Genomic DNA, 115,343 nt, shown 5'->3' on the forward strand with positions numbered 1-115,343 from the left:
ACGGCAGGATCAGCACCAGCACGATCAGCACGCAGGAGGCCAGTTTCAACTCGGCGGCGCTGATCTGGGTCGCGGCGAAGACGCTGTTCAATTCACCCAGGCGATCGACCAGCTCCACACCCGGCAGGTCCAAGGCCTGAACCTGCAGCAGCGCGGGGTTATTCAAGCCTTGCAGGCTGACCATCGCCGCTACGCCTCCGTCATCGGTCGAACCCAGCCACAGGGCACGATAGGGCTCTGCCAGCGGGCCGCGTAGCGCCGTGTCGACATCCTGGATCGGCAACGCGCGCAAGCTCTCGAGTTCGGCTTGCAGTGCTGCCACCGGCACGCCGAGATCAAGCAACGGCTGCCAGTGTTGCGCCAGTTTGTTCAGCGCTTCGCGAACCTGTACCTGTTCGCTGGGCGGGCTGACCAGTTGATTGAGGGACAGGTAACCCTGGAGTTTCTCCAGGTTGACCAGTTGATCGAGTCGCTCGCTCAGCGCGTTCTGGCGTTCGAGCAATTGCTGCTGATCGGCCGCGCGCACCAGGAAGAACTGGCTGGTGGGCTGATAGCCGGTGATCCGGGCAATGGTCTGGGCTTCGTCCGTCAGCTGCTGGGGCGCGCCGACCCATTGGCGAATATCGTTCTTGCTGTCGAGCTGCAGCAGGCCGGCGACGCAGAAGGCGACCAGCACTGCCAGCAATACCGGGGTGCTGGCCCGCTTGAGCAGTGCTTCGCGGCACAGCAGCAGGCTTTCGCAAACCCTTAACGGCCATTGAGCAGGGCGCAATTGCACACCCTTCAGCAATGCCGGTAGCAGGCATACCGCGCACAAGTAGGCGCCGATCAGACCCGCTGCGGAGAACACCGCGATCTGGGTCAGCGCTGGAAACGGAGTCCAGGCCAGGGCGAGGTAACCTATGCAACTGGTGATCAGGCTCAGGGTCAGGCCGGGCAAGGTCAGGCGCAGGGCTGGCCAGCTGCGCCAGGGGTTCAGGCTCCAGCTTTTGGACAGGTAATGCAGCGGGTAGTCGACCGCCACGCCGATCAGGCTCGAACCGAGCACCAGCGTCATCACATGCATATGGCCGAACAGGGCGACGCAGGCCACCGCACCGAAGAGCATGCCCACCAGCACCGGGACAAAGGCGAGCAAGACGCGCCAGCGCCGGAAGGCCAGCAGTAGCAATAATAGAATGCCGATCGTGGCGCCGCCGCCGACCCAGGTCATTTCGCGGGTGGCTTGCTGCTGGCCGTTTGCGGCATAGAGCAGGCCGCTGGCCGCCAACAGTTGTACCTTGGCCTGGGCGGCTTCGGCACGGCTGCTTTGGAGCAGTTCGGCGACCTGCAGGGGCAGCTTCATGTCGAATGCATTGCCGGTGGTGCGCGCGCGCAGCAGCACCCAGCTTATGCCGTCAGTATCAGCCACCAGCGCACCGCTGCCGATGTCCAGTTGTACGGCGCCGTGTTGGGGCTGGCTGTTCTGGATGCGTCCGGTTAACCCTAGCCAGTCTTCCTGGCTGGGTACCAGACTGAAACCGGTGAAGGGGTCGAAGAGGCCTTGCACGCGCTGCTGGATGAACGCTTCGGGGTGCTCGATCAACTGCTGGCGATCTTCGACCGAGAGCATCGCCAGGCGACCCTCCAGCAGCTGGGTGCGCAGCGCCGGCAAGTCGGCTTGCAGGTTCCACTGGACCTTTTCGAACAGGCCGCTGGCTTGCCATTGCTCGCCGAGTTGCTGCGCCATGGCCACGGCCTGTTGGCGATCAGCGTGGCCGACCAGCACCAGCATCTCGCGGTTCAACGGTTCCTGCATGCGCTGCTCGGCGCGTGACTCCAGTGCATCCGGTGCCGTGCCTGGTACCAGCTCCATCAGGTTGGCCGACAGCGGTGGGCCGTTACGCCATTGCCAACCGGCCAGCGCCAGTACCACCAGTAGCAGGATCAGGAAAATCTGCGGGAGCCTGCGTTCACTCGGCAAAGTCATGTTGCTCCGAGTCGCTCAACGGTTGCGCGGCGGTACTGTCCTGCATGCGTAAAAGGGTGCTGTCGCCCTGGGTTTCAAGCAGTTCGATACTGTGCACCAACTCGGCCCCGGCAATGTTGATCTGGTTGAACACCTGCTTTAACAGCAGCGAACGCGGGATCAGGGTCAACTTCCAGTCCTGTGCATCGCCACTGAGCGACAGGTCGAAGTCTCGTTGCAGCCCGCTGCTGTCACCTTGCAGCACCGCGAGGAACAAACGGTTCTGCTCGGCTCCGGCGCTTTTGCCCGGCAGCATTTGCCAGCCGTTACCTTCGCGCCGGGCGATGCCCTTGGCGGTGATCCGATAATCCTGCTGCAGCGGTGTTCTGAGCAGCCAGAGCAGGCCGTGGTTTTTCGCCAGGACGAATGTGCCCTTGCTGGTCAGCGGCTGGGGCAGGGCGCGCAGGTGTTTTTCCTGGATGAAACTGCCGTGGATCACGTCAGGTTTGCCCAGTTGATAGCTGAGCTGCTGCAGATCAAAAGCCTGGGCCAGTGAAGTACCCAGCAGCATGACGCCTGCCACCAGAAATTTGCAGCAGGTTGTCCGCCAGTTCATTCGAGCACCTTTTCCACTGCATCGGTAAAGATCTTGGGTGAAGCCAGTTGCATTTCGCGATTGCTCATATCGACGGCGACCTGCACGGATACAGCGCGGGTCAGGCGTTCGCCGGTTTCCAGGTCGGTGATCAGGTAGTTGATCTTCAACCGGTTCTCCCATTCCACCAGGTTCGCCCGGACGTTGAGCTTCTGACCGAACACCGCGCCACGTACATACCGCAGCTGCAGGTCGATCACCGGCCAGGCGTAGCCCGACTCGACCATGGCGCTGTAGTTGTGGCCGATTCGGTCCAGCAACGCACAGCGGGCGACTTCCAGGTATTTGATGTAATGGCCGTGCCAGACGACGTGCATGGTGTCGACGTCGAAGAACGGCACGAGGATTTGCGTATCGATGTGAAGCACACCCTTGCTACGCATGCAGCCTCCAGTGTTGTTCGGCGATACGCTGCAGGCACAGGCGCAACTCGCTCTCCAGGGCCCGGTCCTCGATGACCGGCGGGAAATCTTCAGCCAGCTGCGCGTGCATGGCGGCAAGTGCCGGCGGCAATGTACGCGCGTCCTCGGCTTTACTGCGTAACCAGATGCCCTGGTTGGCGGCCAGCAGCGTCGCGGCAGCCACTTGTTCGGTCAGCTCCAGCACGCGAATCGCATCCCGTGCAGCGATGGTGCCCATGCTCACCTTGTCCTGATTGTGGCACTCGGTGGAGCGGGAAAAGACGCTGGCCGGCATGGTGTTCTTCAGGGCTTCCGCAGTCCACGCGCTCGTACCGATCTGCACCGCCTTGAAGCCGTGATTGAGCATCGCCCGATCAGCCGTGGCACCCGACAGATTGCTCGGCAAGCCATGGTTGTAGCGCTCGTCGACCAACAGTGCGAGCTGACGATCGAGCAGGTCGGCGACGTTGGCAACCAGGGTCTTCAGGCTATCCATCGCAAAGGCGATGTGGCCGCCGTAGAAATGACCGCCGTGCAGTACCCGCTCGGCTTCAGCGTCGATGATCGGATTGTCGTTGGCGCTGTTGAGTTCTATTTCGATGAACGAGCGCAACCAGTTCAGGCTATCGGCCAATACGCCGAGCACGTGGGGCGCACACCGCAGGGAATAGCGATCCTGCAGGCGATGCAGCGGTGCGGTGGGAGCGTCGATAGCCAGGTCCTTGCGCAGCCATGCAGCGACCTGCGTCTGCCCCGGATGGGGTTTCGCGGCGAACAGGCGCTCGTCGAAGTGTTCCGGATTGCCTTGCAGCGCCACCACGTTCATTGCGGTGATGCGGGTGGCCAGTTGCAGCAGGTAATCGGCTCGCGCGTAGGCCAGGCAGGCGAGGCCCGTCATGACGGCGGTACCGTTCATCAATGCCAGGGCTTCCTTGGGCCTTAGCACCAGGGGTTCCCAGCCCAGTTCGCGATGGACGTCGGCCGCTGGCCGGCGTTCGCCACCAAACATGACTTCGCGCTCGCCGGACAACGTCGCGGCGACATACGACAACGGGGTCAGGTCGCCGCTGGCGCCCACCGAGCCTTCCTCCGGTATCAGCGGCAGGATGTCGTGTGCAAGGAAGGCCTGGAGGCGCTCCAGCAGTTCCACGCGAACCCCCGACACACCCTGGCACAGCGACTGCAGGCGTGCAGCGAGCACGGCGCGGGTCGCCTGGGCGTCGAGTAACTTGCCCAGGCCGCAACCGTGGAATGTGTACAGGTGACGAGGCAGCGCCTCGACGTGATGCAGCGGCACCGCGACGACGCAGGAGTCGCCATAGCCGGTAGTCACGCCGTAAATCACCCCTTCCTTGTCCAGCAGCGAATCCAGGAACTGCGGGCCTTTGGCGATGCGCTGGCGAAACAGGGCGTCGCCTTGCAACTGCACAGGCACCTGGCGGTTGGCCAGGGCCCGTACATCTTCAATACGCAGGGGGAGTTCGCCGAAGGTTACCGGCTCAAGCGTTGGCGTCGTCATCGGTCTTCCAGAAAGGGTAAAAGTTGAACCATTGTTGTGGTGCTTCGAGGCAATAGTGACCCAAGCGTTCGGCGTAGCGGCTCGCCCACTGATGAATGACCTGTTCGCGCTCGCTGCGTTTCCAGGTCACGGCATCGGTGAACGGCTCGAGTGTCAGTCGATAATCGCCCGTTGGCTTCTTCAGGCACAACAACAGGTTTACCGGGCATTTGAGCAGGCCAGCCAGCAGCCATGGGCCCTGGGGAAATGCGGCCTGATGGCCGAGAAAGTCCACCGTGACGCTACGCCCGCCATGCAGTGGGACACGATCGCCGGCAATTGCCAGCCACTCGCCACGTTCCAGACGCTCGTGCAGTTGCAGCATGATCACCGGGTCAAGCTCGCTCACCTGAATCAGGCGCAAGTTGGTCGCGCCGGCTTCGCCCAGCAGTCGGTTGAACTGCTCGGCATGCTTGGTGTGCACCAGCACGTTCATGGTGACCTTTTCGCCGATCTCCGCCAAGGCGCGGCACACCTCGAGATTGCCCAGGTGCGCACCCACCAGCATCTGGCCGCGGGAGCCACGCAATTGATCGCGCAGCAGGGCGGGGTCGATGATTTCGATCTGCTCGATGCTCAGCTTGCCGTTCCAGACGTCGAGTTTGTCGAGCATCGAGTCGGCAAATGCCATGAATTGGCCGAAGACGCGCCAGTGGGTAGGGCGCAAGTCGCTGCGCCCGCTCCAGTCGGCAAGCCGTTGCTGGTATTGCCAGGCGCTGCGGCGAGCGCTTCGACCAAAGAGGAAAAAGTACAGGACGATGCCATACAACAGTGGGCTCAACAGGCGCCGACCCAGCACCCGGGCACCGAATGCCGTGAGCTTCATCAGCCAGAAACTGCCGCGCTCCTCACGGTCGGCCCAGTGCGCCTTGTTGGAGTTGCTGCTCATGTGCGCCACCGCTGCCAGAGCATCGCCGGCGCGCGCAACAACATGCCGAAAAACAGCCGCGTGTGCATGCTCGAAATCAGTACGTTGTCGTGGAGCAGGCGAAAGTGTGAAACGCCATCCAGCGGATAATGAACCCGTGTAGGCCGCCACAGCATCGGTTGATTGCGCCAGGCCAGGCGCACCAGGATGTCCGAGTCGAAATCCATGCGCTTGCCGATTTTCGCCGAGTCGATCAAGGCCAGTACGGGCGGCAACGGATACACGCGAAAGCCGCACATCGAGTCGCGAATCTGCAGCGACAGTGTGTTGATCCAGACCATCACGTGGGTCAGGTAGCGGGCATACAGACGGCCCTTGGGGACGCTTGCGTCGTATTGCGGGTACCCGCAGATAATCGCTTCGGGGTGGGCGCGAGACTGCTCGATGAAGGTGCCGATGTCCTGCAGGTCGTGCTGGCCGTCGGCATCCACCTGCAATGCGTGAGTGAACCCCAGGCGCGCGGCTTCGCGCAGACCGGTCATGACCGCACCGCCCTTGCCCTGGTTGGCGGCGAGGCGAATCAGGAATACCTTTTCGCGCAGCGCCAGGTGATCGAGCACTTTTGCACAGGACGGGGCGCTGGCATCGTCCACCAGGATGCAGGGAAGACCGCTGCCAAGTACCGCCTCGACCACGGTGGTAATCGCGGTTTCGTGGTTGTAGACCGGGATGACGGCGCAAGGTTTATGCATGAGCACATCCCCCTGGGCGATTGAGTGCGCAGCACTTGCCAGAATCAAGCATCGCTCGCCGCCTCCAGCAGAATCCGCCCACTGGAACAGGTCGCGGTTTCATTGCGATAAGCGAAATACAGCTTGCCGCGCACCGGATCAAAACGCAGGTGCAACTGGACCTGATCCCCCGGGCGCACCAATTGCTGGAATTTCAGGACTTCCATACCGGCGAATTTTTCCGGCAGGTTGATCAATCGTTGGCCCAGGGCGAGGGCCCAATCGACCTGCACCACACCGGGCAACACCGGCGCCTTGGGGAAATGGCCGCTGAAGAACGCCAGGTCCGGTGGCACCGCCAATTGCAGGCTCCACTCGCCATCGTTTTCGATCTGTTGCAGTACTTCCGGCAATTTCGGCCGAGCAGCCAGCAATAACCCCTCGACATCCGCTTGCGCAAGCTTGCCCTGGCTGTTGAACGGCAGTTGTCGCAGAAAACGCCAGCGTCGCGGCAAAGCCAGGGTTTCGCAGTGCTGGCCCAGGTGCTGGCGCAGCTCCTCGGTAACGGTGCGCCGGCCCTGATTGCGCAACGCGTGCATGCCTGACTCGCTCAAGACCAGCAGCGCGCCCAGCGACGCGCGGTTTTCCTGCACCACACCCATGCGTGCTTCAGCCACCCACTCATGGGTGCTCAACGCCTGTTCGAGCATTGGAAGCGAGATACGTTTTTCTTCCAGTTTGACGATTCGGTCCAGCCGCCCCTGTAGCTCAAAACGGCCGTCGGCGGCAATTTGCGCGGCATCGGCGGTATGTTCAACATGGCCTGGGGGCATGTACGGAGAGCTGACAAGCAACGCACCGTCACTGTCCAGCGCCAGTTCAACGTCGGCAAATGGCTGCCAGGGCTCATCGGCCTGGCGCCAGGCAATACCGCCGGTTTCCGAGCTGCCGAGGATTTCCGTCGGCCATTGTTGCAGGCGCTGGTGCAGGCTTCGCGCCGCTTCGGCCGGCAAGGCGCCACCAGAAGAAAACACCCGGCGAACTGCACTCAGGGCGGGCCAGTCAAGGTTGTCGCCCATGCGCTTGAGCAGCGCCGGGCTGGCGACCCAGGCGAATGTCGGGCACTCGCGGCTGGCGCGCTGCAGATCTTCGGGAAACGCCAGCTGTTTGCGCACGAACGGCCGACCGGCGCACAGCGGCCACAGCACTCGGAAAAGCAACCCATAGATGTGCTGGGTGGCGACGCTGCCGATGATGCAGGCCTGGCCAAGGTCGGCACCCCACAGGGCCTCCAGGGCCTGCACTTCATTGGCCAGCTGGCCCAGGGTTTTGTCGATGCGCTTGGGCTCGCCACTGGAGCCTGACGTGCACAGGCTGAGTTGGCATTGGTCCAGGTCGAGCCCGACTGCGCCCAGGGGCGCGCCCCGGTAATCCTCCAGATGTGCGTCGTCGGCCAGGTCGGTCAACCACAGGTCGACTTCCGCGGACCAGCGTTGCCGGGTAACGGGTTGCAGGTCGGCCGGAAGTAGCACGCTGGCGCCGGCGCGCCAGGCGCCAAGCAGGGCGACGGCCAGGTCGGCGGCGTCTTCCAGGTGCACGGCAACGCGCCGTATGCCCTGGCTTTCGAGGCCGGCAGCCAGGCGCAGTGCGCGTTCGCACAGCTGGGCGTGGGTCAGCACCGGCCCGGCCGTCACGGCGCGCTCCGGTTGAGCCTTGAGCAGCAGTTGCTCAAGTTTTATCCAGTTCATGGGTGGCCTCGTACCCGTTGTCGTATCAGCCATTCAATGGCAAACATCAGGCCCATCAATCCATAGGAGATCAGGCCGGTGTACAACATCCACCAGCTCAGCGGCGCCCAAAGGGTCAGGGCTGTCGCCAGCAAGCCGTTACAGAGAAAAAACACACTCCAGGCGATCGTCACCTGGCGGGTATAAACAATGGCCCGGGGCGGCAGTTGCGGCTCACGCAACCGTGCCAGGCGCTCGACTACAGGCGGACCGTATTTCAGGCTCAGGCCAAACAAACCGAGCATGAACCCGCTGATGAGCACCGGATACCAGCGCAACAACAATGGGCTGTCGAACAATGCCAGCAGCAGGCAAAAAATGATCGCGGTCACGGCCATCCACAAGCTGCCGGGTTTGCGCGGGCCGAGCAGCGCTCGCCCCAGCCAGAGGCTTCCCAACAGCAGGCCAAACTGCCAAGGGGCAAAGTGTTCCATGCCGAAATACACCGCGAAGGGATACAGCAGGCCCGCCAGCAGCAGGCCGAGGCCGATCAGTCGCCTCATGCGGCCGGTTGAACCAGGCGGTAGACCGCGTCGACCACGTCACTGACGGTACGTACCGTTTTGAACTCCTCGGCGGCGATTTTCTTGCCGGTCTGACGTTTGATGTGATCGATCAGGTCCACGGCGTCAATACTGTCGATCTCCAGATCCTGATAAAGATTGGATTCGAGCTTCACGCGTTCAGGGTCCAGTTCGAAGAGTTCGACCAAGGCATCGCGCAGGGTGTTGAAAATGTCGTCACGAGTTTGCATGGTCCGGTCTCAAGCTGCCTGTTTTGCAGTAACGAACGCCGCAAGGCTCGCCACATTGCTGAAATGATTGCGTGTGTCTTTGGCGTCGGCGTCGATCTTGATGCCGTATTTTTTCTGGATGGCCAGGCCGAGCTCCAGTGCATCGACCGAATCCAGGCCCAGGCCTTCGCCGAACAGGGTCTGGTCGTCGCCGATCTCTTGCGCACTGATGTCTTCAAGGCCCAGGGCGTCGATGATCAGTTGTTTGATTTCACGGTGTAGATCGCTCATCTTCGGCGAGCTCCTTGATGTAGTAGGAATGCAAATAATCGTTGAGCTTGCGCGAGGCTTGCGGTGCAGGGCCGCAGGCGGCGAAGGCCTGTGGGTCTATGTCGGCCCCGACATGGAAACTGAAGTGCACGCGGCGTTTGGGGATGCGATACCAGGGTTCGGCTTTGGTCAAGGTGCTGGGATTGACCTTGATGGTGACCGGGGTGAGGATTTTCGCACCGCGCAGGGCAATGGAAGCGGCGCCCCGATGAAAGGCCGGCGATTGGCCAGGCTGGGTGCGGGTGCCTTCGGGGAAGATGATCAGCGTCTGGCCGCTTTTCAACGCGTCGGCGGCGGCGTCAAGCATATCCATGCTGCCGTCGTTGCTGATGTATTCGGTGCTGCGCAGCGGGCCGCGAGTGAAAGGGTTTTCCCACAGGCTTTGTTTGACCACGCAGTTGGTGTGGCGCACCAGCCCAATCAGGAACACCACATCGATCAGCGACGGGTGGTTGGCAATAATCATTTGCCCCGGCCTGCCGAGTTTTTCCGCGCCCTGGATATCGTAGGTCAACACGCCGGCCCGAGCCATGAACCGCACAAAAAACCAGAAGCACCGACTCACGGTTCGCCGCGCACGCATTCGGTGGGTCTGCGGATCCCCGGGCAGGCAATTAAGTACGGGGAAAATCACCAGACGCAGGCACAGCCCGCCCAGCCCGAACAGGGCGAAGCTTGCGGCGGTCGCCAGCAGTCGCCAGTAATAGGCGTCGCGGCTCTTTTCGGTCAAAGGTTGCGTTGCCAGGTCCATACACGATTTTTCCAGGCATGTTGGCAGGTAGTCTGCTGGCCGAACAGGGTATGCAAGAGATTCAGGGCATGGGGCCAGTGAGCTTTTGACACTGTATCCGTAGCACTGTTCAGGGACAGCTGCCAATCGTTGCCGGGTGTGATCAGAAGGCCCAGTGCGTAAGGGAACGGCACGTCGTCGATCCACCGCGAGTAGGCCTGCGGCGGCTGTTCTTCGGTGATCACCAGCAACACGGCCGGCGCGCCTTCGCCGATCAACGCCACGGCCTCCAGCATGCCGTGTTCAAGCCCGTCGCCGGCAGCAGCCAGGGCGGTCATCTCGCTGGTCTCTGCGCGCATGATCGACCACAGCCCAATGATCGCGTTGTGCACGGACAGGCTGAACTGGGTCGGTGACAGCGGTTGATCGGCGGCCAGGTCGCTAAGGATGTCGAACGTGCGCGGTGTTTCACCATGGCGGGAAACAAAGACCAGCGGCAGGTCTTTGCGACCATCGGCCAGCGGCCAGCCGACACTGAAGGCCATTCGCGCCAGGCGGCTGAGCCGGCGTCGCTGCATGGCGGGCAGAAATGAGACGTCCGGGGCTGCATCGCTGGCCTGCAGGACCACCGGTTGGCGACTCCAGGCCTGCCAATCGTCCACGCTTTCGAGCCCAGGGGCCCATGCGCGCCATTGGGCGATGTTGAAATTGATCACAGACATTCATCCCGCCCTGAGGGCTTTTTTGACGCGGTGAGTCACGGAACCAGCGACAAGCATGGCGCGGCGTCAAGCGCCAGGTGGCGCGCATTATCCCGGTGCAGCCAGCGGGTAGCAAATGCTGGTTACATTTTGCTCAAGGAAAATGGACCGGCTGGTTCCTTGGTAAATATCATTTGGCATTATCCATATCGGGGCCAGCGTGTATGTCGGCTCGATCCGATCATCCTGTCTGATCTTGGCTCTTTTTTATTCAGAGTTTTCGCATGACCCTGTAGTCCAATTCCCAACGAGGTAGCGAAGCGACGCTTGGGACCACTACACTCGGTCATTCTTTGATACACGGAGGTTTCGACATGCGGCGCGTGGTGTTTAATCAAAAAGGTGGCGTAGGCAAATCCAGCATTGCCTGCAATCTGGCGGCGGTCAGCGCCAGCGAGGGCTATCGCACCCTATTGGTGGATCTCGATGCCCAAGCCAACTCCACTCAGTACCTGACCGGACTTACCGGCAATGACATCCCGATGGGCATTGCCGATTTTTTCAAGCAAACCCTGTCCTCCGGGCCGTTTTCCAAGAAAAACCAGGTCGATATCTACGAAACACCCTTCGATAACCTCCATGTCATTACCGCCACGGCAGAATTGGCGGACTTGCAGCCCAAGCTCGAGGCGAAGCACAAGATCAACAAGCTGCGCAAGCTGCTGGACGAGTTATCCGAGGATTACGACAGGATCTACCTGGATACGCCCCCGGCTCTTAACTTCTACGCAGTATCGGCGCTGATTGCCGCCGATCGCGTGCTAATACCCTTCGATTGTGACAGCTTCTCGCGTCAGGCGCTTTATGGGTTATTGGCGGAGATCGAAGAGTTGAAGGAAGACCACAACGAGGGCCTGGAAGTAGAAGGCATTGTGGTCAACCAGTTCCAGGCCCGCGCGAGTCTGCCCCAGCAAATTCTTGACGAACTGATCGCTGAAGGGTTGCCGGTGCTGCCGGTATACCTGGGCACGTCGGTGCGGATGCGTGAGTCGCACCAGGCCAATACGCCGCTGATTCATCTGGACCCACGGCATAAGTTGACCCAGCAGTTTGTGGAGCTGCATAACCTGCTGGAAAACGCTTGACGATCAAAAGATCGCAGCCTTCGGCAGCTCCTGCAGGGTCCGAGATGGACCATAATTCTGTAGGAGCTGCCGAAGGCTGCGATCTTTTAGGCGGTGGTCAGATCCCCTGGCTACGCAACCAGCTCATCAACTGTGGCAACGCAAACGCACCGCTCTGGCGCGCCACTTCCCGCCCGTTCTTGAACAGAATCAAGCTGGGAATCGAGCGAATCCCCAGTTGAGCCGACAACGGCTGGTTGGCCTCGCTGTCCAGCTTGGCCAGCCGGCATTTGCCTGCCAACTGCGCGGCCGCCTGTTCGAACACCGGCGCAAATGACTTGCACGGGCCACACCAGTCAGCCCAGACGTCTACCAACAATGGCAAATCACCCTTGATCTGGCTGGCGTAATCACCTTGCTTCAGTTCAAAAGGACTCTTCAACAGCACTGGCGCTTTGCAGCGACCGCATTTCGGCTGATCAGCCAGGCGCCCGGCTGGGATCCGATTGAGCCCGTTGCAATGGGGGCAGGGGATGAGCAGTGGTTCGGTCATGAGCAAGGATCCTGATAAGAAGCCGATTTGACTGATTTGGAGACGTTTACTCATGTTTTCAATCGTGCAGCGTATTTTGGTGAAACCAGGCTGATTCAAACCGGAGCAGACTTATTTGATGCGCGAGCACGGCCTGAGTCAGAGCGAACTGCCGGGTGTAGGAGCGCAGTCGGTCGTGTCGGAAATCCTGAGCGGCAAGCGTCAGCTCAACCTGCGGCAGGTCCGCTGGCTGGCTGAACGCTTCGCAGTGTCGGTCGAGACGTTTATCTGACAACCATCACGAAGAACAACTGATCTCCAGATGCTTGCCCCACTCTGGCGGCCGTTCGGCGTAGGCCTCCATCCCTGGCTGCTGCTCGAATGGATTGCTCAGCACCGCATGCAGTCGGCGGACTTCTGAATAGTCCCCGCTCTCGGCAGCATCGATGGCTTTCTGGGCCAGATAGTTGCGCAGGATATACAGCGGGTTCACCGCATGCATCCGTTGGCGGCGTTGTTCCAGATCGACCGTACCTTCGCGAGCAACCCGCGCGACATACAGCTCGGCCCAGGCATCGAAGCCCTTGATGTCGACAAAGTCATCGCGCAATCGGGCAACGGCCAGCTCCGGTGATTCATCGCCGAGGCGGCGGAAGAACAGGGTGTAGTCGACTGCGCTGTTCTGCATCAGTTGCAGCAGGTGTTCGAGCAGTTTCTGGTCATCGTCCTCGGCAGTGGTCAGGCCGAGCCGGCGGCGCATCAGGTCCAGGTAATGGGCCTGGTACAGCGGCAGGTACAGGCCGAGGGTTTCGCGCAGGGCCTCGACGCTGATGAACGGCGTCAGCGCCTGGGCCAGCGCGCTGAGGTTCCACTGGCCGATCGGCACCTGGTTGCTGAAGGAATAACGGCCCTGATCATCGGAGTGGTTGCAGATGAAGTTGGCATCGAAGTCATCCAGGAATGCGAAAGGCCCGAAGTCGAAGGTGATGCCCAGGATCGACATGTTATCGGTGTTCATCACCCCATGGCAGAAGCCGTAGGCCTGCCACTTGGCGATCAGCTCGGCATTGCGTTCGACGATCTCGCGAAACATCGCCAGGTAGGGTTCGGGCTGTTCCAGGCATTCGGGAAAGTGCATGGAGAGTACATGCTGGCCCAGCTCGTCCTGCTGTTCGGGACGCTTGGTGTAGTAGAAATACTCGAAATGCCCGAAGCGGATGTGGCTGGGTGACAGGCGCAGGACCATGGCCGCGCGTTCCTGCTTTTCGCGCCAGACCGGGGTGTCCGAGCCGATCACGCACAACGCGCGGGTCGTGGGAATGTTCAGGGCGTGCAGGGCTTCCGAGGCGAGGAATTCGCGGATCGAGGAACGCAGGACTGCGCGACCATCACCCATGCGCGAAAACGGCGTCTGGCCGGCGCCCTTGAGGTGCAGGTCCCAGTGCTCGCCGGCCTGGTTATAGACCTCGCCGAGCAATAGACCGCGACCGTCGCCCAGCTGGGGGTTGTAGGAGCCGAATTGATGGCCGGAATACACCATCGCCCTGGGCACTGCGTCGGCCCAGAGCTTGTGGCCACTGAACAGCTCGGCAAACTCCCGGGTCTGAGCTTCGGCCGGGTCGAGGTCGAGCAGCGCCATGGCAGAAGGGCTGGCCACCACCAGGCGTGGATTGTCGATCGGCTCGGGCAACACATGGGCAGAAAACGCGTCGCCCAAGCGGGCGAAGCGATTATCGAAGGTCAGTTCGTCGAGGGCTTTCACCGGCCATCTCCAGCAGAATGTCCGAGCATTCTGCTAGGGATAGACGGGTTAGTCGAGCTTGGCTGCAGGAGGTTCCTGCGGTGGTTTGCCATCGACCGGCGGCACAATGGTTTTGGCTACCGGTTCAATCGGCACCATCTTGTATTCCTGGCCTTGGAGGTTCTTGAGGTAGACCTCCATCTGCCGGAACGAAATGTTGATGTGCTGCTTCTTGAACTCGCGATTGATGAAGCGGTTGACCTCGTCGAGCACCGGGTTGCGGTCGCCAAGGTCACGCACATGCATGCGCAACTCATGGTCGAGGGTGCTCTCGCCGAAGTTGAGGAAGTACACATGGGGTTCGGGATCCTTCAGGACCCGCGGGTTTTCCCGGGCAGCCTTGAGCAGCAGCTCTTTGACCAGGTCCAGGTCCGAACCGTAGTCGACGCCAAGCTTGAGCGTCACCCGGGTGATGGTGTCCGTCAGGGACCAGTTGATCAGTTGGCCGGTAATGAACGTCTTGTTCGGGACGATGATGTCCTTGCGGTCGAAGTCGGTGATGGTTGTGGCGCGGATGCGGATCTTGCTCACCGTACCCGACAGGTTGCCGATGGTGATGGTGTCGCCAATCCGCACGGGACGTTCGAACAGGATCATGATGCCGGAGATGAAGTTGGCGAAGATCTCCTGCATACCAAAACCCAGGCCGACCGATAGCGCTGCCACCAGCCATTGCAATTTGTCCCAGCTCACGCCAAGGGTCGATAGGGTCGAGACGAAACCGACGCCTGCAATCACATAGGACAATAGCGTGGTCGTAGCGTAGGCACTGCCCTGCGCCAGGTTCAGCTTGGACAACACCAGCACTTCCAGCAGCCCTGGCAAGTTGCGGGCGAGGGCGAAGGTAATACCGATGATGATCAGTGCGCCGAGCATGTCGCCGATGCTGATCGGCACCATGCTCATGTTGGCGCCGGTGCCGCTGGTGTATTCGTAGAGGGTAATGTTGTCCAGATACGAGAACACGGTGATCAGGTCCGACCAGACCCAGTACAGCGCTGCCATGAACCCGCCCAGCAACGCCAGGCGGATCAGGCGCAGCGACTGTTCGTTGACCTTTTCGATGTCCAGTGTCGGCTCTTCGATCACCGCTTCGCCATCACCCGCTTCCCTGGCGGCCTGGCGCTTGGCCAGGGCGCGCTGATAGGCCAGGCGTCGGGCGGCAACGCTGAGGCCGCGCACGAACGTGGCTTCAATGACCAGCCAGAACATCAGCAGGTACAACGTGTTGATCAGCCGATCACTGAGTTTGAGCGCCGTGTAGTAATAGCCAAAGCACACCGCGACGAACAGCGCGATGGGCAGCGCGGTAAACAGGATGCCCACGGCCTTGCGGAACAGCGAGGCGTTCTGGTGAGTCGGGCTGCTGATCAGCAGGCGGCTGAGCAGCCAGGCCATCAGCGCATAACAGGTCAGCACCACCGGCATGCCCAGCACATCATCGGCCAGGGCGGCCGGTTGCAGCTCTGCGACTGCCACCACGGCAACCAGGGCCATCACGACCAAACCAAGTCGACGCACCCAGCCCTGCAGGAATTCGACCTGTGGCTTCTCCCAGCGGAAATGCAGTTCCGCCACGCCACCCGGGGCCAATATGCGGTAGGCGGTGTAGAACACCAGCCAGGCTTGCGCCATCTGCAACAGCGCCGCGCCCATATTGGCGTTCTGCCCGCGTGCGTCGATCTGCAGCGCCAGGCCGCAAAGGGCCAGGCCCAGTGACACCGGCATCGCCAGCAGGATGTTGATCAAAATGGCCTGCGGCGTGTGCCACTGGCTGTCACGCTTGAAGTGGCCGATGTCCTGGTGAACCTTGTTCAAACGGGCATACAGGCTCTTGCGGCGCCACAGCAGCGCGCCGATCAGCAACGCCAGGGGCAGGAACAGCAATGGTCGCTGGGTCAGCCCGTCGGACAGTTCGCTCAGGCTCGAAGCCCATGGCAGGGTGGTGACCTGGCGCTGCAGGCGCTCCGGCACGTCGTGCATCCATTCGAAGTCCAGCGGCTTGTTGCTTGGGATCCAGAACATCTGCTCGTCGAGGGTGGCGCGCAGGTTTTGCGCGGTACTCAGCAGTTGTTTCTGGTTGAGTTGCAGGGTAATGGATTCGTTGAGTACGGCGCTCAGTTCGCGGTTCAGCCGCTCCAGCAGGTCCGCCCGGGTATTGGCCAGTTCCAGCAGGCTCTTGCGCAACTGCGGGGTAACCTGTTCCGGCTGTTGGGTGGACAGCAGGTTGTCGACATAGATGGTCGGGTTGCTCAGCAGCTCCCGTTGCTGGCTGACATCAAACTGATACAGACGGATGTCGGCGATCTGGTCCGCAAGATCGCGGTCCAGCTTGAGCCGCGGCAAAGCCTGTTTCTGCTTGTAGAGGATTTTCGACAGCAGCAGGCTGCCCTTGAGCACGTTGATTTGCTCGTCCAGGGCCGAGTCGCTCTGGGTGACGCTGTCGAGTTGCTGTTTGGTCTGCAGGTTCTGCTGGGTGACGATGTTGAGGCGGTCGGTGGTTTTGAGCAGGTAGTCGGACAGCTTCAGGTTGATCGAGCTTTCCGTGGCCAGCAAACTGCTGCCCCCGGCTTTCTGTGCCTCGATGGACTGTTGCGTCACGGTCTCCTGGGACTGTGCCAGGCGCTTCTGGTTGATTAGGTTTTGCAGCTCCTGGATTTCCTGATCCAGGCGATCCGATTTCTCGGTAAGCAAGTCATGTTGGCTGTTGCCCAGGTCCTGCAACTGGCTGTTTCCCGCCAATTCCTGGCGACGCAGGGGGATCAGCGCGTTGAGTGCCGCAAGTTCGGCGTTGAGCTGGTCGCGCTGTTCGCCGCTCAAGGTTTTACCCGCGTCCTTGCCGGCCTTGAGGATGTTGTTGATCTGCTGGATGCGGGTCTGGCTGGCGGAGATTTCTGCCTGGGCACGCTCGGGCCGGGTCTGGGCGGTGATGACCAGGCTGTTGGCATCGGCCAGGGCTTTTTGCAGATCGCTCTGTTGGGTAGAGCGCTCGGTGAGCATCTGCTCCAGCTGCTGGATCGACAGGTTGGCGAAGCGCTGCTCCACCGGCAGGACCTTGGTGCCCTTGAGACGCACCAGTTCGCGCTGGTTTTCTATGTTCTGCTTGGGCGCGGTAGCCAGCTGCTGCTTGAGCGCTGCCAGTTTCTGCTCATAATCGCGCTGATTACCCAGCTGTGTCAGGGTGTTTTGCAGGATGCTCTGCAGGGCTTTCTGATCGGCTTCCGGCAGCTTGCGGTCGGCAATCTTGTCCAGGCTCGCCTGCACGGCTTCGCTGGTGGGCGGTTCGGCGGCTTGCAGCGTACCGATAGAGAGGCTCAAGCCCAGCAGGGCCATGAAGAAATAGGTGCGCAGGGTTGACATAGAGACCGATCGAAAGCTGGCGAAGTGTGGAGTTTAGAGGAAGAGTCCCGGACCCGGGCGACTTCCTTCGGGAAATCTGACGCCGACTTTGCCAATCTTGTTCCCGTCCATGACCGCGACGGTCCAGATGGTGTTGTTCCACTCCACCTGGTCACCCACTACTGGCGCACCGCCAACTTTTTGCGCGATGAAGCGGCCCAGGGACATGTCCGGATCGATGCCTTCGACCTTCAACCCGTACAGGGCAGCAACCGCAGCCAGCTGGGCATCTCCTTCGAGTACGAAGTCGCCGAAAAAGCGCAAATCAAGCCCCCGTTGCGGGGCCTGGCTGAAGAGTTTTCCAAGGGCCGGGAGGTTGTGTTCGTGGCCGATAACACAGAGTAAATCATCGACTTCGAGCACCGTACTACCCGACGGATGGAGCAGTTGCTGGCCACGGAACAGGGCCGCAATACGCGTGCCTTCGGGCATTTTCAACTCGCGAAGGGGCGAACCGATGCACCATTTCTCGGCCCCAAGGCGATAAACGAACAGCTCCCATTCGCTGGTTACATGCACTTCCAGCGCGGCCCGGGAAATCGGCAACGGCTCAGGCGGAACGGTGACCTTGAGCAACTTCGCCACCCAGGGCAGGCTCGTGCCCTGCACCAGCAGCGACACCAGCACGATAAAGAATGCGAGGTTGAAGTAGAGCTGGGCGTTGGGCAGGCCGGCCATCAGCGGGAACACCGCCAGGATGATCGGCACCGCGCCGCGCAGCCCCACCCAGGAGATAAAAGCTTTTTCGCGGCCGTGGAAGGCCTTGAATGGCAGCAGGCCAACCATCACCGACAGCGGCCGTGCGAACAGGATCATCCACAGCGCCAGGCCCAGGGCGGGCAAGGCGATTGGCAGCAGGTCGTGTGGCGTTACCAGCAGGCCCAGCACCAGGAACATCCCGATCTGCGCCAGCCACGCCATGCCGTCGAGCATGTGCAGGATGCCGTGACGGCTGCGCACCGGACGGTTGCCGATCACCAGGCCACACAGGTACACCGCGAGGAAGCCGCTGCCGTGCAGCGCGTTGGTCAGCGCGAACACCGCAAGCCCGCCAGCGATCACCAGGATCGGGTACAGGCCGTTGGCCAGGTTGATTCGGTTGACCAGCTGCAACATGACCCAGCCCCCACCCAGGCCAATGACGCCGCCAATGCCGAACTCGCGCACCAGATGCCCCAGCAGGTTCCAGTGCAGCCCGGTCTCGCCGCTGGCAAGCATGTCGATCAGGGTGACGGTGAGGAACACCGCCATCGGGTCGTTGCTGCCGGATTCGATCTCGAGGCTGGCACTGACCCGCTCGTTCAGGCCCTTGCCGCCCAGCAGCGAGAACACCGCCGCCGCATCGGTGGAACCGACGATGGCGCCAATCAGCAAGCCCTGGATCATGTTCAGGTCGAACAGCCAGGCGGCCGCCATGCCAGTCAAGCCAGTGGTGATCAACACCCCGACCGTGGCCAGGGACAGTGCTGGCCATAAGGCCACGCGGAAACTGGACACCCTTGTTCGCAGGCCACCGTCGAGCAGGATGACGGCCAGTGCCAGGTTGCCGACCAGATAGGCTGTAGGGTAGTTATCGAAAATGATACCGGCGCCGTCGACACCGGCCGCCATGCCCACGGCCAGGATGATCACCAGGATAGGGATGCCCAGGCGCGACGAAAGTGAACTCACCAGAATGCTCGCACCTACCAGCAACGCGCCGATCAAGAACAGGCTGTTGATGGTCGTCGCATTCAAAGGCAGTACTCCAGGAAAGCTGAAAGGCGGGCACAAACTGACCATGCAGTCTGCGTGCCAGCGATTCTAACCTGTTGAAATGTGATGCTGTCAAAAAGCTTTTGCGGATCAATGCCCAACAGCTGAATCCGCCTTGGCGCAGCCCCCCGTGGGAGCTGGGAAGCCAGCTCCCACGGGGGGCTGCGTTTGCGTGTTAAAGGTGGAAGCGTCCCACCATTCCATTCAGATCCACCGCCAGGCGCGATAGCTCATTACTGGCCGCGCTGGTCTGGCTCGCCCCGGTTGCCGACTGCACCGACAGGTCCCGGATGTTCACCAGGTTGCGATCCACTTCCCGCGCCACCTGCGCCTGTTCTTCCGCCGCGCTGGCGATCACCAGGTTGCGCTCGTTGATCTCGACAATGGCATTGTTGATCGTCTCCAGGGACAGTCCGGCTCCGCGGGCAATGTTCAGGGTCGATTCGGCACGCTCGGTGCTGTTGCGCATCGAATTCACCGCATGCTCGGTACCGCTCTGGATGCTGCCGATCATGCGTTCGATTTCGCTGGTCGATTGCTGGGTGCGATGGGCCAGTGCACGAACTTCGTCCGCCACCACGGCAAAACCGCGACCGGCCTCGCCGGCACGGGCCGCTTCGATCGCGGCGTTCAGCGCCAGCAGGTTGGTCTGGTCAGCCAGCCCACGAATCACATCCAGGACTTTGCCGATATCCCGGGACTCGTTGGCCAGGTCGCCGATCAGGCTTGCGGTGCTCTGCACATCGGCGCTCATGCGTTCAATGGCGCTGACGGTTTCCTGGACCAGGTCGCGGCCGTCGCCGGCTGAGGTCGTGGCGTTTTTCGACGCTTCGGAGGTGCTGACCGCGTTGCGCGCGACTTCTTCAACGGCGCTGGTCATTTCGTTCACGGCAGTGGCGGCCTGTTCGATTTCGTTGTTCTGCTGGGTCAGGCCGCGGGCGCTTTCATCGGTGACGCAGTTGAGCTCTTCAGCGGCGGAGGCCAGTTGAGTCGCCGAACCGGAAATTCGCTGCAACGTGTCGCGCAGTTTTTCCTGCATCTTCGACATGGCCAGCAACAGGCGGCCGGCTTCATCTTCGCCATCGACGGTGATCGGGCGAGTCAGGTTGCCCTCGGCGATGGCTTCGGCGGCTTCCAGGGCATTGGCGATCGGCTTGGTAATGCTGTTGGTCAACAACCAGGCGAACAGCAGTGTCAGGCCCGAGGCCAGGACCAGCAGCCCGACAACCAGGTTAAATGCCGAGGAGTACTGGTCGGCTGCCTCCTGGCTGGTTTCGGCGATCTGCTGGGTATTGATCTCCAGCAACCTGGCGAGTGCCGTGTTGACCGCCTCGGAATTGGCCAGCAATTCGGTGTTGAGCATTTTGCGCAGGTCTTCGACCTGATTGTTGCGCGACAGGCTCTTCATCTGCTCCTCAAGCTGACGGTATTGACCCAGCAGTTGCAGATACTGGTCATAGGCCGCCCGCTCGACCGGCCCGTCGATCAGCGGTTCATAAACCTTCTGCGTCGCGCGGATCTGCTGATGACGCAACTCGAACAGCTCATAGGTTTTCTGCTGCACGTCGGGTTCGCGGTTAGTCAGCAAGCGGTAGGACAGGACCCGCAGGCGCAGCGTCAATTGCGTGAACTCGTCGAGGCTTTTCACGCTAGGCACGCTGGCGGAGGCGATGTCTTCGCCCGCCGCGCGGATCTTGCTCATCTGGTTCAAGGCAAACACCCCCAGAACCAGCATCAAACCGCCAATCAGGGCGAAACCGAGGAAGGCCCGCGGAGCGATATTCATATTACGAAGAGACATGGTGTGTACCGGGAAAGGCGCATCCATGCGGCGCTGAGACTGTCGTATGGAGGGCTTATCGGTCATAAGACTAAAGTCTTGAGTGCCTGTGCTTTTTTTGTCGCATCCACAGCACACTCCCTGTAGGAGCGAGCTCGCTCGCGATGGTCGTGAATGATGACGCGAGCATCCAGGTATGTGCGGTGGTCTTTCGTTCGTCGCGAGCAAGCTCGAGCCTGCAACAAGGGTTATCGACGAAGTGCAGGAACCAGATTCGCCAATCACAGTCTTTAAAGCTCGCGAGAAGGGTCGCCCGCCAGGAAAATCAAGGCCTTGCGCCTGAATAACCCTGGCATCCGTGGTGACTTTTCTTTATCGTACGCGCCCTTTGAAAATGCTTGGAAAATCAAAATGTTGGAAGCCTCCCTTAGCCAATTGGAACAGCTGGTCAGCGACCTGGTACAACAGAACCAGGCCCTGCTCGCCACGAACCAGACCCTGAGCGCAGAATTGGCCCAGGCCAAAGATGAAAACGAAAACCTGCAACTGAACCTGATGGAACAGGAAGAGAAACACGGCGCTACCGCAGCGCGTATCCAGGCCCTGGTTGAGCGTGTCAGCGCCGGCCCTGTCAGCGCATGAGTCAGGGCGCCGCAGGGGTAAAAGTCGTCTCCATCCTGGGGGAGGACTATTCGATCAGGGCGCCGGCCGGGGAGGAGCAAACCCTGCTGGACGCCGCCATGATGTTGAAGGCTGCACTGGCTGACACGAAGAAGAGGTACCCGACGCTGATCGGTGACCGGCTGCTCGTGCTGGCGGCGATGAACCTGTGCTCTCAGCAGATCGAGATGCGCAAGCAACATCAGCTCGAACTCGACCGTTATCAAGAGCAAGTCAGCGCCACGGTTGAAGTGATCGCCAAGACCATCAATCAAGCCTGATCGGCTTTGCGCACAACCAAAGAATAAATTGTCGATTAGCTTGTATACAATCGGCACGGCTGTTGCAGTGTTCCAGCCTCTTATTCTTTGGGGGTGCTCCATGCAGTTCTGGCGTCGCAGTATTCAATGGCAACTGATCCTGAGCATGGGTACCGCCCTGCTGGTCAGCGTGCTGATCGTGGTTGGCATTTATACCCTCGTGGTCAATCGTCTGGCCCAGAGTTATCTGGTCGAACAGGCGCTGCCGTCCAGCATCGAAGCGATGCGCAACGACATCGAACGCATCCTTGTTCAACCGCTCACTGCCGCCAAGGACATCGCCAGCAACAGCATGGTGCGCGACTGGCTGGCGGGGGGCGAAAACAGTGCCCAGGCGCCGGGTTTTGTCAGCTACCTGGAAGGTATTCGCGCCGAGCACAAGGCCTTCACTGCATTGATAGTGGGCACCGGGTCCAGCCACTACTACACCGAGAAGGGCCTGGACCGCACGCTCAGCCGTGCCAACCCCAAGGACGCCTGGTTCTACTCATTTCTGGACAGCGATCAGCCGCGCACGCTCAATATCGACAATGACACCGCGACAGGAGAGCTGGCGCTGTTCATCGACCTCAAGGTCGAGCAGGCCGGTAAAGTCGTGGGCGTTGCAGGGCTTGGCCTGAGCATGAAGGAGCTTTCCGGGCTGATCCACAACTACAGCTTTGGTGCGCGCGGCAAGGTCTACCTGGTGCGTTCTGACGGCTTGATCCAAGTCCATCCCGAAGCTCGGTTCAGTGGCAAACGCACACTGTCCGAGCAGATGGGTGAGGCAGCCGCCCGGTCCGTCATGGGTCAAACAACTGCCACCAGCACTAACTTCATGCGCGAAGACGAAGATTTTCTGGCACTGAGCCTGCCCTTGAGGGATTTGGGCTGGACGCTGGTGGCCGAAGTGCCACAGTCGCAGATCTACGCTGAAGCCCGCCGTGCCATGTGGATGAGTGGCGGCATTGGTCTCGCCGTCGCCCTGGTATGCCTGCTGTTGGTGGTGTTGCTGGCCCGTGGCCTGGTGCGGCCGATCCGCCAGGTAACAGCGGCGCTGGTTGCCATCGGTAGCGGTGGTGGAGATTTGACTCACCGTCTGGACTCCAGCCGGGCCGATGAGCTCGGTGATCTGGCGCGGGGCTTCAATCGCTTCCTGGACAGCCAGCGCGACATGATCGGCGAGGTGCTGACGACCAGCGAGCGCCTGCGCACAGCTGTAGGTCAGGTTGCCAGGGTCGTGGACAATACCGCCGAGCGTTCCGGCCGCCAGCAGGAAATGACCGACATGGTCGCCACTGCCGTGCATGAGATGGGCCTGACCGTACAGGAAATCGCGCAGAACGCCGGTAACGCTGCCGTTGCGTCGCAAAGTGCACGGGACGAGGCGATGCAGGCGCGGGAAGTGGTGGGCGGGTCCATTCGTCATATCGAGAGCATGTCCGACGAAATTGGCCTCGCCGCGGCAGCTGTGGGTGAGCTGGCGCATCAGGTAGGGTCTATCGATCAGGTGTTGGCGGTGATTCGCGGGATTTCCGAGCAAACTAATCTGTTGGCGCTCAATGCGGCGATTGAAGCGGCTCGCGCTGGCGATATGGGGCGAGGGTTTGCGGTGGTGGCGGATGAGGTGCGCACGTTGGCCCGACGCACGCAGACGTCCACCGATGAGATCCAGCAGATGATCGGCAGCCTCAAGCAAGGCGCGGAGAATGCGGTGTCTTCGATGCATTCCGGACAGGCGGCCACCGGTACCGGCGTTGAGTCCAGCCAGCGTACCGGGGCCTCACTGACCGCCATTACTGGTCAGGTAGAACGAATCAGCGACATGAACCATCAGGTGGCGACGGCGACCGAAGAGCAGTCGGCGGTGACTGAAGAGATCAACCGCAACGTACAGGGCATTTCCGACCTGGCGCGGGCGACAGCGGGGGAGGTCAGGGCTTGCCGTGAGGATTGCCAGACGTTGCAGCGGTTGGCGGATGATCTGGCGCGGCAGATGGGCAGTTTCAAGCTGAGCTGATTAAGGCGGTGACTGGGTCGACGCCATCGCGGGCAAGCCCGCTCCCACAGGAATCTGTGTTGTTCACGGAGAGTGTGTTCAACACACAGATCCCATGGGAGCGGGCTTGCCCGCGATTGGATTTGAGCAGCACTACTTCGGCTTTGGTTAAAACCACTCATCCTGCATCCCAAGACAAACATCATCCCGGGTCTCAAGAATCGCCAGCTCATGGTGGCAGCCCGGCACTTCCCAAGTGAGGAAATACCGCGCCGCCTGCAACTTGCCTTTATAGAAGCTGACATCCGCCGCATCGCCCCTGGCCAACCCTTCCTCGGCGCGAATCGCCTGTTCCAGCCAGCGCCAGCCGATCACCGTGTGCCCGAACACTTTCAGGTACAGGGCAGAGTTGGCCAGGCTGCTGTTGACCCTGCCTTGACCCAGGTCGGTCAGCAGGCCAATGGTCACGGTTTGCAGGCGCGCCACCAGCTTCTCCAGCGGTTCACGCAGCGGCGTTAACGACTCGTATGCCTGAGCACGCTCGGCCGTGTTGGCGATCAGGCGGATCAATTGCTTGAGCCCCGCACCACCGTTCTGCCCCAGCTTGCGCCCCAGTAGATCCAGCGACTGAATACCATGAGTGCCTTCGTGGATCGGATTCAAACGGTTATCGCGGTAGTACTGCTCCACCGGGTATTCGCGGGTGTAACCGTGACCGCCGAGGATCTGGATCGCCAGTTCATTGGCCTTGAGGCAGAACTCCGACGGCCAGGATTTGACGATTGGCGTCAGCAGGTCCAGCAGTTCATGAGCCTGCTTGCGCTCGCTTTCAGTCTCAAGCGTGGTGGTGTCATCAAACAACCGCGCCGCGTACAACCCGAGGTCGAAAGAGCCTTCCACATAGGCCTTCTGCGTCAGCAACATGCGCTTGACGTCGGCGTGCTGGATGATCGCCACGGGTGCGGTATTTGGATCCTTGCTGTCGGGCACCCGGCCCTGTGGCCGCTCGCGCGCATATTCCAGCGAGTACAGATAGCCGGCGTAGCCGAGCATGACGGCGCCCATGCCGACGCCGATCCGCGCTTCGTTCATCATCTGGAACATGTAGCTCAGGCCGTGGTGCGGTTTGCCCACCAGATATCCCACGCAGTCGCCGTTATCGCCGAAGTTGAGCGCCGTGGACGTAGTGCCGCGCCAGCCCATCTTGTGGAAGAGACCGGCCAGCAATACATCGTTGCGCTTGCCCAGGCTGCCGTCGTCGTTGACCATGAATTTGGGGACGATGAACAGCGAAATACCCTTCACCCCGGCCGGCGCGTCCGGCAGTTTGGCCAACACCATGTGCACGATGTTTTCCGATAGCGGGTGATCGCCGCCGGAAATGAAGATCTTGTTGCCCTTGAGCCGATAAGTGCCATCGGATGCAGGTTCGGCGCGGGTGCGAATATCCGACAGCGAGGAACCGGCATGGGGTTCGGTCAACGCCATGGTGCCGAAGAAACGGCCGTCGATCATCGGCTGCAGGAAACGCCGCTTTTGCTCCTCGGTGCCGAAGCTTTCGATCAGGTTGGCTGCGCCCATGGTCAGGAACGGGTAAGAGGTTGAGGCCGCGTTTGCCGACTGGAAGTGCGCGAAGCAGGCCTGGGACAACAGCGTGGGCAATTGCATGCCACCGGCTTCGAAACTGCGCGCGGCATTGAGGAAACCGGCTTCGAGAAAAGCGTCCACTGCGGGCTTCACTTCCGGGATCAGAATCGCCTGGCCGTCCTCGTAACGGGGTTCGTTCTCGTCGCCCTTGCGGTTGTGCGGCGCGAAGAATTTTTCGGCAATACTGCGAGCGGTGCCCAGGGCGGCATCGAAGGTCTCACGATTGTGCTCGGCGAATCGCTCGCGCTGGGTCAGGCCTTCGGCATCGAGGACTTCGTACAGCTCGAAAGCCAGATTGCGGGAACTGAGCAACGTCTCGGACATGGCGGCCTACCTTTTTTGGAATGGGCCGAGTCTAGACGTGGGGAGGGCGGGGTGAACAGGAAGATTGATTCTGGTGATGGACAAGTAAAAGATCGCAGCCTTCGGCAGCTCCTACAGGGGATCGAATTTCTCTGCAGGAGCTGCCGAAGGCTGCGATCTTTTGATCTTGCTTCTAAACACCAGGCACCCCCAAAGGGTGCCCGGCTTCTCGGTTTAACCGATCGTCATCAGGCTGGCGTTACCACCTGCCGCAGCGGTGTTGACGCTCAACGCCCGCTCGATTACCAGGCGCTCCAGGGCAATGCTGGTTTCGCCCTGGGACAACCCATGAACGCCGACAATCGCACCTGCACGCTTGGCCACCTGCTGGCAGACCGCACGCAGCTGGTCGGAATGGCCGTGATGCAGAACCGTATCAAACACCACCTCGTCCTTGCTCCAGTCGGAAACCAGTTTGATGCGAGCCTGTACGTCCTTCGGCAGACGTGCGAACACCGCCTTGGTCAATTCGGCTTCCGGCCACACGGCCGAACCACCGACTGCCAGCACAGCAGCCAGTTGAGTCAGCAGGTCGCCTTCGACTTCCGCCAGGCACAATACGTGTTCGCGCGGCAGGATGGCGTAGCTGTTGCGTTCGCCGGTCGGGCCCGCCAGAACACGGGTAATACCGCTCTGCGATTGCTTCGCGAACTGCACGCACAAGGTTGCCAGGTCGGCGAACTTGTTGCTGTCGGCCCAGGCTTTCAGGGCTGTCAGCGGCTTGCTCATGGCGTCACGCAGACGAACGTCCGGTGCTGCGAGAGCATCGCCCCGAGCGAAGGATTGTTCAATCGCGTCGGTAGGACGAGTCGACAGCAGGCGGTACAGGTACAGCGGACCACCGGCTTTCGGGCCAGTGCCCGACAGGCCTTCGCCGCCGAACGGTTGAACACCCACTACTGCGCCGACAATGTTGCGGTTGACGTAGACGTTACCGGCGTTGACGTTGTCGATCACTTTGGCGATGGTCTCGTCGATGCGCGTGTGCACGCCCAGGGTCAGGCCGTAGCCGGACGCATTGATCTGCCCGATCAACTGGTCGATGTCCTTGCGCTTGTAACGGACCACATGCAATACCGGGCCGAAGATCTCCCGTTGCAGCTCGTCGAAGCTTTCCAGCTCGATCAGGGTCGGCATCACGAAGGTGCCGCGTTTGACTTCTTCGCTGTTGGCGATCGCCACTTGGTAAACATTGCGCCCTTTGTCGCGCATGCCCTGGATGTGCTTCTCGATGCCAGCCTTGGCTTCGGCGTCGATCACCGGGCCGATGTCCACGGACAGGCGCTCCGGGTTACCAAGACGGCATTCCGCCATGGCGCCCTTGAGCATTTCGATCACGCGGTCGGCGGAGTCTTCCTGCAGGCACAGTACGCGCAGAGCAGAGCAACGTTGGCCGGCGCTGTCGAAGGCCGAGGAAACGACGTCTATGACCACCTGTTCGGTCAGTGCCGAGGAGTCGACGATCATCGCGTTCTGGCCGCCGGTTTCGGCGATCAGCGGGATCGGACGGCCCTGGGCATCCAGGCGACCCGCGACGTTGCGCTGCAGCAAGCGTGCGACTTCGGTGGAACCGGTGAACATCACGCCTTTGACCCGATCGTCGCCGACCAGGCGGGCACCCACGGTTTCGCCACGGCCTGGCAGCAACTGCAGAACGCCTTCAGGAATGCCGGCCTCCAACATCAGGCGCACGGCCTGGGCGGCCACCAGCGGAGTTTGCTCTGCAGGCTTGGCCAACACCGGGTTGCCGGCCGCCAGTGCTGCAGCGACCTGGCCGCTGAAGATCGCCAGCGGGAAGTTCCAGGGGCTGATGCAGACCACAGGACCCAGTGGGCGATGTGCGTCGTTGGTGAAATCGTTGCGCGCCTGTACCGCGTAGTAACGCAGGAAGTCCACGGCTTCACGCACTTCGGCGATGGCGTTGGCGAAAGTCTTGCCCGCTTCGCGGGCCAGCAGGCCCATCAGCGGCTGGATCTCGCCTTCCATCAAGTCGGCGGCACGTTCCAGAATGGCCGCACGTTCGGCGGGCGGGGTGGCCTGCCAGATCGGTGCGGCGTTCAGGGCGCACTGGATCGCGTTATCGACGTCTTCGACCGTCGCTTCCTGCACATGGCCGACCACGTCACGCAGATCCGAAGGGTTCAGGACAGGCGCAGGGGTTTCAGTGCTGGACGCGCAACCGAGCATCGGCGCGGCTTTCCAGTTGTTGTGAGCGGTGGCCAGCAGGGCACAGGACAGCGAGGCCAGGCGATGTTCGTTGGCCATGTCGATGCCGCTGGAGTTGGCGCGCTCGGCACCATACAGGTCACGCGGCAGCGGGATACGCGGGTGTGGCAGGCCGAAACCGCCTTCCAGCGTAGCCATCTGCTCGATGCTGGCTACCGGATCGGCCACCAGCTCCTGGATCGAGATGGACTGGTCGGCGATGCGGTTGACGAACGAGGTGTTCGCGCCGTTTTCCAGCAGGCGACGTACCAGGTACGCCAACAGTGTTTCGTGGGTGCCGACCGGTGCATACACACGGCACGGACGGTTCAGCTTGCCTTCGGAAACCTTGCCCACAACCTGCTCATACAGCGGTTCGCCCATGCCGTGCAGGCACTGGAATTCGTATTGACCCGGGTAATAGTTCTGCCCGGCGATGTGGTAAATGGCCGACAAGGTGTGGGCGTTGTGCGTGGCGAATTGCGGGTAGATGACTTCCGGCACCGACAGCAATTTGCGGGCGCAAGCGATGTAGGACACGTCGGTGTACACCTTGCGGGTGTAGACCGGGTAGCCTTCCAGGCCTTCGACCTGTGCGCGCTTGATTTCGCTGTCCCAGTACGCGCCTTTCACCAGGCGGATCATCAGGCGATGACGGCTGCGACGAGCCAGGTCGATCACGTAGTCGATCACGTAAGGGCAACGTTTCTGGTAAGCCTGGATCACGAAGCCGATGCCGTTCCAGCCGGTCAGTTGCGGCTCGAAGCACAGGCGCTCCAGCAGGTCCAGCGACAGCTCGAGGCGGTCGGCTTCTTCGGCATCGATGTTCAGGCCGATGTCGTACTGCTTGGCCAGCAAGGTCAGCGAAAGCAGGCGCGGGTACAGCTCTTCCATTACGCGCTCGTACTGTGCACGGCTGTAACGCGGGTGCAGTGCCGACAGCTTGATGGAGATGCCCGGACCTTCATAAATCCCACGACCGTGGGATGCTTTGCCGATCGAGTGGATGGCTTGTTCGTACGACGCCAGGTATTTCTGCGCGTCGTGCTCGGTGAGCGCGGCTTCACCGAGCATGTCGTAGGAGTAGCGGAAGCCCTTGGCTTCGAACTTGCTCGCATTGGCCAGGGCTTCAGCAATGGTTTCGCCGGTGACGAACTGCTCGCCCATCAGGCGCATGGCCATGTCGACGCCCTTGCGGATCATCGGCTCGCCGCTCTTGCCGATGATGCGGCTCAGGGACGAAGTCAGGCCGGCTTCATTATGGGTGGAGACCAGTTTGCCGGTCAGCAGCAAGCCCCAGGTGGCAGCGTTAACGAACAGCGAAGGGCTGTTGCCAAGGTGCGGGTGCCAGTTGCCAGTGCTGATCTTGTCGCGGATCAGTGCGTCGCGTGTGCCTTTGTCCGGGATACGCAGTAGCGCTTCGGCCAGGCACATCAGTGCCACGCCTTCCTGGGAAGACAGGGAAAATTCCTGCAGCAGGCCCTGGACAATCCCGGCCCGGCCGCCGGCGCTCTTCTGGTTGCGCAGTTTTTCCGCAATCGAGGCGGCGAGTTTGTTGGTGGCTTCGGCCATGCTCGCTGGCAGGCGAGCCTGCTCGATCAGCATCGGCACGACTTCTGGCTCAGGGCGGCGGTAGGCGGCAGTGATCGAGGCGCGCAGTACCGATTGCGGCAGGATGCTTTCAGCAAATTCCAGGAAGCACTGATGAGCATGATCCAGAGGCGCATCGACAGAGTCGTCGGAATCCTTGGTCAAGCCGTTCAGTTCGGTCAGGGTTGCACCACCCTCGAGTTTCTCCAGGTAATTGAAGATGGCCTGCTTGATCAGCCAGTGCGGCGTGCGATCAATCGAGGTCGCGGCAGCCTTCAGGCGATCGCGGGTCGGGTCGTCAAGTTTGACCCCAAGAGTGGTGGTAGCCATATTTTTATCCTCATGTTTGCCACAACTGCGTGGCATCAGCTGGCGGCAAGATTAGCCCTGCGCTGATCGAGGTGCAACCGGGTGCAACCCTTTTTTTGTCGGAATTACAGGCAGTTCGTCAGGAAATAAATTCCGGTACGAAGGTACTGCTCCTGCTTGGTGCTTTTACTTATAGCAATCGTTGAAAACCGCCCTAAAAGGGAGCAAGAAACGGCATTTGGCAAATAATTCCGACTAGGTGCAACTTATTCGCTAGAAACAGGTTGCACCTTATTTGCTTTGTTGAATAGCATTCGCGGCGAAGGTGCAACCGGCTCCAAAGTCAGGTGTGCCGGCTGATGGCTTTCCTGGGGAAACATCAGTCATAAATGCGCGGGATACACAATCGTCTGTCAAACGTCGTCGTTTGCGAGCGGTTAGCCAAAACCGCCGCTACATAAAAACAAAGCCAGGGCGTAACTTAATGAGCGTTAGCAATCCAACCCTGATCACGTTCGTGATCTACATCGCAGCAATGGTGCTGATCGGCTTAATGGCCTATCGCTCCACCAACAACCTTTCCGACTACATTCTGGGCGGTCGTAGCCTGGGCAGCGTGGTAACCGCATTGTCCGCCGGCGCCTCCGATATGAGCGGTTGGTTGCTGATGGGCCTGCCGGGCGCTATCTACATGTCCGGTCTCTCCGAAAGCTGGATCGCCATCGGGCTGATCATCGGTGCCTACCTGAACTGGCTGTTCGTCGCCGGCCGTCTGCGTGTGCAGACCGAGCACAACGGCGATGCGCTGACCCTGCCGGATTACTTCTCCAGCCGTTTTGAAGACAAAAGCGGCCTGCTGCGGATTATCTCGGCGGTTGTGATCCTGGTGTTCTTCACTATCTATTGCGCGTCCGGCATCGTGGCTGGCGCCCGTCTGTTCGAAAGCACCTTCGGCATGTCCTACGAGACTGCGCTGTGGGCCGGTGCTGCGGCGACTATTGCCTACACTTTCGTGGGTGGTTTCCTGGCAGTGAGCTGGACCGACACCGTGCAAGCCACGTTGATGATCTTTGCCCTGTTGCTGACGCCAATCATCGTGCTGCTGGCCACCGGCGGCGTCGACACCACGTTCCTGGCTATCGAAGCGCAAGATCCAAGCAACTTCGACATGCTGAAAAACACCACCTTCATCGGCATCATCTCGCTGATGGGCTGGGGCCTGGGCTACTTCGGCCAGCCGCACATCCTCGCGCGTTTCATGGCGGCGGATTCGGTCAAGTCGATCGCCAAGGCGCGTCGCATCTCCATGGCCTGGATGATCCTGTGCCTGGGTGGCACCGTGGCTGTCGGTTTCTTCGGCATTGCGTACTTCGCTGCGCACCCTGAAGTGGCCGGTCCCGTGACCGAAAACCCAGAGCGCGTGTTCATCGAGCTGGCGAAAATCCTCTTCAACCCATGGGTCGCCGGTGTACTGCTGTCGGCCATTCTCGCGGCTGTGATGAGCACCCTGAGCTGCCAGCTGCTGGTGTGCTCGAGCGCCCTGACCGAAGACTTCTACAAGACCTTCCTGCGTAAATCCGCTTCCCAGGTCGAGCTGGTCTGGGTCGGCCGCGCCATGGTGCTGCTGGTTGCCCTGATCGCCATCGCGATGGCCGCCAACCCGGAAAACCGCGTACTGGGCCTGGTGAGCTACGCCTGGGCAGGTTTTGGGGCTGCGTTCGGTCCGGTTGTGCTGATTTCCGTGATCTGGAAAGACATGACCCGCAACGGCGCGCTGGCCGGTATCCTGGTTGGCGCGATCACTGTGATCGTGTGGAAGCACTTCGAACTGCTGGGCCTGTACGAAATCATCCCGGGCTTTATCTTCGCCAGCCTGGCGATCTACATCGTCAGCAAGCTCGGCGCACCGACGGCAGGCATGCTGCAGCGCTTCGCCGCAGCCGAGGCAGATTTCCGCCTGAACAAGTAATGCGATGAGCTGATGCTCTGAGCCTTTGCCGAACACGAAAACGGCCCGCTTCCTCTGGAGGTGGGCCGTTTTTTTATGCCCCCGAGGCGCGAAGTGGTCGCGCTCAGCCCGCTCGGCCGCGAAGCCCTGACGTTACGCTCGGTACAGGGTAAACTTGCCGGCCTGCGCAGGAGCAATCATGAATTATCGTCACGCCTTCCATGCCGGCAATCACGCCGACGTGTTCAAACACCTGACCTTGACCCGCCTCATCGCCCTGATGTCGCGCAAGGAGCAGCCGTTTGCCTATCTCGATACCCACGCCGGTATCGGCCTGTATGACCTGCAGGGTGATCAGGCCAGCCGAACCGGCGAGTACCTTGAAGGCATTGCGCGTCTTTGGGATCAACCGGACTTGCCGGCATTGACCGCCGATTACATGAAGGTGTTGCATGACATGAACCCGGATGGCCAGTTGCGCTATTACCCGGGATCGCCGGAACTGGCGCGGCGTCTTACGCGACCGCAGGATCGGGTGATGCTCAACGAGAAGCACCCCGAGGATGGCCTGTTGCTTAAGGACAACATGGCCGGCGATCGACGGGTCAAAGTGCACCTGGGCGAGGGCTGGCATGTGCCTAGGGCGATGTTGCCGGTGCAGGAGAAGCGTGCGGTGATGTTGATCGACCCGCCGTTCGAGCAGCTGGATGAGATGCAGCGCTGTGCGGCGTCGCTGAAAGAGGCTATCGGCCGAATGCGCCAGACGGTGGCGGCGATCTGGTATCCGGTCAAGGACCAGCGCATGTTGCGGCGCTTCTATCAAGACCTTGCAGGCACCGGCGCGCCGAAGTTGTTACGGGTAGAGTTGCTGGTGCATCCACTGGATACGCCGAACAGCTTGAACGGCTCCGGGCTGGCGATTGCCAATCCGCCGTGGGGGCTTGAGGAGGAGTTGCGCGAGTTACTGCCGTGGTTGTCGCAAAAGCTTGGGCAGACCCAGGGCGGGTGGCAGATGGATTGGTTGATCGCCGAATAATAGCGGCGATCAAACACCCGTGTAGGAGCGAGCTTGCTCGCGAGAAGCCAGTGAGCACTGCGGGGTATCAGGTTTCCCGCGTTATCGTTGACGACCATCGCCAGCAAGCTGGCTCCTGCAGGGGGAAGCGGTGTCCGATCAGATCGGGCAAGTCACGCCAGTGCCGCCGATCCCGCAATACCCTTCAGGGTTTTTCGCCAGGTACTGCTGGTGATACGCCTCGGCGAAATAGACCGTCGGTGCTTCTTCGATTTCGGTGGTAATGGTGCCTTTACCGGCTTTGGTCAGCTCAGCCTGGAACACTTTTGCGCTGGCCTTGGCCGCTTCCAGTTGAGTCGGGTTGGTCGCATAGATCACCGAGCGATACTGCGTGCCGATGTCGTTGCCCTGGCGCATGCCTTGAGTCGGGTTGTGCAGCTCCCAGAACATTTTCAGCAGCGCTTCGTAGCTGACCTTCGCCGGCTCGTAGACCACCAAAACCACTTCGCTGTGGCCAGTCAGGCCTGAGCAGACCTCTTCGTACGTCGGATTGGGTGTGAAGCCGCCGGCGTAACCGACCACCGTACTGACCACGCCTTCGCGCTGCCAGAATTTGCGTTCCGCACCCCAGAAGCAGCCCAGGCCGAAGATCGCGAAATCCACGTCGGTGACGAACGGGCCCAGCAGCGGCGCGTCGTGGACGAAATGTTTCTCCGGCAGGGACATAGGGGTTTCGCGGCCAGGCAGAGCTTGTTCTTTAGTTGGGAGCACGTTTTTATTCACCAGTATTTCCGAGCGCAGAACCATGATCAGTCCTCTCAGTCAGGTTGGATGTAAATAGGTAGACCACCAGTGTGCCCAATGATGCCCGTTAACGCACTACCCCTGTAGGAGTGAGCCTGCTCGCAGTACGGTACGTCAATGACGTGGATGCTGGCTGACACGACGCTATCGCCAGCAGGCTGGCTCCCGCATGGGCGTCTCAGGCAATCGGGCCGCGCGGATAGCGTTTGAGCTTCTCGATCAGCTCGCTGCCCGGGATTGGCCGGTCGAACAGGTAGCCCTGGCCGACGTCGCAGCGGTGGCGGCGCAGGAAGGCCAGCTGCTCGGCGGTCTCTATGCCTTCGGCTACTACTTTGAGCTTCAGGTTGTGGGCCATGGCGATCACTGCGGAGGTGATTTCCATGTCGTCCTGGTTGTCCGGGATTTCGTGGATGAAGCTTCGATCGATCTTGATAATATCGATCGGGAATTTTTTCAGGTAGCTGAGCGACGAATAGCCGGTGCCGAAGTCATCCATGGCCAGGGTCAGGCCCAGGCGCTTGAGCTGGTCGAGTTGCAAGTGCGTGTCTTCGGTCGCTTCGAGCAGCAGGCCTTCCGTCAGTTCCAGCTCCAGCAGGTTGGGCGGTAGCGCTTCTTCCTTGAGGATATTGGCGATGGATGCCACCAGGTCCGGGTCGGAGAACTGTTTGGGCGACAGGTTGATCGCCACCTGCAAATTACCCAGGCCGGCGGCAGTCAGGTCTTTGCTCATGCGGCAGGCCTGGCGTGCGATCCATTTGCCGATCGGGATGATCAGGCCGGTTTCCTCGGCGACGCTGATGAACTGGTCGGGGCGGATCATGCCCTTGTCTGGATGGTTCCAGCGCAGCAGCGCTTCCATGCCCAGCAGGCGCCCACTGCGCAGGCACAGCTTGGGCTGGTAGAACACGTCCAGTTCATTCTGGGTCAGGGCGCGACGCAGGTTGTTCTCGACGAACAGTTTGTAGCTGGCCTCGGCATTCAATGCCTCGGTGAACACCTGAACCTGATGCTTGCCGTTGGCCTTGGCCTTGTGCAGCGCCAGGCCAGCGTTGCGCATCAGCGTCTGCGGGTCGCGGCCATGCAGTGGCGCGCACGCCAGGCCCACGGAGCCGGTGACGCTGATCAGCTGGTTGTCGACGAACATTGGCTTGTCGAGCGTCGCCAGCAGCTGGTTGGCGACCTGTTGGCCGGTGCAGAGGTCGGTGTTGTCCAGCAACACGGCGAATTCGTTGCTGGCAAAGCGCGCCAGGCTGCCGCTGGGGCTCAGGCTGTTGCGCAGGCGGCGGGCGAGGCTGATCAGCAGCTTGTCGCCGGTCTGGTGGCCGAGGCTGTCGTTGATCCGCTTGAAGTTGTCGATGTCCACCAGCAGCAGGCTGATGGGCGTATCGGTATCCCGGGCGAAGCGTTCGTCGAGGTTGCGGATGAAGGCGGGTCGATTGCCCAGGTTGGTCAGGTTGTCGGTGTAGGCGAGACGTTCGATTCGCTGCTGGGCGAGTTTGCTCTGGGTGATGTCTTCGTAAATGCCAATGTAATGCGTCAGCTCGCGGTTGTCGCCGTACACCTTGGAGATCGACAACTGGCCCCAGTAGGGTTCGAGGTTCTTGCGTCGGCTTTTGAATTCGCCCTGCCAGCTGTTGCTCTTGGCCAGCGCTGAAGTCGCGTCAAACAGCAATTCACTGAGGTTTTCCAGGGCCGGCAGTTGGGACAGTTGCTGGCCGTGAACCTCCTCGGTGCTGTACTGGGTGATCGCGGTAAAGCTGGGGTTGACGTACTCCACGATGCCATCGCAATTGACCAGCAGAAAGGCGTTCGCGCTCTGCTCGACTGCCCGCTGGAACAGGTGCAGGGCACTGGTGGCGGTGCGGCGGTTGTGATTGCTGATCACTTGGGCAAACTGGTCCGCCAGCTCGCCGGCAAAAGCTATTTCGTCCGACTGCCAGGCGCGGGCGGTGGCATTCTGCTCTAGGCATAGCACCCCGACCACTTGGCCGTCGACCCGAACGCTGGCATCGAGCATGGCGATGACATCCCGTGGTTGCAGGCATTCGACCAGCTCGCGGGTGCGCGGGTCGCGCATGACATTGTGGGCGTCGATGGCGCGGCCGGTGTGCAGGGCTTCCAGATAGTCAGGGAAACCACTGACATCGATCGGGTCTGGCAGTTGATGCTTCTGGCTCGCGCGGTGATAGGCCGAGATCGGTACCAGCATCGCCCCCTCAAGGTTCCACAGGCTAGCGCAATCGACCTCGTACATATCACAGGCGCTGCGGGTGATCAGCTCGGCGGCTTCCAGCAGGGAGTTGATGCTGGTGTAGCGCTGACGCGTCAGCAGAAGGATCAAGTCTTGCTGCGCACGCACTCGTTCCAGGTGCATCAGCTGTTCCTGCTGGGTGCGCTGGTTGAGTTCAAGGGCGATTTGCAGGCGCGAGTTCTGGGTTTCCAGGTCCAATGCGGCCAGTAGAGGGTTGCCTTCGAACAGTTCGTCCACCACCAGCAGGTAGCCGCGCAACAGCTGTCGGTTGTGCTGTTTGAATGCTTCGCCCAGCTCCAGCAGCTTCAAGGCGCCGGCGGGGGTGTGCAGGGTATAGCGGATCAGGTAACTGGAGGCTTCGGTGAGCTGCTGCTGAATCGCATCATGCAGCTGATGGCGCGCTTGCGGCTCCATCAGGCTGGCATAGGGCGAACTGATCAGGGAGCAGAGCTCAACCGCCGCCAGGCCAAATTGTCGTTCGCAGTTGGGGTCGAGAAACAGCATCGCCCAGCTGGCTTCATTCAGCCGCTCGAAACGCAGCATGCCGAGCCGCGAGGGCACAGGCAATTGCGTCACTACCTCGGCCGCCATACGGCTGGCGGCATCGGGTTGGCTTTTCATGAAGGGAGACTCGCTGCGAAAGTACTGGTCGCGCCGGGCTCGCGCCCTCTTTTCTGTTGCGTGTCGCAAGGTTGCATCATTGCGACACCGACTGACAAGAGAGATGGAGGCCAAGTGCTATAAGAATATGTCGGCAGGGATTGGGAATTCTGCAGTTGCGGGTCGAAAGTATTATTTTGGCCCTAAAGAATCGCAGCACCCAGGGCTGCGATCCGGGGGGCAGCGCAACGGAATATCGATTCTCTGCAACAGGTTGCCTGTTCTGCCCTGCTGCAGGAATTCGGTTAAAACATTCAGGCAAAAAAAGCCCCGCCAAATTGGCGGGGTTGAGGTACGAGCGTGGCGCTCGGAAAACGCGAAACGCAACTGGCCCTCCCGGGAGGGAGGGCCAGTTGGTGTTACAGCAGGATGGTGCGGATATCGGCCAGCAGGTCGCTCAGGCGCTTGGTGAAGCGTGCAGCAGCGGCGCCGTTGATCACACGGTGATCGTAGGACAGCGACAGTGGCAGCATCAGTTTCGGCTGGAAGGCTTTGCCATCCCAGACCGGCTGGATGGTTGCCTTCGAGACACCGAGGATCGCCACTTCCGGCGCGTTGACGATCGGCGTGAAGCCGGTACCGCCAATGTGCCCGAGGCTGGAAATGGTGAAGCAGGCACCTTGCATGTCGTCAGCGGTGAGCTTCTTGTCGCGGGCTTTGGCAGCCAGCGCAGCCGCTTCAGCGGCAAGCTGCAGCAGGCTCTTCTGGTCAACGTTCTTGATGACCGGTACCAGCAGGCCTTCAGGGGTGTCGACCGCGAAGCCGATGTTCACGTACTTCTTGCGGATGATTGCCTTGCCGCTTGGCGCCAGCGAGCTGTTGAAGTCCGGCAGCTCCTTGAGCAGATGCGCGCAGGATTTGAGCAGCAGCGGCAGGATGGTCAGCTTGACGCCGGCTTTCTCTGCAACGGCTTTCTGGGCGATACGGAACGCTTCCAGGTCGGTGATATCAGCCGAATCGAACTGAGTCACGTGCGGGATGTTCAGCCAGCTGCGGTGCAGGCTGGAAGCGCCGATCTGCATCAGGCGAGTCATCGGCACTTCTTCGGTTTCACCGAAGCGGCTGAAGTCCACGACCGGAATCGGTGGAATGCCCGCGCCACCGGTTGCGCCGCCAGCAGCGGCCGGTGCTTCCTTGGCCTTCTGCATCATGGCTTTGACGTAAACCTGAACGTCTTCTTTCAGGATGCGACCGTGTGGACCGCTGGCGCCGACCGCGTTCAGCTCGACACCGAATTCACGGGCCAGTTGGCGAACAGCCGGGCCTGCGTGAACCTTGGCGCCCGGCTTGGCCGGGGCAGCAGCCGGTGCGGCAGGCGCAGTGGCAGCCGGAGCAGCGTCAGCCTTGGCGGCCGCAGGTGCAGGAGCCGGTGCGGCAGCGGCGGTTGCCGGGGCAGCAGCAGGCGCAGCGCCTTTGACCTTGAGCTTGAGGATCAGGTCGCCGGTACCAACCTCGTCATCCAGCTTGATGGAAATGCTTTCCACCACTCCGGCGGCAGGCGATGGGATTTCCATGCTTGCCTTGTCGGATTCCAGGGTGATCAGCGACTGGTCGGCGGTGACGGTGTCGCCGGCCTTGACCAGTACTTCGATGATCTTGGCTTTGCCCGACGAACCAATGTCCGGCACATGAATGTCCTGGACACTGTCGGCAACCGGTGCGGCCGGGGCAGCAGCAGGTGCAGCAGCGGCGGCAGGCGCAGCAGCCTGGGCCGGAGCGGCAGCAGCAGGCGCCGCAGCACCTGCCACTTCCAGATCCAGGATCAGGTCGCCGGTGCCCACTTCGTCATTGAGCTTGACGCTGATGCTCTTGACCACGCCAGCGGCAGGCGAAGGGATTTCCATGCTCGCCTTGTCGGACTCCAGGGTGATCAGCGACTGATCAGCCTCGACGGTGTCGCCGACTTTGACCTGGATCTCGATGATCTGGGCCTTGCCCGACGAACCGATGTCCGGCACATGCACTTGCTGTACGGAGGCAGCAGCAGGCGCCGCAGCAGGAGCGGCTGCAGCAGGAGCTGCCGCCGGTTTCTCTTCAGCCTTGGCCGCCGGCGCTGCGGCAGCCGCAGGTGCCGCAGCAGCGTCACCCTCGACTTCCAGCTCAAGCAGTTCGTCGCCTTCTTTCAGGCGGTCGCCCAGCTTCACCTTGAGGCTTTTGACGATGCCGGTCTTGGGAGCAGGAACTTCCATGCTCGCCTTGTCCGACTCAAGCGTCAGGATGCTCTGTTCGGCTTCGATACGGTCGCCGACCTTCACAAATAGTTCGATTACTTCACCTTCACCGCTGCCGATGTCAGGTACGCGAATGAGTTCGCTCACAGAGTGTCTCCTCAGCAGTCCAGTGGGTTGCGTTTTTCCGGGTTGATGCCGAACTTGGCGATGGCTTCAGCCACCACTTTAGGTTCGATATCACCACGGTCAGCCAATGCTTCCAGGGCTGCCAACACCACGAATTGACGATCGACTTCGAAGAAGTGACGCAGCTTCTTGCGGCTGTCACTGCGGCCGAAACCGTCGGTGCCCAGGACTTTGAATTCCTTGGACGGGACCCATTGGCGGATTTGCTCAGCGAACAGCTTCATGTAGTCGGTAGAGGCGATGACCGGACCTTTACGGCCGTTCAGGCATTCCTCGACGTAGCTCAGTTGCGGCTTCTGGCCCGGGTGCAGGCGGTTGCTGCGCTCTACGGCCAGACCATCGCGACGCAGTTCGTTGAAGCTGGTAACGCTCCAGACGTCAGCGCCGATGTTGAACTCTTCACGCAGGATCTTCGCTGCTTCACGGACTTCACGCAGGATGGTGCCGGAGCCCATCAGCTGAACGTGGTGCGCCGCTTCGCGGGTATCTTCTTCGAGCAGGTACATGCCCTTGATGATGCCTTCCTCGACACCAGCCGGCATGGCTGGTTGCTGGTAGGACTCGTTCATCACGGTGATGTAGTAGAAAACGTCCTGCTGCTCTTCGGTCATCTTCTTCATGCCGTCCTGGATGATCACCGCCAGCTCGTAGCCGTAGGTTGGATCAAAGGTGCGGCAGTTCGGGATGGTGGCAGCCAGGATGTGGCTGTGACCGTCTTCGTGTTGCAGGCCTTCGCCGTTCAGCGTGGTCCGCCCGGCGGTGCCGCCGATCAGGAAGCCACGGGTACGGCTGTCGCCTGCAGCCCAGGCCAGGTCGCCGATACGCTGGAAGCCGAACATCGAGTAGAAGATGTAGAACGGCAACATTGGCTGGTTGTGGCTGGAGTACGAAGTACCGGCAGCGATGAAGGAGCTCATGGCGCCCGCTTCGTTGATGCCTTCTTCGAGGATCTGGCCCTTCTTGTCTTCCTTGTAGAACATCACCTGGTCTTTATCGACTGGCTCGTAGAGCTGGCCGACGGAGGAGTAGATGCCCAATTGGCGGAACATGCCTTCCATACCGAAGGTACGGGCTTCGTCCGGGATGATCGGAACGATGCGCGGGCCGATTTCCTTGTCCTTGACCAGTTGCGCGAGGATCCGCACGAAGGCCATGGTGGTGGAGATTTCACGGTCGCCCGAGCCGTCGAGGATGGCCTTGAGGGTGCTGAGGTCCGGCGTCGGTACGCCGAAGCTCTGTGCGCGGCGCTGTGGCACGAAACCGCCCAGTGCAGTGCGACGCTCGCTGAGGTAGCGGGCTTCGGCGCTGTTCGGCTCTGGTTTGAAGAACGGCAGGTTTTCCAGTTCTTCGTCCTTGACCGGGATGTCGAAGCGGTCGCGGAACAACTTCAGGCTGTCGACATCGACTTTCTTGGTGTTGTGCGCAGTGTTCTTCGCTTCGCCAGCACCTGTGCCGTAACCCTTGATGGTCTTGGCCAGGATGACGGTAGGCTGTTCTTTGTGGTTGACCGCTTCGTGGTACGCCGCGTAGACCTTGTACGGATCGTGGCCGCCACGGTTGAGTTTCCAGATCTCGTCGTCGGACAGATCAGCAACCATCGCCTTGAGTTCTGGCGAGTTGAAGAAGTGTTCACGTACGAACGCGCCGTCTTTGGCTTTGTAGTTCTGGTACTCGCCGTCGATGACTTCGTCCATGCGACGTTGCAGGATACCGTCGACGTCCTTGGCCAGCAGCGGGTCCCAGAAACGGCCCCAAATGACTTTGGTCACGTTCCACTGGGCACCACGGAACACGCCTTCGAGTTCCTGGATGATCTTGCCGTTGCCGCGAACCGGGCCGTCGAGGCGCTGCAGGTTGCAGTTGATAACGAAGATCAGGTTGTCGAGCTTCTCGCGGCCAGCCAGCGAGATCGCGCCCAGGGATTCCGGCTCGTCGCACTCGCCGTCGCCCAGGAAGCACCAGACTTTCTGCTTGCCTTCCGGAATAAAGCCACGAGCTTCTAGGTACTTCATGAAGCGCGCCTGGTAGATCGCCTGGATCGGGCCCAGACCCATGGATACAGTCGGGAACTGCCAGAAATCAGGCATCAGCCAAGGGTGCGGGTAGGACGACAGGCCCTGGCCGTCCACTTCCTGGCGGAAATTGTTCATCTGGTCTTCGGTGATGCGGCCTTCCATGAACGCACGGGCGTAAACGCCTGGCGAGGTGTGGCCCTGGAAGTAGATCAGGTCGCCGCCGTGTTCGTCGGTCGGGGCCTGGAAAAAGTAGTTGAAGCCGATGTCGTACAGAGTCGCACTGGAAGCGAAGCTGGAGATGTGTCCGCCCAGGTCCGAATCTTTCAAATTCGTACGCATTACCATTGCCATCGCGTTCCAGCGTACCAACGAGCGAATGCGGCGTTCCATGAACAGGTCGCCAGGCATGCGTGCTTCGTGGGTGACGGGAATTGTGTTGCGGTATGGCGTGGTGATGGCGTAAGGCAACTGCGAACCGCTGCGGGTTGCAAGTTCGCCCATACGGGTCATCAGATAGTGGGCACGGTCTTCGCCTTCTTTGTCGAGAACCGATTCCAGGGCGTCCAGCCATTCCTGGGTTTCGACGGGATCGAGGTCTTGCATGGCTTGCTCCAGGGCGGAAAGGCTTCCAGAATCGGTTGCCTGAGTTTGCGACTGGCCTTGTGGGCAGACGATATAAATTCTTGGATTGCCGAGAGGTAGGTTCCGGCGGCGTGTAGTTTTACTACAAATCATCGAGCATTTCAGCATTCCGCATGTATATACGAGTAGTAAAACTACAGATGAGCGGCTTGTGGCCTCTGGCTGCGTTGTGAGAATAATCGTTAAGGTTGGTCTTTTGCCAACCGAAAAAGGTGAAAGCTTGATGATCGCTGCCAACATTAAAACAATTTTAGCTATTTCTAACCTTTGTTCGACAGTCGATCAGGTAGTGCCTTTTCGAAAATCACTACATGCAGCCCGTTCCACGCCGATCAAGGATAGACCATGAGCCTCCCTTCGCTTGCTGAACTGCCCGCCATTCTCCTGCCATTGGTCACCCGTGCCGAGCAGTCGTTCCGTGCTGGCGTCGAGGCGCTGGAGGATGATCATGGTCTGTCGGCATGGCCTCCCGAGCGATGGGCACAATTTGCCCGGGTGAGCGCCGCCAGCGACTTTGTGATTGAACAGTCGGTGCGTGACCCGTCGATGCTGCTGGAGCTGGTGCGGTCCGGGGAGCTGGACCGTAACTTTGCCCCGGGTGAGTTGTGCGCGCAGATTGCCGCAGCGGTGAACCAGGCCGAGACCGACGACGAACTCGGGCGAGCCTTGCGCCGCCAGCGCACCCGGCATCAGGTACGAATCATCTGGCGTGACCTGACGCGCCAGGCCGATCTGGTGCAGACCTGTCGCGATCTTTCGGACATGGCCGACGCCAGCATCGACCAGGCTTATCAATGGCTGTACGCACGCCATTGCCAGCAGTTCGGCGTGCCCACGGGGCGGCGCAGTGGCGAGCCGCAGCAGATGGTCATCCTTGGCATGGGAAAGCTCGGTGCGGTGGAGCTGAACCTGTCTTCGGACATCGACCTGATCTTCGCCTATCCCGAGGGCGGCGAAACAGTGGGCGTCAAACGCTCGCTGGATAACCAGGAGTTCTTCATTCGGTTGGGTCAGCGCCTGATCAAGGCGCTGGACCCGATGACGGTCGACGGTTTTGTCTTCCGCGTCGACATGCGCCTGCGGCCATACGGTTCGGCGGGTGCATTGGTGCTGAGCTTCAACGCGCTGGAGCAGTATTACCAGGATCAGGGCCGCGACTGGGAGCGCTACGCCATGATCAAGTCGCGGGTGGTGGCGGGTGATCAAGTCGCCGGTGCGCAACTGCAGGAGATGCTGCGCCCGTTCGTCTACCGGCGTTACCTGGACTTTTCGGCTATCGAAGCGCTGCGCACGATGAAGCAGCTGATCCAGCAGGAAGTGCGGCGCAAGGGCATGGCTGACAATATCAAGCTCGGCTCCGGTGGGATCCGTGAAGTGGAGTTTATCGCCCAGGCCTTCCAGCTGATCCACGGCGGCCGGGACTTGAGCCTGCAGCAGCGTCCCCTGTTGAAGGTGCTGAGCACTCTTGAAGGCCAGGGCTACCTGCCGCCGGCCGTGGTCAGCGAACTGCGTGAAGGTTACGAGTTCCTGCGTTACACCGAACATGCGATACAGGCGATTGCCGACCGCCAGACCCAGATGTTGCCCGATGGCGCGCAGGATCAGGCGCGTATTGCCTTTATGCTGGGTTTTGCAGACTGGCCCGCGTTCCATGAACAACTGATGTACTGGCGCAATCGGGTGGCCTGGCACTTCGGCCAGGTCATTGCCGACCCGGACGAAGAGGAAGGCACCGAAAGCGAAGTGGTGGTCGGCGGGGAATGGTTGCCGCTGTGGGAGGAAGCCCAGGATGAAGAGGCCGCCTGTCGGCAGCTGGAGGAGGGCGGGTTTGCTGATGCGACCAAGGCCCTGAAGGCACTCGCCAGTTTGCGCGGCAGCCCGCAGTTGCGTGCCATGCAGCGTCTCGGTCGGGAGCGGCTTGATGCCTTTATTCCACGGTTGCTGGCCCAGGCGGTGGAGCATGCCAACCCGGACCTGGTCCTGGAGCGGGTGCTGCCCTTGGTGGAGGCTGTCGCCCGTCGTTCGGCCTACCTGGTGTTGTTGACCGAAAACCCCGGGGCGCTGCGTCGGCTGTTGACTTTGTGTGCCGCGAGCCCGTGGATTGCCGAGCAGATCACGCGGTTTCCGCTGCTGCTCGACGAGCTGCTCAATGAAGGTCGCTTGTTCAAACCACCCCTGGCGCCAGAGCTGGCGGCGGAATTGCGCGAGCGCCTGACGCGCATTCCCGAGGACGATCTTGAGCAGCAGATGGAAGCCCTGCGGCATTTCAAGCTGGCTCACCGGTTGCGGGTGGCTGCATCGGAAATTGCCGGCAGCCTGCCGCTGATGAAGGTCAGCGACTACCTGACCTGGCTGGCCGAGGCCATTCTGGAGCAAGTGCTGGCCCTGGCCTGGCGGCAGACGGTGGCCAAATATGGCACTCCGCTGCGCACCGACGGTACCTTGTGCGATCCCGGGTTCATCATTGTCGGTTATGGCAAAGTCGGCGGGCTGGAACTCGGGCATGGTTCGGACCTGGACCTGGTGTTTATTCATGACGGCGACCCGCAGGCGGAAACCGACGGGGCGAAATCCATCGATGGCGCGCAATTTTTCACCCGGCTGGGGCAGCGCATCATTCACTTGCTTACGACCCAGACCAACTCCGGCCAGCTCTATGAAGTGGATATGCGCCTGCGACCGTCCGGTGCCTCGGGGTTGCTGGTGAGTTCGCTTGGCGCGTTTTCGCGCTATCAGGAAAACGAAGCCTGGACCTGGGAACACCAGGCATTGGTGCGGGCGCGGGTGCTGGTAGGTAGCCAGGACGTCGGTCAGGCATTTGAGAAGGTGCGAGCCACGGTGCTGGGCAGGGCCAGGGACTTGCCAACCTTGCGCCAGGAGGTCAGCGAGATGCGTGCGAAGATGCGCGATAATCTTGGCAGCAAGAGTACGGCGGCCGGCACGGCGGCAAATGCCTTCGAGGCCACGGCGCCGTTCGATCTCAAGCAGGACGCCGGAGGTATCGTCGATATTGAATTTATGGTGCAATACGCGGCCCTGGCGTGGTCGCAGACGCACCCGTCATTGCTACGCTGGACCGACAACATCCGTATTCTGGAAGGGCTGGAAGAGGAAGGCTTGATGCCTGCCGCAGATGCCAGCCTGTTGCGCGAGGCCTATAAAGCCTACCGCTCCGCCGCCCACCGGCAGGCTTTGCAGAAGGATGCAGGAGTAATACCGGGCGATCAGTTCGTGGACGAACGACGGCAGGTATCGCGGATCTGGCGTGAGCTGGGGCTAAGCTGATTCACGAGGCGGGGAGGCGTAGGCCTCCCCGGTTCGTTTTTGGAAACCACATGAAAATTCTGATCGTTGGGCCCAGTTGGGTCGGTGACATGGTGATGGCGCAGACACTCTTTCAGTGTCTCAAGCAACGCCACCCGCAATGCGAAATCGACGTCCTGGCCCCCGAGTGGAGCCGGCCGATCCTGGAGCGCATGCCCGAAGTCCGTCGGGCCTTGAGCTTTCCGCTCGGCCACGGCGCCTTGGAATTGGCTACACGGCGGCGCATCGGAAAATCCCTGGCTGGCCAGTACGACCAGGCGATCCTGCTGCCCAACTCGTTGAAGTCGGCGCTGGTGCCGTTCTTTGCCGGCATCGCGAAACGCACCGGCTGGCGCGGCGAATTTCGCTACGGCTTGCTCAATGACGTACGCACGCTGGATAAGGAACGTTATCCGCTGATGATCGAGCGGTTCATGGCCCTGGCCTTCGAGCCTGGCGTCGAGCTGCCAAAACCTTATCCACGCCCGACGCTGCAGATCGACCCGGTGTCCCGGGAAGCGGCGCTGGCCAAGTTCGGCCTGACCCTGGACCGTCCGGTGCTGGCGCTGTGCCCGGGTGCCGAGTTCGGCGAATCCAAGCGCTGGCCGTCCGAGCATTACGCCCAGGTTGCCGAAGCCAGGATTCGCGAGGGTTGGCAGGTGTGGCTGTTCGGTTCGAAAAACGATCACTCCGTTGGCGAGGACATCCGCGCCCGGCTGATCCCGGGCTTGCGTGAAGAGTCGGTGAACCTCAGCGGCGGGACGTCCCTGGCCGAGGCCATCGATTTGCTGTCCTGTGCCGACTCGGTGGTGTCCAACGATTCCGGCTTGATGCACGTGGCCGCTGCGTTGAACCGACCGCTGGTGGCCGTGTATGGCTCCACCTCGCCAGGGTTCACACCACCCCTGGCCGAGCACGTCGAAATTGTCCGCCTGGGCATCGAATGCAGCCCCTGCTTTGACCGTACGTGCCGTTTCGGTCATTACAACTGCCTGCGCCAGCTTATGCCGCAAGCGGTGAACGAAGCCTTGCAGCGGTTGCAGGGCACTGTAGTCGAGGTCAAATAATTTGCGGGTCCTGTTGATCAAGACGTCTTCGCTCGGTGACGTGATCCATGCGTTGCCGGCGCTGACGGACGCGGCCCGGGCGATTCCCGGCATTCAATTCGACTGGGTGGTGGAAGAGGGCTTCGCGGAGATCCCGACCTGGCATCCGGCGGTGGGCAAGGTGATTCCGGTCGCGATTCGTCGCTGGCGCAAAAACATCTGGCAGACCATCAGGAGCGGCGAGTGGAAGCGCTTCAAGCAAAGCATTCGCGCGACAAAATATGATCTGGTGATCGATGCCCAGGGCCTGTTGAAAAGTGCCTTGCTGACTCGTTATGTCAAGGCGCCGGTGGCAGGCCTCGATAAAGGTTCGGCACGAGAGCCGATCGCGGCACGTTTCTATGATCGGCGCCTGGCAGTTGCCCGCGGCCAGCATGCCGTGGAGCGAGTACGCCAATTGTTCGCCATCGCCCTGGGCTACGACTTGCCCAAGGGCCTGGGCGACTATGGCCTGAACGTCGAACGTCTGGTCGAGCTGCCGCGCAAGAATCCCTACGTTTTGTTCCTGCACGGCACCACCTGGGACACCAAGCACTGGCCCGAGGCCTATTGGCGAGAGCTGGCCGAGCGCGTTGGCTACCTGGGCGTCGGCGTGAAGCTGGCTTGGGGCAACCCGGCCGAAAAAGCGCGCGCCGAGCGCATCGCCAAGGACATGCGCCACGTTGAAGTCCTGCCCAAGCTGAACCTGGCGGGCGTTGGCAAAGTGTTGGCCGGGGCGCAGGCCTGTGTGGCGGTGGATACCGGTCTTGGCCATCTGGCAGCAGCACTGGACGTCCCGACATTGTCTCTGTTCGGCCCGACCAACCCGGGCCTGACTGGCGCTTACGGAAAGTCGCAGATTCACATCGCCAGCGACTTCCCCTGCGCACCCTGCCTGCAAAAGAAATGCACCTATCAACCGACGGCCGAAGATGCCAGCCGGTTTGACCTGAAACGCGAGTGGCCGCTGTGCTTCACGCGTTTGAATCCCGAGCGTGTCGCGATCCGACTGAGCACGTTGTTACTGGCTGAGGAGCTGCGCTGATGCAATTGGCATTCGTCTTGTACAAATATTTTCCATTCGGGGGCCTGCAGCGCGACTTCATGCGCATCGCCCTCGAATGCCAGCAGCGTGGCCACCAGATCCGCGTCTATACGCTGATCTGGGAAGGCGATATTCCGCCGGGCTTTGAGGTGCTGGTAGCACCGGTCAAGGCGTTCTTCAATCATCGTCGCAACGAAAAACTCAGCGAGTGGATGGCCGCGGATCTGGCCAGGCGTCCTGTGGATCGTCTGATCGGCTTCAACAAGATGCCCGGCCTGGACGTCTACTACGCCGCCGATGGTTGCTTTGAAGACAAGGCGCAGAACCTGCGCAACTCGCTCTACCGTCGCTGGGGTCGCTACCGCCACTTCGCCGAGTACGAGCGCGCCGTGTTCGCCAAGGACGCCAAGACCGAAGTCCTGATGATTTCCGAAGTCCAGCAACCGCTGTTCATCAAGCATTATGGCACCCCGCTGGAGCGCTTTCATCTGCTGCCGCCGGGCATTTCCCAGGATCGTCGCGCACCGGCAAATGCTGCCGAGATCCGGGCTGAATTCCGCCGTGAGTTCAACTTGCAGGACGATGAGCTGCTGTTGGTGCAGATCGGCTCCGGGTTCAAGACCAAGGGCGTCGATCGTAGCCTCAAGGCGCTGGCCGGACTGCCTGTCGATCTGAAAAAACGTACCCGGCTGTTTGTAATTGGCCAGGACGACCCCAAGATATTCCAGATGCAGAGTGCGACATTGGGCCTCGGCGATAACGTGACCTTCCTCAAGGGGCGCAGCGATATTCCGCGGTTCCTGCTGGGTGCTGACCTGTTGATCCACCCGGCCTATAACGAAAATACCGGGACCGTTCTGCTTGAAGCCCTGGTCGCTGGCCTGCCGGTGCTGGTGAGCGCGGTCTGCGGTTACGCCCATTACATCGCCGAGGCGGACGCAGGGCGGGTGCTGGACGAACCTTTCGATCAGGCGCAACTGACCCACTACCTGGCCGACATGCTGAACGACGCTCAGGCGCGTGCGGCCTGGAGTCGCAACGGTCTGGCCTTCGCCGACACGGCCGACCTCTACAGCATGCCGCAGCACGCGGCCGACGTGATTCTGGCGGAGCAGGCGAAATGAAATTGATGTTGGCTGAACCGTTCAAGAGCCTTTGGGCTGGACGCGACCCGTTTACCGAAGTCGAGCGCCTCGAGGGCGAGGTTTATCGCGAGCTTGAGGCACGCCGCACCTTGCGCACTGAAGTGGACGGCCACGGTTTTTTCGTGAAAATCCACCGTGGCATTGGCTGGGGCGAGATCTTCAAGAACCTGCTCACCGCCAAGCTGCCGGTGCTCGGCGCCGGCCAGGAGTGGAAGGCCATCCAGCGCCTCAAGGAAGTGGGGGTGCCGAGCATGACGGCGGTGGCTTACGGGGAAAAAGGCAGCAACCCGGCCGACCAGCACTCGTTCATTGTCACCGAAGAGCTGGCGCCTACCGTCAGCCTCGAAGACTACAGTATCGATTGGGTCAAGAACCCACCGGAACCGACACTCAAGCGGGCGCTGATCGCCGAAGTGGCGCGCATGACCGGCATGATGCACCGCGCCGGCGTCAACCACCGCGACTGCTACATTTGCCATTTCCTGCTGCACACCGACAAGCCGGTAAAGGCTGACGATTTCAAGCTTTCGGTGATCGATCTGCACCGGGCCCAGACCCGCCCGGCAATCACTCAGCGCTGGCGCAACAAGGACCTGGCCGCGCTGTACTTTTCGGCGCTGGACATTGGCCTGACCCGTCGCGACAAGTTGCGCTTCCTCAAAGGTTACTTCCAGCAGCCGCTGCGGCAGGTCCTGGGCCAGGAAGCAACCTTGCTCGCCTGGCTCGAAGGCAAGGCGAACAAACTCTACGATCGTAAACAGCGGTACGGAGATGCGCTCTGATGTCGGGTTGGAAGCTGGAGCCTGCGTACAGCGAGCTGGCAGAAGATTTCGGAACTCTTGATGCAGTGTTTGCGCTTCAGGGCGAGCGCCTGACCCGCGATCCGCTGTCCGAAGTCATCCGCGTCGAACGCAACGGCGTCAATTACTACGTCAAGCGTTACGTTGGCGCCGGCAAGGGCCTGCGTCGTTACCTGGGCAAACCACGGGTCAAGGCCGAATGGCAGAACCTTAAACGGTTCGCCAAATGGGGTATTCCCACCGCCGAAGTCGTGGCGTGGGGCCTGGAGCGGCGGGGGGCAGCCTATGATCGAGGTGCAATGATCACCCGGGAACTGCCGCGCACCGAAGACTTGTCGGCACTGGCCGAGCGCCATGATCCGAAACTCCATGACCGTGCCTGGGTCGATGTTGTGAGCCGGCAGTTGGCCGGCTATACCCGGACCATGCACGACCATCGGTTCACCCACAACGACCTGAAGTGGCGAAACCTGTTGATTGACGATCAGGCCCGGCTGTTCCTGATCGATTGCCCGAACGGCGACTTCTGGCGCGGCTTTTGGCTCAAGTATCGAATCACCAAAGACCTGGCGTGCCTGGACAAGGTCGCCAAGTACCAGCTGTCGGCCACTCAGCGCCTGCGGTTCTACTTGCAGTACCGCCAACGTGATCGCCTGAATGAGGCGGACAAGAAGCGCATTCGTCACGTTGTCAGATTTTTCGAGGGTCGCGAATGACTGATTATCTCGCTGCTGAGGACCGCGCTTTACTTGAACGCCATGGTCTGGGCACCTTCGAAGCGCTGTGGGCCAGGCAGCTGGAAGCGGTGGACGAACCGAACACCGCACGCGGTGGCTGGAGCAGCGTGTTTCGCCTGGACCTGGAAGGTCATGGCTACTACCTCAAGCGGCAGTGCAATTACCAAATGCGTACGTTGCATGCGCCTTTTGGCGAACCGAGTTTCGCCCGGGAGTTTCGCAATATCAGTCGCTATGAAAGCCTGGGCATTCCGGCGTTGAAAGCGGCGTTCTTTGGTGAGCGCAAGGTCAAGGGCGAAGTGCGGGCGATTCTGCTGACTCGTGCGCTGGATGGTTGGGATGACCTCGACTCGCTGTTGCAGCGCTGGTCGCAACTCGGCGAGGTGGAACATTCGGCGATCATTACAGCCTGTGGTCAACTGGCTCGGCGCCTGCACGGTGCACGCCAGGTTCACGGCTGTTTTTATCCCAAGCACATTTTCCTGCAAGCCACCGCCAGCGGCTATCAAGCCCAGCTGATTGACCTGGAAAAGACCCGGCCATTGCTGCTGGGGCAGCGCGACCGGGTGAAGGATCTCGAGCCTCTGCTGCGTCGTGCGCCGCAGTGGAACGACGCACAAGTGCGTGAGTTGCTGGCGGTTTACCTGGATCAGCCAGTGGCCAGTTCACTGATCGACAGCTGGCTGCAGCGCCTGGGTGCGCGGCGCGGTTACAAGGAGGCGCGCTGATGCGTTTGTCCGAACTGAAGCATGCAGGGCGTAACCCGGGCCTGCCATTGAGCATTTCACTGGCCGATGCCGCCGGTCCTGCCAACTTGCAGTTGCTGAGCTTGCTGCGCGTGCTGCCTGGGCAGCGATACGTCGGTGCTGGCGTTTGGCGCGGCCGTCCCGTGCTGGCCAAGTTACTGGTCGGCGCTAAAGCGTCGCGGCACTTCCAGCGCGAACTCAATGGCGTGCGCTTGCTCGCCGATCAAGGCTTGACCACCCCGTTGCTGCTGGCCGATGGCTTGAAGGAAGGCGAGGGCGGCTGGCTGCTGTTCGATTTTCTCGAGGGCGCCGAGAGCCTGGGCGATGCGTGGAAGCAGGTCGAGAGTTTGCCAATGCTCGCGGACGAGCAGTCGGCCGTCCTGGCAGCTGCGCTGGGGGCGATCGGCCAGATGCACCGCAAAGGCTTGTGGCAGGAAGATCTGCACCTGGACAACCTGTTGCGCCAGCGCGGCCGTCTGTATTTGATTGATGGCGCGGGAATCTGCGCCGAAACGCCGGGGCAGCCACTGTCGCGGCAGAAAGTACTGGAAAATCTCGGGGTTTTTTTCGCCCAACTGCCCAAATCCCTCGAGCCTTTCACCGAAGAGCTCCTGGTGTATTACCTGTTGAGCAATGGCGAGCATGCCTTACCCATGGAGGCATTGCAGAAGCAGATCAACAAGGTTCGCGCCTGGCGCCTCAAGGACTTCCTGATCAAGGTTGGGCGCGAGTGCACGCTCTTCAGCGTCCAGTGCGGGGCGTTTGCCTTGAGGGCTATTCGGCGCGAGGAAGAGGCGGCGATGCTGCTAGTGCTGGAGCAGGCGGACGAGTTACTTGATCGAGGCCATCTGTACAAGACCGGTGGCGCGGCGAGTGTAGGAAAAGTGCAGGTAGAAGGTAGGACGCTGGTTATCAAGCGCTACAACATCAAGGGGTTCGCCCATTGGTTGAAGCGTTTCTGGCGCCCAAGTCGTGCCTGGCATTCGTGGCGCGAAGGCAATCGCCTGGCCTTCCTGGGCATTGCTACGCCCAAGCCGCTGGCCTTGCTGGAGAAGCGTTTTTTCTGGCTGCGCAGTCGGGCGTATCTGGTCACCGAGTACCTTCCAGGTCCGGATATCATCGAACGTTTTGCCCCCTATGTAGATAGCGGGGACGCCCCCGAGGCCGAGCTGCTGGCGCTGGATCATCTGTTCGCCGAACTGATCAGCGAGCGCATCAGTCATGGCGATTTCAAAGGCCATAACCTGTTCTGGCATCATGATCGCTGGGCATTGATCGACCTGGACTCCATGTGCCAGCACGGCTCGCCAGGCAGCTTCGCCCCGGCCTATGCGCGGGATCGGGCGCGATTCATGCGCAATTGGCCAGAGAGCAGCGCCCTCTACCAAATCATCGATCAGCGTTTGCCCAAAGACATCTCCCGCGTCTGATAGGGCGCGAAGATCGAAGCCTGCGGCAGCTCCTACGGGGATTGTGCCGGTCTCGCCTTCGCGCCCAGAGGTAGGAGCTGCCGAAGGCTGCGATCTTTTGATCTTGATCGTCCAAGTCAAATAAGCGCTGGGTCATTCCCGCCTTGTTTACGCTATAATCCCGCCCTTTAGCTGTCTCTCGCCGCTTGCGAGGGTACATCAATTTTTTGAGGCGCATTGCGCCTGCATGCAGACTAAAGAGGCTAGACCCCTGTGGCATTGACGATTCTTGGCCTGTCCGGCGCCCTTAGCCATGATCCTTCCGCAGCCTTGTACATCGACGGCAAGCTGGTCGCGGCGGCTGAGGAAGAGCGCTTTGTGCGCGATAAACATGCAAAGAACCGCATGCCCTACGAATCGGCGAAGTTCTGCCTCGAACAGGCGGGCATCAAGCCGTCCGACGTCGATGTAGTCGCGATTCCGTTCGCCCCGATCAGCCTGTTCGGCGAGGCTCGCTGGCACTACGCCAAGCGTTACTGGTACGCCCCGGATCGTGCACTTGATGCGATCCTGATGGGCAACCGTCGCTACAAGCGTTATCGCAACAAAATTGTCTGGTGCCTCGAGCAACTGGGCTTCGATCCGAAGAAAATCAAGATCGAGCCGGTCGAGCATCACCTGGCCCACGCCTCCAGCGCCTACCACTGCTCCGGTTTCAAGGAGAAAACCGCGATCCTGGGGATCGACGGCAAGGGTGAGTACGCTACGACCTTCTTCGGTTATGGCGAGAACGGCAAGATCCACAAGATCAAGGAGTTCTTCGATCCTGACTCCCTGGGCGGCCTGTATGGCGCGATCACCGAGTTCCTCGGGTTCGAGATGCTCGACGGTGAGTTCAAGGTCATGGGCATGGCGCCTTATGGCGATGCCAGCAAATATGACTTTTCCCGCCTGGCGTCCTTCGAGAACGGTGAGTTGGTGATCAACACCGATTACGCCAACGTGATTGGCCTGCGCCGCTACAAAGAGAAAGGCAAAGGTTTCTACTTCTCGCCGAAACTCATCGAGTGGCTGGGTCCAAAGCGCGAAGGCGACATTGCCGACGAGCCTTACATCCACTACGCCGCGAGCATGCAGGCGCTGTTCGAGAAGCTGGCGCTGCAGATGATCGACCATTATCTGGGCGACGTGCTCAAGGAAACCGGCAAGCTGGCCTTTGCTGGCGGCTGTGCGTTGAACGTCAAGCTGAACCAGAAGATTATCGCCCGCGACGACGTCAAGGAACTATTCGTCCAGCCTGCATCGGGCGACGCCGGTACCGCAGTCGGTGCCGCGGCTTATGTGTCGCACGCCCGTGGTGTGCCAGTCGAGAAGATGGAACACGTCTACCTCGGCCCGTCCTACACCAACGAAGACGTGCTGGCAGCATGCGCCCGTCACCCGAGCAAGCCGGTGTGGCGCAAGCTCGAGAACATGCCGGAAAATATCGCCAGGATCATGGTCGATGGCAATCCGGTTGCCTGGTTCCAGGGGCGGATGGAATTCGGCCCGCGTGCGTTGGGCGGTCGTTCGATCATTGGCTGCCCGAGTGCCACTGGCGTTGCTGACCGCATCAACCACCAGATCAAGTTCCGCGAGCGCTGGAGGCCTTTCTGCCCGTCGATGCTCGACACCGTTGCACCGCAGATGATCAAGATCGATCACCCGGCGCCGTTCATGACCTTCACCTTTGAAGTGGCTGAAGAGTGGAAGACCCGCGTGCCGGAAGTCGTCCACGAAGACGGCACTTCCCGGGCCCAAGTGCTCAAGCGCGAATACAACCCGCGTTACTACGACATGATGAAGGCGCTGGAAGTGCTGACCGGCAACGGTGTTTCGCTCAACACCTCGCTCAACCGTCGTGGCGAGCCGATGATTTGCTCACCGACCGACGCCTTGAACATGTTCTTCGGTTCCGACCTGCAGTATCTGATCATGGAAGACATTCTGGTGGTCAAAGAGGGCGCTGACGCATATGACACGCTCGGCTGAACGCCATGTGCTGCAGTTCTGTCACGGCTATGACGGGCCGTTTCTGGACTGCGCCCGGCAGTACGCCAGCCTGTTCGCGGGGACCGGTTATCGGGTGACCACGGTGTTTCTTACCGGGGCGGCCGATGCCGAAGTCGCTGCGGGCTGTGCTTCCGATGAAGTGTTATTCATGGAGTACAGTTCAAAGTCCATTCGTGGCCTGAAGTTGGGCGCGATCCGGGATCTGCGCAAGATCGCCGCGTCGCGCAACTTCAGCTTCTGCATCGCCCACCGCTTCAAACCGATCTATATCGCCTTGCTCGGTACCTCGTTGCCGGTGATTGGCGTGCACCATGCCTTTGGCGATTACAAGCGCGGCACCCGCAAACTTTTTGCGCATATTTTTCGCAAGCGCCTGAGCCTGCTCGGGGTGTCCGATGCAGTGCGCGACGATATGCGCAAATGCCTGCCGAAATGGCCGGATTCCCGAATCCAGACGCTCTACAACCGCATCGACGTGCAGGCATTGCAAGACAGCCAGCTGTCGCGGCAGGTAGCCCGGGAGGCCCTTGGCCTGGCGATGGATGCGTGGATCGTCGGTAACGTCGGGCGCCTGCATCCCGACAAGGACCAGGCCACCTTGTTGCACGGTTTTGCCAAGGCTTTGCCTGGCTTGCCGGTGAACAGCCAGATGGTGATCCTCGGTACCGGTCGCCTGGAGCAGGACCTCAAGGCGCTCGCCCGCGAGTTGGGAGTCGGTGACCGGGTACTGTTCCTGGGCCAGGTGCCCGAGGCTCGTCGTTATTTCCGTGCTTTCGATGTGTTTGCCCTGAGTTCCGATCATGAGCCGTTCGGCATGGTGCTGCTTGAAGCCATGGCCGCCGGCGTGCCGCTGCTCGCCACTGCAGCGGGCGGCGCCAGGGAAGTGGTCGAAGGTGTCGGTATCCTGTTCCCCCTGGGTGATGCCGAGCATCTGGCCCAAGGGCTGCAGCACCTGGCCGCGATGGACGATCACCAGCGCCGCCAATGCGCGGAACTGATGACTGATCGCTTGCGCGAACGCTTCTCCGATCGCGCGGTGGGTGACGCTTTCTGGCGTTTGCCGCGTGTTACCGAACTGGCAAAGAGGGGCTGATGCTCAACCGACTTCAAGGCTGGCGCGAACGTGGCTGGGCAGTAATCGATGCCGCGACCTATGCCGATGCCTGGCACCGTTATGGCGGCAGTGTCGCAACCCATCCGATGGTCGTTGAACGCCTGGCACACATGGCCGATATCCCGGTGCGTTATCTGGCATGGGAACAGCAAGGTGAAATCAAGGCTGCTATCCCGACCTGGGGTCGCGACCTGGCGCTGTCCAAGGATGTGCTCAAGCGACGGGGTAAAAAAGGCCTGTTCGACCTGGGCAATGCAGAACTGATCCTGCCGGCCGCCGCCGATGCCCAGGCGCCGCTGCGCCATCGTGCACGCTACCTGTGCGCGATGAGCGAAGGAAGGTTCACCGGTATCAGGCTGCAAGCCGAGCAATTGGCCATGGCCCGCACCCCTGAAGAATTGTCGAAGAAGTTCCGCTATAACCAGCGCCGTGAATTGCGTCTTCTGGAAGAGGCCGGCGGCGTCGTGCGACCAGTCACCGAGTTTTCCAGCGGCGAACTGGCAGCGATCTACTGCGATCTGTTCCAGCGCAGATGGGGTTTCCCGGCCACAGGTGCCGAACGCATGGCAGAGGTCATCGAGCTGTTGCGTGAGTTGCTGATTGGCTCGGTCATTTTCCTCAATGATGCGCCGATCGCGATTCAACTGGTCTACCGGGTTGAAGCGCCGCAATGGATCAGCGTCGAGTACATCAACGGTGGCGTCGATCCTGAAACCCGCGAATTCAGTCCCGGCAGCGTGCTGAGTTTCCTCAATACGCAAAGTGCCTGGGAGCATGCCCGGGCGCTGGACAAGCCCTTGCGATTCTCTTTCGGGCGAGCCGATCGGGAATACAAGGATCGCTGGTGTAACCCTGTCCCGGTATTCACTGTATGAATCAGCCCATCAGCCGTAAACAGTTGCTGCTAAAGCGCCATCGACGCAACAAGCGTTTGAGCCTGCTTATCGCGTTGCTGGTGTTAGTGGTCGTTGGTTGGCTGGTGACCTGGTGGTTGCCGCTGGTCATTGCGGTGCTGGGCTGGGTAGCCCATGAAGCCTGGTTCGCTGACCATCTGTTCTATTCCCCTGGCGATGATTACCAATACAGCTTTCCACCCTACACTCAGCAACCCAAAGTCCATCTGGACGGCGAGCGGTTGCGCCTGGACGAGGGCGTCATGCTGGTCGACGACGCCACGCTGGTGTTGGCGCTGCGCATACAAAGCACCTGGCTGGGGCGCTTTTTCGATCCCGTGGTCGAGTTAACGGGGGGCAGTAATCCCGACCGTCAGGCTTTCGAGCGGGGTGTCGACGGGTTGCGCTACCTCAACCTGACCGGGCAGGCGTCGGTGCTGTCCCAGGGGCAACTGCGCTTGCGCGGACGGTTCTGCCGGTTGCTCGGCGAACCCGTGCTGTGGGCCTTCGAATACCCCGACTACCGTGACAAGCGGGTGCTGGTCATCGCCCCCCACGCCGACGACGCCGAGCTGGCGGCGTTCGGCTTGTACAGCAGCGCCGAGCAAAGCTGGATCGTGACCGTGACAGCCGGTGAAATAGAAGCCGAGCACTACCAGCAAATGGGCCTTGATAGCGTCGAGGCGGCGCGCCTCAAAGGCTCGCTGCGTGCGTGGGACAGCATTGGCGTGCCGTTGTGGGGCGGTGTCGCGCAGGAACGCTGCATCCAGCTGGGGTATTTCTGTCTGCAATTGCCGGCGATGCAGGATGCACCGGACTGTCCGGCGGCCTCCCGCGAAGCGCAGCTTGGCGATACTCGCTACTTCCGCCGCTTCAACCCGTTTGCCCTACGCAGTGATGCTGACGGTGCCCCTACCTGGAACAACTTGCTGGGGGATCTGCATGAGCTGATCGAGCGCATTCAGCCCCAGGTCATCGTGTTGCCGCATCCGCGCTTCGATCCCCATCCGGACCACCAGTGTTCGCAGCAAGCCGTCATGCAGGCGCTGGGCGCCACTGCCTGGCAGCCTGAAACCTTGTTGTATTACGCCAATCACCTCCACGATAACGATCGCTGGCCCATGGGTGAGGCAGGCACTGGCGTGGCGTTGCCGCCGCAACTGACGGCCGACGAGCCCATGCGTCCCTGGGCGCTCGGCCTGTCCGACAAACAACAATGCCACAAGGCAATGGCCCTGGGCATGATGCATGACCTCCAACCGAGGCTGCCATTGAAGCGCCTGCTGCGGCGGGCAATACAGAGGTGCCTGGCGGCTCGACGCTGGCCGGCTTACGGGGAAAACGAGTTTTTCCGCAAAACCGTCCGGCGCCATGAATTGTTCTGGGTGCAAGATCTGTCTGGAAAGAGAGAAACCAATTGAAAGTTCTGTTCCTGGTGCAGAAAGAGCAGCGAGCGATCCTTGATCGCCTCTACGACGGAATCGCCGCCCATTGCGATTGCGACAAGCGCGAGTTGACCAGCGAGGAGCAGGACGACCTGCGCGGCTATTTCCGCAAGCACGTCGATGTAACTCGCTACGACCGCATTGTGTTCTTCCTGCGCTTCAAGAAGGAAATCAGGCAGGTTCGCTTTATCCAGACCGTGCCCAACCTGGTGTTTCTGGAGCACGATGCCTACCAGAATTACATCCCGTGCAAGTACACCGGCAAGTTCAGCGCCCATTACCGCAAGCTGCCGTGGGTGCGGGTGATCAGCTCGGGATATGTGGTGGCCGAGCGTCTGCGCGAGGAAGGGTTTGATGCGGTGTTCGTGCCCAAGGGCTACGACCAGACCCTGCTGCAGGACCAGGGTCGCGAACGTGATATCGAGTTGGCATTTGTCGGCAGCACCAACAGCGTTGCCTACAGCGGTCGCAAAGCCTTGCTCGATGAGCTGGGGCGCGTTGAGCCGCTGGTCGTGACCCGGACCAAGTCCGGCGAGGAATACTGCGATACCCTCAACCGTATCCGTTTTTTCGTCAGTGCCGATGTCGGCATGGGCGAGTTCATGATCAAGAACTTCGAAGCCATGGCCTGCGGTTGCGTGTTGCTGGCGTATGACCAGGGCGAGGCCGAGAGCCGCGCGTTGGGTCTGCAGGACATGCATAACATCGTGTTCTACCAGACCATCGCCCAGTTGCAGGAAAAACTCGCGCAACTGCGGGCCGACCCTGAGCTGGCACGGCGCATTGCCGATAACGGCCGGGAACTGGTAGTGGCGCAATTGAGCTTTGCGCGTATCGGCGAACGCATCGTCGAGGCGCTCAAGCCGGCGCTGCGCACCCGTGCACCACTGAGTCTGCTGGAAAAAGTGCGCCTGAAACTGGGCGTTTGACAAGGGCCGGTCAGCCATTGATATTGCTGGCACTTTGACTTTAAACGAGAATCAAGTGCAGTTTTCAACCGAAAGTAACATCACCTTGGTGGTCACCAGCTGTGGCCGCCTGGACCTGCTCAAAACCACTCTCGAGAGTTTTGACCGGTTCAACACAGCGCCCATCCGCGAAGTCTTCATTACTGAAGATGCCGGGGACGAGGCTGTGCATTCGGCCATCCCTGCGGGCTGGAAAGATCATTGCACGGTGTTCGTCAATCGCCCGAAGCTCGGTCAGTTGGCATCCATCGACCTGGCTTACGAGCATGTCAGCACTCCGTACATTTTTCATTGCGAAGACGACTGGGAATTCTATCGCCCAGGATTCGTGGAAGACTCGCTGAAAATCCTCGAATTGCGTCCGGAAATCCTCCAGGTCTGGATGCGCAGCTATATTTACGATCTGAGTGTGCACAGCCCTTACATTCGCCTGGGTGCTCGGGAGTTCATTGGTGGTGTGGCCTGCTATCCACTGATCTCGGACAAGCCCGAGTGGCAGAGTTTCTCGCTGAACCCCGGGCTGCGCAGGATCAAGGAATATCGGCTGTGTGCCCCTTATGCCTCGCACGACGGGGAGAAGGCGCTGTCCAAGCGTTACGCGCAGCTGAACCTCACTGCAGTGACGCTTGAGGGTGATGCGGTGCGGCATACGGGGTTTGGTTTGCACGTCCAGACTTCTGTCGAGCGTGAGCGCAAGGCGCGGCGCAGTCGGCGCGAACAGATCAAGTTCGCATTGTCTCTACTGGTGGGAGTATGCATTGGCTGGTTCATCAATTAAGTGCACCAGGAGAGAACCCGGCAGATGCCTGAAGCGGCACGTGGCGCCATGAGCATTCTCAATGTGATGTGGTCCGGCGGTGCGCCTTTTGCGTCGATACACAAGGTTCACCAACAGATTCTGTCCCAGGCGGCCTCGACATCACCGGTCAAGACCTGGCTGTTACAGGGCTGCGCAACTGATTGTGGCGTGAACGTGGCTGGCGCCAGGGAGTGGAACCTGTCCTCCGCGCAGTTGAAAGGGCGGCATTTCTGGCGGCTGACCAAGCCCTGGATGCAGGCCGGTTTCAAGAAAGCGCTCCTGGAAAGCCAGGCGGATCTTTTGCTGCTCGACGGCCTGGGCGTTGCCCGGACCTTGTTGCCCCTGCTGAAGAAACTGCCTCACGTGCGTGCCATTGTGATTTTCCACGGGTCCACTCGACTTCGTTCCGAAGACCGGGCGCTGTTCCAGCACTTCAAGCCAACCCAACTGACGCTGGTCGCAGTGTCAGGCACGCTGGCGACCAAGCTGGGCCAGGACCTTCAACTCCCGATCCAGGCGCTGCGCAGTGCATATGACCCTGTTGCCTTTCGCGCCGAGGTGCTCTCGCGAGAGGATGCCCGTGCTCGCCTGGGGCTGCCGCTCGACGAGACGCCGGTGCTGGGTGCGGTCGGTCGACTGGAAGACAAGAAAGGATTTGCGTGCCTGCTCGACGCCTTCGCGGTAGCACTGAAACAGCGCGCAGATCTGCGTCTGGTCATTATCGGCGAGGGCTCGAATCGTGCCGCGCTGCAGGCGCGTATTGATAGCCTGGGGCTCGGCGGCAATGTCTCGTTGCCGGGGCATTTGAACGACGCCGCGCAGCTCTACCGCGCTTTCGACTGGGTTGCGATCCCCTCGTTGAGCGAGGGCCTGGGGCTGATCATGCAGGAGGCCGTGATGGCGGACGTGCCGGTGATGTCCAGCGAACTTCCGGTGTTTCGCGAACAGCTGGATGACAAGGGTGTGTATGTCGCCGCTGCCGACGTCAACGCCTGGAGCGCGGCCATTCTGAGTGCATTCAATGACTGCGCATCAACGATTGCAGCGGGCCAGTACCGCAAGCTGGCACCTGACCAGGCCTGGCTCGACTTCAGCCAAGCGGTCCGCGAACTGTTGTCATGACGCCATGACGGCCTGCTCCAATGCTTGCATTGGAAAGCTGCCGTTCAGGTTCTCGCGTGCAATATAGCGCGCGAAGTGTTGCAGGTTGCGCTTGATCAGGTGCTTCGGCAGTGGGGCACGCACAAAGCGCATGTCTGCGACATCAATCAAACCCATGCGGTTATCTGGCGTCACCACGATGTTGCCCAGGTGCAACGAGCGAAAATAAATTCCCGATTTGTGCAGGCTGCGGATCAATTCTGCGAGCGCCGGCAGGTTCTGCTGCCAGTCAAAGCCGTCTTTTGCCGCAACCTGGCGCAGGGTTTCACCCGGCAATGGCTCATACAGTACGGCGGTCATGCCTGGACCTTGCAGGCAGTAGAACTGCAGCACCTGAAGGGTGGGCACGCCGCGCTTTTGCAGCTCCAGGGTGTTATCGATGAACCGTTTCGAGTACGGGCGAAATATTGCGGAAGAAAATAGTCGCTTGCGCCTGAACAGTTTGAGGATATTCCCATCCTGCAACAGGTAGACTTTCGGACCGTAGCTATCAGCCTCCAATACTCTGGCGCCTTCAATCATTTGATTTAAAGCGTCTTGCGGAAGTCGGGAACATTGCATCGTAGAAAGCCTTGTCGGAATTGCGGAGCACCGTGGCGGGCAATGATGCCGAAAAGTTTCAGTTTTAACCATGCCGGGTGAGGCAGGGTGAACTATCCAAGGAGCAAATCGATGCAGGAAACACGCTGGGCGCAACTATGGATGGCCGCAGGGCTGATCTGGTTTTTACTGGCCATTGCCGTAGCGCCTACCAACAAAGCCTATCAACAGGGCCTGGTCGCTTTGCTCTGGCTCCCGGCCCTGGTGTTCGCCTGGCCTGCGCGGGTTCGACTCAAAGAGCTGTTGTACGAACAGCGCTGGATCTACCTGCCGCTGCTTGGTTTGCTGGTCTGGTCTTTGATCAGCCTGTCGTGGACCAACGTCGAGGAACCCGCTCGCGAGGCCAAGCGCCTGTTGTACATAGTCGTGTTCCTGCTGTTTTTTCCGATATTGGCCAACGGTCGGCCGGAGCGCGTGATTCGCCTCATGCAGTGGGGAGGTTTCGGCCTGGCGCTGACAGCCCTGGCCGCTGTCATAAAATTCTATGGTGTTAATGGCAATGCCTGGGTTGCACGTCTTGAAGGCCTGGGGGAGCTGTCTCACCCGATCCTTGGCGGCTACGTCATCGGGCTCGCGGCCGTGTGGCTCGTGCTTTGGGTGCCCAGCGAGCGCTGGATGCAGGCCCTCTGGGCTGTGGCCTTGGGCTTGCTTGGCGCGTTCGTGGTGATGAGCCAAAGCCGGGGCGCGGCCCTGGCGTTGTTCTTCACGTTGCTCGCAATGCCCATCTGGTGCCGGGACCGGCGCAGCTGCGTTGTCGCAATCGGTGCCCTGGCGGTGGCGCTGCTGGCGTTCTGGTTGCTCGAACCACTGGTGCTGGCCCGCGGTGCCTCCTATCGCCCGGAGATCCTGGTTGCCAGCCTCAACATGATCGCCGAGCATCCATGGCGCGGCCTCGGGCTGGGCGGCGACTACAAGGTGTTCGCCGCAGACATGTATTTCGACCATGCCCATAATCTGTTCAGCCATGTGGCAATCGAGTTGGGTCTGCCAGGCCTGCTGCTGTGGTGTGCAGTCTGGTTTGGCGTGCTGCTTGAGGCCTGGAAAGCCAGGACGTCGCTGTACGGCCGGGGCATTATCGGCATCTGGCTGTTTTCCACCCTGGCCATGCAATTTGATGCGGCCAGCCTGACCGGCACGCCCAGGGCTGAGTGGTTCATCAGCTGGCTACCGATCGGATTGGCCAGTGTTTTGGTATGGGCGCGGGCCAACCCCGGTGCCTGTGATAAAATTTCGCGTTCTTCCTAACAAGTGAGCTCTACGATGAGTGACGCACCGCCCAAAGCGGGACAGGACTCCAGCCTGAAAATCTATCTTCGGCTGTTGGGGTATGTAAAACCCTATGTTGGCCTTTTCCTGCTGAGTATCGTGGGCTTCGTGATCTTTGCTTCCACCCAGCCAATGCTGGCGGGGATCCTCAAATATTTCGTCGACGGCCTGAGCAACCCTGAAGCCGTGCTCTTTCCCAATGTTCCCTATCTCAAGGACCTGCAGTTGCTGATGGCGGTGCCACTGCTGATCATCCTGATCGCGGCTTGGCAGGGCTTGGGCTCGTTCCTGGGTAACTACTACCTGGCGAAGGTTTCGCTGGGGCTGGTGCATGACCTGCGCGTCGAGCTGTTCAACAAGCTGCTGGTATTGCCCAACCGCTACTTCGATACCCATAACTCGGGGCATCTGATTTCGCGCATCACCTTCAACGTGACAATGGTCACCGGCGCCGCCACGGACGCGATCAAGGTCGTGATTCGTGAAGGCCTGACCGTGGTGTTCCTGTTTGCCTATCTGTTGTGGATGAACTGGCAGTTGACGATCGTGATGCTGGCGATTCTGCCGGTGATTGCCTTCATGGTGGGTAACACCAGCAAGAAATTCCGCAAGCAGAGCAAGAAAATCCAGGTGGCGATGGGGGATGTGACCCACGTCGCCTCCGAAACCATCCAGGGTTATCGCGTGGTGCGCAGCTTCGGCGGCGAGAGCTATGAAGAGCGCCGCTTTGCCGAAGCCAGCCAGGGCAACACGGACAAGCAGCTGCGCATGACCAAGACCGGCGCGGTGTATACGCCGATGTTGCAGCTGGTCATCTATACCGCCATGGCCGTGCTGATGTTCCTGGTACTGTTCCTGCGGGGCGACGCTACGGCGGGCGACCTGGTGGCCTACATCACGGCGGCGGGCCTGCTGCCCAAGCCAATCCGTCAATTGTCGGAAGTCAGCTCGACCATCCAGAAAGGCGTGGCCGGTGCCGAAAGCATTTTCGAACAGCTGGACGTTGAGCCTGAGGTTGATAGCGGCACGGTCGAGCGTGATCGCGTCAGCGGTTACCTGGAAGTGCGCAACCTGAGCTTCACCTACCCGGACACCGATCGTGAAGTGTTGAAAAACATCAGCTTCACCGCGGCACCCGGCCAGATGATCGCGCTGGTGGGTCGCTCCGGCAGTGGCAAGTCGACCCTGGCCAGCCTGATCCCTCGTTTCTACCATCACGAGACCGGCGAGATCCTGCTCGATGATGTCGAAATCGAAGACTATCGCCTGCGTAACCTGCGTCGGCACGTGGCACAGGTCACCCAGCATGTGACGCTGTTCAATGACACCATCGCCAACAATATCGCCTACGGCGACCTGGCTGGCGCCCCGCGGGCCGACATCGAGAAGGCCGCCACCGATGCTTATGCGATGGACTTCATTTCCCAGATGCCCGATGGCCTGGATACCCAGGTCGGTGAAAACGGCGTGCTGTTGTCCGGTGGTCAACGCCAGCGCCTGGCGATTGCCCGGGCCCTGTTGAAGAACGCTCCGTTGCTGATCCTGGATGAGGCGACTTCGGCACTCGACACCGAATCCGAGCGCCATATCCAGGCGGCACTGGACCAGGTCATGAAGGGCCGCACCACGCTGGTGATCGCTCACCGCTTGTCGACCATCGAAAAGGCCGACCTCATTCTGGTCATGGACCATGGTGAAATTGTCGAGCGTGGCACCCACGCGCAGTTGCTGGCGCAAAATGGCTACTACTCGCGCCTGCACGCCATGGGGCTCGACGCACCGACGGAAAATATCGCCTGATCCAGGCCCGGGGGCTAAGAACGATGTTTCATTCGGTTGCAGCCGTGGCGCAAGCCCACGGCAACCCTGTGTTAATATCGCGCCCCTGTTCATTTTGTATGTGGGTTGCTCCATGAAGTTGTCCATGCCGCGATTCGATCAAGCCCCTGTCTTGGTGGTCGGCGATGTCATGCTCGACCGTTATTGGCATGGTGGTACCTCACGGATCTCCCCGGAGGCGCCGGTACCAGTCGTCAAGGTCGAGCAAATCGAGGACCGCCCAGGCGGTGCCGCCAACGTTGCGTTGAACATTGCCGCTCTGGGTGCGCCGGCTTCCCTGGTTGGCGTCACCGGCGACGATGAAGCCGCCGACAGCCTCGCCAACAGCCTCAAGGGCGCCGGCGTGCGGGCATTGTTCCAGCGCATCGCGCACCAGCCGACCATCGTCAAGTTGCGGGTCATGAGTCGTCACCAGCAATTGCTGCGTATCGACTTCGAAGAACCTTTCGCTACCGATGCCCTCGCCTTGGGCGAGCAAGTCGACGAATTGCTCGAAGGCATCAAGGTGCTGGTGTTGTCCGACTACGGCAAAGGCGCGCTGAAGAACCATCAGGTGCTGATCCAGGCTGCCCGCGCCCGTGGTATTCCGGTATTGGCCGATCCCAAGGGCAAGGATTTCTCCATCTATCGTGGTGCAAGCCTGATCACGCCGAACCTCAGCGAGTTCGAAACCATCGTCGGTAAATGCAGCGATGAGCACGAGCTGGTGACCAAGGGCGCGACCCTGATGCAGGAGCTCGACCTCGGCGCCTTGCTGGTGACTCGCGGTGAGCACGGCATGACCTTGTTGCGCCCCGGTCATCCCGCGCTGCACCTTCCCGCGCGGGCGCGTGAAGTGTTCGACGTCACGGGTGCCGGTGATACGGTGATTTCGACCCTGGCAGCAGCGATTGCTGCCGGTGAAGAATTGCCCCATGCAGTGGCCCTGGCCAACCTGGCTGCGGGTATCGTGGTCGGCAAGCTGGGTACTGCTGCCATCAGTGCACCGGAACTGCGGCGCGCCATTCAGCGCGAAGAAGGCTCCGAGCGCGGTGTGCTGGGGCTCGAGCAACTGCTGCTGGCGGTTGACGATGCCCGTGCGCACAAAGAGAAGATCGTGTTCACCAACGGCTGCTTCGACATATTGCATGCCGGTCACGTGACTTACCTCGAGCAGGCGCGGGCCCAAGGCGATCGTCTGATCGTTGCAGTCAACGACGATGCGTCAGTGAGCCGACTGAAAGGTCCTGGGCGTCCGATCAACAGTGTTGACCGGCGCATGGCCGTCCTGGCCGGCCTGGGCGCTGTGGACTGGGTTATCAGCTTCTCGGAGGGGACCCCGGAAAACCTGCTGCGCGAAGTCAAGCCCGACGTTCTGGTCAAGGGTGGCGATTACGGCATTGAGCAGGTGGTGGGTGCTGACATCGTGGCAGCCTACGGCGGCACGGTGAAGGTCCTGGGGCTGGTGGAAAACAGCTCGACTACGGCGATTGTGGAGAAGATCCGCAAGTCGTGAGAGCTGGCCTGCGATCCTTGAAGATTTCTTTGATCGCAACGTGAAAAGATCGCAGCCAGCGGCAGCTCCTGCCCTGTAGGCGCTGCGATCTTTTGGTTCAGGAACTGAGCTTCTTGCGTGGCACGATTCTCTTCAGCAATTGCTTGGCCTTGCCCCGCAACCGCGCTAAACCCGAGTCCTTCCCCGGGAGGCTCAGTCCCTGCTGCTTCACCCAATCCTTCCACTTGATCCGCTCATCGCGCACCAGCCAGCCTTCCTGCTGGGCAAAACTCTCTGCCAGGTACAACCCGCGAGTGCTCGCCGGATACAGGTGGTCTTTCTTCAAGGTGTAGAGCTCAGCCATCGGCTGGCCGTCCTGCAAAGGCATCAGGTACAGATCGGGCCGCTTGCGATCGAGCCTGGCCACCAGTTGGTCGCCTTCCAGGCGTTCGTCGACATGAAACAGGCTGAGCGACTTGGCTTCCTTGGGGACCTCGAGGCGCAAGTCGTAGATCAGCTGCAACGAGGCGGTGGGCAGGTGCACGTAAGCGCGTGGACGTTCGATCAGTTGCATGTTCGCGCAGCGCACCGGTCGAGCCGACCCCGACAGGGGCGTCAATCGAAACGGCAAGGCTTCCCGATAATGCAGGGCGGACGAGTAGGGCGCAGGCAGCCAGGTGTCATTGAAGCGTCCGCCAAGCCAGCCTTCGGGCGTTTCCAGCAGGCATTCTTCGGCGATTTCCTGAATGGCCGTGTGCAGCGGCAGGTTGAGCTCGTGGGCCGGCACATAACCGGAGATCAGCTTGAGCACCACGTCGCCGCGATCCTGTCGGCGCTGGCGCACCAAGACCCAGTAATCGCGGTTCTGCCAGTGCAATGTAAGGCGCACCGAAACCCCGAGATTGGCCAGCTCCACGGCGAAGCGCTCTGCATCGGCCACGGCCACGGGGCGGCGACGCTGCAGGGTTTGCGAGAAATTGAGCGGCATTCCGACGCTCTGGTAACTCAGGCCTTCGGGAGTCGCTTCGACGAATAACGGCAGGGTCTTGAAGTTGCTGGGGTTCTTTCTTATGAGCGTACGCGGCATGTCGGCTCCTGCTTAAGGCCGCGTCGGCGGCGTCAGTTTCTACGAAGGACCTTGGCAACGGTCGCGACATTGTGGGCGAGGTGCAGCGGATTGATGGTCCCGACAATAGCACTGGCAACGCCCGGATGTTCAAACAACAACTCGAAGCTGGCGCGCACCGGATCGACGCCAGGGCTCAGGCACACATGGCCGCTGGCCAGGGCTTTCTTGACGAGAATGGCTTTGCCGTGAGCAGCAGCATAGTCAATGACGGCTTTTTCATTCAATTCGTTCAGATTGTAGGTGACCATCGCGCAATCACCCTGTTCCAGAGCCTTCAAGCCACCTTCGACGGTTTTTCCGGAGAAGCCGAATCCGCGGATCTTGCCCTCTTGCTTGAGTTCGGCGAGGGTTGCGTAGACCTCGCTGTCGTTGAGAATCGCCAGGTCATTGCCGTCGGAGTGCACCAGCACCAGGTCGATAAAATCAGTTTCCAGACGTTTCAGGCTGCGTTCCACTGACAACCGGGTGTGGGCGGCGCTGAAGTCGTGACTGGACTGGCCATTGGCAAACTCTTCGCCCACCTTGCTGACGATCACCCACTCCTGGCGCTGGTCACGCAGCAACGGGCCGAGGCGCTCTTCGCTGTGGCCATACGCCGGGGCGGTGTCGATCAGGTTGATCCCCATGTCCCGTGCGAGCTTGAGCAACATGCGCGCTTCATCATCGCCCGGAATCTGGAAACCGTTCGGGTACTTGACGCCCTGGTCGCGGCCCAATTTCACGGTGCCCAGGCCAAGTGGCGAAACCATCAGGCCTGTGCTGCCCAGCGGGCGGTGCAGTTCGTGCAGGGTTGGTTGGCTCATGGTAGCAGTTGCTCCCAGGCAGGAATGCCCATGGGTGGTTTCGGTAGTTCAGGCAACGTAGCGTTGTGGCTGGGCTGGATGCCATCGCGTTGTAGAGAGGCGATGACCCGGTCAGCGAAGTCCGGCGCCAGTGCCAGCTTGGTCGGCCAACCGACCAGCAGCCGGCCCTGTTCAGCCAGGAAGGCATTGTCCGGGCGTGTCAGGCCGGACTGCAAAGGCTCTGCACGATCCACTCGCAAAGTGGCCCACCGGGCGGTACTGAGGTCGATCCAGGGCAGGAGCTGGCCGAGTTCTTTCTGCGCGGTGGCAATCTGCTCGGCCGGCTCGCGGGCGACGCCTTCGGCTTCGGCAATATCGCCACCCAGGTACCAGACCCACTGGCCATCGGCCGCCGGGTGCGTGGTGACAGTGATGCGCGGCTTGGTCCCGCCACCCAGGCAGTGGGCGTACAACGGCTTCAGGCCGGGGCCCTTGGCGATGATCATGTGCAGCGGTCGACGTTGCATGGCCGGCTGGCTCAACCCCAGTGCTTCGAGCAGCGCTGCGGTACCCGCCCCGGCGCTGAGAACGATGCGTTGCGCCCGAATATCGCGCCCGTCGACTCTAAGGCCGACCAGCAGGCCAGCTTCCAGAAACGGTTCGATCTCATGCCCGGCCAGCAGGCCGTCGCCCGCGAGGTCGGCCAAGCGCTGGATCAGGCTCGGTACATCGATCACCAGCTCGGCCAGGCGATAGACCTTGCCCTTGAAACGCTTGTCTTGCAGGGCAGGTGGCAGTTGCTCGCCCTTGACCTGGTCGACCCGGCCACGCACGGCTTTGCTGGCGAAGAAACTGGTGAGGTTGCCAGCGATGGTGCCGGGGGACCAGAGATAGTGGGCTTCGGACAGCAGGCGTACGCCGCTCAGATCCAGTTCGCCGTCGCCGGCCAGCGCTTCACGCCAGCGTCGTGGCATATCGGCGATGGCTTCCGAGGCGCCGGTCAGTGCACCGTGCAGCGCATACTTGGCGCCGCCGTGGATGATGCCTTGGGACTTCAGGCTCTGCCCGCCACCGAGGGTGGCGCTTTCCACCAGCACGGTCGAAAAACCCTGGCGGCGCAGGCGCGCGTTCAGCCAGAGGCCGGCGACACCAGCGCCGACAATCAAAACGTCGGTGGAAATAACGGATGGCATGCAGCGACCTCAGTGTTCAAGACGAGGGCGCAGTATACAGACTCAAACATTGCAGCGGCCGACAGACCCGAGGGAGTGAGCCTGCTCGCGATAGCGGTTTACCTGGCAACCGACGCGTCGATTGGCGCACCGCTATCGCGAGCAGGCTCACTCCCACACTAGACAGCATTGCAGGCGTTAGTGGCCTGCAGTTTTGGAGAACAACTGGATAACCACCACCCCCAGCACAATCAGCGCCATGCCCAGCATCGCCGGCACATCCAGCTTCTGCCCATAGATAAACAGCGCGGCGACACTGACCAGCACGATGCCCAGGCCGGCCCATACCGCATAAGCCACGCCTACCGGTACGCTGCGCACCACCAGCGTCAGCATCCAGAAGGCGATGCCGTAGCCGACGATCACCAGCACCAACGGCAGGGGCGTGCTGAAACCTTTGACGGCTTTCATTGAAACGGTCGCGATCACTTCGGCGCAGATGGCAATGGCCAGGTAGTAGTAAGCGGTCATGGGTGCATCCTCAAGTGATGTGTTGCTTTATCAAGCCTGCATTTTAGAGATTCGCCAGATGCGGTAAAGTCATTACCTATCTGTTACGGAGATGGGTTGCACATGAGCATGCAATGGAGTCTGGAACAGCTTCGTCTGTTTGTCAGCGTAGCGGAACAACGCTCGTTCTCGGCGGTGGCGCGCGCTCAGCGCAAGGCCCAGTCGGCCGTGAGCAGTTCGATTGCGCTGTTGGAAGAAGACCTCGGCGTCAGCCTGTTTGATCGCAGTAGCGGGCGCCAGCCGAAATTGACTGAAGCCGGCGATGCCTTGCTCGAAGAAGCAAGGGAAGTCCTGCGTCAGTGCGAGCGTTTGAACGGCCGGGCATTGGCGATGATGCGCGGGCAGGAAGCCCGTCTGCGGGTGGCCCAGGACGAGGCCATGCCCTACCAGGCAGTTGTGGATAGCTTTGAAGCCCTGGCGCAACAATTTCCCAGCCTTGAGGTGCAACTGACCAGTGCTGCCCAGGGCGATGTGGCGCGTAAATTGGTGGAGCGCCGGGCCGACCTCGGCCTGCTGTTTTATCACGACCAGATTCCCGAATCCCTTGAGCGCCGGGTATTGGGCAGCGTCGAAATGGTGACAGTGTGTGGCACCGGCCACCCCTTGGCCGGCAAAAACGAAGTTGATTGCCAGCAGTTGGCGCAGCATCGCCAGTTACTCATGTCCACTCAATCCAGTGTCTACCCCGGTAGCGAACCCGCCAGTCCGCAGGTCTGGCGGGCCGACAGTTTCTACGTAATGGCCGAATGGCTGGTACGTGGCCTCGGCTGGGCCTGGTTGCCCCGGCACGTGGTGCAGTACCCTGCTTATCAGGGGCAGATGGTCGAACTGGTCAGCGAATGGACGCCTCCGGCCCTTGTCGTGGAGCTGGTGTGGCGTCGCGACGAGCCACTGGGCCCCGCCGCGCGCTGGCTGGCGGAACGTTTTGCCGTGCACTTGCGGGCGATCGGCGACAAAAGCCGATAAACTCCGCCGCCATGAATAGAACTCTCTACACCGTGCTGTTTTACCTGGGGCTGCCATTGGTAGCGATTCGGCTTTGGCTGCGGGCGCGCAAGGCGCCGGCGTATGCCAAACGCATCGGCGAGCGATTTTCCTATGGCCTGCCGGTGTTGCAGCCCGGCGGAATCTGGGTACACGCGGTGTCAGTTGGCGAGAGCATCGCGGCGGCGCCAATGATCCGCGCTCTGTTGCAACGTTATCCACAGTTGCCGATCACCGTGACCTGCATGACCCCGACCGGATCCGAGCGCATTCGGGCCCTGTTCGCCAATGAACCGCGAATTCAACACTGCTACCTGCCCTATGACCTGCCCTGTGCGGCAAAGCGATTCCTGGATCGCGTGCGGCCGAAACTGGCAGTGATCATGGAAACCGAGCTTTGGCCCAACCATATCCACCAGTGTGCAAAACGGGGTATTCCCGTGGCGCTGGCCAATGCCCGACTGTCCGAGCGCTCGGCCAGGGGTTACGGCCGTTTGCCCAAACTGACCCAGCCGATGCTCGCCGAAATGAGCCTGTTTGCAGTGCAGACCGAGGCCGAGGCCTCGCGCTTTCGCGACCTGGGTGCGCGCCCGGAAACCGTCGAAGTCACCGGCTCGATCAAATTCGATCTGACCATCGACCCGCAGCTGCTGCAGCGTGCCACCGAGTTACGCGGCCAATGGCAAGCACAGGAGCGTCCGGTGTGGATTGCCGCCAGTACCCATGAAGGCGAAGACGACGTGGTGCTGGCGGCTCACCGTCAGTTGCTCGCCAATCATCCCGATGCGCTGCTGATCCTGGTACCGCGCCATCCGGAGCGGTTCAATTCGGTGTTCGAGCTGTGCGCCCGGCAGGACTTCGCCACGGTTCGACGCTCCACCGGCGAAACGGTCAGCGCCGGTACTTCAGTACTGCTGGGCGACACCATGGGCGAATTGCTGTTCCTTTACGCCCTGGCTGATACCGCATTCGTCGGTGGCAGCCTTGTACCGAACGGCGGGCACAACCTGCTGGAGCCGGCAGCACTGGCCAAGCCGGTACTGAGCGGCCCGCACTTGTTCAACTTCCTCGAGATAGCCGCGCAACTGCGCAATGCCGGCGCGCTGCAGGAGGTGGAAGATGCCGAAGGGTTGGCGGTAGAGGTGCGACGATTGTTCGAATTGCCCCGGGACGCACAGCGCATGGCCCAGGCCGGATTGAACGTGATGCGCGCCAATCAGGGCGCGTTGCAACGATTGCTGGATGGGTTGGGGCGGTTGATCGACCGTTAGACTGCGTCGCCTGAAATAAAAGATCGCCCGAACGCGGCCCGAGCCTTCGGACGATCTTTTGCTTTTACGGCCGGGCTTTCAATTGCTCAGCCGCAGCCTTGGCCAAATCCGGCGGCAGGAAGTCCTTGTCGGGGTTGTAGTCGGGCTTGAGGTAGCGCTTGAGGTCTTCCAGGTCGCCCGGGTTCAACGTGCCCGCTGCCTGTTTCAGGCGCAGGTTGTCGAGGATGTAGTCGTACCGGGTGTTGTTGTAGTTGCGCACCGAGGTGTACAGCTGGCGCTGGGCATCGAGCACGTCGACGATGTTGCGCGTTCCAACCTGATAGCCGATTTCAGTCGCTTCCACCGCGCTCTGGTTGGAAATGATCGACTGCTTGCGCGCCTGCACCTGCTCGACGTCGGTATTCACCGCACGGTGCAGATTGCGCGTGTTCTCCACGACTTGCCGGCGCAGGCCTTCACGCTGTTGTTCGGTCTGGTCCAGGCGCGAGTAGGACTCCCTGACCTGGGAACTGGTCAGCCCGCCGCTGTAGATCGGGATGTTCAACTGCAGGGCCAGGGTGCGTTGTTCGACCGGCCCGCCATAGGCCTGGTTGAAAGCATTCGGATTACTGAAGCCAAAAGCGTCGTTGTCACCTTTTTCATACTTCGCCACCGCATCCACCGTCGGAGCGTGGCCGGCCTTGCGCTGTTTGAGCGTTTCTTCAGCCGCGCTGACCGCGTAGTTGCTGGCCAGCAGATTGAGGTTCTGCCGGGCGGCCGTGTCGACCCAGGACTTCGCGTCATTCGGTGCCGGCGGGAGGATCGGCAGGGTATGGACGATGCCCTGGATCGAGTTGTACTGACGGTTGGTCAGGGTGATCAGCGCTTCGAACGCATCATCCACCTGGCGCTGCGCAACGATGCGGTTGGCCCGTGCAGTGTCGTAGCTGGCTTGCGATTGCAGCACGTCGGTCTTGTCCGAGAGGCCGACATCGAAGCGTTCGTTGGACTGGTCCAGCTGGCGTTTGAATGCCGCTTCCTCAGCCTTGGTCGAGGCCAGGTTGTCCTGGCTGCGCAGCACATTGAAATAGTTTTCGGCGGTCTGCAGGATCAGGTTCTGCTCTGTCGCGGACAGTTGCAGCGCCGCCTGTTCGTTGACGTCCTTGGCCGCCTGGTACTGGAACCAGCGATCGGCGCGGAACAGTGGCTGTGCCAGCGTCGCCTGATAGGAGTTGGCGCTGCGGGAGGCCACGGCGGACGGCTGATTGATGTCGGTGCGCACATTGGCGACCTGGGCTCCGCCGGACAGATTCGGCAACAACCCGGCCCGTGCCTGGGGCACTACCTCTTTCTGCGCGCCATATTGGGCGCGAGCAGCAGCCAGGTCGGCGTTGTTATCCACGGCTTCCTGATAGACGCTCACCAGGTCAGTCCTGGTCGATAAGGGCGCTTCCGCTGCCCAGGCCATTCCATTCGAAGCACAAGACACGGCAAGGGCCAGTGAAAGTTTGCGCAGCATGCGGCCATCCCTAAAAATTACGCTGATAATTTGCGCCAAGGTACGGCGCGATGTTGTAGATCGTCAACGCACAACGTCATGACGCGATGCGGCGTAGCGAGTGTAGTTGCGCACACGTTCGGCAACAATCCTGTAATTACGCCATTCATCAAGGTGTTTACTGCGGGGTTGGCGTTCCGTGTCAGTTGTGTCTAGACTGGCCGGGTTCTTGTCGGGGTGCCTTGCTATGAGGCTGAGATCGAATAATTTCGGATCCCGTTGAACCTGATCAGGTTAGCGCCTGCGTAGGGAACAAGATTTCTCGTCACCCGGCGAGTCCTCTTGTGCTTCGTCCGGGATGTTGTTCGACAATCGAACACCCCTCGAGCACTGAGCACAGCACCAGCAGCAGTGTCATCGCTGATTGGTCGCGTCCATTCGTTACAGGTTCGCTCCGACAAAAATCCACTGCCTGGATGCTGTCTGGAGAGCCCGTGATGACGATAAAACTAAAAAATACGACGAACCTGAGTGATTCGGCCCAAGTCGATCAACAGTCGGTTCAGCCCTTTACCCGCTCGCAAAAAGTCTACGTCCAGGGTTCTCGCCCGGACATCCTCGTGCCGATGCGCGAAATCAGCCTAGACGTGACCCCGACCGATTTCGGCGGTGAGATCAACGCGCCTGTCGTTGTGTACGACACCTCGGGCCCGTACACCGACCCCAACGTCATCATCGACGTGCGCAAAGGCCTGGGCGATGTGCGTTCGCCGTGGATCGAAGCCCGTGGCGACACCGAGCGCCTGAGCGGCCTGAGCTCCAATTTCGGCCAGGAACGCCTGGCCGATGCCGAACTGACCAAGCTGCGCTTCGCCCACGTGAACAACCCGCGCCGCGCCAAGGCCGGGGCCAACGTCAGCCAGATGCACTACGCGCGCAAAGGCATCATCACCGCCGAGATGGAATACGTTGCCATCCGCGAGAACATGAAGCTCGAAGTGGCCCGTGCCGCCGGCCTGCTGGACCAGCAACACGCCGGCCACAGCTTCGGCGCCAGCGTGCCGAAGATCATCACCCCTGAATTCGTCCGTGACGAGATCGCCCGTGGCCGCGCGATCATTCCGGCCAACATCAACCACACCGAACTGGAACCGATGATCATCGGCCGTAACTTCCTGGTGAAGATCAACGGCAACATCGGCAACAGCGCCCTGGGTTCGTCCATCGAAGAAGAAGTGGCGAAACTGACCTGGGGCATTCGCTGGGGTTCGGACACGGTCATGGACCTGTCCACCGGCAAGCACATTCACGAAACCCGTGAGTGGATCATCCGCAACTCGCCAGTGCCGATCGGTACAGTGCCGATTTATCAGGCCCTGGAAAAAGTCGGCGGTGCGGCCGAGGACCTGACCTGGGAGCTGTTCCGCGACACCCTGATCGAACAGGCCGAGCAGGGCGTGGACTACTTCACCATCCACGCCGGTGTGCTGCTGCGCTACGTGCCGCTGACCGCCAAGCGCGTGACGGGCATCGTTTCCCGTGGCGGTTCGATCATGGCCAAGTGGTGCCTGGCGCATCACAAGGAAAACTTCCTCTACACGCATTTCGAAGACATCTGCGAAATCATGAAGGCCTACGACGTCAGCTTCTCGCTGGGTGACGGCCTGCGCCCAGGTTCGATTGCCGACGCCAACGACGCCGCGCAGTTCGGCGAACTGGAAACCCTTGGCGAGCTGACCAAAATTGCCTGGAAGCACGACGTGCAGTGCATGATCGAAGGCCCGGGCCATGTGCCGATGCAGCTGATCAAGGAGAACATGGACAAGCAGCTCGAGTGCTGCGACGAGGCGCCGTTCTACACCCTCGGCCCGCTGACCACCGACATTGCGCCGGGCTACGATCACATCACTTCCGGTATCGGTGCGGCGATGATCGGCTGGTTCGGTTGCGCCATGCTTTGCTACGTGACGCCCAAGGAGCACCTGGGCCTGCCGAACAAGGATGACGTGAAAACCGGGATCATCACTTACAAGATCGCCGCGCATGCTGCCGATCTCGCGAAAGGCCATCCGGGTGCACAGATTCGCGACAATGCCCTGAGCAAGGCGCGTTTTGAATTCCGTTGGGAAGACCAGTTTAACCTGGGCCTTGACCCGGACACCGCCCGTTCGTATCACGATGAGACGTTGCCGAAGGATTCGGCCAAGGTCGCGCATTTCTGCTCCATGTGCGGACCGAAATTCTGCTCGATGAAGATCACTCAGGAAGTCCGTGAATATGCGGCCAACCAGAGGATCGAAACCATTGATGCCGAAGTCGCCCAGGGACTGGCGGAGCAGGCTGAGCGGTTCAAGCAGGAAGGCAGTCAGCTGTACAAGAAGGTTTGATCTGACCTGAAAAGGTGGGGCCTGCACAGGCCCCATCGCCAGCAGGCTGGCTCCCACATTGGATCTGTAGCGTTCACAAGTCCCCTGTGGGAGCCAGCCTGCTGGCGATAGCGATCAATACAACAACAAATGTCCCTCTGAGATAACACCCGTGAGCATTCAACCCAGCACTTACTCCCCCGACATTGCGGTGCCCGCTGAAAAGCGTGTCTTCGGTGGTCGCGATCTGTTTTCCCTATGGTTCTCCCTCGGCATCGGCCTGATGGTGCTGCAGACCGGCGCTTTGCTCGCGCCTGGCCTCGGCCTGTCCGGTTCACTGCTGGCAATCTTCCTCGGCACCTTGGTCGGCGTCCTGCTGCTGGCGGCCGTCGGCGTGATCGGCAGCGACACCGGCCTGTCGTCGATGGCCGCACTCAAGCTGAGCCTCGGCATCAAGGGCGCAAGCCTGCCGGCGGTGCTGAACCTGCTGCAACTGATCGGTTGGGGTTCGTTCGAAATCATCGTCATGCGCGACGCCGCCAGTCTGCTGGGCGCACGCGCCTTCAGCGAAGGCAGTCTGCTGTCGAGCCCACTGCTATGGACCCTGTTCTTCGGTGGCCTGGCCACTTTGCTGGCGGTCAGCGGCCCACTGACGTTCGTGCGCCAGATCCTGCGCAAGTGGGGTATCTGGCTATTGCTGGCCGCGTGCATCTGGCTGACCTGGAACCTGTTCGCCAAAGCCGACCTGGCCGCACTGTGGGCGCAGGCGGGCGACGGTTCGATGCCGTTCGCCGTGGGCTTCGACATCGCCATTGCGATGCCATTGTCCTGGCTGCCGCTGATTGCCGACTACTCGCGATTCGGCAAGCGTGCGAAAAACGTCTTCGGCGGAACCGCGCTGGGCTTTTTTATCGGTAACTTCTGGCTGATGAGCCTTGGCGTGGCCTACACCCTGGCGTTCGCCCCGAGCGGTGAAGTCAATGCACTGCTGTTGGCACTGGCTGGCGCCGGCCTGGGGATTCCGCTGCTGCTGATCCTGCTGGACGAGTCAGAGAACGCCTTTGCCGACATTCACTCGGCGGCAGTGTCCAGCGCGGTGCTGGTGCGCTTCAAAGTCGAGTACCTGGCGTTGGCCATCGGCCTGGTCTGCACGCTGATCGCCTTGCTGGCGCCTTTGGCGCAGTACCAGAACTTCCTGCTGTTGATCGGCTCGGTGTTTGCGCCGCTGTTCGGCGTGGTGCTGGTGGATCACTTCATCCTGCGCAAGCGCAGTGCCCGAGTCGCATCAGCCGCATTGCGCTGGCCGGCGTTGCTCGCCTGGTTGGGCGGGGTGAGCACTTATCATTTGCTGGCCAATCTGTACCCGGACATCGGCGCAACCCTGCCGTCGCTGATTCTGGCAGGGTTGCTGCAGCTTGTGCTGGGAGCTGCCTTCAGTTACGGCCGGGAAACAGCTCGGGTTTGAGGATGCCGCTCAGGCGGTTGTAGGGGACGGTCAACTCAATGTTGCCCAGGGCGTACGGCGCAATGGTGCTGCCGTTGTACTTGAGCAACACCCCGGCCTGCGTCAGGGCCACGTTCGGCGTTCTCTGGAATGGCCAGGCCTTGACGAACGCTGGCTCCTGATCGAGTCGCGAGCTGATCAGCCAGCTGTTGTGCGCAACTTGCGCCGCTTTCCAGAACACCTCTTCCTGCCCTGGCAACAACATATCCGACAGGCGCCATCTTGTTTTTAGCGGTGTCGACGCCATATAGGATAGACGGAAGAAAGATATATCTCCGTAAGGGACGGTCCAAGATGATAGGGGCCCGATGCGCAACTTCAACTGCATTGCGCCGGGTGATGTCATGACCCCTGGGGAAGAAAAGAGTCTGCAAACAAGATCGAACAAAACCGGCACTGATGTGCAGGCGTTGATCGCCTCGGTCGCAGAAAATACCGTGCTCAAGCGCTGGGTAAAGCCTGAAGAGGTTGCGCAGGCCGTGCTATTTCTCGAACATTGCAACGCAATGACTGGAACGATATTGAACCTGAGTGCCGGTGCCACCATCCATTGATAGTCCGGATCATAGCGGCTTTACATAGGACGACCGCGCATTGACTTCATAGCCGCTACAGGACGCGTCGTTATAGACCTTCTTATGGAATTGACCATTTTTGAAATGCAGCGCTATGCCGTCATCTACCGCGTAGGCGGGAGAAATGTTCTTGTCGAAAATAATTTCAACGAAGGAAGCCTCTCGTCCAGCTTCTGAATTGAAGTGTGGGCATAGGGCGCCGGGGAGTAGACCAATGCCACTGATCAACGCGAAAGCGCCTCCTGAATCAGAGTGTCCATAGTCGAACCAGCAAATTGCTCCGGCACTGATCCCGCACAAAACCTTTCCCTTTGCCCATGCTTTCTTCAAAAGACTGATCACACCAAATTCGCGCCAAATTGCCAACATCGCTCGCGTATTACCACCTCCGACATAAATTATATCCGCTTGATCAATCAGGGATGAAATATGGTCCGCGTGAGGAAAAGGCGGTATGAAGAACGTCAGCGAGGTTACGGTACACTCAGCCCCTTTATACTTTTCAGTAAAGTTGGAGATTTTGACCAAGTCATCGCCATTGGCTGTCGAGATGTATAGGATTGTTGGGGTGATTTTATTTGTAAGTGAACATATATACTCGTCGATAGGTGTCATGTGCTGCATGTCTCTAGCGGACTCGCCGCCAATGACAATAATATGATTATCGATTTTTTTCATGTGAGTGTCCTGTTTTTGGTTTCAAATATAACCTTTGACTATAGCGTGGGCAATGGCTTGCGCCCTGTTGGTAGTATTCAATTTCTTTTGTATTGTTTTGTGGTGGAAGTTTATTGAGTCTTGCGAGAGGCCGAGAATTATCGCGATTTCTTCTGAGGTTTTCCCATCTGCACCCCAGAGCAATATTTCTTTTTCTCTAGGTGATAGAGTTACTGCTCGTGAGGCTCCATTGTTTAGTTCAGCTAGTTTTCTGGCAATTTCATCGGTCATTATTTTTATTATAGTGCGTGCCTTTTTCAACTCAATGCGGTCGATTTCAATGTGTGCTCTTGCTAAGACAAAATGCTCTGTTATGCCTTCTGTTTTTTGAGTTGATTGAGTTATGAAAAAAATACGATCATCTAGGTTTATTGTGCTTTCAGCTTCTTTCTTTTGTGTTTGGTTTAAGGGTGCTAAGTCTTCTGGTTCGACTCTAAAATGTCCTGCAGTTGTGTGGGGTTTTTTTGTGGTAAGTAATCTTGAAGCGTCAAGAGGATAGTTTCCGTAGGTATATATTTTTGGGTTTGAAAAAGGTATAGGGTGCTGAATGTGATAGGAGAAATAGTCAAAGTTAATCTCTTTTGTTGAGCTGAGGCATGTGGCCCATAGGCTTTCAATTGTTTCGCTCTCTGAGATAACGGTGCGTAGATTTTTCTGTAGGGTAAGTATGTCAGTGTTGTTCATGATGGCCACTCCATGGTTTTTATTGTCATATGGAATTACTATTCACGGTTTTGGAGCGATTGTTAAGTCGGATTATTCCTATTTTTTCATTCGGTTTTCCGTTTGTTGTGAGGGGCGATTCCTACAATGTGCTTGGCTGATTAAACTTCCCGGTTATAGAATGTAGGAGATCCCACAGAGCTTACGTTCAAGTTTGCCTGCTGGCTTCGGGCACTTACTTTCCGCCGATCCTTTTCTGCAGTTAGTGCCAAAGTGTGCGCTACTTCAGATTTCGGCATAGACCTGCCCACCGGCAAGCAAATTCACGAAACCGCGAGTGAGTCATCTGCGCCCGTCGATACAGGTGTCGTACCGATTCTCCAAGCCCCTGGAAAAATCAGCAGCGCCTCCGACTAGCTGACTAGGGGCGCGGGCGGATGACGGTTCGATGCCATTCGCCGTGGGCTTCGACATCGCCATTGCGATGCCATTGTCCTGGCTGCCGCTGATCGCCGACTACTCGCGATTCGGCAAGCGTGCGAAAAACGTCTTCGGCGGAACCGCGCTGGGCTTTTTTATCGGTAACTTCTGGCTGATGAGCCTTGGCGTGGCCTACACCCTGGCGTTCGCCCCGAGTGGTGAAGTCAATGCCCTGCTGTTGGCACTGGCTGGCGCCGGCCTGGGGATTCCGCTGCTGCTGATCCTGCTGGACGAGTCAGAGAACGCCTTTGCCGACATTCACTCGGCGGCAGTGTCCAGCGCGGTGCTGGTGCGCTTCAAAGTCGAGTACCTGGCGTTGGCCATCGGCCTGGTCTGCACGCTGATCGCCTTGCTGGCGCCTTTGGCGCAGTACCAGAACTTCCTGCTGTTGATCGGCTCGGTGTTTGCGCCGCTGTTCGGCGTGGTGCTGGTGGATCACTTCATCCTGCGCCAGCGCAGTGCCCGAGTCGCATCAGCCGCATTGCGCTGGCCGGCGTTGCTCGCCTGGTTGGGCGGGGTGAGCACTTATCATTTGCTGGCCAATCTGTACCCGGACATCGGCGCAACCCTGCCGTCACTGATTCTGGCAGGGTTGCTGCAGTTGGTGCTGGGCCGAGCCTTCAGTTACGGCCAGGAAACAGCTCGGGTCTGAGAATGCCGTTCAGGCGTGGGTAGGGGATCTTCAGTTCGACATGGCCCAGCGCGTAGGGGGCGATGGTGCTGGTTTCGTACTTGAGGATCACCCCGCCATAGGTCAGCGCCACGTTCTGGGTCTTCTGGAAGGGCCAGCTCTTCACGAACTCCGCCTCCTGATCGAGCTTGGTGCTGATCAGCCAGCTGTTGTGGGCCACCTGCGCGGCTTTCCAGAATGCGTCTTCCTGGCCTGGCAGCAACATGTCAGACAACGTCAGTACCTTGTGTTGCTGGCGGGAATAGTTGATGAAGCTGCGGCCCGGCGTGCCATGGGCGCCGCCAGTGTCCAGGTAACTGGAAAACTCGATGATCACCAAGCCGTCATGCTGCTCCCGTACCTTGGCCTGCAAGTAGCTGCTGTAGCGCGGGCCGGCGGTGCGCAAAAACTCATCGCGATAGGCCGCCAGCGTCGGCGCCACCGGGGCGTCGGGCGAGGTGCGGGTCATTTGCAGCAAGCGCTTTTCGATGATGCCGTCGAGCGCAGGCTCGGCAGGGAAGTGCAGGGTGTCGATATTGACCAGCGGGCAATCAGGCGTCGTGCAGCCCGGCTTCAGCTGTTCGGAGGCGTCACGGGTGGTTTCCAGCGGCGTCCGGTAGTTGGGCTGGAACAGACTCTGGCAAGCGGCCAGGGTCAACGCGATTGCGGCCACGGAGGCGATTTTGAAAAGCGACATGGGCGTCCTTCATGAAACAGGGAAAGGCGAAAGTTACCCGCTTCGACTGCCAGCGCGGTAATCAGTTCGCCACTAAGCTAATTAGAGTTGGTTTCGCCCTCACCGTCTATCCCGCTGTCTGGAAAGGGGCTGCATCAAAGGTCGCGGGCGCGTTAGGATGGCGCGAAGTCGAGGCTGGAGCCTCGGAGCAACTACGAGGATTGTCATGACTGATTTTGCCAACGCCATTCCGACCGCCGTTGAGATCGTTCGGCGCGAAAAGTGCTACGAGGGCTTTTACAAGCTTGATCGTGTGCACCTGCGCCACGAATTGTTCGCCGGCGGCATGAGTCGCGAAATCAATCGAGAACTGTTCGTTCGCCATGATGCCGTCTGCGTCCTGCCGTACGACCCGCAGCGTGACGAAGTGGTACTGATCGAGCAGTTTCGCGTCGGCGCCATGGGCAAGACCGACAACCCGTGGCTGATTGAACTGGTCGCCGGTCTGATCGACAAGGATGAAGTGCCGGAAGAAGTTGCTCACCGCGAAGCGCAGGAGGAAGCTGGGCTTGTGTTTGGGGCGCTCTGGCCGATGACCAAGTATTTTCCATCGCCGGGCGGCAGCAATGAGTTTGTGCATTTGTACCTGGGACGTTGCGAGACCACCGGGGCCGGTGGCCTGCATGGGCTGGAAGAAGAAGCAGAAGATATCCGCGTTACGGTCTGGGCGTTCGAAGATGCCCTGCAAGCCGTGCGCGACGGACGAATTGCCAACGCGGCCAGCATCATTGCCTTGCAATGGCTAGCTTTAAACCGCGCTGAAGTGAGGGGGTTATGGTCGTAAACAAGTTGCGCGATCGCTATCGAGTCGACCTTGCGGGGCTGCAAGCTTCCTGTGAGGCCAACTATGCGCGCCTTATGCGACTGTTGCCGGACATGCGCAGCGAGCCGGCGGCGCGACGCATTGCCGTGACTCATGGCGACCAGATGCTCGGCGTACTGGCGCTCGAGGTGCTGCAGGTCTGCCCGTACACCACTACCCTGCAAGTGCGCCAGGAGCACAGCCTGCCATGGCTGCCGGTGCCGCAATTGGAAGTCCAGGTGTATCACGACGCCTGCATGGCTGAAGTCGTCAGTGCCGAACATGCACGACGCTTTCGCGGCATCTATCCTTATCCGAATGCCTCGATGCATCAACCGGATGAAAAAGCCCAGCTGAACATGTTCCTGGGAGAGTGGTTGAGCCATTGCCTGGCGTTGGGGCATGAATACGAAGTCGTTCGTTAGTTGTGAACTGCGTTGTGCGTTCACCACTTTCCTCTTTCGCTTGTCACCCAGCATAATTGCGGCACTCATCAATACCCGTGCTTTCGCCCTGGGAGAACGCCTTGCCGAGCGTATCCACATTGACCACCGCCGATTCGGCGTTGCTGGTGCAGCTGTCTGACAGCCACTTGTTCGCTGCCGCGGATGGCACGTTGCTGGGCATGAATACCCGGGACAGCCTCGTGAAAGTCCTCGAGCTGGTGCGCCTGCAGCAGCCCCTGATTGACCTGGTGATTGCCAGTGGAGATCTGTCCCAGGACGGAACACTGGAGTCTTACCAGCTGTTTCGCGACCTGACCCGCCAGCTCGATGCCCCGGCGCGCTGGATTCCCGGTAACCACGATGAGCCGCAGATCATGGCCGAGGCGGCGGTGCAAAGCGCTTTGCTGGAGCCGGTGGTGAATATCGGCAACTGGCGAGTGACGCTGCTGGATTCGGCGGTGCCGGGCTCGGTGCCCGGTTATTTGCAGGATGAACAGCTGCAATTGCTTGCGTGTTCGCTGAGCGAAGCGCCGGAGCGCCATCACCTGGTGTGTTTCCATCATCATCCGGTATCTATCGGGTGTGCCTGGATGGAGCCGATCGGCTTGCGCAATCCAGAGGCGCTGTTTGCCGTGCTGGATCGCTTTCCCCAAGTGCGGGCGGTGCTCTGGGGGCATGTGCATCAGGAAATTGACCGTGAGCGCAACGGTGTTCGGTTGATCGCTTCGCCTTCGACCTGCATCCAGTTTGAACCGGGGAGCGATGATTTCAAGGTGGGGGATCAAGCGCCGGGGTATCGATGGTTGCGGTTGCTGCCGGATGGGCGGATTGAGACGGGCGTTGAGCGGGTTACGGGGTTCGAATTCAAGGTCGATTACGACGCTGACGGTTATTAGTCATTCCTGAGGACCGCGTGATGGCCTTCGCGGGCAAGCCCGCAGCGCATATCCTGTGGGAGCGGGCTTGCCCGCGAAGGCGTTCGCACAGACGCTCCAAATTCCACGGATATCCCCGCTTCCCCCGACACCCTGTAAACTCCGCCTTCTTTACCCGACGAACAGGGAGCTCAAATGTCCGGCTCGATCCTCTATATCCACGGTTTCAACAGCGCGCCCTCCTCGAAAAAGGCCACGCAGCTGATGACGGTGATGGGCCGCCTGGGTTTGAGCGATCAGCTGCGGGTACCCGCCCTGCATCATCATCCGCGCGAAGCCATCGGTCAGCTTGAACAGGCGATTGCCGAGCTGGGGCGGCCACTGCTGGTCGGCAGCTCACTCGGCGGCTACTATGCGACTCACCTGGCCGAGCGCCATGGCCTGAAGGCCCTGCTGGTCAACCCGGCCGTAAGCCCGCACCGGATGTTCGACGGGCACCTGGGGACGCAGAAAAACCTGTACACCGATGAGGCCTGGGAACTGACCCACGACCATGTAACGGCCCTGGCCGAGCTGGAAGTGCCGGCACCGCAGGACCCCCAGCGTTATCAGGTGTGGTTGCAGACCGGTGATGAAACCCTGGACTATCGCCACGCCCAGCACTACTACCGGGCCTGTGCCTTGCGCATCCAGGCCGGCGGCGATCACAGCTTTCAGGGCTTTGCCGCGCACCTGCCGGCCATGTTGAGTTTTGCCGGCATTGGCGCAGATTTGTATCAAGCGATTGATTTCAAAGCACTGTGACCGGTCCCTTTTCTACAGAACACTTTTTTCAAAGGACGACGAGACCCCATGGCCACTCCCGGCGCTAGCTCTTATAACGCAGACGCCATCGAAGTCCTCTCGGGCCTCGACCCGGTGCGCAAACGCCCTGGCATGTACACTGACACCAGTCGGCCGAACCACCTCGCCCAGGAAGTCATCGACAACAGCGTCGACGAAGCCCTGGCCGGTCACGCGACCTCGGTGCAGGTCATCCTGCACGCCGATCACTCCCTGGAAGTCAGCGATGACGGCCGTGGCATGCCGGTGGACATCCATCCGGAAGAGGGCGTTTCAGGCGTCGAGCTGATCCTCACCAAGCTCCATGCGGGTGGCAAGTTCTCCAACAAGAACTACCAGTTTTCCGGCGGTCTGCACGGCGTGGGTATCTCCGTGGTCAACGCCCTGTCGACCGAAGTCCGGGTGCGCGTCAAGCGTGACGGCAACGAATACCAGATGACTTTCGCCGATGGCTACAAGAAAACCGAGCTGGAAGTCGTGGGTACCGTCGGCAAGCGCAACACAGGCACCAGTGTTTTCTTCGCCCCGGATCCGAAATACTTTGATTCGCCGAAATTTTCCGTCAGCCGCCTCAAGCACGTACTCAAAGCCAAGGCCGTGCTGTGCCCCGGCTTGCTGGTCAGTTTTGAAGACAAGGCCTCCGGCGAGAAAGTCGAATGGCATTACGAAGACGGCCTGCGTTCCTACCTGGTCGATGCGGTCACCGAGTTCGAACGCCTGCCGGACGAGCCGTTCTGCGGCAGCCTGGCCGGTAACAAGGAAGCGGTCGATTGGGCGCTGCTGTGGTTGCCGGAAGGCGGCGACAGCGTGCAGGAAAGCTACGTCAACCTGATCCCGACGGCCCAGGGCGGCACCCACGTCAACGGTTTGCGTCAGGGCTTGCTCGACGCCATGCGCGAATTCTGCGAATTCCGCAGCCTGCTGCCGCGCGGTGTGAAGCTGGCGCCGGAAGACGTCTGGGAGCGCATTGCCTTCGTCCTGTCGATGAAGATGCAGGAGGCGCAATTCTCCGGCCAGACCAAGGAGCGCCTGTCGTCCCGTGAGGCGGCGGCGTTTGTCTCCGGTGTGGTCAAGGATGCGTTCAGCCTGTGGCTCAACGCCAATCCGGAAACCGGCATGCTCCTGGCTGAGCTGGCGATCAACAACGCCGGGCGTCGCCTGAAGGCCAGCAAGAAGGTCGAGCGCAAGCGCATCACCCAAGGCCCCGCATTGCCGGGCAAACTCGCCGACTGCGCCGGGCAGGACCCGATGCGTTCCGAGCTGTTCCTCGTGGAAGGTGATTCCGCGGGCGGTTCGGCCAAGCAGGCGCGGGACAAGGAGTTTCAGGCCATCCTGCCGCTGCGCGGGAAGATCCTCAACACCTGGGAAGTCGACGGCAGTGAAGTCCTGGCGAGCCAGGAAGTGCACAACATCGCCGTGGCGATTGGCGTCGATCCCGGTGCTGCGGACATGAGCCAGCTGCGTTACGGCAAGATCTGCATCCTCGCCGACGCCGACTCCGACGGGCTGCACATCGCGACCCTGCTGTGCGCGTTGTTCGTGCAGCATTTCCGCCCGTTGGTGGATGCCGGTCACGTCTATGTCGCGATGCCGCCGCTGTACCGTATCGACCTCGGCAAGGAGATCTTCTACGCCCTGGACGAGGCCGAGCGTGATGGCATTCTCGATCGCCTGGTGGCCGAGAAGAAGCGCGGCAAGCCACAGGTCACCCGATTCAAAGGCCTGGGCGAAATGAACCCGCCGCAACTGCGCGAAACCACCATGGACCCGAACACCCGGCGCCTGGTGCAGCTGACGCTGGAAGATTACGAAGCCACCGCTGAAATGATGGACATGCTGCTGGCGAAAAAACGCGCTGGCGATCGCAAGTCCTGGCTGGAGTCCAAAGGCAACCTGGCCGAGGTTCTTGGCTGATGCGGGTTGGCTTGGCCCTGGCATGTGCGTTACTTCTGAGCACGGCGGCGTTGGCCGACCCGGTCCCGGAGTTGCGCCTGGTGTCCGGGCATGCCGTGGCCGGCATGCCCGGCGGCAACCTGTCAGGGCTGGCACAGTGCGGCGACGAGCTGTGGACGGTGTCCGATCGCGACGATGACCAGATCTACCGTCTCGATACCCGGCAGGATCCCTGGCAGGCCGAAGCCGTGCACATCGATGTGCCCGTGGCACCGGCCAGCGGTTTGCCCTGGAGCTTGAGCTCGCGCAGTTGGGCGGCATCGTTCGTGCGCGGCGGCGACCTGGACTTCGAAGGCATCACCTGCGACAACGCCGGTAATCGTTACATCGTCAGTGAATCCCATACGGCCGTGTTGCAGGTGCCGCTGACCGGGCCTGCGTCCTGGTTGAACATTGCGCCCAGGCTGGTCCGCGAGGCGCGGGCCGGGGGCATGTTGCTGCGCTTCAATGCGCTGTTCGAAGGCCTGGCGGTCAACCCGCAAGGCGACCAGCTATGGCTGGCCGCCGAGCGTGATCGCCGCGGCCTGCTGCTGATCAAGCGAGGGGCCACGCAATGGGACTGTGACGGCAACTGTGTGCTGCTGAGCGAGGGTGGCAAGCGAGCGCAGCCGCCGCAGTTTCACCACGCAAGACCGGTGTCGCTGGACTTCGCCGACCTGTCATTGTTCAACGGCAAGCTGTTCACCCTCGAACGCAATGCCTACGAAATATGCCGGCGCGATGCAACAACGGCCAAGGTCGAGCGTTGCTGGTCGTATGCCGCCGAGTTGCTGCAGGATGACCGGCGTTATCCACAGGACTACGGGCTGGAAGAAGCACTGGTAGTGGACGCCACGGGCGCCTGGATAGGCGTCGACAACAACACAGGGGCTCGCGTCGATGGTGAGGTTCGCCCGTTCATCTGGCGCTTTGCCGCGCCTGAAGGCGGCTGGGGTGGCAAATTATGAGTCAACAGACGCCGGGCAAGCGTGCCGGCCGAGTGCTGATGGTGCTGGCCTGGTGCGCCGCGTTGTTTCTGGCGACGCGGTTTTTCGGCGAATGGGAAGCGCGCCAGCACAACCCTAATGTTGTGGTCGACTCCGAACAGGGTGAGGGGTTCATCGAGGTAAAACTGGCCAGCAACCGCCAGGGCCACTTCGTCGCCAGCGGCCAGATCAACGGCCAGCCGGTGGATTTCATGCTCGACACCGGGGCGACAGATGTGTCGGTCCCGGCAGAGATGGCCAAGCAGCTGAAACTGGAAGAGGGCTTCGGGGTGACACTGAGCACCGCCAACGGTTTGAGCAAGGGTTATCGAACCCGAATCGACCGGCTGCAGGTCGGCGACATCGTGCTGCGTGATGTTCGCGCGCTGGTCGCCCCCGGGCTCGAAGGGAATCAGGTGCTGCTTGGTATGAGCGCCCTTAACAAACTTGAATTTACTCAGCGCGGTGGCACCATGCTGCTGCGCCAGACAACGAACCGATGAGGCCCGCATGAGCGACATCCTTGCAGACAGCTTAGACGGCGTAGAACGCCGATCGCTGGCTGACTTCACCGAAAGTGCCTACCTCAACTACTCCATGTACGTGATCATGGACCGCGCCTTGCCACATATCGGCGACGGCCTGAAGCCGGTGCAGCGGCGCATTATCTATGCGATGAGCGAGTTGGGGCTGGACGCCGATTCCAAGCACAAGAAATCGGCGCGCACCGTCGGTGACGTGCTCGGTAAATTCCACCCGCACGGTGACTCGGCCTGCTACGAAGCCATGGTCCTGATGGCCCAGCCGTTCAGCTACCGCTACACGCTGGTCGACGGCCAGGGCAACTGGGGTGCGCCCGACGATCCCAAGTCGTTCGCCGCCATGCGTTACACCGAGGCGCGGTTGTCGCGTTATTCCGAAGTACTGCTCAGCGAGTTGGGGCAGGGCACGGCAGATTGGGGGCCAAACTTCGACGGAACGCTCGACGAACCGCTGGTATTACCTGCACGTTTGCCGAATATCCTCCTCAACGGTACCACCGGCATCGCCGTGGGCATGGCCACCGACGTGCCGCCGCACAACCTGCGTGAAGTGGCCACGGCCTGCGTACGTTTGCTGGATGAACCCAAGGCCACGGTCGAACAACTCTGTGAGCACATCCAGGGTCCGGACTACCCGACCGAGGCGGAGATCATCACCCCCCGCGCCGACCTGCTGAAAATCTACGAGACCGGTCGCGGCTCGGTGCGCATGCGCGCCGTGTACCACATCGAAGACGGCGACATCATCGTTACCGCATTACCGCACCAGGTGTCCGGTGCCAAAGTGCTGGAACAGATCGCCGCGATGATGCAGGCCAAGCCTTCCAAGGCCCCGCAGATCGCTGACCTGCGCGATGAATCGGACCACGAGAACCCGTGCCGGATCGTGATCATCCCGGGCGCGCGCAAGAATTTCGACCACGATGGCTTGATGCAGCACCTGTTCGCGAGCACCGAGCTGGAGTCGAGCTACCGGGTCAACATCAACATCATCGGCCTGGACGGCAAGCCGCAGCTGAAGAACCTGCGCGCGCTGCTGGTGGAATGGCTGGAATTCCGCGTGCAGACCGTGCGTCGCCGCCTGCAATTCCGCCTCGACAAGGTCGAGCGTCGCCTGCATCTGTTGGACGGCTTGTTGATTGCCTACCTCAACCTGGATGAAGTGATCCACATCATCCGCACCGAGGAGCACCCCAAGGCTGCGCTGATCGAGCGCTTTGCCCTGAGTGAGATCCAGGCCGACTACATCCTCGACACCCGCCTGCGTCAACTGGCGCGGCTGGAAGAGATGAAGCTGCGCAGCGAGCAGGACGAGTTGCTCAAGGAGCAAGCGAAGCTGCAAGCCTTGCTGAGCAGCGAAGCCAAGTTGAAGAAACTGGTGCGCACCGAGCTGATCAAGGACGCCGAAACCTATGGCGACGACCGTCGCTCGCCAATCGTTGAGCGCGCCGAGGCCAAGGCCCTGACCGAGCACGACCTGCTGCCGAACGAGAAAGTCACGGTAGTGCTGTCGGAAAAAGGCTGGGTACGTTCCGCCAAGGGCCACGAAATCGACGCCACCGGTCTGTCCTACAAGGCTGGTGATGGGTACAAGGCCCTGGCTGCCGGGCGCTCCAACCAGTTCGCGGTATTTATCGACTCTACCGGTCGCAGCTACTCGGTCGCGGCGCATACCCTGCCATCGGCCCGTGGCCAGGGCGAACCCCTGACCGGTCGCCTGACGCCGCCGCCAGGCGCCACCTTTGAATGCGTGATGATGCCCGAGGACGATGCGCTGTACGTGATCGCATCCGACGCCGGTTATGGATTCGTGGTCAAGGGCGAGGACCTGCAGGCCAAGAACAAGGCGGGCAAGGCGCTGTTGAGCCTGCCGAACAACGCCAAGGTGATCCTGCCGCGGCCGGTAGCTGATCGTGAGCATAACTGGCTGGCGTCGGTGACCACCGAAGGTCGCCTGCTGATCTTCAAGATCAGTGATCTGCCACAATTAGGTAAGGGCAAAGGCAACAAGATCATCGGCATTCCCGGTGAGCGAGTAGCCAGTCGCGAAGAATATGTCACGGACATCGCCGTACTGCCCGATGGCGCCACACTGGTGCTGCAGGCCGGCAAACGCACGCTTTCGCTCAAGGCAGACGACCTCGAACACTACAAAGGTGAGCGTGGACGCCGTGGTAACAAACTGCCACGAGGCTTTCAGAGAGTGGATGCGCTGTTCGTCGAAAACCTCAATTAGGCGTGCTAGAGCGCTCGATCTACGATTTAACGCGTAGATCGACGCTTTCGCGCTGGAGTCGGGACGCATATTCACGGATGATACGGCCTTTCAAGCGCCGGCGTGGCCGAGCGATCTTCATATTTATTGAGTATTTTCACTGTGGTTAGCCGTGTGGCAACCACCTGGATGGGACGATGACTGCTCTGCGCCTTCCTTTTATCTTGATGCTCGCTGGCGTTCTTGGCCTGGCGGGTTGCAGCGTTCACCAACCGGTGTCGCTGTATCAGCTGGACAGCGGTAATCCGGTGCAGCCGGCACAAAGTGCCGGCATGGCCGTTTTGCTGGGCCCGGTGACAATTGCCGACTACCTGCAACGTGAGACCCTCTTGCAGCGGCAACCGGACGGCAGCCTCCAGGCCTCGACCGACGGTCGTTGGGCTGGCAGCCTGTCTTCGGACATCGATCAATTGCTGCTACGCCAGGTGTCTGGTCACCTGGACAGCCAGCGCGTGGTGTTGGCGCCGGCGACGCTTGGCTTCACGCCGGATGTGCAGGTGTTGTTGACCATTACACGCCTGGATTCGGGTGAGTCGCAGCCAGCTATCCTCGATGCGCAATGGCGCTTGATCGACCGTCGCGGCCAGGTGCGGGACAACCGCATCATTCATCTGCAGGAGCAGCACGCAGGCGGCACGGCGGCGCAGGTCCAGGCCCAGGGCGTATTGCTGCAACGGCTGGCCGAGCAGCTGTCGGTGGCGCTCAAGCCCCTGGCCAACCAGCCCCCAGTTGCCGAAGGGCCGAAGAAACCGGCCGCCAAGCCTGCCGCGCCCGCAGCGGAAAAGGACAAACAGCCGAAGATCCCGATGGCTTCGCCAATTCGCACCGATATGGAAGTGTTCAGGTTTTAAGGCCTGAATGAAGCCAGAACAAAGCCCGCCTTGTGCGGGCTTTGTTTTGTCTGTCTTGGGAGATCGATGTTGCCTGTGGGGGCCTCTTCGCGGGCAAGCCCGCTCCCACAGTGACCTGTGGTGTCCTCAGGAAATGTGTAGACCCAGAACCCTGTTGGGGGCAGTTCGCGGGCAAGCCTGCTCCTGCGGTGACCCGCAGTGTCCACAGAAAATGTGTGGACCCAGAACCCCTGTGGGAGCGGGCTTGCCCGCGATGGCGCCAGCAGGGGCAACAAAAAAGCCCGCAGACAATCGCTTGTCTGCGGGCTTTTTCACATCAGGGCTTAAGCCCGGCGCTCATGCATCCGCGCCAGTTGCCGCTCCAGCATTGATGGATACGGCTCCATCAAACGCTCCACGCAGCATGCGCCTTCAGGGCTGGCGATCGGGCGGATCCGCGCGCGCTGGCGGATCAGCACGTCGTCGCCGACCTTGCGTTCCACCAGCAGCAGGTTGCGGCTGTGTTGAGACAAGGCCAGGGCGTCCTGAGCCGATTCGGTCAGCAGCAGGTCAATCTGGCTCAGACCGAACAGCTCGTCACCCAAGGTCAGGCCCAGCTGCAGTTGCAGGGTAATGCCCGAGTCGGCCACTTCGATCTGCAACTGATGACCCAGTGCGCGCAGCAACTCGCCACAGCAGATCGCATTGGTCAGGTAGTCTTCGCCGCTGTCTTCAGTGTGGAACAGCATCAGGGTGCTGCCGTCGTTCAGGGTGTGCAGCTCGCTCTGGTAGAGCGAGGCGGCCTGGTCGAGGCAGTCGCGATAACGCTTGAGCAACTCCTCGAGGCGAGTACGGGGCAGGCGGCGCAGTTGATCCTGGGCACCGAGTTGCACGGCCAGCACCGCGCTGTGTTGAGGCACGTTGGAAACGGGCGCTTTAACCACGGGCTTGGGCGCGCTGGCCACTGCCTCGTCACGCAGGTCGGCGAACGGGTCTTCGTCGTCGTCATCTTCGACAGTGCTGACAATCTGCCGAGGCGCGGGCTTCAAGCCGGCCACCGGCCTGGTTTCGTCGAAACTCGGGTCACGCAGGTTGCGCACCTCGAAAGAAGGCTCGTCTTCGTCTTCTGTCTCTTCGTACTCAGGCTCCGGGTCCGGCTCGGGTTCAACGGGCTCCGGGGCGAAGTTGGCGTGCAGCTGACGCGCCAGGTCGCCGATCTCGTCCTGACGCTCGGTGGCCGGGGTGTATTCGTCGATGTTGCGCAGCCACACGCGCAGTTGCAGCAGCGGCGTGGAGATGTGCCGACCCAGGCGCAGGCTCAGCGCGAGGGATAAGGCTAGCAGAATGGCACTGAGAATCCCCATGCTCTGCAGGCTGATGGTCATCGGCTGCTGGAACTGATCCATGTCCAGGCTGATGCGCAGTTGCCCGGCCGTCACGTCCTGGAAAGTGATCTTGCTCTGGTACATGCCCTCGGCTTCGCCCAGCAGGCTGTGCTTGGGGCGCTGCCCGGCTTCGGCGAGGATGCGGTTATCCACGCTATAGATGGCAGCGTGAGCCACCAGCTTGTTCTTGGTCAGGTTGTTGAGCAGCACATTCAGGCTGAGGATGTCATTGGACACCAGCAACTCAGTGGCGGAGGTGGCGGTTTGCGTGGTCAGGCTTTCACCCAGCGCATCCGCTTGCTCGTGCATGGCCTGCTTGAACTGCAATCCCATCACGCAGGCGTAGATGACCAGGGCCAGGGCGACCAGGATCACGTTATGGCTGGCAATGCGTAATGCAATCGGTACACGGCGATGGCGCAGTGCCCGGAAGATCAGCAGAAAGAAGTTATCGGTTTTTACTGGCGTGGGCCGGTTCACTTGAGCTCGGCTCTTTTGTCCGTGAAGTTGACGCGCAGTATAGCGACAGGCCCCAGACCGGCAAAGCGCTCACGGTGCCCGATGGTCACTGAATGTGGGTAGAATGCGGTTTTTTTCCACTTGCGGGGGTGCGCCTTGCGCGAAATCGTCCTGATAAACATCACGGGAGTCGACCGTCCGGGTCTGACTGCGGCCATTACCGGCGTTCTGGCCCAGGGTGGTGTGAACATTCTCGACATCGGCCAGGCGGTGATCCACGACACCCTGTCGTTCGGCATCCTGGTTGAGATTCCCGACACCGAGCAAGGCAAGTCCGTCCTCAAGGACATTCTGTTCACGGCCTACAAGCTCGATCAACAGGTCCGTTTCACGCCGGTTTCCGAAGAGGATTACCAGCAGTGGGTCGGCAACCAGGGGAAAAAACGCCACATCGTTACCCTGTTGACCCGCAAGGTGACTGCCGAGCAATTGCAGGCCGTCAGCTCGATCACGGCCAAGTATGGGCTGAATATCGATCATATCGATCGCTTGTCGGGACGCATGCCGCTGGATACGCCGGCCGACAAGGGCAAGGGCTGTATCGAGTTTTCTGTGCGTGGCGAAGCGGCCGACCCGCAGGCGCTGCGGGCCGAGTTCCTCAGCGTGGCGCAGGACCTCAACGTCGATATCGCTTTCCAGGAAGATTCGCTGTTCCGCCGCAACCGCCGCCTGGCGGTGTTCGACATGGACTCCACGCTGATTGAAGCCGAAGTCATTGATGAACTGGCCAAGGCCGCGGGTGTGGGCGAGCAGGTTTCTGCGATCACCGAGCGGGCGATGGCCGGCGAGCTGGATTTCCGCGCGAGTTTCAAGGAGCGCCTTGCCTTGCTGCAGGGGCTGGACGTCAGCGTGCTGGATTCGATCGGCGCCTCGCTGCGCCTGACCGAAGGCGCCGAAACCCTGTTCGCCGAACTCAAGCGCCTGGGCTACAAGACAGCGATCCTGTCAGGCGGCTTCACTTACTTCGCCAAGCAATTGCAAGCAAAACTGGGCATCGACTACGTATTTGCCAATGAACTGGAAGTGGTCGACGGCAAGGTGACTGGCGTGGCGGTCGAGCCAATTGTCGATGCGCAGCGCAAGGCGGACCTGTTGCGGGAGCTGGCGCACAAGGAAGGCCTGCGTCTGGAGCAGACGATTGCCGTGGGCGACGGCGCCAACGATTTGCCGATGCTGGCGATCGCCGGGTTGGGCGTGGCGTTCCGTGCCAAACCTCTGGTCAAGCAGTCGGCGAAGCAGGCGATTTCGACCCTTGGGCTGGATGGTGTGCTGTATCTGCTGGGCTTTCGGGATCGTGATGGGCAGCTCTGAGACTTTAGCCGCCTGATCAGGCCTCATCGCGGGCAAGCCTTGCTCCCACAGAATCACCGACCTGGGAGCAAAGGTTGCCCGCGATGACCACACCAAAATCTTACAAAATCACTGACCTGTGGGTGCAAGGCTTGCCCGCGATGGCCGCACTACATTTTTCATGCCTGACCTCAAAGCGACTTCCACAAAGAATCAAAGTCTTCCTCGACGCCGCCACCCGCGGCGTTGTCGTTTTTGGCACCCTCCAACGACCGGTAAGCGAACTGATTAAAACTGTTGGTACTCGCCACCCGTCGATCCAGCCCTGCCCGATGTTCCTCGCCGTTGGTGTTGATCATCACCTTTTGCCCTTCCTGAAAGGGCAGGCGCGGGGCCAATAGTGTGGCGGGCAGGTCTACCGCGCTGATCGCGGGCAATAACAGGCCGCGCAGGTAGTGGCTGTGATCATCATGGGTGCGCACCAGCTGCAGGCCACAGGGCTCTGCGTAGGGTGCAACCTGTTCGATGCCCATTTGTGTGCCGCCGCCACGAACCTGGCGAATCCAGCGCACCACCGCGATACTCCAGCCCTGGCCCGCGACATCCTCGATGCCGACCATCTCACCCGCCTGAAGCTCGGCCGGTACTTCGCCGGGCCACGCCAGGCAATAGCCTCCCGGGCTGTGGTTGACCACTGGCAACACATAAGTCGGAAAATGCCGATTGCTGTCGGCCGTGTCATTGCCATCATCGTTTTGCAGCTGGGGGTATTCGATTTCTTCGTAGGGCAGCAGGTCGTGGGTGTTGCCCTCCGGCGCCACGTCGAAGGCGTGGCTCCATTGGTCCTGGCCCTTGGTCGCCGACGACAGCGCAGAAAATTTCGCCTGTCGGCCGCCGTGGTTTTTCAGCAGCTCACTGAACGAGCGCTGGCCACCCAGATAGAAATGCAGGGCGCTCATGCCGACGCACAGGGTCAGTTGGCCCTGGCTTGCCGTGCGTTGAAAACTGCGCTCGGCGGTCTGCCCCCAGGCGGCACTCAGGTGTTGCAAGGTATCCAGGCTCAAACCCGTCGGCACCAGCAGAGGTTGGGCCGAGTCGGTCTTGTGTAGATGAGCGTCGATGGCCGCCACCAGCGGGGTGGTGTCAATGGCCAGCAAATCGTCCTGCTGTTCGCTCCTGAATTTGGAGCGGTAGCGCGGAGCGGTATCGAGCATTGGTGCGACGGCGAACAGCCCTTCGACCGATTGGCCCGGATTCAGGCGTATCAGCGAGCTCCATGACTCCAGCACTTCGGCGAGACGGGCAATCTGGTTCTGCCGCAGTTGATTGCAGCGTGCAGCACCCATCAGCAGCGCCGTGATATAGGTCTGCTCAATGCTGAGGTTTTGCGTCTGGCTGGCCAATTCGTCGCGCACATTCTGGCGCTGGAGCTGGTGCGAGCAGGCGATTCGGTAGAGTTGATGCAGCTCCACCCAGACGCCTTCCGGCGCCGGGCAATACAGCTGCGTCGCGCGCATCAACGGCCCGTTGAGGCAATGGATCGCCCGTTGCAGCGCTTGAGTCAAGAGCGGGGCGCGATCCTTGCTGAAGCGCGGTGACACGCGCAGGACGATCTGCTTGTAGCCAATCGCCAGGTGACTTTGCAATGCCTGGCATAGGTTGGCGATCTTGCGCGAGCGCTCGTCCAGCACAATCGCCTGATGCAGGAAGTGCCGCTCCAGGTGTTTGCAGACGTAGTACACCTCTGGTCGCAACAACTCGAGCAATTGCAGGCGATTGTCACTGGGAGTGAGCAACTGGTTGAGTTCGCCCAGGCCCTGATAGAGCAAGCGGGCAGTTTCGCCAATGTTAGCCTTGGGCAGGTTGGCGATCCAGCGCTTGAGATCGCGCGGGGTTGGCTCACAGAACGACAGGCGAGTCTGTTGAGGAAGCGGTGCACGTAACAGCTGGAGTGGGGTGGTCTCATTCATGGCCAAAACGATAGCAGGAATCAGGCCGTATAGGCGCTGCCGCAGGCGGTGATCTTTTGATCCCGGGTAACAAAAACAACGCCGCCCCTGGTAGGAGCTGCCGAAGGCTGCGATCTTTTGACTTTGTTTCTAACATCAAAAGATCGCAGCCTGCGGCAGTTCCTACCGGGACAGGCCGGTTATCAGGCCTTCGGCAAGCCCAGCGCTTGACCCATCTGCACTGGCGACAGCGCACCGAGGCCTTCAGCCCATTTCACCTGGTCCGGGCCGAACAGCACCACGGCGGTCGAACCCAGCTTGAAGCGCCCCAATTCCGCCCCTTTTTCCAGGTGGATCGGCGCACGGGCGGCTTCGTCGTAGCGGAAGGTTTTCAGTTCACGCTTGGGCGGAGTGACCAGGCCTGCCCAGACGGTTTCGATCGAGGCAACAATCATTGCCCCGACCAGCACAACGGCCATCGGCCCGCGCTCGGTGTCGAAAATGCATGCGACGCGCTCGTTGCGAGCGAACAGCTCCGGCACGTTTTCAGCAGTCGTCTGGTTGACGGAGAAAATGCGGCCCGGGATATAGACCATCTCACGCAAGGTGCCGGCCAGGGGCATATGCACGCGGTGATAGTCTTTCGGCGACAGGTAGATGGTGGCGAAGTCGCCGCCCATGAACGGTGCAGCGTTGGCCGCATCGCCACCGAGCAATTCCAGCACGCTGAAACTGTGGCCCTTGGCCTGGAAAACGCGACCATGCTCGATCGGGCCAAGCTGGCTGACTGCGCCATCGGCCGGGCTCAGGATCGCCCCCGGCGTTTCGTCCAGAGGGCGCGCGCCCTCTTTCAAGGCGCGGGTGAAGAACGCATTGAAATGTTCATAGGCAGTCAGGTCTTCGACCAGCGCCTGGGACATGTCCACCTGGTAGCGCTTGGCGAACCAGGCGGTGAAGGCATTCTTGAACCAGCGCACACGGCATTCGGCAATGCAGCCGGCCAGTCGCGAGAGCAAGTGATGAGGCAGCAGGTATTGGCTGAGGATAAACAGACGCTTGTTCATTAACTGTCCTTAAAAACCTTAGATCTCTACGGGGGTGTCGGGATGGTTGCCCCATTCGCCCCAGGAGCCGGCGTAACCCTTGACCCGCGGATAACCGAGCGCCTTGGCCACCAGATAAGTGAAGCCAGAGCGATGGTGTGTCTGGCAGTGAGTAATAACTTCTTTGTCCGGGGTTATCCCCAGTTGTTCCAGGATTTGCGGCATGTCTGTACGGATGCGCAGGTTGCGCGCCTGATCCATGCCGGCGGTCCATTCAAAATTGATCGCTCCGGGAATGTGTCCGGCCTTGGCAGCCAGGACCTTCTCGCCGGAATACTCCTGCGGGGCGCGCGCGTCCCAAATGGCCAGGTCGGCGGCGCCAATCCGGCTTTGCAGGTACTCTCGGGTGGCCGTGGGTTCGTCGTGCAAGGTCAGGCTTACCGGGCCTCCCGCCGAAGCCGGGACCTCGGTCGAGACCGGCAGGCCATCCGCCAGCCAGGAAAGCAGGCCGCCATCCAGATAGTGGTAGTGCTTGTGGCCGATGACGTCGAGCAGCCAGATGAAGCGTCCGGCCCAGCCGCCGCCTTCGTCGTCATACACCACGTACACCGCATCCTTGTGGTGGCCCAGTTCGCCGAACAGCGCTTCAAGTGCAGCGAGTGGCGGGATCAGGCCCGGAGCGGGTAGCTGGCCGAGTTGCGTGCGCTTGGGGTCGACAAAGCGCGCGCCAGGAATATGCCCTTGGGCGTAGCGGGCACTGCTGGTGAGGTCCACCAGGATCAGATTGCACGCGTCGAGACGGGCGAGCAGGTCGCCGGGTTCGATGACCAGCGCCAAGCCAGAGAAGTCAGACATGTGAGGTCTCCAGAGCACAAAAAGGGGGATTGTAACGCAGCCTCATTGGCCACGGTGGCTAAAGCTGTGCAGCGCCTTCTCGATGCACTGCGCGGTTTTGCCGAAGGCTTGTACGGTGATATCCGAGAACGGTCCACCACCCTGGTCCGCCACCACCAGCATGATCACCCGGCCATTATTGACCAGTGAACGCAGCAGCAAATGCTCGCCGCCAAACAGCGTGCGCAGGCTGGCCGGGAGCAATGCGGAAAATTGTGCGTTATTTTCCGGGGTTAGGCGCACCTGGGCCTGCTGGGCGAGCAGGCGTTGCAGCACGGTGCTCTGGCTGACCAGCAAATTCAGGCTGGCGGCGTCCTTGGGCAGTCCGGCGCTCTGATGCACGCGTAAATTGGCGTGAGTGCGATCAGCCATCAGGATCAGCACCCGGCGCATGCCGCAGGCAACCAGGGCATCCCTGGCGGACGTGGTCAGGTGCATCGCATTGGCAAAGCGGCTCGGCTCCACCAGCAACTCGGCACACACCTTGCGCCACTTGGCCAGGTCTTGCGCAGTCGGTGGCGGGGTCGGCTGCGAGCCTGCCTGCTGGCGCGGGGTGTCCCAGGGCCAGATCAGTGAGACCGCCGGGTGCCAGAGGTCCGGCATGGCATGGTAGCGGGCGCTGTTGGCAGCCTGCTGGTGCAATTGCTGCTGTACCTCGTCCATCGAAACTTGCAGGTACAGGCTGGTCAGGTGCTGCCAGCGTCTGCTGTGGGGGCTGTCCCAGGCTTGTTGTGCCGACAGCGCCAGGCCATTGGCCAGTAGTACGGTGTTGGCAGGTTGATTGAGCCAGCGACGCAGGGTCGGGTCGTCATCCAGGCGATTCTGCTGGCGCAACGGGTGGTCGCTGTCGCGGGCAATGCGCAGCACCTTGACCAGTTCGCGCTGTTCCTTGAGCAACAGGCGGTAACCCTGCTGCACCCAGATCGGCAGGCGCCACAGATCGACCAGGGCCTGGCAAATGTCCAGCAAACGCAAGCCGAACAACTGTTGTTCGACCTTGCGTGCGGATTCACCTCTGTGAATCACGCGCCGTTCCCACTCTTCGAGCAACTGCGGGTAGATCAGCGCCATCGGCCATAGTGGTGACAGAAACAGCAGGCTACCCCAATGGATGTCCTGCCAGAGCCGGGCCAGGCGGCTGGCGAAAAAGCCGTTGGCCTGCTGGGTCGCGTGCTGGCTGATCAGCTGCAACTGGCGCAAGGTCGCGGGGATTTGCATCTGGGGCAGCGTCGGCAGGCGGGCGAGCAGTTCTTCAGTGCGTTTGAGGCCGAGACGATTGATCGCCACTTCCAGGTTTTCCGCCGGTTCGCCAAGGCCGCTGCGCACCTGCCGATTGGCTTCACGAATCACGCTCAGCGCCAGGGCCGGGCTGCCCTGGATCAGTTCGGCGATGTCACGCAGTGAGCTGCGGCTGTTGCGAATCGCCTGGCATACCCGGTCATGGCTGGCCTGCGGTACGGGCAGCCGGACGCTGTCGAGAAGCTTGATCCAGCCTTCGAGCGTCGTTGGTTTTGGGGTTGGAACGTTCGTTTCATTAGCCATGGATGGACGTGATCATCGTCTGCATTACCTGCGCGCTGAATGAGCCAAAGTGGCTTTTCGCCTGAACGGGCTATAGTCTGGCGCAGTTTTGCCGATAAGTAGAAGAAGAGATTGTTTAACTTCCGAATATGACCTTGAACCCGACTCAGTAAGTGCTCTCCTACCTATGGCTAAAATAATCGGCATCATTGTCGTATTCGCGAGCGTGCTCGGCGGATACGTGCTATCCCACGGAAAAATTGCCGCCCTGATCCAGCCTTTCGAGGTAATGATCATCGGCGGTGCGGCGCTCGGCGCCTTCCTGCAGGCCAATCCCGGCTACATGACGATGCACGTGCTCAAGAAATCCCTGAGCATGTTCGGATCGCGTTTCAGTCACGCCTTCTACCTCGAAGTGCTGGGCCTGATCTTCGAAATCCTCAACAAGAGCCGCCGTGAAGGCATGATGGCCATCGAAGGCGACATCGAAGATGCGGCGGCGAGCCCGATCTTCGCCAAGTACCCGACTGTGCTCAAAGATGAGCGCATGACCGCTTTCATCTGTGATTACCTGCGCATCATGTCCTCCGGGAACATGGCTCCCCATGAGCTTGAAGGCCTGTTCGACATGGAGCTCTACAGCCTCAAGGAAGACCTCGAGCACCCATCCCACGCAGTCAACGGCATCGCCGACGCCATGCCGGGTTTCGGTATCGTGGCTGCGGTACTGGGTATCGTGGTGACCATGGCTTCCCTGGGTGAAGGCGACCAGAAAGCGATCGGCATGCACGTCGGCGCGGCACTGGTGGGGACCTTCTTCGGTATCCTCGCGGCCTACGGTTTCTTCGGCCCGCTGGCCACTTCCCTGGCCCACGATGCCAAGGAAGAGTTGAACGTCTACGAAGCCATCAAGGCTTCGCTGGTCGCCTCGGCCTCCGGCATGCCGCCGTCGCTGGCGGTGGAGTTCGGGCGCAAGGTCCTTTACCCGGCGCACCGTCCAAGCTTCTCCGAGCTGGAACAAGCGGTTCGCGGACGCTGAGTCATGGAAAACAACCAGCCGATAATCATCAAGCGCGTCAAGCGCATAGCCGGCGGGCATCACGGCGGCGCCTGGAAAATCGCCTTCGCCGACTTCGCGACGGCGATGATGGCGTTCTTCCTGGTGTTGTGGCTGATGTCCACGGCAACGCCTGAGCAGAAGATCGCCATCGCCGGCTACTTCAAGGACCCTATCGGGTTCTCCGAAAGTGGCACGCCCTACATCATTGATCTGGGCGGCTCGCCGACCCTGGCGCCGGAGAACACGCTCAATCCTGAGGTCAAGTCCCAGCCGCAGCCGGACAAGGTGACCATTGATACCGAACAGGTCGAAGGCATGGCCGAACAGGTCGAGAAAGAGCGCCTGGAACTGTTGCTGCAAGAGTTGCAGAACAAGGTCGACGAGAACCCGCAGCTGCAGAAATTCAAGGACCAGATCCTGTTCGAGATCACCCCGAACGGCTTGCGTATCCAGATCATGGACGCGGAAAACCGGCCGATGTTCGACTCGGGCAGCGCCCGGCTCAAGCCTTACTTCGAAGACATCCTGCTGGCCATGGCCGATACCATCAAGGCGGTACCGAACAAGATCAGCATCAGTGGCCACACCGATGCCACGCCGTACACCGGCAGCGGCGAGTTTGGTAACTGGGAACTCTCGGCCAACCGCGCCAACGCCGCACGACGTGCACTGGTAGCGGGCAGTTATCCTGAATCGCAGGTGGCGCGGGTGGTCGGTTATGCATCTTCGGCCTTGTTTGACCGGGTCAACCCGGTCAATCCGGTCAATCGCCGTATCGACATAGTGGTCTTGACCAAAAAGGCCCAGGAAGCCATTGAAGGGGCGCAAGGTGCTGATCCTTCGGGGGCGCTGCCCCAGGGGCAGGGCGCGCCGGGGGAAGTCCCGGCCACTCCGGTTGATCCAGATGCCTTGCCGGCCGACCAGCAGCCGATACCGGCGCATGAGATTCGCGAGCGGTTGAATCTGTTCGAGGATGCGGCGCCGAAACCGGGCGGGCCGGCGCAATAGGCGTGGGCAAGCCCTGCAGAAACATCTGACGTCTAATGGTTTCAGGTTTCAGGTTTCAGGCAGGCAGCAGCGAGCCCACCCCCTCGGTATCGAGGGGGCAGGGCAGCTGTTTAGTAGGTGCTTTCCGGCAGACTGGCGATGATCGAGCGGTAGCTGTTCATCCGTTGCTGCTGCACGCGGCCATCTTCCAGGGCCTTGAGCAGGGCACAACCCGGTTCGCGGTCGTGTTTGCAGTCGCGGAAGCGGCAGGTGCCGATCAGGTCGTTGAACTCGATGAAGCCGGCCTCGACATCGGCACGGCTTACGTGGCCCAGGCCGAATTCACGGATGCCCGGGGAGTCGATCAGCTCACCGCCGCCGGGGAAGTGGAACAGGCGCGCGGTGGTGGTGGTGTGAGTACCCTGGCCGGAGAGCTCGGACAGCGGGCCGACACGGGTGTCGACTTCCGGCAGCAGGCTGTTGACCAGCGAGGACTTACCGACGCCGGACTGGCCGACGAACACGCTGATGCGCCCATCGAGCTGTTGCTGAAGCTGCTCCATGCCATTGCCGTGGTGCGCAGAGACTTCCAGCACCGGATAACCCAGGGTGCGGTAGACCGCCAGCAGGGCATTCAGCGCCGGGGCATTCTGCTCGTCGATCAGGTCGAACTTGTTGAGCAGCAGCAGCGGGCGAATACCCGCATGCTCGGCGGCGACCAGGTAACGGTCGATCAGGTTGGCGTGAGGCTCGGGCAGCGGAGCGAAGACAATCACGATCATGTCGACGTTGGCCGCCACCGGCTTGAGCTGGCCACGGCTGTCCGGGCGACAGAGCTCGGTGTTGCGCGGCAATTGCGCGACGATTACGCCGATGCCCTGGTTGCCGGCACGCCAGACGACCCGATCACCGGTTACCAGCGCAGGCAAGTTGGCCCGCAAGTGGCAGCGGAATACCTGGCCGGCCAAATCGCCATCGAGCGCCTCGACTTCGACCTGTACACCGAAGTGCGCGATCACCAGGCCGGTCTGTTCCGGGCCCAGGTCGCCACCTTCGAGTGCCTCGACAGCCGAGGACTCGCGTTTGGCGGCGCGGGCAGCGCGCTCGCCCTGAATCTTTTCGATGCGCCAGTTTTGACGACGATTGAGTTGGCGTTTGGCCATGGGTGTTCCGTATCAAGAATGCAGCGATTAGTTAAAACGGCCGCGAGTTTAGCACGCCCAGCCACCTCTCTAAGCTAAACTGCGCAGCATTGCCTAGGAGCCGACACATGCAAAACCCGCAGAATTTGATCTGGATCGACCTGGAAATGACCGGTCTGAACCCTGATACCGACGTCATCATCGAGATGGCCACCATCGTCACCGACAGTGATTTGAACACCTTGGCCGAAGGTCCGGTGATCGCTATCCACCACAGCGATGAAATTCTCGCCGGCATGGATGAGTGGAATACCCGTCAGCATGGCGGCTCAGGCTTGACTCAACGGGTTCGCGACAGCCGCATCAGTATGGCTGAAGCCGAAGCCGAGACCATTGCCTTCCTGGAGAAGTGGGTGCCCAAGGGCAAGTCGCCGATCTGTGGGAACAGCATCTGTCAGGACCGTCGCTTCCTCTATACGCACATGAAATCCCTGGAAAGCTATTTCCACTACCGCAACCTCGACGTGTCGACGCTCAAGGAACTGGCCGCGCGCTGGGCGCCCGAGGTGCGTGACAGCTTCCAGAAGGGCAGCACCCATCTGGCCCTGGATGACATCCGCGAATCCATCGCCGAGCTGCAGCATTATCGCAAGCACTTCATCAAGTTCTGATTGCGGACTACGTCCCCTGTGTAAGAGCTGCCGAAGGCTGCGATCTGTTGATCTTGAAAAGTCAAAAAATCGCAGCCTGCGGCGGCTCCTAAGGGGGATTGCACCGCACTTGCCCTCTTTTGGTGCCTCGGCGAAGTGAGTAGACTGCGCGCCTTCCTGCAAGGACCGCCACCATGTTGCTGATGCTCTACCTGATCGCCATCACCGCCGAAGCCATGACCGGCGCCCTGTCTGCCGGGCGTCGCGGCATGGACTGGTTTGGCGTGGTGCTGATCGCCTGCGTCACGGCCCTGGGCGGTGGATCGGTGCGCGATGTGCTGCTGGGGCATTACCCGCTGACCTGGGTCAAACACCCGGAATACCTGGTACTGACCTCGTTCGCAGCCATGTTCACCATCTTTGCGGCACGCTGGATGCGCCACTTGCGCTCATTGTTCCTGGTGCTGGACGCCGTGGGTCTGGTGGCTTTCACCCTGATCGGCTGCATGACCGCCCTGGAAATGGGCCATGGCATGTTGGTGGCTTCTGTCAGCGGAGTGATCACCGGCGTGTTCGGCGGCATCCTGCGGGACATCTTCTGCAACGATATACCGCTGATCTTCCGCCGCGAGCTATACGCCAGCGTCTCGTTCGCCGCAGCCTGGTGCTACATGTTGTGCATTTACCTGCAAATGCCCGGCGAGCAGGCCATCCTGGTGACGTTGTTTGGCGGGTTCCTGCTGCGTTTGCTGGCGATTCGATTCCACTGGGAAATGCCCAAGTTCGTCTATAACGACGAAGCCTGACATCGCACGGTCCCTGTAGGAGCAGCCGCAGGCTGCGATCTTTTGACTTTGATTTTTTTAGATCAAAAGATCGCAGCCTGCGGCAGCTCCTACGTAAGTCCGTGTTGTTTCAGGGCCCATTCAACATGTTCGCGCACCAGCTCCGACGGATACTCGCGCCGAGCCTTCAACGCCTCCAGTACCGGAATACTCGACGGTGCATTCCCCAGCCCCACCGCCAGATTGCGCAGCCAACGCTCATAACCCGCCCGGCGTAGCGGCGAGCCTTCAGTGCTGCCGAGAAATTTTTCTTCATCCCACATGAACAGCTCGGCCAGTTCAGCGTTGTCCAGATTGTGCCGCGGCTTGAAATCGCTTTCGCCCGATGGTCGGGCAAAACGGTTCCATGGACAGACCATCTGGCAGTCGTCGCAGCCGAACACCCGATTGCCGATCAGCGGCCGGAGTTCTTCGGGAATCGCGCTTTTGAGTTCGATGGTCAGGTAGGAAATGCAGCGGCGGGCATCCAGCACATAGGGACCCACGAAGGCATTGGTAGGGCAGATGTCCAGGCAAGCGGTGCAGCGGCCGCAATGCTCGGTGGCGTGGGGCGGGTCTTCCGGCAGCGGCAGGTCGACGAACAGCTCGCTGAGAAAGAAGTAGCTGCCGGCTTTGCGGTTCAACACCAGGGTGTTCTTGCCAATCCAGCCTAGGCCGGCCTTTTCGGCGATCGCTTTCTCGAGCACCGGAGCGCTGTCGACGAAAGCGCGATAGCCGAAGGGGCCAATGACCGCCTGAATTTTTTCTGCCAGCTGTTGCACACGTTTACGGATCAATTTGTGGTAATCGCGGCCCAACGCATAGCGCGAGACATAAGCTTTTTCAGGTTGTGCCAGGCGCTTGGCCATCTCGGTTTCACCCGGCAGGTAGTCCATGCGCAGGGAAACCACTCGAAGGGTGCCGGGTACCAGCTGTTCCGGGTGCGAGCGTTTACTGCCGTGGGCGCCCATGTATTCCATTTCGCCGTGGTAGCCGGCTGCCAGCCAGCGCTCCAGGTGCTGCTCATGCTCGGCCAGGTCGAGGCCGCTGATGCCGACTTGCTGAAAGCCCAGCTCGCGGCCCCAGTCCTTGATGGATTGGGCGAGGGCGGGCAGGTCTGTAGTAATAGCGGGCATGAGGCGAGAGAAACCGGAGCTGAGGTGCGTATAATTCTGCCAGACATCGGAGCCCGAAGACGCATGCCGCACACTAAAGATGAATTACCCGACGCGCTGTACAGCGCCGCGCAAGTCCGTGGGCTTGATGCGAGCCTGATTGCGGCAGGCACGCCAGGCTTCGAATTGATGCAGCGCGCGGCGCGGGCAACCTGGCGCGCGCTGGTGCGCCAATGGCCGGCGGCGAACGAACTGAGCGTGCTGGCGGGGCATGGTAACAATGCCGGTGACGGCTATCTGGTTGCCGTGCTAGCCCGGCGCGCGGGATGGTCGGTGCGAGTGCTGGCTGTTGCTGACCCCCAGCGCCTGCAGGGTGATGCGGCGCGGGCTTATGCCGAAGCCGTTGCCGAACAGGTCGTCATTGAGGCCTGGGATGCGCAGTCGTGCTTGCGTGGCATCGTGCTGGACGCCTTGCTGGGCACCGGGCTGAGCGGCGAAGTACGTGAACCCTATGCCAGTGCAATCGCCGCCATCAATTGCAGCGACCTGCCAGTGGTCGCAGTGGATATTCCTTCAGGCCTGTGTGCCGATACCGGGCGCATCCTTGGCTGCGCCGTGCGTGCCGACCTGACGGTGACGTTCATTGGCCTGAAACTGGGGCTATTCACCGGCGATGCGGCGGATCAAGTAGGAGCGTTGGTATTCAACGATCTGCAGGCGGATCCGCAGCTGCTGGGGCGGGCGCCTGTCAGCGCTCGTCGCCTGGGCACTGGCAATCTGCCTCGCCTGGCACCCAGGGCGCCGGCGTCACATAAAGGTAAATTTGGCCATGTGTTGCTTATCGGCGGTGATCGGGGCTTCGGCGGCGCTATTCTCCTGAGTGCGCAAAGCGCCCTGCGCAGTGGTGCGGGCATGGTCTCCGTGGCGACTCGTAGCGAACACGTGCCCGCCGCTTTGGCCAGGATTCCAGAAGCCATGGTGCTGGGAACTTCCTCCGCGAACCAGCTGATGGGGATACTGGAAAAGGTCTCTGTGCTGGTCGTCGGCCCAGGCTTGGGTCGCGACGCCTGGGGACGCAGCCTGTTGTCGGCCGCTGCCAACGCACCGCTGCCGCAAGTCTGGGACGCCGATGCACTGAACCTGCTGTCCGAGGCGCACGTCAGCTTGCCCAAAGGCTGCATCATTACTCCGCACCCGGGGGAGGCCGCGCGCTTGCTGGGCATGTCGACGGCCGAGGTCCAGGCGGACCGCCCAGCTGCTGCCCGCGCGTTGAGCAAAAAATATACAGCTGTCGTCGTTCTCAAAGGCGCCGGCAGCTTGATCGCCAGCCCGGATGGCCGCCTGGCGCTGTGTCATCAAGGCCATCCGGCGATGGCTACCGCCGGCTTGGGCGATGTACTGGCAGGATTGGTCGGTGCGTTGCTGGCCCAGGGCATGGACGCGTACGACGCGGCCTGCCTGGGTGTATGGCTGCATGCCAATGCTGGTGCGCAAGAAGGTAAATCGGGCCGTGGGCTGGCGGCCAGTGATCTGATCCCGGCCATTCGTCAGTTGTTGGAGGAGCAAGCACCGTGTCTGAAGTAAACCTGTACCTGGCTGATGAAGAAGCGATGAGCGCATTTGGCGAGCGCATTGCACGAACCACTGGCGGGCATGGTCTGATTTTTCTCGAGGGCGATCTGGGGGCAGGCAAGACCACGCTGTCACGGGGAATCATTCGGGGGCTGGGGCATGTTGGCGCGGTAAAAAGTCCGACCTTCACTTTGGTGGAGCCTTACGAGATCGGCGAGGTCCGGGCTTTCCATTTCGACCTCTACAGGCTGGTCGATCCGGAAGAGCTGGAGTACCTGGGGATACGGGATTATTTCGAAGATGACGCGTTGTGTCTTATTGAATGGCCCGAAAAGGGTGCAGGCTTTTTGCCAAAGCCCGACCTGACCATTACCATTAGCCCGCAACACAGCGGCCGTTCGCTGAAAATTTTGTCCCAAGGCTCGCGTGGCGAGTCCTGGTGTGCCGCTTTGGCATTGGAATTCAATTAAATGATGGGGTCAGGTATGCGCTTTCGCGCGATGGTAGCTGCCGTAGGATTTTTGCTTTTGGCGGTAACCGTCAACGCTGTGGCCGAATCGAAGGTCAACAGCGTTCGCTTGTGGCGAGCGCCGGACAACACAAGGCTGGTGTTCGACCTGTCTGGGCCAGTGCAACACAGTGTCTTCACGTTGACAGCGCCGGATCGACTGGTCATTGACATCAATGGCGCGTCCCTTGGTGCACCATTGAGTGTCAATTCGGCGAATACGCCGATCACCGCCATGCGCTCGGCCCAGCGTACGCCGACCGACCTGCGGGTGGTCATCGACCTGAAGAAGGCCGTGACTCCCAAGAGCTTTACCCTGGCGCCGAACGCCCAGTACGGCAATCGCCTGGTGGTCGACCTGTTCGACGACGCTGCCGATGCCGCGCCTATTCCCGCGCCGACCAACGTCGCCAAGGTGGCGCCGGTACCGGTCACGCCAATCGATCCGCCGGTCAAGTTGCCGCCAGCCCCGGCTGGCAAGCGGGAAATCATCGTGGTCATCGATGCCGGGCACGGTGGCGAAGACCCGGGCGCCTCGGGCTCCCGCGGCCAACGTGAAAAAGACGTGGTACTGGCCATCGCCCGGGAGCTGCAGCGTCAGGTCAATGGCATGAAAGGCTTCCGCGCCGAACTGACACGCACCGGTGACTACTTCATCCCGCTGCGCGGCCGAACCGAAATTGCCCGCAAGAAAGGCGCCGACCTGTTCGTCTCGATCCATGCCGACGCGGCCCCATCGGCGGCGGCATTCGGCGCTTCGGTGTTTGCCCTGTCTGATCGCGGTGCCACTTCGGAGACAGCCCGTTGGCTGGCTGATAGCGAAAACCGTTCCGACCTGATCGGGGGCGCTGGCAATGTCAGCCTCGATGACAAGGACCGCATGCTCGCTGGCGTACTGCTCGACCTGTCGATGACCGCCTCCCTGACCTCCAGCCTGAACGTCGGCCAGAAAGTCCTGAGCAACATCGGTCGCGTCACTCCGCTGCACAAACAACGAGTGGAGCAGGCCGGGTTCATGGTGCTCAAGTCCCCGGATATCCCGTCGATCCTGGTGGAAACCGGGTTTATCTCCAATGCCAACGAAGCTTCGAAACTCGCCGCGGCGAGTCACCAGCAGGCGCTGGCCCGCTCCATCAGCAGCGGCGTACGCCAATTCTTCCAGCAGAACCCGCCGCCAGGCACCTACATCGCCTGGTTGCGTGATTCCGGTGGGATCGCCCAGGGGCCGCGTGATCACCGGGTTAACCCTGGCGAGACACTGGCGATGATTGCCGTGCGCTACCAGGTGTCCCCGGCCACTTTGCGCAGCGCGAACAACCTGAAAAGTGACGACCTCAAGGCCGGGCAACACCTGACCATTCCTGGCACCGAACTGGCGGCCAAGGAATGAGTGCAGTCGTCGGCAACGATGCTCGTATCGAACTGCTCAGCCCGCGCCTGGCGAACCAGATTGCTGCCGGCGAGGTGGTCGAGCGCCCGGCTTCGGTGATCAAGGAGTTGCTGGAGAACAGCCTCGACTCCGGCGCCAGGCGCATTGACGTCGATGTCGAGCTGGGCGGCATTAAACTGCTGCGAGTGCGTGACGATGGCCGTGGAATCTCGGCGGATGACCTGCCGCTGGCCCTGGCCCGCCACGCCACCAGCAAGATCCGTAACCTGGAAGACCTCGAACAGGTCATGAGCCTTGGGTTTCGTGGCGAGGCATTGGCGTCGATCAGTTCCGTGGCGCGCCTGACCCTGACCTCGCGCACCCGCGACGCCGATCAGGCCTGGCAGGTCGAGACCGAAGGCCGGGACATGGCGCCCCGCGTGCAACCGGCTGCTCACCCGGTGGGCACCTCGGTGGAAGTTCGCGACCTGTTTTTCAATACGCCGGCGCGACGCAAGTTTCTCAAGACCGAAAAAACCGAATTCGATCACCTGCAGGAAGTGATCAAGCGCCTGGCGCTGGCCCGCTTCGACGTGGCATTCCACCTGCGCCACAACGGCAAGACTATCCTCAGCCTGCATGAGGCGCACGATGATGCGGCCCGCGCCCGGCGCGTGGCGGCAATCTGTGGTGCGGGTTTCCTCGAGCAGGCCCTGCCGATCGAAATCGAGCGCAACGGCTTGCATCTGTGGGGTTGGGTGGGTTTGCCGACCTTCAACCGCAGCCAGGCCGACCTGCAGTATTTCTTCGTGAACGGCCGTGCGGTGCGCGACAAGCTGGTGGCTCACGCCGTGCGCCAGGCTTATCGCGACGTACTGTTCAATGGCCGGCACCCGACCTTCGTGCTGTTCTTCGAGGTCGATCCGGCGGGCGTTGACGTCAACGTGCACCCGACCAAACACGAAGTGCGCTTTCGCGATGGGCGCATGGTTCACGATTTTCTTTATGGCACGCTGCACCGCGCCCTGGGCGATGTGCGTCCGGACGATCATCTGGCAGCGCCTGTCGCCACGGCGATCGTGCGCCCCACCGGCATCGATGCCGGCGAGTTCGGCCCGCAGGGTGAAATGCGCCTGGCGGCCAACGCGCTGCTGGAGCAACCCCAGGCCCAGCCGACGTTCAATACGCCGGCGGGTTCGGGCGCGGGTGCCGGCTACCAGTATCAATACTCGCCACGGCCACAGTCCACAGTGCCGACAGCTGAAGCGCAGGCGGCCTACCGTGAGTTCTTTGCCCCGCTGCCCGAAGCCAACGCAGCCGCGCTGCCTGCCGGACAAGAAGACATTCCGCCGCTGGGCTACGCCCTGGCGCAGCTCAAGGGCATCTACATCCTCTCGGAAAACGCCCAGGGGCTGGTGCTGGTCGACATGCACGCCGCCCACGAGCGGATCATGTACGAGCGCCTCAAAATTGCCATGGCCAGCGAAGGCTTGAGTGGCCAGCCGCTGTTGGTGCCAGAGTCCCTGGCGGTCAGCCAGCGCGAAGCCGATTGCGCCGAGGAACACCAGGCCTGGTTCCAGCGCCTGGGGTTTGAGTTGCAGCGCCTGGGCCCGGAAACACTGGCCATCCGGCAGATACCGGCACTGCTCAAGCAGGCCGAGGCCAATCGCCTGGTCGGTGACGTGTTGGCGGACCTGATGGAATACGGCACCAGTGACCGCATCCAGGCTCATTTGAATGAATTGCTCGGCACCATGGCCTGCCATGGCGCCATCCGCGCCAACCGGCGCCTGGCATTGCCGGAAATGAACGGTCTGCTGCGTGACATGGAAAACACCGAGCGCAGCGGTCAATGCAATCATGGCCGACCGACCTGGACCCAACTGGGCCTGGACGATCTGGACAAACTGTTCTTGCGCGGTCGCTGATGAACCAGCTCCCTCCTGCGATTTTCCTCATGGGGCCGACCGCCGCCGGCAAGACCGACCTGGCCATCGAACTCAGCAAAGTGCTGCCGTGTGAGCTGATCAGCGTTGATTCGGCGCTGGTCTACCGCGGCATGGATATCGGCACTGCGAAGCCTTCCAGGGAGCTGCTGGCCGAATACCCGCACCGCCTGATCGATATTCTCGATCCGGCGCAGAGCTATTCAGCCGCCGATTTCCGCTGTGACGCGCTGGAGGCCATGGCCGAGATCACCGCCCGCGGCAAAATACCGCTGCTGGTGGGCGGCACAATGCTCTATTACAAGGCTTTGCTGGAAGGCCTGGCAGACATGCCCGCGGCCGACGCCGACGTTCGTGCGCAGATCGAGGAAGAGGCTGCGCGCCTGGGTTGGCAAGCCCTGCACGACCAGTTGGCGGTCATCGACCCGGAATCCGCAGCACGTATTCATCCGAACGATCCCCAGCGCCTTAGTCGAGCCTTGGAAGTTTACCGGGTGAGCGGTCAGAGCATGACTGCGCTACGCTTGCAACAATCTGCGCAAAGTACTGAAGCAGCCGCTTCGGGTCGGCAACAATTGCCCTATACTGTCGCGAACTTGGCCATTGCCCCGGCGAATCGCCAAGTACTGCACGAGCGAATTAAACAAAGATTCACATTAATGTTGGAACAGGGATTCATTGACGAGGTCGTAGCCCTGCGTAAACGAAGTGACCTGCATGCCGGGTTGCCCTCTATACGTGCAGTAGGCTACCGACAAGTCTGGGACTACCTGGATGGCAAGCTGACGCAAGCCGAGATGCAGGAGCGTGGAATTATTGCTACGCGCCAGTTGGCAAAGCGTCAGTTCACCTGGCTGCGCAGCTGGGCTGACTTACATTGGTTGGACAGCCTGGATTGCGACAATCTGCCGCGCGCCTTGAAATACCTGGGGACCATCTCCATATTGAGCTGAGTCCTTGCAATTGCCGTCTATCCTTGGGGGTGTGACGGCCACAAGCCATCTGTTTACCTATTTTTATTTTGAATCCTTAAAGGAGTGCGGCACATGTCAAAAGGGCATTCGCTACAAGACCCTTACCTGAATACTTTACGTAAAGAGAAAGTTGGGGTTTCCATCTACCTGGTCAACGGGATCAAACTGCAAGGCACGATCGAGTCTTTCGACCAGTTCGTTATCCTGCTGAAGAACACCGTGAGCCAGATGGTTTACAAGCACGCTATCTCGACAGTGGTGCCGGTTCGTCCAATTCGTCTGCCTAGCGCAACCGAATCCGAAGCGGGTGACGCTGAGCCAGGTAACGCCTGATAGGAGTCTCCTTTGTTCTTTGAGCGCCACGGTGGTGGTGAGCGAGTGATCCTCGTTCACTTGGATGGACAGGACCCTGAGGCGCGCGAAGATCCGCAGGAGTTTCAGGAGTTGGCTAATTCGGCCGGCGCCGAGACCGTTGCGTTTTTTAACGTGCCGCGTCATCGGCCAACCGCCAAATTCCTGATCGGCAGTGGCAAGGTCGAGGAACTGCGCGACCTGGTCCATGCCGAGAAGGCAGACCTGGTGATCTTCAATCACATCCTCACGCCGAGTCAGGAACGTAACCTCGAACGAGTTTTCGAGTGTCGCGTGATTGACCGCACCGGTCTGATTCTCGATATTTTCGCCCAGCGCGCCCGTACCCATGAAGGCAAGCTCCAGGTAGAACTGGCCCAGCTTGACCACATGAGCACCCGCCTGGTTCGTGGCTGGACTCACCTTGAACGTCAAGGTGGCGGTATCGGCATGCGTGGCCCGGGTGAAACCCAACTGGAAACCGACCGCCGTCTGCTGCGGGTTCGCCTGCGTCAGATCAAGGGCCGGTTGGCAAAAGTGCGCAGCCAGCGCGAGCAGTCGCGACGTGGCCGTACGCGCGCGGATATCCCTACCGTTTCCCTGGTGGGGTATACCAACGCCGGCAAGTCCACGCTCTTCAACAACGTGACGAAATCCGATGTGTATGCGGCTGACCAGCTGTTTGCCACCCTGGACCCGACCTTGCGCCGTCTGGAACTGGACGACCTGGGGCCGATCGTCCTGGCCGACACTGTGGGTTTCATTCGCCACTTGCCACACAAGCTTGTCGAGGCATTTCGGTCTACCCTCGAAGAGTCGAGCAACTCCGATCTGTTGTTGCACGTGATCGATGCGGCCGAGCCGGATCGCATGTTGCAGATCGAACAGGTGATGGTGGTGCTGGGCGAGATTGGTGCCCAGGACTTGCCGATCCTCGAGGTCTATAACAAACTCGATTTGCTTGAAGGCGTTGAGCCACAAATCCAGCGCGACGAAAACGGCAAGCCTCTACGGGTCTGGTTGTCGGCGCGTGATGGCAGTGGCCTGGAGTTGCTGGAGCAAGCCATTGCCGAGTTGCTGGGCAGTGAGCTGTTTGTGGGTACCTTGCGCTTGCCGCAACGATTCGCTCGACTGCGTGCGCAGTTTTTCGACCTCGGTGCGGTGCAGAAAGAAGAATACGACGAAGAAGGGGTCAGCTTGCTGGCCGTTCGATTGCCGCGCTCGGAGCTCAATCGGCTGGTCAGCCGTGAAGGCGTTGTGCCGACAGAGTTCATCGAGCAACACACTTTGCAATAAAAGCCTGAGAAAGCGGTTGTGCCGCAGTCGCAGGCATTCTGTAGCATTGGTCGGCGCGCCGTGGGTGCGTCTTTGCTTTATCAGATGGAGAGCGCTATGGCTTGGAATGAGCCGGGTGGCAACTCGAATAATCAGGATCCTTGGGGTGGCAAGCGCCGCAATAACGGCGACCGCAAGGGACCACCGGATCTCGACGAGGCCTTCCGAAAGCTGCAGGAAAGCCTGAACGGGTTGTTCGGTGGTGGTAAGAAACGTGGTGATGACGGCGGCGGTTCGGGCAAGAGTGGAGGCTTCGGCGGCATTCTTGGCGTCGTCCTCGTCGTGCTGGCGGCTGTCTGGCTGTACAGCGCGGTCTATGTCGTCGACGAGCAGGAGCAAGCCGTGGTGCTGCGCTTCGGCAAGTACTACGAAACGGTTGGCCCGGGCTTGAACATCTACTTCCCGCCAATCGATCGCAAGTACCTGGAAAACGTCACGCGTGAGCGTGCCTACACCAAGCAGGGTCAAATGCTGACTGAAGACGAGAACATCGTCGAAGTGCCGCTGACCGTGCAGTACAGGATCAGCAACCTGCAGGACTTCGTGCTGAGCGTCGATCAGCCGGAAATCAGCCTGCAGCACGCGACTGAAAGCGCCTTGCGCCATGTGGTGGGTTCCACCGCCATGGACCAGGTACTGACCGAAGGTCGTGAGTTGATGGCCAGCGAAATCAAGGAGCGCCTGCAACGCTTCATGGATACCTATCGCACCGGTATTACCATCACCCAGGTCAACGTACAGAGCGCAGCGGCACCGCGTGAAGTACAGGAAGCCTTCGATGATGTGATCCGTGCCCGTGAAGACGAGCAGCGTTCGCGCAACCAGGCTGAAACCTACGCCAACGGTGTCGTGCCGGAAGCCCGTGGTCAGGCCCAGCGCATCCTTGAAGATGCCAACGGCTACCGCGACGAAACCGTCTCGCGCGCCAAGGGTGAGGCAGATCGCTTCACCAAACTGGTCAGCGAGTATCGCAAGGCACCTGAAGTTACCCGCGAGCGTCTGTACCTGGACACCATGCAGGAAGTCTTCAGCAATACCAGCAAGGTTCTCGTGACCGGTAACAAGAATGGCCAGAGCAATCTGCTGTACTTGCCGCTGGACAAGATGATTGACAGTGGTCGCAGCACCAGCGCTCCGGTGACGGGCGCAGCAGCCACCAGCAATGAAGCGAATGCGCGTGCAGCAGCTGATCTGCAGCAACAGCAGACACGTACCAGGGAGAGTCGCTGATGAGCAATAAATCGCTGATCGCCCTTATTGTCGTGGTCGTCGTGGCGATCGCTGCCTGGAACTGCTTCTACATCGTGGCTCAGACCGAGCGTGCGGTGTTGCTGCAGTTCGGTCGCGTGGTCCAGGCTGACGTTCAGCCGGGCCTGCATGTGAAAGTGCCTTACGTTAACCAGGTGCGCAAATTCGACGCGCGCCTGATGACGCTGGATGCACCGACACAACGTTTCCTGACGCTGGAAAAGAAAGCCGTCATGGTCGATGCCTACGCCAAGTGGCGCGTGAAAGATGCCGAGCGCTTCTACACCGCTACATCCGGCCTCAAGCAGATCGCTGACGAGCGTCTGTCCCGTCGTCTGGAATCGGGCCTGCGTGACCAGTTTGGTAAGCGCACGTTGCACGAGGTTGTCTCGGGCGAGCGTGATGCGTTGATGTCTGACATCACCGCTTCGCTGAACAAGATGGCCGAAAAAGAGCTGGGCATCGAAGTTGTCGATGTTCGGGTCAAGGCCATCGACCTGCCGAAGGAAGTGAACCGCAGCGTATTCGAACGCATGAGTTCGGAGCGTGAGCGTGAAGCTCGCGAGCACCGCGCCAAAGGTAACGAACTGGCTGAAGGCATCCGTGCCGACGCCGATCGTCAGCGTCGAGTGCTGCTGGCTGAGGCCTATCGTGAATCTGAAGAGGTTCGCGGTGACGGCGACGCCCAGGCAGCGGCGATCTACTCCAAGGCCTACGGCCAGGACCAGGAGTTCTACGGTTTCTATCGTAGCCTGCGAGCCTACCGTGAAAGCTTCGCGAACAAATCCGACGTCATGGTCCTCGACCCAAGCAGCGACTTCTTCCGTTACCTGGAAAAAGCCAAGCCTTGATACGGCGTTGACCTGAATCATCCCCCGCCTGGCGGCTAAAGCCTCGGGCGGGGTGATCCTTTGGGAAAACGTGTGTATGATGCGGCAGCCGGGAAATTCCCGGCTTTTTTGCGTCTGCACGTTTGATTGCTGTTTTTATGCAGGCACCCGAGTTGAACGACTCGACAGGTTTTTCGAGGGAAATGGCAGGCGAAGCCGATTGCAGGCTTTTCGCCCTGTTGTTCATGCGCGCTGATTTGCGCATGAGCCGGCCATTTTCTGCTTCACTCAAGGCTCGCCCAACGGCTGGCCGCCCGGATCATAGGGGAATGGCGTAATGGCAACGGTAGACCGCTGGCTGCTGCCAGATGGCATCGAAGAAGTACTGCCACCGGAGGCAGCGCGCATTGAAGTAGCGCGCCGCCAGGTGTTGGATCTGTTCCAGAGCTGGGGTTACGAGTTTGTCGTGACTCCCCATATCGAGTACCTGGAATCCCTGCTGACCGGCGCGGGCCAGGACCTCGATCTGCGTACCTTCAAGGTCATCGACCCACAGTCGGGCCGGCAGATGGGCTTTCGTGCCGACATCACGCCGCAGGTGGCGCGCATCGACGCGCACACCCTGCGTCGCGAAGGCCCGAGCCGCCTGTGCTATGCCGGCAGCGTCCTGCACGCGCAGCCGCGCGCCTTGTCGTCCTCGCGCAGCCCGATTCAGCTGGGCGCCGA

92 protein-coding genes, 5 pseudogenes and 1 riboswitch (2 of these 98 cut by a window edge) are annotated in these 115,343 nt (G+C 60.7%); of the genes and pseudogenes, 56 read left to right on the top strand and 41 right to left on the bottom strand.

Going from position 1 to position 115,343, the window contains the following annotated elements; translation table 11 throughout:
* The 12 genes in view from AAEZ05_RS17500 to AAEZ05_RS17555 are tightly spaced (at most 44 nt apart) and all read right to left on the bottom strand, a layout consistent with a single transcriptional unit that may run on beyond the window.
* Positions 1–1,969 carry the 5' portion of an MMPL family transporter gene (locus AAEZ05_RS17500; protein WP_350648252.1) on the bottom strand. Its footprint begins 374 nt before the window's first position, so the window shows 1,969 of its 2,343 coding nt (coding positions 1–1,969); it begins with the start codon at positions 1,967–1,969; its stop codon lies off the left edge, out of view.
* Complete coding sequence (locus AAEZ05_RS17505) at positions 1,953–2,564, bottom strand: outer membrane lipoprotein carrier protein LolA (RefSeq protein WP_350648254.1); 612 nt, start codon at positions 2,562–2,564, stop codon at positions 1,953–1,955. The genes AAEZ05_RS17500 and AAEZ05_RS17505 overlap by 17 nt, the downstream gene beginning before the upstream one ends.
* Entirely contained in the window at positions 2,561–2,986 is a 426-nt protein-coding gene (locus AAEZ05_RS17510; RefSeq protein WP_045061919.1) for an acyl-CoA thioesterase, read from the bottom strand. The genes AAEZ05_RS17505 and AAEZ05_RS17510 overlap by 4 nt, the downstream gene beginning before the upstream one ends.
* Entirely contained in the window at positions 2,979–4,523 is a 1,545-nt protein-coding gene (locus tag AAEZ05_RS17515) for an HAL/PAL/TAL family ammonia-lyase (protein WP_350648256.1), read from the bottom strand. The genes AAEZ05_RS17510 and AAEZ05_RS17515 overlap by 8 nt, the downstream gene beginning before the upstream one ends.
* Positions 4,504–5,451 carry a lysophospholipid acyltransferase family protein gene (locus tag AAEZ05_RS17520; RefSeq protein WP_350598058.1) on the bottom strand — a complete coding sequence of 316 codons (948 nt, stop codon included), beginning with the start codon at positions 5,449–5,451 and terminating at the stop codon, positions 4,504–4,506. Before AAEZ05_RS17520 ends, AAEZ05_RS17515 begins: the two co-directional genes overlap by 20 nt.
* Complete coding sequence (locus AAEZ05_RS17525) at positions 5,448–6,182, bottom strand: glycosyltransferase family 2 protein (protein ID WP_350648258.1); 735 nt, start codon at positions 6,180–6,182, stop codon at positions 5,448–5,450. Before AAEZ05_RS17525 ends, AAEZ05_RS17520 begins: the two co-directional genes overlap by 4 nt.
* Before the next feature lie 44 nt (positions 6,183–6,226).
* A complete protein-coding gene (locus AAEZ05_RS17530; protein ID WP_350648260.1) occupies positions 6,227–7,909 on the bottom strand; it encodes an ApeI family dehydratase in 1,683 nt (560 codons plus the stop codon).
* Entirely contained in the window at positions 7,906–8,451 is a 546-nt protein-coding gene (locus AAEZ05_RS17535; protein ID WP_045061914.1) for a COG4648 family protein, read from the bottom strand. The genes AAEZ05_RS17530 and AAEZ05_RS17535 overlap by 4 nt, the downstream gene beginning before the upstream one ends.
* A complete protein-coding gene (locus AAEZ05_RS17540; protein ID WP_350648262.1) occupies positions 8,448–8,702 on the bottom strand; it encodes an acyl carrier protein in 255 nt (84 codons plus the stop codon). The genes AAEZ05_RS17535 and AAEZ05_RS17540 overlap by 4 nt, the downstream gene beginning before the upstream one ends.
* Positions 8,703–8,711: 9 nt before the next feature.
* Positions 8,712–8,972, bottom strand: a complete 261-nt coding sequence (locus AAEZ05_RS17545; protein WP_045061912.1) for a phosphopantetheine-binding protein — start codon at positions 8,970–8,972, stop codon at positions 8,712–8,714.
* Positions 8,953–9,762 (bottom strand): lysophospholipid acyltransferase family protein, encoded by an 810-nt coding sequence (locus AAEZ05_RS17550; RefSeq protein WP_350648264.1) that lies wholly within the window; start codon positions 9,760–9,762, stop codon positions 8,953–8,955. Before AAEZ05_RS17550 ends, AAEZ05_RS17545 begins: the two co-directional genes overlap by 20 nt.
* Entirely contained in the window at positions 9,738–10,463 is a 726-nt protein-coding gene (locus AAEZ05_RS17555; RefSeq protein WP_045061910.1) for a beta-ketoacyl synthase chain length factor, read from the bottom strand. The genes AAEZ05_RS17550 and AAEZ05_RS17555 overlap by 25 nt, the downstream gene beginning before the upstream one ends.
* Positions 10,464–10,816: 353 nt before the next feature.
* Between AAEZ05_RS17555 and AAEZ05_RS17560 the strand changes: the two genes are divergently transcribed.
* Entirely contained in the window at positions 10,817–11,587 is a 771-nt protein-coding gene (locus AAEZ05_RS17560) for a ParA family protein (protein ID WP_045061909.1), read from the top strand.
* A gap of 97 nt (positions 11,588–11,684) precedes the next feature.
* Here the strand turns inward: AAEZ05_RS17560 and trxC are convergent, their stop codons facing one another.
* Positions 11,685–12,119 (bottom strand): thioredoxin TrxC, encoded by a 435-nt coding sequence (gene trxC / locus AAEZ05_RS17565; protein ID WP_045061908.1) that lies wholly within the window; start codon positions 12,117–12,119, stop codon positions 11,685–11,687.
* A gap of 112 nt (positions 12,120–12,231) precedes the next feature.
* Here trxC and AAEZ05_RS17570 point away from each other — a divergent pair.
* A pseudogene (locus AAEZ05_RS17570) lies at positions 12,232–12,390 on the top strand (helix-turn-helix domain-containing protein); the annotation flags it as partial.
* Positions 12,391–12,396: 6 nt separating this feature from the next.
* On the opposite strand, the gene selO reads toward AAEZ05_RS17570, so the two are convergent.
* The 5 genes and pseudogenes from selO to AAEZ05_RS30785 form a co-directional block, all read right to left on the bottom strand.
* Positions 12,397–13,860 carry a protein adenylyltransferase SelO gene (gene selO / locus AAEZ05_RS17575; RefSeq protein WP_350648266.1) on the bottom strand — a complete coding sequence of 488 codons (1,464 nt, stop codon included), beginning with the start codon at positions 13,858–13,860 and terminating at the stop codon, positions 12,397–12,399.
* 48 nt (positions 13,861–13,908) lie between these two features.
* Positions 13,909–17,259, bottom strand: a complete 3,351-nt coding sequence (gene mscK / locus AAEZ05_RS17580; RefSeq protein ID WP_350648268.1) for a mechanosensitive channel MscK — start codon at positions 17,257–17,259, stop codon at positions 13,909–13,911.
* A gap of 33 nt (positions 17,260–17,292) precedes the next feature.
* Positions 17,293–19,035: a potassium/proton antiporter gene (locus AAEZ05_RS17585; RefSeq protein WP_045061905.1), complete on the bottom strand. Its 1,743-nt coding sequence runs from the start codon at positions 19,033–19,035 to the stop codon at positions 17,293–17,295.
* Positions 19,036–19,228: 193 nt separating this feature from the next.
* Positions 19,229–20,101, bottom strand: a complete 873-nt coding sequence (locus tag AAEZ05_RS30780) for a methyl-accepting chemotaxis protein (protein WP_502947560.1) — start codon at positions 20,099–20,101, stop codon at positions 19,229–19,231.
* Positions 20,084–20,920: pseudogene (locus AAEZ05_RS30785) on the bottom strand (MCP four helix bundle domain-containing protein); the annotation flags it as partial. The gene AAEZ05_RS30780 and the pseudogene AAEZ05_RS30785, both read right to left, overlap by 18 nt.
* A 324-nt stretch (positions 20,921–21,244) precedes the next feature.
* Between AAEZ05_RS30785 and AAEZ05_RS17595 the strand changes: the two are divergent.
* The 4 genes and pseudogenes from AAEZ05_RS17595 to AAEZ05_RS30795 all read left to right on the top strand — a co-directional run bounded on the left by AAEZ05_RS17595 (position 21,245) and on the right by AAEZ05_RS30795 (position 23,812).
* On the top strand, positions 21,245–21,475 hold the full coding sequence (locus AAEZ05_RS17595; protein ID WP_045061903.1) for a hypothetical protein: 231 nt from the start codon (positions 21,245–21,247) through the stop codon (positions 21,473–21,475).
* On the top strand, positions 21,472–21,774 hold the full coding sequence (locus AAEZ05_RS17600) for a cell division protein ZapA (RefSeq protein WP_045061902.1): 303 nt from the start codon (positions 21,472–21,474) through the stop codon (positions 21,772–21,774). The genes AAEZ05_RS17595 and AAEZ05_RS17600 overlap by 4 nt, the downstream gene beginning before the upstream one ends.
* 262 nt (positions 21,775–22,036) lie before the next feature.
* Positions 22,037–22,948, top strand: a pseudogene (locus AAEZ05_RS30790) (HAMP domain-containing protein); the annotation flags it as partial.
* Positions 22,949–23,080: 132 nt separating this feature from the next.
* Positions 23,081–23,812 carry a methyl-accepting chemotaxis protein gene (locus AAEZ05_RS30795; RefSeq protein WP_412548481.1) on the top strand — a complete coding sequence of 244 codons (732 nt, stop codon included), beginning with the start codon at positions 23,081–23,083 and terminating at the stop codon, positions 23,810–23,812.
* Between the two features lie 147 nt (positions 23,813–23,959).
* On the opposite strand, the gene AAEZ05_RS17610 is transcribed toward AAEZ05_RS30795, so the two are convergent.
* Entirely contained in the window at positions 23,960–25,762 is a 1,803-nt protein-coding gene (locus AAEZ05_RS17610; RefSeq protein WP_045061900.1) for an acyl-CoA dehydrogenase, read from the bottom strand.
* A gap of 213 nt (positions 25,763–25,975) precedes the next feature.
* On the bottom strand, positions 25,976–29,926 hold the full coding sequence (gene putA, locus AAEZ05_RS17615) for a trifunctional transcriptional regulator/proline dehydrogenase/L-glutamate gamma-semialdehyde dehydrogenase (protein WP_350648270.1): 3,951 nt from the start codon (positions 29,924–29,926) through the stop codon (positions 25,976–25,978).
* A gap of 463 nt (positions 29,927–30,389) precedes the next feature.
* Between putA and putP the strand changes: the two genes are divergently transcribed.
* The gene (gene putP, locus AAEZ05_RS17620; RefSeq protein WP_045061898.1) at positions 30,390–31,874 is read left to right on the top strand and encodes a sodium/proline symporter PutP; all 1,485 of its coding nucleotides are present in this window, start codon (positions 30,390–30,392) and stop codon (positions 31,872–31,874) included.
* 178 nt (positions 31,875–32,052) lie between these two features.
* The gene (locus tag AAEZ05_RS17625; protein ID WP_045061897.1) at positions 32,053–32,889 is read left to right on the top strand and encodes a 23S rRNA (adenine(2030)-N(6))-methyltransferase RlmJ; all 837 of its coding nucleotides are present in this window, start codon (positions 32,053–32,055) and stop codon (positions 32,887–32,889) included.
* A 138-nt stretch (positions 32,890–33,027) separates the two neighbouring features.
* Here AAEZ05_RS17625 and msrA read toward each other — a convergent pair whose 3' ends face one another.
* The 4 genes from msrA to aceE form a co-directional block, all read right to left on the bottom strand.
* The gene (msrA, locus tag AAEZ05_RS17630; protein ID WP_045061896.1) at positions 33,028–33,675 is read right to left on the bottom strand and encodes a peptide-methionine (S)-S-oxide reductase MsrA; all 648 of its coding nucleotides are present in this window, start codon (positions 33,673–33,675) and stop codon (positions 33,028–33,030) included.
* Positions 33,676–33,850: 175 nt separating this feature from the next.
* Entirely contained in the window at positions 33,851–36,544 is a 2,694-nt protein-coding gene (locus AAEZ05_RS17635) for a sensor domain-containing phosphodiesterase (RefSeq protein WP_045061895.1), read from the bottom strand.
* Between the two features lie 398 nt (positions 36,545–36,942).
* Positions 36,943–38,901 (bottom strand): dihydrolipoyllysine-residue acetyltransferase, encoded by a 1,959-nt coding sequence (aceF, locus tag AAEZ05_RS17640; RefSeq protein WP_045061894.1) that lies wholly within the window; start codon positions 38,899–38,901, stop codon positions 36,943–36,945.
* Positions 38,902–38,912: 11 nt separating this feature from the next.
* The gene (gene aceE / locus AAEZ05_RS17645; protein ID WP_205892031.1) at positions 38,913–41,558 is read right to left on the bottom strand and encodes a pyruvate dehydrogenase (acetyl-transferring), homodimeric type; all 2,646 of its coding nucleotides are present in this window, start codon (positions 41,556–41,558) and stop codon (positions 38,913–38,915) included.
* Between the two features lie 384 nt (positions 41,559–41,942).
* Between aceE and glnE the strand changes: the two genes are divergently transcribed.
* The 15 genes from glnE (at position 41,943) to AAEZ05_RS17720 (ending at position 60,260) form a co-directional block, all read left to right on the top strand.
* Positions 41,943–44,882, top strand: a complete 2,940-nt coding sequence (glnE, locus tag AAEZ05_RS17650; RefSeq protein ID WP_350648273.1) for a bifunctional [glutamate--ammonia ligase]-adenylyl-L-tyrosine phosphorylase/[glutamate--ammonia-ligase] adenylyltransferase — start codon at positions 41,943–41,945, stop codon at positions 44,880–44,882.
* A 50-nt stretch (positions 44,883–44,932) separates the two neighbouring features.
* Positions 44,933–45,967, top strand: coding sequence for a lipopolysaccharide heptosyltransferase II (gene waaF / locus AAEZ05_RS17655; RefSeq protein ID WP_350648275.1), 1,035 nt, complete (start codon positions 44,933–44,935; stop codon positions 45,965–45,967).
* Between the two features lies 1 nt (position 45,968).
* The gene (waaC, locus tag AAEZ05_RS17660) at positions 45,969–47,030 is read left to right on the top strand and encodes a lipopolysaccharide heptosyltransferase I (protein WP_045061890.1); all 1,062 of its coding nucleotides are present in this window, start codon (positions 45,969–45,971) and stop codon (positions 47,028–47,030) included.
* Entirely contained in the window at positions 47,030–48,154 is a 1,125-nt protein-coding gene (locus tag AAEZ05_RS17665) for a glycosyltransferase family 4 protein (protein ID WP_350648278.1), read from the top strand. Before waaC ends, AAEZ05_RS17665 begins: the two co-directional genes overlap by 1 nt.
* Positions 48,151–48,957, top strand: coding sequence for a lipopolysaccharide core heptose(I) kinase RfaP (gene rfaP, locus AAEZ05_RS17670; RefSeq protein WP_205892028.1), 807 nt, complete (start codon positions 48,151–48,153; stop codon positions 48,955–48,957). The genes AAEZ05_RS17665 and rfaP overlap by 4 nt, the downstream gene beginning before the upstream one ends.
* Positions 48,957–49,691 carry a lipopolysaccharide kinase InaA family protein gene (locus tag AAEZ05_RS17675; RefSeq protein WP_045061887.1) on the top strand — a complete coding sequence of 245 codons (735 nt, stop codon included), beginning with the start codon at positions 48,957–48,959 and terminating at the stop codon, positions 49,689–49,691. Before rfaP ends, AAEZ05_RS17675 begins: the two co-directional genes overlap by 1 nt.
* Entirely contained in the window at positions 49,688–50,440 is a 753-nt protein-coding gene (locus AAEZ05_RS17680; RefSeq protein WP_045061886.1) for a lipopolysaccharide kinase InaA family protein, read from the top strand. The genes AAEZ05_RS17675 and AAEZ05_RS17680 overlap by 4 nt, the downstream gene beginning before the upstream one ends.
* Positions 50,440–51,888 (top strand): lipopolysaccharide kinase InaA family protein, encoded by a 1,449-nt coding sequence (locus AAEZ05_RS17685; RefSeq protein ID WP_350648280.1) that lies wholly within the window; start codon positions 50,440–50,442, stop codon positions 51,886–51,888. The genes AAEZ05_RS17680 and AAEZ05_RS17685 overlap by 1 nt, the downstream gene beginning before the upstream one ends.
* 252 nt (positions 51,889–52,140) lie before the next feature.
* On the top strand, positions 52,141–53,898 hold the full coding sequence (locus AAEZ05_RS17690) for a carbamoyltransferase family protein (protein ID WP_045061884.1): 1,758 nt from the start codon (positions 52,141–52,143) through the stop codon (positions 53,896–53,898).
* The gene (locus AAEZ05_RS17695) at positions 53,882–55,012 is read left to right on the top strand and encodes a glycosyltransferase (RefSeq protein ID WP_350648282.1); all 1,131 of its coding nucleotides are present in this window, start codon (positions 53,882–53,884) and stop codon (positions 55,010–55,012) included. Before AAEZ05_RS17690 ends, AAEZ05_RS17695 begins: the two co-directional genes overlap by 17 nt.
* A complete protein-coding gene (locus AAEZ05_RS17700) occupies positions 55,012–55,908 on the top strand; it encodes an antimicrobial resistance protein Mig-14 (RefSeq protein WP_045061882.1) in 897 nt (298 codons plus the stop codon). Before AAEZ05_RS17695 ends, AAEZ05_RS17700 begins: the two co-directional genes overlap by 1 nt.
* Before the next feature lie 8 nt (positions 55,909–55,916).
* Complete coding sequence (locus AAEZ05_RS17705; protein WP_350598120.1) at positions 55,917–57,347, top strand: PIG-L deacetylase family protein; 1,431 nt, start codon at positions 55,917–55,919, stop codon at positions 57,345–57,347.
* Positions 57,344–58,300, top strand: a complete 957-nt coding sequence (locus AAEZ05_RS17710) for a glycosyltransferase family protein (RefSeq protein WP_350598088.1) — start codon at positions 57,344–57,346, stop codon at positions 58,298–58,300. The genes AAEZ05_RS17705 and AAEZ05_RS17710 overlap by 4 nt, the downstream gene beginning before the upstream one ends.
* Before the next feature lie 55 nt (positions 58,301–58,355).
* Positions 58,356–59,117, top strand: coding sequence for a hypothetical protein (locus tag AAEZ05_RS17715; protein WP_045061880.1), 762 nt, complete (start codon positions 58,356–58,358; stop codon positions 59,115–59,117).
* Positions 59,118–59,165: 48 nt separating this feature from the next.
* Positions 59,166–60,260, top strand: a complete 1,095-nt coding sequence (locus AAEZ05_RS17720) for a glycosyltransferase (RefSeq protein ID WP_350648314.1) — start codon at positions 59,166–59,168, stop codon at positions 60,258–60,260.
* On the opposite strand, the gene AAEZ05_RS17725 is transcribed toward AAEZ05_RS17720, so the two are convergent.
* Positions 60,255–60,860: a lipopolysaccharide kinase InaA family protein gene (locus AAEZ05_RS17725; RefSeq protein WP_045061879.1), complete on the bottom strand. Its 606-nt coding sequence runs from the start codon at positions 60,858–60,860 to the stop codon at positions 60,255–60,257. The two genes, AAEZ05_RS17720 and AAEZ05_RS17725, sit on opposite strands and share 6 nt — an antisense overlap.
* A gap of 111 nt (positions 60,861–60,971) precedes the next feature.
* Here AAEZ05_RS17725 and AAEZ05_RS17730 point away from each other — a divergent pair, with 111 nt between their 5' ends.
* The 3 genes from AAEZ05_RS17730 to hldE all read left to right on the top strand — a co-directional run bounded on the left by AAEZ05_RS17730 (position 60,972) and on the right by hldE (position 65,499).
* Entirely contained in the window at positions 60,972–62,144 is a 1,173-nt protein-coding gene (locus AAEZ05_RS17730; RefSeq protein ID WP_045061878.1) for an O-antigen ligase family protein, read from the top strand.
* 15 nt (positions 62,145–62,159) lie between these two features.
* Complete coding sequence (gene msbA / locus AAEZ05_RS17735; protein ID WP_045061877.1) at positions 62,160–63,965, top strand: lipid A export permease/ATP-binding protein MsbA; 1,806 nt, start codon at positions 62,160–62,162, stop codon at positions 63,963–63,965.
* A 112-nt stretch (positions 63,966–64,077) separates the two neighbouring features.
* Entirely contained in the window at positions 64,078–65,499 is a 1,422-nt protein-coding gene (gene hldE, locus AAEZ05_RS17740) for a bifunctional D-glycero-beta-D-manno-heptose-7-phosphate kinase/D-glycero-beta-D-manno-heptose 1-phosphate adenylyltransferase HldE (RefSeq protein ID WP_045061876.1), read from the top strand.
* A gap of 97 nt (positions 65,500–65,596) precedes the next feature.
* On the opposite strand, the gene AAEZ05_RS17745 is transcribed toward hldE, so the two are convergent.
* The 4 genes from AAEZ05_RS17745 to AAEZ05_RS17760 all read right to left on the bottom strand — a co-directional run bounded on the left by AAEZ05_RS17745 (position 65,597) and on the right by AAEZ05_RS17760 (position 69,092).
* Positions 65,597–66,565, bottom strand: a complete 969-nt coding sequence (locus tag AAEZ05_RS17745) for a hypothetical protein (protein WP_045061875.1) — start codon at positions 66,563–66,565, stop codon at positions 65,597–65,599.
* A gap of 32 nt (positions 66,566–66,597) precedes the next feature.
* Positions 66,598–67,410 carry an aldo/keto reductase gene (locus AAEZ05_RS17750; RefSeq protein ID WP_205892024.1) on the bottom strand — a complete coding sequence of 271 codons (813 nt, stop codon included), beginning with the start codon at positions 67,408–67,410 and terminating at the stop codon, positions 66,598–66,600.
* Complete coding sequence (locus AAEZ05_RS17755) at positions 67,407–68,582, bottom strand: NAD(P)/FAD-dependent oxidoreductase (protein WP_045061873.1); 1,176 nt, start codon at positions 68,580–68,582, stop codon at positions 67,407–67,409. The genes AAEZ05_RS17750 and AAEZ05_RS17755 overlap by 4 nt, the downstream gene beginning before the upstream one ends.
* A 177-nt stretch (positions 68,583–68,759) precedes the next feature.
* On the bottom strand, positions 68,760–69,092 hold the full coding sequence (locus AAEZ05_RS17760) for a DMT family transporter (protein ID WP_045061872.1): 333 nt from the start codon (positions 69,090–69,092) through the stop codon (positions 68,760–68,762).
* A gap of 102 nt (positions 69,093–69,194) precedes the next feature.
* Between AAEZ05_RS17760 and AAEZ05_RS17765 the strand changes: the two genes are divergently transcribed.
* Positions 69,195–70,097, top strand: coding sequence for a LysR family transcriptional regulator (locus tag AAEZ05_RS17765; protein WP_205892023.1), 903 nt, complete (start codon positions 69,195–69,197; stop codon positions 70,095–70,097).
* 11 nt (positions 70,098–70,108) lie between these two features.
* Entirely contained in the window at positions 70,109–71,386 is a 1,278-nt protein-coding gene (waaA, locus tag AAEZ05_RS17770; RefSeq protein ID WP_350598093.1) for a lipid IV(A) 3-deoxy-D-manno-octulosonic acid transferase, read from the top strand.
* Positions 71,387–71,450: 64 nt separating this feature from the next.
* Here waaA and AAEZ05_RS17775 read toward each other — a convergent pair whose 3' ends face one another.
* Positions 71,451–72,884, bottom strand: coding sequence for a TolC family outer membrane protein (locus AAEZ05_RS17775; protein ID WP_045061869.1), 1,434 nt, complete (start codon positions 72,882–72,884; stop codon positions 71,451–71,453).
* Positions 72,885–73,086: 202 nt separating this feature from the next.
* A riboswitch (TPP riboswitch) is annotated at positions 73,087–73,192 on the top strand.
* 168 nt (positions 73,193–73,360) lie between these two features.
* On the opposite strand from AAEZ05_RS17775, the gene thiC reads away from it, so the two are divergent.
* Positions 73,361–75,250: a phosphomethylpyrimidine synthase ThiC gene (thiC, locus tag AAEZ05_RS17780; protein WP_045061868.1), complete on the top strand. Its 1,890-nt coding sequence runs from the start codon at positions 73,361–73,363 to the stop codon at positions 75,248–75,250.
* 151 nt (positions 75,251–75,401) lie between these two features.
* Entirely contained in the window at positions 75,402–76,694 is a 1,293-nt protein-coding gene (gene cytX, locus AAEZ05_RS17785; protein WP_350648285.1) for a putative hydroxymethylpyrimidine transporter CytX, read from the top strand.
* Here cytX and AAEZ05_RS17790 read toward each other — a convergent pair.
* Positions 76,663–76,947 (bottom strand): annotated as a pseudogene (locus AAEZ05_RS17790) (RsiV family protein); the annotation flags it as partial. The gene cytX and the pseudogene AAEZ05_RS17790 overlap by 32 nt on opposite strands.
* 94 nt (positions 76,948–77,041) lie before the next feature.
* Between AAEZ05_RS17790 and AAEZ05_RS17795 the strand changes: the two are divergent.
* Positions 77,042–77,287: an SDR family oxidoreductase gene (locus tag AAEZ05_RS17795; protein WP_350648287.1), complete on the top strand. Its 246-nt coding sequence runs from the start codon at positions 77,042–77,044 to the stop codon at positions 77,285–77,287.
* 9 nt (positions 77,288–77,296) lie between these two features.
* Here the strand turns inward: AAEZ05_RS17795 and AAEZ05_RS17800 are convergent, their stop codons facing one another.
* Together AAEZ05_RS17800 and AAEZ05_RS17805 are read right to left on the bottom strand one after the other, a co-directional pair.
* Complete coding sequence (locus AAEZ05_RS17800; RefSeq protein ID WP_350648289.1) at positions 77,297–77,986, bottom strand: Type 1 glutamine amidotransferase-like domain-containing protein; 690 nt, start codon at positions 77,984–77,986, stop codon at positions 77,297–77,299.
* 21 nt (positions 77,987–78,007) lie between these two features.
* Entirely contained in the window at positions 78,008–78,709 is a 702-nt protein-coding gene (locus AAEZ05_RS17805) for a LuxR C-terminal-related transcriptional regulator (protein WP_350648291.1), read from the bottom strand.
* A 400-nt stretch (positions 78,710–79,109) separates the two neighbouring features.
* Between AAEZ05_RS17805 and AAEZ05_RS17810 the strand changes: the two are divergent.
* A pseudogene (locus AAEZ05_RS17810) lies at positions 79,110–79,820 on the top strand (cytosine permease); the annotation flags it as partial.
* On the opposite strand, the gene AAEZ05_RS17815 reads toward AAEZ05_RS17810, so the two are convergent.
* Positions 79,789–80,535: an RsiV family protein gene (locus AAEZ05_RS17815; RefSeq protein ID WP_045061866.1), complete on the bottom strand. Its 747-nt coding sequence runs from the start codon at positions 80,533–80,535 to the stop codon at positions 79,789–79,791. The pseudogene AAEZ05_RS17810 and the gene AAEZ05_RS17815 overlap by 32 nt on opposite strands.
* A gap of 205 nt (positions 80,536–80,740) precedes the next feature.
* On the opposite strand from AAEZ05_RS17815, the gene AAEZ05_RS17820 reads away from it, so the two are divergent.
* The 9 genes from AAEZ05_RS17820 to AAEZ05_RS17860 all read left to right on the top strand — a co-directional run bounded on the left by AAEZ05_RS17820 (position 80,741) and on the right by AAEZ05_RS17860 (position 90,126).
* Positions 80,741–81,358 carry an NUDIX domain-containing protein gene (locus AAEZ05_RS17820; protein ID WP_045061864.1) on the top strand — a complete coding sequence of 206 codons (618 nt, stop codon included), beginning with the start codon at positions 80,741–80,743 and terminating at the stop codon, positions 81,356–81,358.
* Positions 81,349–81,801, top strand: coding sequence for a DUF1249 domain-containing protein (locus AAEZ05_RS17825; RefSeq protein WP_045061863.1), 453 nt, complete (start codon positions 81,349–81,351; stop codon positions 81,799–81,801). Before AAEZ05_RS17820 ends, AAEZ05_RS17825 begins: the two co-directional genes overlap by 10 nt.
* A 101-nt stretch (positions 81,802–81,902) precedes the next feature.
* Entirely contained in the window at positions 81,903–82,718 is an 816-nt protein-coding gene (gene cpdA / locus AAEZ05_RS17830) for a 3',5'-cyclic-AMP phosphodiesterase (protein WP_350648293.1), read from the top strand.
* A gap of 174 nt (positions 82,719–82,892) precedes the next feature.
* On the top strand, positions 82,893–83,501 hold the full coding sequence (locus AAEZ05_RS17835; RefSeq protein ID WP_045061861.1) for a YqiA/YcfP family alpha/beta fold hydrolase: 609 nt from the start codon (positions 82,893–82,895) through the stop codon (positions 83,499–83,501).
* Positions 83,502–83,549: 48 nt separating this feature from the next.
* On the top strand, positions 83,550–85,454 hold the full coding sequence (parE, locus tag AAEZ05_RS17840; protein ID WP_350648295.1) for a DNA topoisomerase IV subunit B: 1,905 nt from the start codon (positions 83,550–83,552) through the stop codon (positions 85,452–85,454).
* A complete protein-coding gene (locus AAEZ05_RS17845; RefSeq protein WP_350648297.1) occupies positions 85,454–86,440 on the top strand; it encodes an esterase-like activity of phytase family protein in 987 nt (328 codons plus the stop codon). The genes parE and AAEZ05_RS17845 overlap by 1 nt, the downstream gene beginning before the upstream one ends.
* A complete protein-coding gene (locus tag AAEZ05_RS17850) occupies positions 86,437–86,961 on the top strand; it encodes a retropepsin-like aspartic protease family protein (protein WP_045061858.1) in 525 nt (174 codons plus the stop codon). The genes AAEZ05_RS17845 and AAEZ05_RS17850 overlap by 4 nt, the downstream gene beginning before the upstream one ends.
* 7 nt (positions 86,962–86,968) lie before the next feature.
* Positions 86,969–89,236 carry a DNA topoisomerase IV subunit A gene (parC, locus tag AAEZ05_RS17855; protein WP_045061857.1) on the top strand — a complete coding sequence of 756 codons (2,268 nt, stop codon included), beginning with the start codon at positions 86,969–86,971 and terminating at the stop codon, positions 89,234–89,236.
* A gap of 176 nt (positions 89,237–89,412) precedes the next feature.
* Complete coding sequence (locus tag AAEZ05_RS17860) at positions 89,413–90,126, top strand: PqiC family protein (RefSeq protein WP_045061856.1); 714 nt, start codon at positions 89,413–89,415, stop codon at positions 90,124–90,126.
* Between the two features lie 323 nt (positions 90,127–90,449).
* On the opposite strand, the gene AAEZ05_RS17865 is transcribed toward AAEZ05_RS17860, so the two are convergent.
* Positions 90,450–91,970 (bottom strand): AhpA/YtjB family protein, encoded by a 1,521-nt coding sequence (locus AAEZ05_RS17865; RefSeq protein ID WP_045061855.1) that lies wholly within the window; start codon positions 91,968–91,970, stop codon positions 90,450–90,452.
* Between the two features lie 135 nt (positions 91,971–92,105).
* Here AAEZ05_RS17865 and serB point away from each other — a divergent pair, with 135 nt between their 5' ends.
* Complete coding sequence (serB, locus tag AAEZ05_RS17870; protein WP_045061854.1) at positions 92,106–93,320, top strand: phosphoserine phosphatase SerB; 1,215 nt, start codon at positions 92,106–92,108, stop codon at positions 93,318–93,320.
* Between the two features lie 170 nt (positions 93,321–93,490).
* On the opposite strand, the gene AAEZ05_RS17875 is transcribed toward serB, so the two are convergent.
* The 4 genes from AAEZ05_RS17875 to AAEZ05_RS17890 all read right to left on the bottom strand — a co-directional run bounded on the left by AAEZ05_RS17875 (position 93,491) and on the right by AAEZ05_RS17890 (position 98,727).
* Positions 93,491–95,269, bottom strand: coding sequence for a cyclic-di-GMP receptor FimW-related protein (locus AAEZ05_RS17875; RefSeq protein WP_205892013.1), 1,779 nt, complete (start codon positions 95,267–95,269; stop codon positions 93,491–93,493).
* Between the two features lie 182 nt (positions 95,270–95,451).
* Positions 95,452–96,312, bottom strand: coding sequence for an archaetidylserine decarboxylase (gene asd / locus AAEZ05_RS17880; protein WP_045061852.1), 861 nt, complete (start codon positions 96,310–96,312; stop codon positions 95,452–95,454).
* Positions 96,313–96,330: 18 nt separating this feature from the next.
* Positions 96,331–97,146 (bottom strand): thiosulfate sulfurtransferase, encoded by an 816-nt coding sequence (gene rhdA / locus AAEZ05_RS17885; protein WP_350648299.1) that lies wholly within the window; start codon positions 97,144–97,146, stop codon positions 96,331–96,333.
* Between the two features lie 42 nt (positions 97,147–97,188).
* Positions 97,189–98,727 (bottom strand): HDOD domain-containing protein, encoded by a 1,539-nt coding sequence (locus AAEZ05_RS17890; RefSeq protein WP_045061850.1) that lies wholly within the window; start codon positions 98,725–98,727, stop codon positions 97,189–97,191.
* Positions 98,728–98,893: 166 nt separating this feature from the next.
* On the opposite strand from AAEZ05_RS17890, the gene motA reads away from it, so the two are divergent.
* Positions 98,894–99,745 carry a flagellar motor stator protein MotA gene (gene motA / locus AAEZ05_RS17895; RefSeq protein WP_045061849.1) on the top strand — a complete coding sequence of 284 codons (852 nt, stop codon included), beginning with the start codon at positions 98,894–98,896 and terminating at the stop codon, positions 99,743–99,745.
* A gap of 3 nt (positions 99,746–99,748) precedes the next feature.
* Positions 99,749–100,774, top strand: coding sequence for a flagellar motor protein MotB (gene motB / locus AAEZ05_RS17900; protein WP_205892011.1), 1,026 nt, complete (start codon positions 99,749–99,751; stop codon positions 100,772–100,774).
* Positions 100,775–100,884: 110 nt separating this feature from the next.
* Here the strand turns inward: motB and rsgA are convergent, their stop codons facing one another.
* On the bottom strand, positions 100,885–101,916 hold the full coding sequence (gene rsgA / locus AAEZ05_RS17905; RefSeq protein ID WP_045061846.1) for a small ribosomal subunit biogenesis GTPase RsgA: 1,032 nt from the start codon (positions 101,914–101,916) through the stop codon (positions 100,885–100,887).
* Positions 101,917–102,023: 107 nt separating this feature from the next.
* Here rsgA and orn point away from each other — a divergent pair, with 107 nt between their 5' ends.
* Together orn and AAEZ05_RS17915 are read left to right on the top strand one after the other, a co-directional pair.
* Positions 102,024–102,566 carry an oligoribonuclease gene (orn, locus tag AAEZ05_RS17910; protein ID WP_045061845.1) on the top strand — a complete coding sequence of 181 codons (543 nt, stop codon included), beginning with the start codon at positions 102,024–102,026 and terminating at the stop codon, positions 102,564–102,566.
* A gap of 173 nt (positions 102,567–102,739) precedes the next feature.
* Positions 102,740–103,351: a trimeric intracellular cation channel family protein gene (locus tag AAEZ05_RS17915; protein WP_045061844.1), complete on the top strand. Its 612-nt coding sequence runs from the start codon at positions 102,740–102,742 to the stop codon at positions 103,349–103,351.
* A gap of 89 nt (positions 103,352–103,440) precedes the next feature.
* Here AAEZ05_RS17915 and queG read toward each other — a convergent pair whose 3' ends face one another.
* Complete coding sequence (queG, locus tag AAEZ05_RS17920; RefSeq protein ID WP_350648302.1) at positions 103,441–104,505, bottom strand: tRNA epoxyqueuosine(34) reductase QueG; 1,065 nt, start codon at positions 104,503–104,505, stop codon at positions 103,441–103,443.
* 63 nt (positions 104,506–104,568) lie between these two features.
* On the opposite strand from queG, the gene AAEZ05_RS17925 reads away from it, so the two are divergent.
* From AAEZ05_RS17925 to AAEZ05_RS17970, 10 genes are all read left to right on the top strand, one after another.
* The gene (locus AAEZ05_RS17925) at positions 104,569–106,068 is read left to right on the top strand and encodes an NAD(P)H-hydrate dehydratase (protein ID WP_045061842.1); all 1,500 of its coding nucleotides are present in this window, start codon (positions 104,569–104,571) and stop codon (positions 106,066–106,068) included.
* Positions 106,056–106,526, top strand: coding sequence for a tRNA (adenosine(37)-N6)-threonylcarbamoyltransferase complex ATPase subunit type 1 TsaE (gene tsaE, locus AAEZ05_RS17930; RefSeq protein WP_045061841.1), 471 nt, complete (start codon positions 106,056–106,058; stop codon positions 106,524–106,526). Before AAEZ05_RS17925 ends, tsaE begins: the two co-directional genes overlap by 13 nt.
* The gene (locus tag AAEZ05_RS17935; protein WP_045061840.1) at positions 106,527–107,954 is read left to right on the top strand and encodes an N-acetylmuramoyl-L-alanine amidase; all 1,428 of its coding nucleotides are present in this window, start codon (positions 106,527–106,529) and stop codon (positions 107,952–107,954) included.
* Positions 107,951–109,861, top strand: a complete 1,911-nt coding sequence (gene mutL / locus AAEZ05_RS17940; protein ID WP_045061839.1) for a DNA mismatch repair endonuclease MutL — start codon at positions 107,951–107,953, stop codon at positions 109,859–109,861. Before AAEZ05_RS17935 ends, mutL begins: the two co-directional genes overlap by 4 nt.
* Positions 109,861–110,832, top strand: coding sequence for a tRNA (adenosine(37)-N6)-dimethylallyltransferase MiaA (gene miaA / locus AAEZ05_RS17945; protein WP_350648316.1), 972 nt, complete (start codon positions 109,861–109,863; stop codon positions 110,830–110,832). The genes mutL and miaA overlap by 1 nt, the downstream gene beginning before the upstream one ends.
* A 93-nt stretch (positions 110,833–110,925) precedes the next feature.
* Positions 110,926–111,186, top strand: coding sequence for an RNA chaperone Hfq (gene hfq / locus AAEZ05_RS17950; protein ID WP_007902656.1), 261 nt, complete (start codon positions 110,926–110,928; stop codon positions 111,184–111,186).
* A 12-nt stretch (positions 111,187–111,198) separates the two neighbouring features.
* Positions 111,199–112,500 (top strand): ribosome rescue GTPase HflX, encoded by a 1,302-nt coding sequence (hflX, locus tag AAEZ05_RS17955; protein WP_045061837.1) that lies wholly within the window; start codon positions 111,199–111,201, stop codon positions 112,498–112,500.
* Between the two features lie 96 nt (positions 112,501–112,596).
* Positions 112,597–113,769 (top strand): FtsH protease activity modulator HflK, encoded by a 1,173-nt coding sequence (gene hflK / locus AAEZ05_RS17960; RefSeq protein WP_350598108.1) that lies wholly within the window; start codon positions 112,597–112,599, stop codon positions 113,767–113,769.
* On the top strand, positions 113,769–114,638 hold the full coding sequence (gene hflC / locus AAEZ05_RS17965; protein ID WP_045061835.1) for a protease modulator HflC: 870 nt from the start codon (positions 113,769–113,771) through the stop codon (positions 114,636–114,638). The genes hflK and hflC overlap by 1 nt, the downstream gene beginning before the upstream one ends.
* 316 nt (positions 114,639–114,954) lie before the next feature.
* Positions 114,955–115,343: the beginning of an ATP phosphoribosyltransferase regulatory subunit gene (locus AAEZ05_RS17970; RefSeq protein ID WP_205892007.1), read on the top strand. Its footprint extends 799 nt past the window's final position; 389 of the gene's 1,188 nt are visible here — the first part of the coding sequence; the start codon lies at positions 114,955–114,957; the stop codon falls past the right edge of the window.

Source organism: Pseudomonas sp. HY13-MNA-CIBAN-0226, assembly GCF_040310305.1.
GTDB classification, from domain to species: Bacteria; Pseudomonadota; Gammaproteobacteria; order Pseudomonadales; family Pseudomonadaceae; genus Aquipseudomonas; species Aquipseudomonas gregormendelii.

Bases quoted from the DNA above. Each gene is read 5' to 3' on its own strand.
- parC (WP_045061857.1), top strand. From the start codon at position 86,969: ATGAGCGACATCCTTGCAGACAGCTTAGACGGCGTAGAACGCCGATCG.
- hflC (WP_045061835.1), top strand. From the start codon at position 113,769: ATGAGCAATAAATCGCTGATCGCCCTTATTGTCGTGGTCGTCGTGGCG.
- thiC (WP_045061868.1), top strand. From the start codon at position 73,361: ATGACGATAAAACTAAAAAATACGACGAACCTGAGTGATTCGGCCCAA.
- AAEZ05_RS17665 (WP_350648278.1), top strand. From the start codon at position 47,030: ATGCAATTGGCATTCGTCTTGTACAAATATTTTCCATTCGGGGGCCTG.
- mutL (WP_045061839.1), top strand. From the start codon at position 107,951: ATGAGTGCAGTCGTCGGCAACGATGCTCGTATCGAACTGCTCAGCCCG.
- AAEZ05_RS17515 (WP_350648256.1), bottom strand. From the start codon at position 4,523: ATGACGACGCCAACGCTTGAGCCGGTAACCTTCGGCGAACTCCCCCTG.
- AAEZ05_RS17720 (WP_350648314.1), top strand. From the start codon at position 59,166: ATGAGCATTCTCAATGTGATGTGGTCCGGCGGTGCGCCTTTTGCGTCG.
- AAEZ05_RS17510 (WP_045061919.1), bottom strand. From the start codon at position 2,986: ATGCGTAGCAAGGGTGTGCTTCACATCGATACGCAAATCCTCGTGCCG.
- msrA (WP_045061896.1), bottom strand. From the start codon at position 33,675: ATGGTTCTGCGCTCGGAAATACTGGTGAATAAAAACGTGCTCCCAACT.
- AAEZ05_RS17730 (WP_045061878.1), top strand. From the start codon at position 60,972: ATGCAGGAAACACGCTGGGCGCAACTATGGATGGCCGCAGGGCTGATC.
- queG (WP_350648302.1), bottom strand. From the start codon at position 104,505: ATGCCCGCTATTACTACAGACCTGCCCGCCCTCGCCCAATCCATCAAG.
- AAEZ05_RS17820 (WP_045061864.1), top strand. From the start codon at position 80,741: ATGACTGATTTTGCCAACGCCATTCCGACCGCCGTTGAGATCGTTCGG.
- AAEZ05_RS17860 (WP_045061856.1), top strand. From the start codon at position 89,413: ATGACTGCTCTGCGCCTTCCTTTTATCTTGATGCTCGCTGGCGTTCTT.
- msbA (WP_045061877.1), top strand. From the start codon at position 62,160: ATGAGTGACGCACCGCCCAAAGCGGGACAGGACTCCAGCCTGAAAATC.
- AAEZ05_RS17760 (WP_045061872.1), bottom strand. From the start codon at position 69,092: ATGACCGCTTACTACTACCTGGCCATTGCCATCTGCGCCGAAGTGATC.
- AAEZ05_RS17850 (WP_045061858.1), top strand. From the start codon at position 86,437: ATGAGTCAACAGACGCCGGGCAAGCGTGCCGGCCGAGTGCTGATGGTG.
- orn (WP_045061845.1), top strand. From the start codon at position 102,024: ATGCAAAACCCGCAGAATTTGATCTGGATCGACCTGGAAATGACCGGT.
- AAEZ05_RS17725 (WP_045061879.1), bottom strand. From the start codon at position 60,860: ATGCAATGTTCCCGACTTCCGCAAGACGCTTTAAATCAAATGATTGAA.
- miaA (WP_350648316.1), top strand. From the start codon at position 109,861: ATGAACCAGCTCCCTCCTGCGATTTTCCTCATGGGGCCGACCGCCGCC.
- hldE (WP_045061876.1), top strand. From the start codon at position 64,078: ATGAAGTTGTCCATGCCGCGATTCGATCAAGCCCCTGTCTTGGTGGTC.
- AAEZ05_RS17700 (WP_045061882.1), top strand. From the start codon at position 55,012: ATGCTCAACCGACTTCAAGGCTGGCGCGAACGTGGCTGGGCAGTAATC.
- AAEZ05_RS17595 (WP_045061903.1), top strand. From the start codon at position 21,245: ATGTTGGAAGCCTCCCTTAGCCAATTGGAACAGCTGGTCAGCGACCTG.
- waaA (WP_350598093.1), top strand. From the start codon at position 70,109: ATGAATAGAACTCTCTACACCGTGCTGTTTTACCTGGGGCTGCCATTG.
- trxC (WP_045061908.1), bottom strand. From the start codon at position 12,119: ATGACCGAACCACTGCTCATCCCCTGCCCCCATTGCAACGGGCTCAAT.
- AAEZ05_RS17530 (WP_350648260.1), bottom strand. From the start codon at position 7,909: ATGAACTGGATAAAACTTGAGCAACTGCTGCTCAAGGCTCAACCGGAG.
- AAEZ05_RS17765 (WP_205892023.1), top strand. From the start codon at position 69,195: ATGAGCATGCAATGGAGTCTGGAACAGCTTCGTCTGTTTGTCAGCGTA.
- AAEZ05_RS17540 (WP_350648262.1), bottom strand. From the start codon at position 8,702: ATGCAAACTCGTGACGACATTTTCAACACCCTGCGCGATGCCTTGGTC.
- AAEZ05_RS17775 (WP_045061869.1), bottom strand. From the start codon at position 72,884: ATGCTGCGCAAACTTTCACTGGCCCTTGCCGTGTCTTGTGCTTCGAAT.
- AAEZ05_RS17550 (WP_350648264.1), bottom strand. From the start codon at position 9,762: ATGGACCTGGCAACGCAACCTTTGACCGAAAAGAGCCGCGACGCCTAT.
- AAEZ05_RS17610 (WP_045061900.1), bottom strand. From the start codon at position 25,762: ATGTCCGAGACGTTGCTCAGTTCCCGCAATCTGGCTTTCGAGCTGTAC.
- AAEZ05_RS17625 (WP_045061897.1), top strand. From the start codon at position 32,053: ATGAATTATCGTCACGCCTTCCATGCCGGCAATCACGCCGACGTGTTC.
- parE (WP_350648295.1), top strand. From the start codon at position 83,550: ATGGCCACTCCCGGCGCTAGCTCTTATAACGCAGACGCCATCGAAGTC.
- rhdA (WP_350648299.1), bottom strand. From the start codon at position 97,146: ATGTCTGACTTCTCTGGCTTGGCGCTGGTCATCGAACCCGGCGACCTG.
- aceE (WP_205892031.1), bottom strand. From the start codon at position 41,558: ATGCAAGACCTCGATCCCGTCGAAACCCAGGAATGGCTGGACGCCCTG.
- AAEZ05_RS30795 (WP_412548481.1), top strand. From the start codon at position 23,081: ATGGTCGCCACTGCCGTGCATGAGATGGGCCTGACCGTACAGGAAATC.
- AAEZ05_RS17890 (WP_045061850.1), bottom strand. From the start codon at position 98,727: ATGGCTAATGAAACGAACGTTCCAACCCCAAAACCAACGACGCTCGAA.
- mscK (WP_350648268.1), bottom strand. From the start codon at position 17,259: ATGTCAACCCTGCGCACCTATTTCTTCATGGCCCTGCTGGGCTTGAGC.
- AAEZ05_RS17750 (WP_205892024.1), bottom strand. From the start codon at position 67,410: ATGAGCCAACCAACCCTGCACGAACTGCACCGCCCGCTGGGCAGCACA.
- putP (WP_045061898.1), top strand. From the start codon at position 30,390: ATGAGCGTTAGCAATCCAACCCTGATCACGTTCGTGATCTACATCGCA.
- AAEZ05_RS17505 (WP_350648254.1), bottom strand. From the start codon at position 2,564: ATGAACTGGCGGACAACCTGCTGCAAATTTCTGGTGGCAGGCGTCATG.
- AAEZ05_RS17600 (WP_045061902.1), top strand. From the start codon at position 21,472: ATGAGTCAGGGCGCCGCAGGGGTAAAAGTCGTCTCCATCCTGGGGGAG.
- AAEZ05_RS17835 (WP_045061861.1), top strand. From the start codon at position 82,893: ATGTCCGGCTCGATCCTCTATATCCACGGTTTCAACAGCGCGCCCTCC.
- hfq (WP_007902656.1), top strand. From the start codon at position 110,926: ATGTCAAAAGGGCATTCGCTACAAGACCCTTACCTGAATACTTTACGT.
- AAEZ05_RS17560 (WP_045061909.1), top strand. From the start codon at position 10,817: ATGCGGCGCGTGGTGTTTAATCAAAAAGGTGGCGTAGGCAAATCCAGC.
- AAEZ05_RS17555 (WP_045061910.1), bottom strand. From the start codon at position 10,463: ATGTCTGTGATCAATTTCAACATCGCCCAATGGCGCGCATGGGCCCCT.
- AAEZ05_RS17845 (WP_350648297.1), top strand. From the start codon at position 85,454: ATGCGGGTTGGCTTGGCCCTGGCATGTGCGTTACTTCTGAGCACGGCG.
- AAEZ05_RS17875 (WP_205892013.1), bottom strand. From the start codon at position 95,269: ATGAATGAGACCACCCCACTCCAGCTGTTACGTGCACCGCTTCCTCAA.
- AAEZ05_RS17675 (WP_045061887.1), top strand. From the start codon at position 48,957: ATGTCGGGTTGGAAGCTGGAGCCTGCGTACAGCGAGCTGGCAGAAGAT.
- AAEZ05_RS17805 (WP_350648291.1), bottom strand. From the start codon at position 78,709: ATGAACAACACTGACATACTTACCCTACAGAAAAATCTACGCACCGTT.
- AAEZ05_RS17635 (WP_045061895.1), bottom strand. From the start codon at position 36,544: ATGAAAAGCCAACCCGATGCCGCCAGCCGTATGGCGGCCGAGGTAGTG.
- AAEZ05_RS17800 (WP_350648289.1), bottom strand. From the start codon at position 77,986: ATGAAAAAAATCGATAATCATATTATTGTCATTGGCGGCGAGTCCGCT.
- motA (WP_045061849.1), top strand. From the start codon at position 98,894: ATGGCTAAAATAATCGGCATCATTGTCGTATTCGCGAGCGTGCTCGGC.
- AAEZ05_RS17685 (WP_350648280.1), top strand. From the start codon at position 50,440: ATGCGTTTGTCCGAACTGAAGCATGCAGGGCGTAACCCGGGCCTGCCA.
- AAEZ05_RS17680 (WP_045061886.1), top strand. From the start codon at position 49,688: ATGACTGATTATCTCGCTGCTGAGGACCGCGCTTTACTTGAACGCCAT.
- AAEZ05_RS17825 (WP_045061863.1), top strand. From the start codon at position 81,349: ATGGTCGTAAACAAGTTGCGCGATCGCTATCGAGTCGACCTTGCGGGG.
- asd (WP_045061852.1), bottom strand. From the start codon at position 96,312: ATGAACAAGCGTCTGTTTATCCTCAGCCAATACCTGCTGCCTCATCAC.
- AAEZ05_RS17755 (WP_045061873.1), bottom strand. From the start codon at position 68,582: ATGCCATCCGTTATTTCCACCGACGTTTTGATTGTCGGCGCTGGTGTC.
- AAEZ05_RS17795 (WP_350648287.1), top strand. From the start codon at position 77,042: ATGCGCAACTTCAACTGCATTGCGCCGGGTGATGTCATGACCCCTGGG.
- AAEZ05_RS17925 (WP_045061842.1), top strand. From the start codon at position 104,569: ATGCCGCACACTAAAGATGAATTACCCGACGCGCTGTACAGCGCCGCG.
- AAEZ05_RS17520 (WP_350598058.1), bottom strand. From the start codon at position 5,451: ATGAGCAGCAACTCCAACAAGGCGCACTGGGCCGACCGTGAGGAGCGC.
- rsgA (WP_045061846.1), bottom strand. From the start codon at position 101,916: ATGGCCAAACGCCAACTCAATCGTCGTCAAAACTGGCGCATCGAAAAG.
- motB (WP_205892011.1), top strand. From the start codon at position 99,749: ATGGAAAACAACCAGCCGATAATCATCAAGCGCGTCAAGCGCATAGCC.
- rfaP (WP_205892028.1), top strand. From the start codon at position 48,151: ATGAAATTGATGTTGGCTGAACCGTTCAAGAGCCTTTGGGCTGGACGC.
- AAEZ05_RS17915 (WP_045061844.1), top strand. From the start codon at position 102,740: ATGTTGCTGATGCTCTACCTGATCGCCATCACCGCCGAAGCCATGACC.
- AAEZ05_RS17815 (WP_045061866.1), bottom strand. From the start codon at position 80,535: ATGTCGCTTTTCAAAATCGCCTCCGTGGCCGCAATCGCGTTGACCCTG.
- AAEZ05_RS17525 (WP_350648258.1), bottom strand. From the start codon at position 6,182: ATGCATAAACCTTGCGCCGTCATCCCGGTCTACAACCACGAAACCGCG.
- putA (WP_350648270.1), bottom strand. From the start codon at position 29,926: ATGGCTACCACCACTCTTGGGGTCAAACTTGACGACCCGACCCGCGAT.
- AAEZ05_RS17535 (WP_045061914.1), bottom strand. From the start codon at position 8,451: ATGAGGCGACTGATCGGCCTCGGCCTGCTGCTGGCGGGCCTGCTGTAT.
- hflK (WP_350598108.1), top strand. From the start codon at position 112,597: ATGGCTTGGAATGAGCCGGGTGGCAACTCGAATAATCAGGATCCTTGG.
- AAEZ05_RS17695 (WP_350648282.1), top strand. From the start codon at position 53,882: ATGACACGCTCGGCTGAACGCCATGTGCTGCAGTTCTGTCACGGCTAT.
- AAEZ05_RS17745 (WP_045061875.1), bottom strand. From the start codon at position 66,565: ATGCCGCGTACGCTCATAAGAAAGAACCCCAGCAACTTCAAGACCCTG.
- AAEZ05_RS30780 (WP_502947560.1), bottom strand. From the start codon at position 20,101: ATGTCGAAGATGCAGGAAAAACTGCGCGACACGTTGCAGCGAATTTCC.
- AAEZ05_RS17935 (WP_045061840.1), top strand. From the start codon at position 106,527: ATGATGGGGTCAGGTATGCGCTTTCGCGCGATGGTAGCTGCCGTAGGA.
- AAEZ05_RS17545 (WP_045061912.1), bottom strand. From the start codon at position 8,972: ATGAGCGATCTACACCGTGAAATCAAACAACTGATCATCGACGCCCTG.
- glnE (WP_350648273.1), top strand. From the start codon at position 41,943: ATGAGCCTCCCTTCGCTTGCTGAACTGCCCGCCATTCTCCTGCCATTG.
- waaF (WP_350648275.1), top strand. From the start codon at position 44,933: ATGAAAATTCTGATCGTTGGGCCCAGTTGGGTCGGTGACATGGTGATG.